This is a genomic window from Pseudomonas sp. MEJ108, from assembly GCF_030208985.1.
Lineage (GTDB): Bacteria > Pseudomonadota > Gammaproteobacteria > Pseudomonadales > Pseudomonadaceae > Aquipseudomonas > Aquipseudomonas fragariae.
In genome coordinates this window covers 1-113,678 of record NZ_JARVSW010000011.1, presented here as the reverse complement: position 1 = coordinate 113,678, position 113,678 = coordinate 1, and the positions used below count along the sequence as shown (strand labels likewise).

The following is a 113,678-nucleotide window of genomic DNA, read 5'->3' as shown; positions in this document are numbered from 1 at the left end:
GCGCGGGTGTTATTGGTCGAGGACAATCCGGTCAATCAACTGGTCGCCAAGGGCATCCTCGGCAAACTGGGTTGCGAAGTGATCATCAGCAGCCATGGCGGCGAAGCCCTGGAACAGCTGGAGCAAGGCCATTTCGATCTGGTATTGATGGACTGCAACATGCCGGTCATGGACGGCTATGAAGCCAGCCGCCAGATCCGCAGCAGCGGCCGCTGGCCGAACCTGCCGATCGTTGCCCTTACCGCCAACGCCATGCCCGATGAGCGCGAGCGCTGCAAGGCGGCGGGCATGAATGACTATCTGGCCAAGCCGTTCCGGCGTGCCGAACTGGTCAGCATTCTCGATCAGTGGATACCCATTACCGGCATCGACTGAAGACTCAGCGCAGCAGCGCCTCGATCTCGCCCGTCAGTTCCTCAGGCTTGGTCAATGGCGCAAAACGCTTGACCAGCCGACCGTCCTGGCCAATCAGGAACTTGGTGAAATTCCACTTGATGCGCTCCGTGCCCAACAACCCCGGCGCCTGCTGCTTGAGCTGCACGAACAGCGGATGGGCCTGCTCGCCGTTCACATCGATCTTCTTGAACAACGGGAAGCTGACGCCATAGTTCAGCTCGCAAAAGCCGGAAATCGCCCCCTCGTCGCCTGGCTCCTGCTTGCCGAACTGGTTGCAGGGGAAACCCAGCACCACCAAGCCCTGATCCCTATAGTCCTGCCAGAGCTTTTCCAGGCCCTTGTATTGAGGGGTAAAGCCACACTTGCTGGCGGTGTTAACCACCAGCAGCGCCTTGCCGGAGAAATCGGCGAGGGTTTTCTGTTCGCCCTTGATCGTCGTGACCGGGATGCTCAGCAGGTTTTCACTCATCAAAGGAGGCCTCGATACTGGAATTGGGACAGGGCGTTGGCTGAATCTGCGCAGCGCTTAGGCGCGCGGCACCAGATCCAGGCAGACCGAATTGATGCAATAACGCAGGCCGGTGGGTGGCGGTCCATCCGGGAACACATGCCCCAGGTGCGCATCACATTTGGCGCAAACCACTTCGGTACGAATCATGCCGTGGCTCATATCGCGAACCTCGATCACTGCACTGTTCTCGAGTGGCGCATAGAAGCTGGGCCAGCCGCAGCCTGAATCGAACTTGGTGGTGGAATCGAACAGTGGCTCCTCGCAGCAGATACAGCGATAAATGCCGTCTGTCTTGACCTTGTCGTACTTGCCGGAAAACGGCCGCTCGGTGCCTTTCAGACGGCAGACGTTGTACTGCTCCGGGTCGAGCATCTGCTTCCACTCTTCCAGCGTTTTCTGCAACTTTTCCACAGGTACACCTCCGAATTCGAAAAACCCTGATCTGTACCTTTTCCGCAGATCAGGTGGCACGTATCATTGCGCCAGGTCAGACGTCAGTCTGGCACCCGCGTTTGTCGTACACAAACCCATTTTCATGGCGAATGTAGCGACCTTCATTGCAAGCCGGCGACAGCTCGTCCATTTTCGGGATCATCACCATGCAGTTCAACAAATCGAACAAGCTCGCAAACGTCTGCTATGACATTCGCGGGCCGGTGCTCAAGCACGCCAAACGCCTGGAAGAGGAAGGTCACCGCATCCTCAAGCTGAACATCGGCAACCCGGCGCCGTTTGGTTTCGAGGCGCCGGACGAAATTCTGCAGGACGTGATCCGCAACTTGCCGACTGCGCAGGGCTACAGCGACTCCAAGGGCCTGTTCAGCGCCCGCAAGGCGGTGATGCAGTATTACCAGCAGAAGCAGGTCGAAGGCGTCGGCATCGAAGACATCTACCTGGGCAACGGCGTGTCCGAGCTGATCGTGATGTCGATGCAGGCGTTGCTCAACAATGGCGACGAAGTGCTGGTTCCGGCCCCCGACTACCCGCTGTGGACCGCTGCTGTCGCCTTGTCCGGTGGCAGCCCGGTGCACTACCTGTGCGACGAACAGGCCAACTGGTGGCCTGATCTTGAAGACATCAAGGCCAAGATCACCCCGAACACCAAGGCCATGGTCATCATCAACCCGAACAACCCGACAGGTGCGGTGTATTCGCGCGAAGTACTGCTGGGCATGCTGGAGCTGGCTCGCCAGCATAATCTGGTGGTGTTCTCCGACGAAATCTACGACAAGATCCTCTATGACGACGCGGTACACATCTGCACCGCTTCGCTGGCGCCGGACCTGCTGTGCCTGACCTTCAACGGCCTGTCCAAGTCGTATCGGGTCGCAGGCTTCCGCTCCGGCTGGATCGCCATTTCCGGGCCGAAACACAATGCGCAGAGCTACATCGAAGGCATCGACATTCTGGCCAACATGCGCCTGTGTGCCAACGTACCGAGCCAGCACGCCATCCAGACCGCGCTGGGCGGCTACCAGAGCATCAATGACCTGATTCTTCCCCCCGGCCGTCTGCTGGAACAGCGCAACCGCACCTGGGAGCTGCTCAACGACATTCCCGGTGTCAGCTGCGTGAAGCCGATGGGCGCGCTGTATGCGTTCCCGCGCATTGACCCGAAAGTCTGCCCGATCCTCAACGACGAGAAGTTCGTCCTCGACCTGCTGCTTTCCGAAAAACTGCTGGTGGTTCAGGGTACAGCGTTCAATTGGCCATACCCCGACCACTTCCGCGTCGTGACCCTGCCCCGCGTCGATGAACTGGAGCAGGCCATTGGCCGCATCGGTAACTTCCTCAAGGGTTATCGGCAGTAAACAGCCACAGCGCTCTAGCCCGACCTCTCTGCCCCGACCCGCTCGGGGCAGTTTATTTCTGTGCGCCCGAAACATCATGGACGCCCTGCCCCAAACGCTTCAGGCATCGACCACTCTGGCTCAGGCGCCGTTCAGCCTTGCAGGATTACCATTGATTGCGACAAGAGGACACAGTTTGAAATAGTCCCTCTGTTGAATAGCAGCAAGCATCACCTTATATACCCGGCATCGAGTTACATATTTACCTGAGGAGAACGTTTCGACCATGATGCGCATTTTGCTGTTTTTGGCCACTAACCTTGCGGTCGTGCTGATTGCCAGCATCACCCTGAGCCTTTTTGGCTTCAATGGGTTCATGGCGGCCAACGGGGTTGATCTGAACCTCAATCAGCTGCTGGTTTTCTGCGCTGTGTTCGGTTTCGCGGGCTCGCTGTTCTCGCTGTTCATCTCCAAGTGGATGGCGAAGATGAGCACCGGTACTCAGATCATCAGCCAGCCTCGCACTCGCCATGAGCAATGGTTGCTGCAGACCGTTGAACAATTGTCCCGTGACGCGGGCATCAAGATGCCGGAAGTCGGTATTTTCCCGGCGTACGAAGCCAACGCGTTCGCTACGGGCTGGAACAAGAACGATGCACTGGTTGCGGTCAGCCAGGGCCTGCTCGAGCGTTTTTCGCCGGATGAGGTGAAAGCCGTACTGGCGCACGAGATCGGCCACGTTGCCAACGGCGACATGGTGACGCTGGCGCTGGTGCAGGGTGTGGTGAACACCTTCGTGATGTTCTTCGCCCGCATCATCGGCAACTTCGTCGACAAGGTGATCTTCAAGACTGAAAACGGTCAGGGCATCGCCTACTACATCACGACGATCTTCGCCGAGCTGGTACTGGGCTTTCTGGCCAGCGCCATCGTCATGTGGTTCTCGCGCAAACGCGAATTCCGCGCTGACGATGCCGGTGCACGACTGGCGGGTACGGGTGCAATGATCGGCGCGCTGCAACGCCTGCGTTCCGAACAGGGCGTCCCGGTGAACATGCCCGACAGTCTGACCGCCTTCGGTATCAACGCCGGTCTCAAGAAAGGCCTCGCCGGCCTGTTCATGAGCCACCCGCCGCTGGAGCAACGCATCGAGGCCCTGCGCCGCCGCGGTTGAACCACGAACGCGATAGCCTCAGCCCCGCGCATGGCAATGAGAGGTGTTCTTCCGGACACCTCTCGTTCCTTACGCTCCGCGTGGGAATGCAGTTCGTGACGCAGGGCGTCAAACGGTTCTGCGATTCAGAGAGATTCAGGACCAACTCAGCGCGATTGACGCTCCAACACATAAACATGCTCATCCATACGCTCCAATCCGGCCTTCAACGCCTTGGGACTGCTGTGCAGCGTATCCTGCCCGCCTACCTTCGTTACCTCCCAGTTTCCCGACATGACGCTCTGCAGCCATGTGTGCGGCACGGAGAATGGCGGGCCTTCGAGCAGGGTCTGATCGTATTCCAGGGTGATCAGTAAACCGCTACACGCTTGCGGCATCAGCGCTTCAAGCTGCCGCACATAGCGTTCGCGCATATCCGCTGGCAAGGCGATCATCGCGGCACGGTCGTAAAACGCCGCGCAATGACCGATATCGCGCACAGTCAGCGCGAAGAAATCACCGCACCAGATTTCGATACCGGGCGCTGCGTAGACCTTGAAGTCGCCCTGCGACGTAATCTTCGGCTGCTCACCACGCTCGGTGAAATAGCTTCCCACCGCTGCCTCGGACAGCTCGGCGCCCACCACGTGATACCCCTGCCCCCTCAGCCAGCTCATGTCCTGGCTCTTGCCACATAACGGCACCAGAACCCGCGCCCCTGGTGCAACACTCAACGAGGACCAGTATTGCTGCAGGTCCTGATTGACCTCGGACTGATGAAAGCCGATCTGTCCGGCGCTCCAGCGCTGCAGCCAAAAATCCGTCTTCATGAAAACCTCCTGAAAATTCGATAAAAAAGCGCCAGAACTTATATTAGATTTAGATTATAAAAATGACCGACTATGAGTCATCTCTCTATTCTGGAGCTTTAAATGTTCCCCAGCCTGTTTATTTCCCATGGCTCCCCCATGCTGGCGCTGGAACCCGGTGACAGCGGCCCGGCTCTGAAGCGACTGGCTGCCAGCCTGCCACGGCCTCGCGCCATCGTGATGGTCTCTGCCCACTGGGAAAGCCACGAACTGATCGTCAACGGCAATCCACAGCCCGAGACATGGCATGACTTCGGCGGCTTTCCACCCGAACTGTTTGCAGTGCAGTACCCGGCGCAAGGGCTGCCGGAACTGACGCGCACGGTGGTAGATCTGCTTGCCGCCAGCGACCTGCCTGCACGCATCGACAGCAGACGTCCGTTCGACCACGGCGTCTGGGTGCCGTTGTCGCTGATGTACCCGAACGCCGACATTCCGGTGGTGCAGGTTTCACTGCCCAGCCGCCAGGGACCTGAACTGCAGACCCGCGTGGGCCGGGCACTGGCCAGCTTGCGTGAACAGGGTGTACTGATCATCGGTTCAGGCAGCATCACGCATAACCTGCGTGATCTTGACTGGAACGCCGGACCCGACAGCATCGAGCCCTGGGCTGCCGCGTTTCGTGACTGGATGATCGACAAGCTGCAAAACGACGACGAAGCCGCACTGCACCACTACCGCAGCCTTGCTCCTCACGCAGCCCGTGCGCACCCCAGTGACGAGCACCTGCTGCCGCTGTATTTTGCGCGCGGCGCTGGCGGTGTCTTCGGCATTGCCCATCAGGGCTTCACCATGGGCGCGCTCGGGATGGATATCTATCGGTTCGGGTGAAGCCAATAGCGCCAACTTGCCTGAATCCAAGGCAAAAAAATCCCCGAACCAGTCGGGGATTTTTTATTGGCCGATCAGCTCAAGAGCCCGATCAGTCTTCGCGATAGCGACGCAGCTTGAGCTGCTTGCCAGCAACACGGGTGTCCTTGAGCTTGGTCAGCAGACGCTCAAGACCATCTTCCGGCAGTTCGACCAGGCTGAAGCTGTCACGGACCTGGATACGGCCGATCGCTTCGCGGGCCAGGCCGCCTTCGTTGAGAATGGCACCCAGCAGGTTCTTGGCAGCGATACCATCACGCGCACCCAGCGCGGTACGGCAACGAGCACGGCCTTCGGCCAATGGAACCGGCGCACGACGCTCACGCTCAGGACGATCACCACGGTCGCTGCTGCGCTCTGGACGATCACCGCGCGGGGCGTTGTTCGGAACCAGTGGACGCTCGCGCTCGATGGCTGCCAGGGTCAGTGCCTGACCGTTGGTAGCCTTGCGCAGCAGTGCAGCGGCAAGCGCGCGAGGGCTGCAGCCGATGTCGGCAGTCAGACGATCGAGCAGATCACCGTGAGTCGATTCGGCATCAGCGACCAGCGGCGACAGGCTGTTGGTCAGTTTCTTGATGCGCGCATCCAGAACGGCCTGGGCATCCGGCAGGCGGACTTCCGCAACCTTCTGACCGGTAACACGCTCGATCAATTGCAGCATGCGGCGCTCACGAGGCGTCACCAGCAGCAGTGCGCGACCTTCGCGACCGGCACGGCCGGTACGGCCGATACGGTGAACGTAGGACTCCGGATCGTAAGGCATGTCCACGTTGAAGACGTGGGTGATACGCGGAACGTCAAGACCACGGGCAGCAACGTCGGTCGCCACAACGATGTCCAGACGGCCATCCTTGAGGGATTCGATAACGCGCTCGCGCTGGTTCTGGGCGATGTCGCCGTTCAGTGCGGCAGCCTTGTAGCCTTTGGCTTCAAGAGCACTGGCCAGATCCAGGGTCGCCTGCTTGGTGCGGACGAACATGATCAGGGCGTCGAAGTCTTCGACTTCCAGCAGGCTCAGTACGGCCGAGGTCTTCTGGTCAGCGTGAACCAGCAGGTGAGCCTGCTCGATCGCGGTAACGGTCTGGGTCTTGGTCTGGATCTTGACGTGCTTCGGATCGCGCAGATGGCGTTCGGCGATGGCACGGATCGACTGTGGCAGCGTGGCCGAGAACAGTACGGTCTGGCGGGTTTCAGGCATGGCCTTGAAGATGACTTCGAGGTCGTCCATGAAGCCCAGCTTGAGCATTTCGTCCGCTTCGTCGAGAACCAGGTGGTTCACGGTCGCCAGGACTTTCTCGTCACGACGCAGGTGGTCGCAGAGACGGCCCGGGGTAGCGACGACGATTTGTGCGCCGTTGCGGATAGCCTTGAGCTGAGGGCCCATCGGCGCGCCGCCGTAGACCGCTACAACGGTCACGCCCGGCATTTGTTTTGCGTAGGTCTCGAACGCGGTGGCAACCTGAAGTGCCAGTTCGCGGGTCGGGGCCAGGATCAGTGCTTGCGGCTCGCGCTTGCTCGGGTCGATCCGATGCAGGATAGGCAGTGCGAACGCGGCGGTTTTACCCGTACCGGTTTGCGCCTGACCAATCATGTCGTGACCGGCGAGAATAATCGGGATCGATTGCTGCTGAATGGCCGAAGGCTCTTCGTAGCCAGTGGCGACGACTGCTGCAACGATATTTGGATGAAGTTCGAGAGCGGCGAAGCCGCCGATTTCCTGGGTCATGGGTCTGCCTCTAGTGCATCCGCAAAGACCCATGCTTCAAAGCTGCGCGTGCCGTGTACGACCTTGAGGTCACCCTGGCTGCTTTGTCGGCGGGGATTTGCGAAAACGTTTGATGAATGGATCGTCCAGGCTAGTCCGTTGTGCGAACAAGCAACCGAAGCTGGCTTCGGGGAACTGCAATACCTTGACGTGGGCCGTGTTAAGGCCGGCGCGCACTATACCGGAAATACGCACCTTAGTGAGTCTTTTTTTACGAAACGTTGCGCCATTTTTGAGCGGCGGCAGCCCCTGAGTCCGGGCAGAAGGCCGCCTGACCAAGGCGCGGGCCCGAGATTGCGGGGATTACCGCTTAAACGTTTAATCCATTCTTGCACATGACCGGCATCCTGACCTTCGAGGTGTGGCGAATTGTCCCACCCCGTTTTCAGCACAATCGACTCACCTGTCGCCTGCTCAGGTGGCGGAACGAATAGCCTTGATCAGCGACGCCAGCGAGTAACCCAGATGCGGCGCAAGTGCCTCGGCTCGCCCGTTCAACGCGTCGATATCCAGCGTCTGCTCCAGGTCGGCCGGGACCAGCAGGATGACGTTGCCCTCCTTCACCGGCAGCTCCCAGTAATGGCGGTGGTAAAGGCCACGCAGCAGCGCCGCTCCCAGCGGCTTGCCGTCGTCGGTCGCCCACTGATTGATGATCAGCCAGCCGCCCGGATTCAGCCGCTGCTGACAGCTCTGCAGGAAATTCCAGGCCAGGTGCCCGACCCCAGGCCCGACATCGGTGTACAGGTCGACAAAGATCAGGTCGGCAGGCTCGGCACTGTCCAGCAGGTCCAGCGCATCGCCGATGCGGATATACAGTCGCGGATCGTCGTCGAGCCCCATGAACTCCATGGCCAGACGTGGCACATCCGGGCGCAGCTCGATGACTTCCACATCCTCGAGGGGCAGGAATTTCATGCAGGCCTGGGTCAGCGTGCCGGCTCCCAGGCCCAGAAACAGCGCGCTTTCCGGCGCGTCATGGCACAGCGCGCCGATCAGCATCGCGCGGGTGTAGTCGTACTCCAGCCAGCTCGGATCGGCTGTAAAGGTGCAGCTTTGCTCGATGGCATCGCCAAACTCCAGAAAGCGGTAGTCCTCCACTTCCAGCACGCGAATCATGCCGAAGTCGTCGTGCACCTCGGCCAGGATTCGCTCTACGCGCTCACGCTCTTCCGTCATCACCGTTCCTGGTTGTCTGCGCCGAGCGCAAAATACGAATTGTCGGGCAAGCGCACGGCTTTGTCACACGTTGTGGCGTACGGCGTCGCTCCAATGCTCCGCACCGCACTGGCAGAGCAACGACGAACTGCTAACATGCCGATCCGATTGCACAACTCTAGAGCCAATAATGAGCCAACCCTGGAGCCCCGACAGCTGGCGGGCACTGCCGATTCAGCAGCAACCTCACTACCCTGATGCCGAGCACCTGCACAGGGTCGAACAGACACTGGCCAGTTACCCGCCGCTGGTGTTCGCCGGCGAAGCACGTGAGTTGCGCCGTCAGTTTGCCGAAGTAACCCAGGGACGTGCGTTCTTGCTGCAGGGCGGTGACTGCGCGGAAAGCTTCATGGAGTTTTCCGCCGCCAAAATTCGCAATACGTTCAAGGTCCTGCTGCAGATGGCAATCGTGATGACGTTTGCCGCCGGTTGCCCGGTGGTGAAAGTCGGACGCATGGCCGGGCAATTTGCCAAGCCACGCTCGGCCAACGACGAAATCATCGATGGCGTGACGCTCCCGGCTTATCGGGGTGACATCGTCAACGGCATCGGTTTCGACGAGAAAAGCCGAGTGCCGGACCCGGAACGCCTGATCCAGGCTTACAACCAGTCCACCGCCACCCTGAACCTGCTGCGCGCCTTCGCACAGGGCGGGTTTGCCGATCTGCATCAGGTGCACAAGTGGAACCTGGACTTCATCGCCAACTCGGCGCTGGCCGACAAGTACAGCCAGTTGGCCGGGCGCATCGATGAAACCCTGGCGTTCATGCGCGCCTGCGGCATGGACAGCTCGCCGCAGTTGCGCGAAACCAGCTTCTTCACCGCCCACGAAGCGTTGCTGCTCAATTACGAAGAAGCCTTCGTACGACGCGACAGCCTGACCAACGATTACTACGATTGCTCGGCGCACATGCTGTGGATCGGCGACCGTACCCGCCAACTCGATGGCGCGCACGTCGAGTTCCTGCGCGGGGTCAACAACCCGATCGGCGTCAAGGTCGGCCCGAGCATGAACACCGACGACCTGATCCGCCTGATCGATATCCTCAACCCGGACAACGACCCGGGGCGCCTGAACCTGATCGCGCGCATGGGTGCCAACAAGGTCGGTGATCACTTGCCGCAGCTGATCCGCGCCGTCGAGCGTGAAGGCCGCAAGGTGCTGTGGAGCTCGGACCCGATGCACGGCAACACGATCAAGGCCAGCAGTGGCTACAAGACCCGCGACTTTGCGCAGATCCTTGGCGAAGTGAAGCAGTTCTTCCAGGTGCACCAGGCTGAGGGCACTTACGCGGGCGGCATCCACATTGAAATGACCGGACAGAACGTCACCGAATGCATCGGTGGTGCCCGCCCGATCACTGAAGACGGCCTTTCGGATCGCTATCACACGCATTGCGACCCACGCATGAACGCCGATCAGTCACTGGAACTGGCCTTCCTGATTGCCGAGACCCTCAAGCAGGTCAGGCGCTAAACAGGAAAACCCGGAGCAACTGCCCGCTCAATGCTTGAGCGGGTCGTCCCAGAACGGGCGCTCGGCTTCCTGCTGAATATCGGCACGGCTCAAGCCCAGGTCCTTCAGTGCTCCGTCACTCATCTGCGCCAGCAAGCGGCGCTGGCGGTGCAGCTCCAGCCAGCGCTGCAGATGACGCTTCAGCGCTGTGAATACCGTGCCCGCCTGCAACCCCCCATCGACCCCTTCCACCCCTGCGCATTGTTTTTGACCTTTCATCATCTTGCCCTCCATGTGGGATGACTGAAGTCTCGCTTCGGGCGTAGGATCAATCCAACGAATGTTCGTTATACCTTCCATCTGGGAGTTTGATGTATTGGCCACCTACCCGAGCATTGATACCGAACTGTTGCGCACCTTCGTGGCGATTGCCGATCACGGCGGTTTCACTCGCGCAGGTGAAGCGGTCAACCGCACACAGTCGGCGGTCAGCATGCAGATGAAGCGTCTGGAAGAAGACGTCGTGCAGCGCCCGCTGTTTCAGCGTGAAGGCCGGGTCCTGAACCTGACTGCGGAGGGCCAGGTACTGCTCGGTTACGCGCGGCGAATTCTCAAGCTGCACAGCGAGGTGTTCAACACCTTGCGCGAGCCGCACATGATCGGCGTGGTGAAAATCGGCTCGCCGGACGATTACGTGATGCGCTTCCTGCCCGGCATTCTGGCGCAGTTCGCCCAGGCCTATCCGCTGGTTCAAGTGGAAGTGCATTGCGAGCCATCGGACCTTCTGCTGCAACGTCACGACCTGGATCTGACCATTGTCACGCGCAAGCCCGGTACCGAGATCGGCACACTGCTGCGTCAGGAACGTCTGATGTGGATGGAGGCCGTCGGCTTTGCCCCGCATGAGCAAACACCCATTCCGCTGGCGATGTTCAATACCCACTGCTTCTGTCGTGACTGGGCGTGCAATGCGCTGGACGGCATGGGGCGCGATTACCGCATCGCCTACAGCAGCTCGAGCATGGCGGCGATCACTGCGGTGGTCAGCGCGGGCCTGGCAGTCACCGCGCAGTTCCAGAGCCTGGCCACAGCGGATTTGCGTATCCTCGGCGAGGCGGAACAATTGCCACAGCTGCCAACCGCCAGCATCGTCCTCCTGCGCAAGTCTGGAAATCCCTCGCCCATCACCGAATGCATGGCCGATTACATCATCGCCGGCTTCAAACCTTGAGCGCGAGAATGACCGCACAAAGCACCAGAAATACGCAGAACATCAGGCGCAGGGTTCGCTCCGGCAACGAATGCGCCAGCTTGACGCCCCAGCTGATGCTGGCCAGGCCGCCGATGGCCAGCGGAATGCCCATCGACCAGTTGACGTGATCGTGCAGTGCATAGGTGACCAGCGTGATGCCGGTGCTCGGCGCCGCCAGGGATAGCGCCAGCCCTTGGGCCACGACCTGGGTCGCGCCAAAGACACTGGTGAGGATCGGCGTCGCCACGACCCCGCCGCCAACGCCAAACAGACCACCGGTCACGCCGGAGCCGACGCCCAGCAGCCATAACCACTTTTCATGACGCAACCCGCCAGCGGCCTGCTTGCTGCGCCAATACATCTGCGCGACATTGAACACCGTCAGCACCACCAGAAAACCGACGAAGCCCAGGCGCATGCCTTGCGGGTCGATGCGAACCGCGAGCAGCGAGGTCAGCCAGGCAAAAATGAAACTGGGGATGATCAACATCAGCGCATTACGCAGCAGAATCCGGTTGCGCTGGTTGTAACGCCACAAGGCCATCAACACATTGGGCAGCACCATCAGCAAGGCTGTCCCTTGAGCCAGTTGCTGATCCAGACCGAACAGCACCCCGAGCGCGGGAATTGCCACAAGACCACCACCGATGCCGAACAACCCTCCCAGGGTGCCCATCGCTGCACCCAGCAACACAAACATCACAATTTCAATCACACTGCGTCCCCACCCGGTCAATGACCAAATGCTACGCAGTCCTGCTCTGGACCGACAGCCGATGACGCCGTTTTTTTCGCGCATCACGCACGATGCCAGCGCTTTGAGCGCTGCATGAGCGAAATTATCTGGCGCATTAAAGAGTGCAACACTAAGTTAAACTCATTCGACTGAGTTTGAGGACCTGATATGAGTGCCGACCAAAGCCCGACCCGCTCCGCACCTGCCGATTGCGATTCGCTGCTGCTGGATAACCAATTGTGTTTCGCCCTGTATTCCACCTCGTTGATGATGACCAAGGTTTACAAGCCGCTGTTGCAGGCGCTCGGGCTGACCTATCCGCAGTATCTGGCGATGATGGTGCTGTGGGAAAGGGACGGGCTCACTGTGGGCGACGTCAGCACGCGCCTGCTCACCGATCCGGGTTCATTGACGCCGCTGCTCAAACGACTCGAAGGCGAGGGCTTCATCAGCCGCACGCGCAGCAAGGAAGACGAGCGGGTGGTGTTGCTTCATCTGACCGTACAGGGACGCGAGTTGCAGCAAAAGGCCTTGACCGTACCTGGCTGCATTCTCTCGTCGAGCGGGCTGACCATGGAAAAGCTTCGCGACCTGCAAGCGCAGTTGCTGGAGCTGCGCGAGCACCTGCACCAGAGCCTCTAGGAAAAGGCCTCACCTCAGCTCGTCATGCCCGGCCACCCTGCGTGAGGTCTGGCAGGCCCTCAAACGATCATCCTCGACCTTTTTTGCAAAATTATCTTGCGCGCAAACTATCCTTGGGCTACCTTTGCTTTGCGATTAGTTAGCGCGCAAGTATTTAGCGCAACAAAACCTTCATTGAACGAGGCAAGATCATGGACACTCTTTACACCGCAGTTGCAACCGCCACCGGCGGCCGTGATGGTCGCGCTGTTTCCGACGACAAGATTCTCGACGTCAAGCTGGCGACCCCGAAAGAACTCGGCGGTGCTGGCGGCGCAGCCACTAACCCTGAGCAGCTGTTCGCTGCCGGTTATTCGGCCTGCTTCATCGGTGCATTGAAGTTCGTGGCCGGCCAGAGCAAACGCAGCATTCCGGCAGATACCTCGATCACCGCCCACGTAGGCATCGGTCAGATCCCGGGCGGTTTCGGTCTGGACATCGACCTGCATGTCAGCCTGCCAGGCCTGGAGCAAGCCGACGCTCAGCAACTGGTCGATGCCGCGCACGTGGTCTGTCCTTACTCGAACGCCACTCGCGGTAACGTCGATGTGCGCCTGCATGTAACGGTCTGATCCTGTCTGAGGCCTGGGCAACGGCTGCCCGGCAAGAATTTCAGGCACAAAAAAACCCGCAGCGATGCGGGTTTTTTGCGTAACGGGGTTACAAAACCATGCTTACTTCGCACGGCCTTTGTAGGAACCGCCTTCACGGGTATCGATCTCGATCATGTCGCCGATTTCGATGAAGTCGGCAACGCTCAGCTCGGTGCCGTTTTTCAGTTTGGCAGGCTTCATGACCTTGCCCGACGTGTCGCCACGAGCGGAGCCTTCGGTGTAGTCAACCTGACGCACGATAGTGGTCGGCAGCTCTACGGAAACCAGACGGTCTTCGAAGAACACGGCTTCGCAAACGTCAGTCATGCCTTCTTCGACGAAAGGCAGAACGCTTTCGATGTCTTCGGCGTTCAGCTCGTACATGGTGTAGTCAGAGGTGTCCATGAACGTGTAGGTGTCACCGCTGATGAAAGACAGGGTGGCTTCCTTGCGATCCAGGATCACGTCGTCCAGCTTGTCGTCGGCGCTGTAAACGATCTCGGTCTTGTAACCGGTCAGCAGGTTTTTCAGCTTGGTCTTCATGATCGCGCTGTTACGACCGGACTTGGTGAACTCAGCTTTCTGAACCAGCCATGGATCGTTCTCGAGACGGATCACGGTACCGGGTTTCAGCTCTTTACCAGTTTTCATTGCATATATCCGAATTTGGATGGAATTAACCAAAGGCTCTGTACGAGAAACAACCTGCGCAGGCCTTTTTCGTACAGAGCCTTGTATCAAGGCCGCGTATCATAGCGAATTTACATAAAACTGCACCAGCGCCGTGGCAAGATCAGTCTGTGCGGCTTGTTGCTGGCACCAGCGTTCGGCATTGCGCTCGATCTGCGACCAGTGTTCTGCCAGCGCCGTCCAGCATTCGCCAAGGTCGCCGCCGACATTCCAGCGCTGCCAGAACTGATTCACCGCCTGCGCGGCGGCCGGAGAAAGACCCGCGAGATAGAGCGTTAAAAACGCATCGAGCTTGGGCAGATGCGCGTCGTCTTCCTGCTGGTAGATGTGCCAGAGCATTGGCCGCCCCGACCACTGCGCACGCACGAACGAGTCCTCGCCGCGCACGATATTGAAATCGCAGCTCCAGAGCAGTTGGTCGTAAAGCTCCTGACGGATGAACGGCAGGACCTGAACCGTCAGCCCGCCGCTGACCTGAGTGAACCCGGCGCGCAGCGGATCGTCGACACCCAGCCAGCGCTGCAGGTCGCCGAGGATGCGTCCCTCCGGCACCAGAAGATGCGTCGGCCGGCTGTCGCTGGCCAGGGCATCGAGCCACCTGCCGAGCGCGGGATTTTCATAGGCAAATACTGAGATCAGACGCGCACCGGCCAACGCGTCGATACCCAATCCGCTCAGGAACGCTTGCCTTGCCGCGCTGTTTTGCTGAAACGCCTGGCGCTGTTCGATCAGGTTTTTTTCGCGCAACAGGCCACCGGTGGCCTCGGAAAAACCCGGAAAGAAAAAGAACTTCTTCAAACCGTTCGATTGTGGCGAAGGCAGGCCGTGGCAGCCAGACACCCAGTCCTCGGCGCTGAGGTAATCCAGATTCAGCCACAACGGCCTTGGCGAACGCTGCAGCATCGATTCGGTGTAGCGCGTCGGCAGGCGGCAGGCGAACGCTTCGATGACCCCATCAGGAATATCGGTGTTCACCCATTCGCTCGGCCACTGGCAAACGCTCACGCCCTCTTGCCATTGTTGCCGGGCCTGGAGATCGGCACCGGGGCACAAGCGAACGAAGGCCGACAGGTCATCGATCCATAAACGCACCTGCAGGCCATGCTCGGCGACCAGCTGGCGCGCCAGACGCCAGGTCACGCCCGCATCACCGTAGTTGTCGACTACGCTGCAAAAAATATCCCACGAGGCTTTCATCCTGGCTCCCTGAGGCTGGATGGCAAAAACGCTGATTGTCGTTCACAAAGGTCTGTTGTCACCAGCCTGATGCTGCCGGGCAAACATGCAGCACCGTTTCCATGCCTGACCATCAGGCATGGCACAATCACATCTGTTGGCCTGCAAGGAGTTCAGCCATGTCATTCCCTACCCGCCGTCGCGACCTGTACGTGTCGTTGAAATTGATCGTGTGCATTGCGCTGGGCATCTGGCTGGGCGCCCTGGCGGTGTTTCTGACCGCCCTGCTCTATTACAAAAGCCTGCCACCGGCCCAGACCCAGGCGCTGGAAAACGCCGCCGCACAGCTGACCGCCCCGCCTGCGCAAAAAGCCGCCTCCCCGTCTGCGCTGGAGACCGAGATGTTTCGCAAATATGAGCAAAGCCTGCGTGAAAGCGAGGCCCGTCAGGCACGCGAGCAGGCTCAGGAGCAACAACAGCGCACCTTCAACCGCTCGAAATGTGATTTCTGGATACAGCAGGATCGCACCGCGCCGAGCGAAAAAAGCCGTGCCAGCATCAATCAGTACTGCGGATAAACCATGAACAAACAGGATGTACTGCAACGGATCATCGACAAGCTGAACATCGATCTGGATATCGCCGAACGAGCGGCGCAAACCGCCTACGAAACGGCTACCCACGAAGAGAACATCGCTGAGAACAAGTACGACACGCTAGGACTGGAGGCGTCTTATCTGGCAGCTGGCCAGGCACGCCGCGTCGAGGAGATTCGTCAGTCGCTGACGCTTTATCGGAAATGGTCGCTCAAGCCATTCGATGAATCGCGCGGTATTCAGACCGGTGATCTGGTGGTTGTCGAAGATGCGAGCGGGCAGACGCACTATCTGTTCCTCGGCCCCGATGCCGCCGGCCTGAAGGTCAGTGCAGGGGATCATCTGGTCACCGTCATTACCGCCAGAGCCCCGCTCGGGCAGAACCTGCTGGGCAAATTCGAAGACGATGCTGTACAGATTGTCATCAACGGCAGCGGACAATCCTACGAGATAACGCAAACGTTGTGACACACCCGGCATCTGCAGGGTTGATCGCATCAAGTTTTTGTGGGTAAGGTGAACCGTCGCCATCACCACCGCAACCGGGGCAACATCAAAGCAAACAAGGACTAAAACCCAAGGAGATTTTTCATGACGAACGTCATCGCATTCCCTGACGCCCATGAACGTGATCGCCTGAAGTCCAGCCAAGATCCGGCGTTGAGATACTTGAACAAGAAAGAACGACAACTGATCGACCAACTGCGTTCGACCAGCCATGCGGGACGGCAGTACGTTTACGACTATGCGAGCATCATGCACTTGTCCAGGCCGTTGTATCCCGAGCCAGTGGACTGATCACGATCGCATGACCTCCTCGCAGTCTGCGCCGCTGGATTGGCGCAGACTGCGAGGTTTCGCTTGCCGGCTTCAGCGGATCAGCGAAAAGATCAATGCTGAAATTGCCACCACACCGGCGGCAACCACAAAGTAGTTGGACCACGCGCCAGCGTATTTACGCATGGCTGGTACTTTGTGGATGGCGTACATCGGCATCAGGAACAGCAAAGCCGAAATCACCGGCCCGCCCAGGGTTTCGATCATGCCCAGGATGCTCGGGTTGAGCGTTGCCACCAGCCAGCACACCACCAGCATGAACGCCGCGGTCATGCGGTCCAGGGCCTTGGGTGCAGGACGACGACCCGCCTTCAGAACCAGGCCTTTCAAACCCTCGCTCGCACCGATGTAGTGGCCAAGAAACGACTTGGAAATAGCCACGAACGCGATCAGTGGCGCGACAAAGGCGATGGTCGGGTTGTTGAAGTGGTTGGCCAGGTAAGACAGGATCGAGATGTTCTGCGCCTTGGCCTCGGCCAGTTGGGCAGGTGACAGGGTCAACACGCAACTGAACACGAAGAACAGCACCATCACGACCATCAGACCGTGGGCGCGGGCCAGAATCTGCGAACTGCGCACCTCGGCGTTTTCGCCATACTGACGCTTCTGATCGACGGCAAAGGCCGAGATGATCGGTGTGTGGTTGAAAGAGAACACCATCACCGGAATGGCCAGCCACAACGTGGGTATGAACGCCGATAGCTCAGGGAACGTGGTAGCGGTGCTCAGAATGCCGCCGGTCCAGTGCGGGATGAGGAATATTGCCAGAAACAACAGCGCGACGATGAACGGATAAACCATCAGGCTCATGGCCTTGACGATGAACCGCTCGCCACAACGCACCACGGCCAGCAGCCCCATGATCAGCACAAACGCCAGTGCGGCGCGCGGCGGTGGCGTGATGTGCAACTGGTGCTCAAGAAAACTGCCGACGGTGTTGGTGAGGGCCACGCTGTAGATCAGCAGGATCGGGAAAATTGCGAAGAAATACAGCAAGGTGATCATCGCACCGGCACTCTTGCCGAAATGCTCTTCGACCACATCGGTGATGTCGGCACCTTCACGTCCTGAGAGCACGAAGCGCGTCAACCCACGGTGGGCGTAGAAGGTCATGGGAAACGCCAGCACTGCCAGCGCCATCAATGGCCAGAAACCACCGATACCCGCGTTGATTGGCAAAAACAGGGTACCCGCACCGATGGCGGTACCGAACAATCCGAGCATCCAGGTGGTGTCATTACGATTCCACGACGCGATGCTCTCGGGAGCTACATCCAGACGTTCTACGACGCCATTAGCCTGATCATTCATCCGGTCGACTCTCCGTGGCCGGTTTATCAAAAAGGGAAACGCGTCGAAAAAAACGGCAGTTCAGCGCCCCCCTCGAAAACAGCGGGCGAGATTCTCCGGGATTGTCGGCAGAAGTCAAAGGCTTGTAGGACAATAGTTTTTCCCACGACAGGCCGGCATTCGAGCTCACGCCTTTTACATCAAGGGCTGGAGAACGATCGACCTCTTGTCGACGAGTTCGTGTTTTAACGGCTCATGAGCTGTCAGGTTGGTTCGGCGGCGCAGCCCACTGTTCTCTTCTGTTCGCCGGACGGACGCCTGATTGGCAATCATCTGGGCGCATTGTCCAGCGCCAGCCTTGCTCATTAGCTGGGTAAATAGCCAGGTATTCACCTACCTGATTGAGCTTAAGTTCTCATTGCGAGCGAAAGCCTGCTGCATCGTTTCACCTATCCATGTATAAATGCGCTTACACATTGGCCCTCTCGGAGACTCAGCGCATGCGTTACGCGCTTGATCATAAGGCCCAAACGCACCAACGCATTGTCAAGGAAGCGTCCATGCGCTTCCGTCGTGACGGCATTGGTGCTACGGGCTTGCAACCTTTGATGAAGGCACTTGGCTTGACCCATGGCGGGTTCTACGCGCATTTCAAATCCAAGGATGATCTTGTTGAACAGGCATTGAGTCACGCCCTCGACAATGTAAAAGGAATCACCAGCGACGTGTTCGCCAGACAGGACTCGCTTAGTGAATTCATTGATCTCTACCTATCGATAGCCAGCCGCGATGCGGAAGACGGCGGGTGTCCATTACCGACTATGTGCCTGGAACTGGGCCAGCGAGATCAGCCCAGCATGACGACGGATAAAATCATCCTTCACCTGCTGGAGAAGTTCGACAAGCCCCTGGCGGAGAATGGACTGGAGTCCAAAAGCCTGCCGGTGCTGTCCGCACTGGTGGGTGGTCTGGCACTCGCACGCAGCGCTTTTGACGAGGAGCTGTCACAGCGCATTCTGGACACGACCCGCGAATATCTCAAAAAGGAGATAAAAAAGAGCACCAACTGACCCTCTGGAACAGATACTTTCCCGGGAAGCTTCCCGGCGAGAGTTTATAAACACACAGGCCGATCATTGATCGGCCTGTGTGTTTAACGGATGAAACGCTGATCAGTCGATTGCAAGCTTTTCGCGATTCCTCTCCAGAATGGCCTTGCCGATTCCCTTTACCTCGATCAGTTCATCAATCGACGTAAAATCGCCGTTGGCTTCCCGGTAAGCCACAATGGCATCAGCCTTGTTCTTGCCGATTCCCACCAGTTCTTTCTGCAGTGTCTGCGCATCGGCAGTATTGAGATTGACCCTGTCCTTGCGTTGCTCATGCGCCATAGCGGGCGCTGTGCCTTCCAGCATCGGCGAATGGGATACCGCGGGCTCTGACATGGCGGGCTGAGACGCAGGGGCGGCGTTGACCGCAACCGAGGCACTGGTGAGCAAGGCAAAGATCAAGGCACTGAAGATAGGGGTTCGCATAGATAAAGCTCCATAGCAGTTCAAGGCAGCATTCCACATGCTGTGCCTGAAACTTAGACCAGCGTCCCCCCTTGGAAAAGCAGTCGAGCGTTGCTGCCTGTTGCCGGATCGTTCAACGTATTTCCGCCTCTGCCCGGCACCCCGACAGCACGGATGAAATCACGTTTCGCCGCTGCGTTCCTGATACATCCAGTCAACGATTTCACCCTCTGGCGTATATCCGTTTACCGTTTCGCGCAGCAACTGACGCACGCTGGTGTAATCGTCGCGGTCGACCGCATCCAGCAGTTTTGTCAGGCGGCCTTTCAATACATCCCACGGCAGGCAATCTTCGTTTGCACTCATGATCATCGGGTGCTCGGTGGCAACCACGTTGTCGCCGATCAACAGCTCTTCATAGAGTTTTTCGCCAGGACGCAGCCCGGTGAACTCGATGGAGATATCACCGTGTGGGTTTTTCTCCGAGCGAATGGCCAGACCGGACAGGTGGATCATCTTCTCGGCCAGTTCGACAATCTTGACCGGCTCACCCATATCGAGAACGAAAACGTCGCCGCCATGCCCCATGGAGCCCGCCTGAATGACCAACTGAGCGGCTTCGGGGATGGTCATGAAATAGCGGGTGATCTTGGGATGCGTCACCGTCAGCGGCCCGCCTGACTGGATCTGCTTGTGGAACAGCGGAATCACCGAACCGGACGAGCCCAGCACGTTGCCGAAGCGAACCATGGTAAAGCGAGTCTTGTTGACCTGATAGACATTGGCCTTGTCGCCGAAGATCACTGGCGCGGTTTCGCGGCTCAGTGCCTGCAATATCAATTCGGCGAGGCGTTTGGTGCTGCCCATCACATTGGTCGGGCGGACCGCCTTGTCTGTAGAGATCAGGACGAAGTTGGACACCCCTGCCTGCAACGCCGCCTGGGCGGTATTGAGCGTACCCACGACATTGTTGATGACGCCTTCGGCAATATTGTGCTCGACCATCGGCACATGCTTGTAGGCCGCAGCGTGATAGACCGTGTCGACTTTCCAGGTTTTCATGATCGACAGCAGCTTGGGGTGATTGCGCACCGAACCGAGGATGGGCAGCAATTTAACCGAGAGTGACTCGCGAGCCGAGCGCTGTTCAAGCTCCGAAAGAATGCTGTAGAGATTGAACTCGCTATGGTCCAGCAACAGTAACTGGGTAGGTTTCAGCAGCAGTATCTGTCGGCACAGTTCAGAACCGATCGAGCCGCCTGCGCCGGTCACCAGCACCGTTTTGCCCTTGATGCAGTGCTCAAGCAGGTTATCGCGGGCCGGGACTGCATCACGCCCCAGAAGGTCTGCGATGTCGACTTCCTGAAGGTCGTCGACCTTGACCCTGCCAGCGGCCAGGTCCATGAAACCCGGAACGCTTCGTACGTGCAGCGGAAAGCCTTCCAGAAAACCGAGGATTTCCCGACGTCGCCCACGCGACGATGACGGGATTGCCAACAGGATTTCCTGAGCCCCCGTGGAATCTATCATTCGCTGGATGTTTCGCGGTTTGTAGACCTGAAGGCCGGAAATGACCCGGTTGGAAATCGACTCATCATCATCGATGAACGCCACCGGATGCATCAGACGCCCCATGCGCAATGCAGCGACCAACTGGTTTCCCGCAGCACCAGCGCCGTAAATGGCGACCTTTTGCAAACCGTTGTCGCTCTTGGCGAAGGGCACGTGCTGCGCTGCAGCGAACCAGTCGCCGAGAAAGTACTGCCGCATGGCCAGTCGCAGACCGCCAATCATGACCATGCTCAGCCACCAGTAATTGAAGATCACCGAGCGCGGGACCAATTGCTGGTGATTACTGTAAACGTAAACCATACAACCAAGGATCAACGACGACATCGTGACGGCCTTGATGATGGCAATCAGCGCATCATTGCCGAAATAGCGCATCACTGCACGGTACATGCCGAACCGGATGAACAGCGGGATAGCCGCAACAGGCGCACTGATGAACAGCCAGGTGTGCTTCTCGAGAGGATTGATCAGCTCATCGATACCCAGTCGTACGACAAACGCCATCCACAGAGCCAGCCAGACCAGAATAACGTCGGCAGCAACCTGAATTATTCGTTTTTTGCGGCGTGGTAGAGCCAGTAACCTGGCCCGCAACCTGCTCATCAATTTTTTTATGCTCCGTTATGCTACCGGTTGCAACATGACCTGAAATCGGTATCAGTGAAACAGCTACGTGTCTGAGACAACCAGAAAAACACTTCGTTACCTTATTCTGCCTTGCCGGCGTGGAACTTCAACGCCAGTAGAATCAGCGGGCTGTAGGCAACTACCGCCCATATAAGCCCTTCTCCATCGCCCAGCGCAACCCATAGTGCAATGGGCAGCAACCAGACAAGATTGATCAGCCCCACTGCAAGCGTAACCGGCACATGCCTGCCGTAATGACGCGACGCAAACTGATACGCGTGGCTGCGATGCGCCTCGTAGAGCCTTTCTCTGCGTAACAGGCGTCGCACAAGGGTTACGGTCGCGTCGACGATAAACACTCCCAGCAGAATCAACCAGGACCAGAATAACTGAGGTGAGGCCCAGGAACCCTGAATGGATAGCACACCGAGCGCTATGCCGAGGAAACCGCTGCCCGCATCGCCCATGAATATCTTCGCCGGAGGGAAGTTCCAGTAGAGGAATCCCGCCGCGGCAGCGCCCAGCATGAGTACCTCCCAGGACAGTCCGGCGTGGCCGCTCAACGCATAGATAATGCTCATGCCCAGACATACCGTGACCGCCTCGATACCGGCGATACCGTCTATTCCGTCCATGAAGTTGTATAGGTTGAGCATCCACACCAGATAGAACGCCGCGAGCACCTGCCAGAGCGGCCCTGCGTCGAACGTCCAGCCCATGAACTCAAGCGGAGCGAGCCCGCCCAGCCAGAACAAGGCCCAGGCAGCCGCAGCAAAGTGCCCCAGCAGGCGCCATCGTGCGGCGATATGCCCGTGATCGTCCATGAAACCGATCACAGCCACCAAGCCTCCCGAGCCAACGATTGCGACAAGCGCAGAGGACGGCAGATGACCGGCCCACCCCAGGACAGCCATCGCCATGATGAAAGTGATGACGATGGCAACGCCGCCGCCTCTGGGCGTGGGCATGGAATGCGAACTTCGGGCGTTTGGAATGTCGATCAGACTTTTGGCAAGCGCATACTTGCGCAGCAACGCCGTTAGAATCAGAGACAGAAAGGCAATAGCGATTACCGACAGCCACTCAATCATGCTTGTCGTGTTCCAGATAATATCGAGCAGTGTCCTGCATGGCGTGTTCAATACTCACAGGTGGATGCCAATCCAGCATCGTACAGGTTTTACTGATATCGACCTGCAGCGAGTTGCACAGCCGTTGTGAAAAAGCTTTCTTGCCCAACAGTGCTGCAGCCGCTTTCAACAGCGAGGCCGGCACCGGCAGCAGCCGGGCAGGTTTGCCCAAGGCCTTGCCCATTTCGCGCAGCAGCCTGGACGTGGACAGATCGTCCCCGTCACTGACCAGAAACGTCTGGTCAGCCGCAGCAGGATGATCGACACAGACCGTCACCAGATCTGCCAGATTATCCACCGCCACCAGGCTTCTGCGATTATCGATGGACCCGAGCGGCAACGGCAGCCCTTTGTCCAGCCAGCGCATCATGCTTCTGAAATTAGCCTTGACCCCCGGACCGTAGACCAGCACCGGTCGAATGATCACCACCTGCATACCGGTGCGGGCAGACAACTCGCGCAAGCCCTCCTCAGCCCTGTGTTTTGACACGCCGTAGGCATCCAGCGGAGTGCACGGGTCGCTGGCCGTGAATGGCGCACCCGCAAGCGTAGACTCGCCATTGGCCTTGATGGAACTGATAAAGATGAAGCGCTTGACGCCTGCCGCTGCGGCCTGCTCGGCCAGATTCAGGGTTGCGGTGACATTGGCGCGAAAGTACTCCTGATCCGGTGCGTCGGCGGTCTCATTGAGCACATGAACTCGCGCAGCACAATGAATCAGCACATCCGCGCCGGTTACAAAGCTTGCCCATTGATTATCCGGTGCCAGTGATTGTGCACTGACAACATCGATGCGCGGGCTGGAAACGACATAAGCGCCCCGGACTGCAACCCTCACAGAACAGCCTGTGCGCTCGATCAGCCGACGAACCACGGCACTGCCCACGAAACCTGTCGCACCTGTTATTGCAACCAATGCAACATCACCGCTCATGCAAACACGTCCTTCCAAATCGGCCAAATATTGCTCAAGTAACGCTTTTTGACAACTGAAATATCGTTAATCCATTTTATAACTTTCATGATGACGCTCAACGTGCAACAGGAACAATTCACAATAATCAGGCCCGGGCACTCACTTGCAAACATTCGATTATCGCGTCAGCCGACAACTAAGGTGCTCATCGTGCTTTTCAAGGGATGAGCAGTTCCAACGGGCGTTTTTCGAGCGAGTACTTACGACTCAGAATATTACCCAGCACCTTTTTCGCCGCCGCCTCGCCATGCACCAAGCGAATCTGCGTCGGCCACTCTTTCATCCCCGTGACGAACTCGACCAGTTCGACCTGATCGGCGTGGGCAGAATAGCCTTTTGCGGTATGGACCCCCGCTTTTATATCAAAGCGCTCGCGATCCAGCTCTACATAGCCACCCGACGGGCCGTGCAACTGAATGGCCTCGCCCGGTGTTCCCTTGCCCTGATAGCCGACAAATACCACGTTATGTCGCGTGTCGCCGAGCATGGCTTTCAGGTAATTGACGATTCTGCCTCCGGCACACATACCGTTACCGGCAATCACGATGGCCGGACGCGCCGTGCTGGCCAGGTAGTTGACCGTGCGCAGGTGCTCCTCATGAGTATCGACGGTAACCAGTTGTTCGAAACCCAACGGCTTTCTGCCGACGCCGAGCCTCAGCCGGGCATCCTCATCCCAATAGTCTTCGAACGACTGATAGACCCTGGTAAAACGACTCGCCAGAGGCGAATCAAGGATGATCGGCAACCTCGACCAGTCTGCGCACGGTACGTCACCGTCATCCAGGTGCTCACTGTTCCCGGCGCAATGATCCAACGGCATCTTGCGTCGCAGTATGTCTTCCAGCTCGTAGAGCAATTCCTGGGTTCGGCCGATGCTGAACGCTGGTATCAGGACGGTCCCGTTATCCTCCAGCGCCTTGTCTATGATGCGCTCCAGCCCTTGCTGACGAATGCTGCGATCTTCGTGAATACGATTGCCATAGGTGCTTTCCAGGACCAGCACATCCGCGCGCTCGGGCGGCTTCGGCGCAGGCAGAAACGGTGTATGGCTTGCCCCCAGGTCACCGGAAAATACCACCCGCACAGAACGCCCTTGTGCAGGGTATTGAAGATCACACTCTATATAGGCCGAACCCAGTATGTGTCCGGCACGCTGCAAGCGGACCCGGCAATGCAGGGATTCGTTGTCGACCAGACTGAACCATTCATTGAATGGCAAAGCGATGATTCTCTTGTTGATGACGTCCAGGTAGCGCGCGACTTGCCCGGGGTCGTGTGCAAATTCGATTTTCAGGAGATCTTCCATGACCAGTGGCAACAGATGGGCACTGGGCTCACTGCACAGTATCGGCCCCTTGTAACCGGATGCCAGCAACTCGGGAATACGCCCGACATGGTCATTGTGTACATGGCTGATCAACAGCGCCCTGATAGCCTCGGGATCGAATCCGAATGAAGCCGTCCCGGACCGTCTGCCGCGCTCCTGCACCGACCCACAGTCAATCAGCAGGCTGCTCGATGCATTCATGTGCAGTTGATGACACGAGCCCGTTACTGTATCGACAGCGCCGTGATGAATGATTTGCGGGTAGGACATGCAGTCACCTTTTCTTGCCAGCCTGCTCTGAATATGCGGAACATCCGGTAGCAGGTCTGAACATTAAGTTTCGGCGCATTCTGCACTTGAACGATTCATTTTCAAGCCTTGACACAAGGCGGTCAGGGCAGCAGTAATCGACGCTGAAAATGAATATAACCCGCACCCCCTTTAAAATGGGTACGCGAATTAAAAAAGCGAATATTCCTACACGGCGAAGTAACTACTCTTCATATAAGCGAAGAATAAACCGACAGAATTATAAGGCTACTTTTTCAAAAAAAATCGTTTGAAGACACAACGAAGCGCGCCAACTCAGCGGCAGCGCATGTTGCTTCATGAACAAAAGGGAGTGAAAGACGCGCGCTATCGTGTCGCCAGATCGATCTCCGACGACGAATATCATCAACGCTGCTCAGACAGAGCGAGGGGAAGGTGTGCGCTTTTTACGAAGGCTGGCTAGCCACGCCAGTACCGGGCCGATGACCATGCCCACGAGCAAGGCAAGGACAACAGGCAATGCCAGAGGAAGCTGAGGCGCCGACCAACCGAAAAACGTCACGGCGACAGACTGCCGATTCTCAAGCACAAACACGGTGGTTGCCAAAACAACGAGCAACACGGCGACGATCAAAATGACTCGTTTGAAGATACGCATCTGGTGATCCTGTGGTGAATGGCTTTAAAAGCCCTCTTCTTCATCCTCGTTGACCCGGTCCCGCAGCTCTTTGCCCGGCTTGAAATGCGGGACAAACTTGCCATCGAGACTGACCGACTGACCGGTCTTCGGGTTGCGCCCTACCCGCGGTGCGCGGTAATGCAGCGAGAAGCTGCCAAAGCCCCGAATCTCGATTCGGTCTCCGGTTGCCAGGCACTGGGACATTTGTTCAAGCATGGTCTTGATGGCCAGCTCGACATCCTTGGATGAGAGCAGCCCTTGATGGGTGACAATTCGTTCGATCAACTCCGACTTCGTCATATTTTTCCCTTCTTTTTCAAGCAGCTAGATCAGCGCTTGGAAGGTTTTAGCATGACCGGATGAATTTGAACAGCCCATCTATTGACTTATGTTCAACACCGTCTAACCAGGCATGAACAGATTACAGCGACATGACAGGAGAGCGGTACCGGAAGGGAGCTGGAGCAATAGACGAATAAGACGGCCTGAGAGGCCACTGGAGGCGTTTAATGACTCGGACTGTGCGTGAGAGCAAGCCAGAAGCATCCGAATCCGTAGGGCCTGAACGGCATAAACAAAAAAGGACGACCGAAGTCGCCCTTTTTTTGGTCAAGCAGAACTTAGTTCTGTTTTTCCATTTGCGCGCGCAGCAGGTCACCAATAGTGGTAGGACCAGTGCTTTCAGCGACTTCAGGCTTGCTACGCAGGCTCTGGATCGCTTCTTTCTCGTCTTCAACGTCTTTCGACTTGATGGACAAGCTGATTACGCGGCTCTTGCGGTCAACGCTGATGATCTTGGCTTCGATCTCTTCGCCTTCCTTCAGAACGTTACGCGCGTCTTCAACGCGGTCACGGCTGATTTCGGAAGCCTTGAGGGTCGCTTCGATGTCGTCGGCCAGAGTGATGATGGCGCCTTTGGCGTCAACTTCTTTAACGATACCGCGAACGATGGCGCCCTTGTCATTGACAGTGACGTACTCGGAGAACGGATCGCTTTCCAGCTGCTTGATACCCAGCGAGATACGCTCACGCTCAGGATCAACCGACAGGATCACAGTGTCGAGCTCGTCGCCCTTCTTGAAGCGACGTACGGCTTCTTCGCCCACTTCGTTCCAGGAGATGTCGGACAGGTGAACCAGACCGTCGATGCCGCCGTCCAGACCAATGAAGATACCGAAATCGGTGATCGACTTGATGGTGCCGGAGATTTTATCGCCCTTGTTGAACTGGCCAGAGAAATCTTCCCATGGGTTGGATTTGCACTGTTTGATGCCGAGGGAGATACGACGACGCTCTTCGTCGATGTCCAGAACCATGACTTCCACTTCGTCGCCAACCTGAACGACTTTCGAAGGGTGGATGTTCTTGTTGGTCCAGTCCATTTCGGAAACGTGTACCAGGCCTTCCACGCCTTCTTCCAGCTCTGCGAAGCAGCCGTAGTCGGTCAGGTTGGTCACACGCGCGGTAACGCGGGTGCTTTCCGGGTAGCGAGCCTTGATAGCAACCCATGGGTCTTCACCCAGTTGCTTCAGACCCAGGGAAACACGATTGCGCTCACGATCGTACTTCAGGACCTTGACATCGATCTCGTCGCCAACGTTGACGATTTCCGATGGATGCTTGATACGCTTCCAGGCCATGTCGGTGATGTGCAGCAGGCCATCGACGCCACCCAGATCGACGAATGCGCCGTAATCGGTGAGGTTCTTGACGATACCCTTGACTTGCTGACCTTCCTGCAGGGACTCGAGCAGAGCTTCGCGCTCGGCACTGTTCTCGGCTTCCAGGACACTGCGACGGGAAACGACAACGTTGTTGCGCTTCTGGTCCAGCTTGATGACCTTGAACTCGAGCTCTTTGCCTTCCAGGTGAGTCGTGTCACGCACAGGGCGGACGTCAACCAGAGAACCAGGCAGGAACGCACGGATGCCGTTAACGTCGACAGTGAAGCCGCCTTTAACCTTACCGTTGATAACGCCCTTGACCACTTCTTCAGCTGCGAAAGCCGCTTCCAGAACGATCCAGCACTCGGCACGCTTGGCTTTTTCGCGGGACAGCTTGGTTTCGCCAAAGCCATCTTCGACCGCGTCCAGCGCAACGTGAACTTCATCACCGATCTTGATGGTCAGCTCGCCAGCGTCGTTGTGGAACTGTTCCAGCGGGATGAGGCCTTCAGATTTCAGACCGGCGTGAACCGTAACCCAACCTGCCTGGTAGTCGATATCAACGATAATCGCGGTGATGATCGAACCGGCCTGAAGGTTGAGGGTCTTTAGGCTTTCTTCAAAAAGTTCTGCAAAGCTTTCGCTCATTTTAATTCCTGTTGATCAAGGGCGAAGGATACGCCCATCTGCCACGCTCCAGACAACGTGGGTTTCGTTCAAGTAAAAGAAAGCCTGCGGGACTATGACTGGTCTCCCACACGCCTCTTCGTCATCCGGCAATACCGCGAAGCGCGATTTCACTCAGAATGCGTTCCAGCACCTGTTCGATGGACAATTCAGTGGAATCCAGCTGTATGGCGTCGTGCGCCGGCTTCAACGGTGCTACCGCTCGCTGGGTGTCACGCTCGTCGCGTACACATATCTCATCTAGCAGACTCGACAGACTAACATCATCGCCCTTGGCCTTCAACTGCAAGTAACGTCGACGCGCACGCTCCTCGGCACTGGCGGTGAGGAATATCTTCAGCGGTGCATCCGGGAAGACCACGGTGCCCATGTCTCGACCGTCCGCGACCAGGCCCGGCTCTTCCTGAAACGCGCGCTGGCGCAACAGCAACGCATCGCGCACCGCCGGCAGCGAGGCCACCTGCGATGCGCCGCTGCCGACCTGTTCGTTGCGAATGGCGTGGGTGACGTCCTCGCCTTCCAGAATGATGCGCTGCCCCTGCCCTGCCGCAGTCGCCTCGAACTGAACATCCAGATGAGCGGCCAGGAGCTTGAGCGCTTCTTCATTGGTCAGGTCGACACCGTGATTGCGCGCCGCGAAAGCCAGCAGGCGATACAACGCGCCGGAGTCAAGCAGGCACCAGCCGAGCTTTCTGGCCAGCAACCCGGCGACCGTGCCCTTTCCGGAACCGCTGGGTCCGTCGATGGTAATAACAGGAGCTTTGATTTTCACTTTTTGTCCTCTTGCGCTACACGCATGCCAACTTGAGCGCACAGCGCCAGAAAATGGGGAAACAATGCGGCGGCATCCGCGCACGCCTGAATACGGATGGGCGCCGAAGCCCTCAACGATGCAACGCGAAACGCCATGACGATACGCTGATCACCGCGAGCATCAACCTCGCCGCCACCCGGCACACCGCCTTCGATAATGATGCCATCCAGCACGGATTCGACCTCGATGCCGACAGCCAGCAAACCGTCAGCCATCAGCCTGACGCACTCTGCCTCATCGGCTTGCAGGGCCTGCGCGCCGCGCAGAATGGTACGCCCTTCTGCGCAGGCTGCGGCAACAAGAAGCACCGGAAATGCATTCAGCGCCAGAGGCACCAGCGCTTCGGGGATGTCAGCGCCTTTGAGCCGGGCCGAGCGAACGTGCAGGTCAGCGACCGTTTCATCCGCCAGCTTGCGGACGTTCTGCAGCACGATATCGCCGCCCATCAGGCGCAAGATATCGATCGCCCCCTCGCACGAGGAACTGACGGAAACGTCCTCTAGCAGCAGGTCACAGCCTTCACTGATCGACGTCGCGACCATGAACAGCACCGCCGACGTCACATCCACCGGCCCTTTGATGCGATGACTGACACCCTCCGCAGCCCCGCCGTGAATCGCACGAGGCTCGCCAGCTGAGCTATCGACACGGGCACGGCTGGCGAGGATTCTGCCAAAGTGCTCTCTCGCTGCGCGCGCGCGGGTAAATACGTCCATCAACTGCGCGCCGTCACCGGCATCCACTGCGTCGCGCAAGGCGTCGAGATCGGTGCGAAAGCTGTCCAGAGTGCGCAGTACAGCATCACGGTTGGCCATGAAAATGTCATGCCACATGGTCGGATCGCTGCCTGCGATGCGCGTGAAATCACGAAACCCGCCTGCGGCATACCTGAATATGTCCAGGTTTTCGTTGCGCTTGGCCAGCGAATCGACCAGACCGAATGCCAACAGGTGCGGCAGATGGCTGGTGGCAGCCAGCACCTCATCGTGGCGCTCGACCTGCATGCGCTCTACGTCAGCCCCCAGGGCAGACCACAACTGGTCGACAATCGCCACCGCATGAGGATCGGTTTCAGCCAGCGGCGTGAGAATGACCTTATGGCGACGAAACAGCGCCGCATTGGACGCCTCGACGCCGCTCTGCTCGGAACCGGCAATCGGATGGCCGGGCACGAAGCGCGACGGCATGTGCCCGAACGCCTGACGTGCAGCCCTCACCACATTGCCTTTGGCGCTGCCGACATCGGTCAGGATTGCCTGACCCAGATCGATAGGCGCCAGCAGCGCAAGCAGCTTCTCCATGGCCAGTATCGGCACTGCCAGCTGAATCACGTCCGCACCACGGCAAGCGGTGGCAAGGTCAGCCTCACAACGGTCCACGACCCCCAGCTCGACCGCCAGCTGTCGCGACTGTGGATCAAGATCGACACCGACCACCTCGCGACATAGCCCGCTTTCGCGTACGCCCTTGGCAAAGGAACCGCCAATCAGCCCAAGCCCGACGACCACCAGTCGACCGATCACCGGCCGTACTGAATGTTCTGCAATCACATCAACCACGCGAACATACCTGACAGCCCGGCAAGGTAAAAAACAAATGCATCATGGAGCGCGCCCTCAGAGAACCGCCTTCGGGTAGGAACCCAACACCTTCAAGGCCACCGCCTCACTGCTGATTTGCTCCAGCACGGCCTTGACCAGCGGATCCTTGTGATGCCCGACGAAGTCGATGAAGAACACGTAGGTCCACTTGCCACTGCGCGAAGGACGGGTCTCGATCCGTGTCAGGTCCAGGCCATTCTCGTGGAACGGCACCAGCAGCTCGTGCAGCGCGCCCGGCTTGTTGCTCATCGACACAATGATCGAGGTCTTGTCATCCCCGGTCGGCGGGACTTCCTGATTGCCGATAATGAGAAAGCGCGTGGAATTGTCCGGACGATCTTCGATCTTTTCCGCCAGCCGGGTCAGGCCATACAGACCTGCCGCCATATCGCCGGCGATGGCCGCCGAGTTCCACTCGCCCTTGACCCGTTTGGCAGCCTCGGCGTTGCTGGCAACGGCGACGCGCTCGACATTCGGGTAATGGGCATCCAGCCATTTACGGCACTGGGCCAGTGACTGAGCATGGGAATAGATGCGCGTGATGCTTTCGGTCTTGGTGCTTTCGCCCACCAGCAGATGGTGGTGAATGCGCAGTTCGACTTCGCCGCAGATCACCATGTCGTGCTCAAGAAAGCTGTCGAGGGTGTGATTGACCGCGCCCTCGGTGGAGTTTTCCACCGGAACCACGCCGAAATTCACGGCACCGGCGACCACTTCGCGAAACACTTCGTCAATTGCGGCCATCGGCAGACTGATGACTGCGTGCCCGAAATGCTTCATCGCGGCGGCCTGGGTGAACGTCCCCTCAGGGCCAAGATAGGCGACCTTGAGCGGCTGTTCCAGCGCCAGGCAGGAAGACATGATTTCGCGGAACAGACGCGCCATTTCTTCGTTGCTCAACGGTCCGCGATTGCGTTCCATGACTCGCCTGAGCACCGCAGCTTCTCGCTCCGGACGATAGAATACAGGCACCTCGCCTTCAGCCAGCGAGGACATCTTGACCCTGGCCACTTCCTGGGCACAGCGGGCACGCTCGCTGATCAGTTCCAGAACCTTCTCATCGAGGCTGTCGATACGGACGCGAAGCGCCTTGAGTTCTTGCTCGGACATCAGCCGTGCTCCTTCTCGAAGTCTTTCATGTAGGCCACCAGCGCATTGATGGCGTTGATATCGATCGCGTTGTAGATGGATGCACGCATGCCGCCTACCGAACGATGGCCCTTGAGGTTGAGCAGGCCGTTTGCATCGGCACCGGCCAGGAACGACTTGTCGAGACGATCGTCAGCCAGACGGAACGGGACGTTCATCCACGAACGATCAGGCTTGTTGATCGGGTTGCTGTACAGCTCGCTGGCGTCGATGAAGTCATACAGCGTGCGCTGCTTGATTTCGTTGCGCTTGCCGATCGCTTCGACACCGCCCTGCTCTTTCAGCCATTCGAAGACCAGCCCGGACAGATACCAGGCCAGGGTCGGCGGCGTGTTGTACATCGAACCATTGTCGGCCGCGACCTTGTAGTCGAGCATGGTCGGGCACAGCGAGCGAGCGCGGCCCAGCAGGTCTTCGCGAATGATCACCACCACGATACCGCTGGGGCCGATGTTCTTCTGGGCGCCGGCGTAAATCATGCCGAAACGCGAGATATCCAGCGGACGCGAGAGGATGTCCGAAGACATGTCGGCCACCAGGGGCACGTCGCCGGTTTCCGGAATCCAGTTGAATTCCAGGCCGCCAATGGTTTCGTTCGGCGCGTAGTGGACGTAGGCAGCGTCCTTGGACAGCTTCCACTCGTTCTGGCCGGGAATGGCGAAGTAATCGTAGGCCTTGGCGCTGGCCGCGACGTTGATTGCGCCGTAGCGCGAAGCCTCGTCGATAGCCTTCTGCGACCAGATGCCGGTGTCGATGTAATCGGCCTTGCCATTTTCAGGCAGCAGGTTCAGCGCAATCTGGGCGAACTGCTGGCTGGCACCGCCTTGCAGGAACAACACTTTGTAATTCGAAGGAATGGACAGCAGATCACGCAGATCCTGCTCGGCCTTGGTGGCAATGGAGACGAACTCATCACTGCGGTGGCTCATTTCCATGACGGAAAGGCCTTTGCCATGCCAGTCGAGGAGTTCCGCCTGGGCACGCAGCAGAACAGCTTCAGGAAGCGCAGCAGGACCTGCGCAGAAGTTAAAGGCTCGCTTGCTCATATCCACTCTCGTCAAATACGTTGGGTCTGTACGCGCTTGTTTCTGGTTACTTGCCACGAGCAGACAGACGCCGCAGCGACTGGCAGCTCCTTGCGGGAATCTTGATCCGGCCGCCGGGCTGGCCGAATGCCGCAAGGGCTGGACTTGCCTGGAATGCAGATGCATGCACAGACGAGCCAGCCCTTACCTGATTTACGTTAGCGCTTAGTTCTGTGGTTCGTCTTCGTCTGACGCAGCATCCGCCTGCAGGTCTTCACCGGCATCGTCCACTTCAGCGGCATCGACGATCACGCCGTCGACAAGCTCACCCTCAAGCTCTTCGCCTTCGACTTCCGACGGCTCCTGAACACGCTCCAGACCAACCAGCTTCTCGTCGCTGGCCAGCTTGATCAGGGTAACGCCCTGGGTGTTACGACCCAGACTGGACACTTCACCAACGCGGGTACGAACCAGCGTGCCCTGGTCGGAAATCAGCATGATTTCTTCGCCATCAAGCACCTGAACCGCGCCGACCAGACGGCCGTTACGCTCGTTGCTGACCATGGCGATAACACCCTGACCACCACGCTTGTACTCGGGGAACTCGGAAATCGCCGTACGCTTGCCGTAGCCGCGCTCGGAAGCGGTCAGAATCTGGCTGCCTTCTTCCGGGATCAGCATCGAAATCAGCTTTTGCCCTTCTGGCAGACGCATACCACGAACACCGCGAGCGGTACGGCCCATGGCGCGTACGTCGGATTCCTTGAAGCGGGTCACCTTGCCACCGTCGGAGAACAGCATGATTTCCTGCTCGCCATCGGTAATGGCTGCAGAGATCAGGATGTCGCCCTCGTCCAGTTCAAGGGCGATGAGGCCCGAGCTGCGCTGACGGCTGAATGCAACCAGCGGGGTCTTCTTGACGGTACCGTTGGCGGTGGACATGAAGATGAACGGCGCCTTCTTCTTGTCTGCAGCCTTGATACGGGCCTTGCGCTCTTCTTCGGTCTCGCTGCTGTTTTCCGCGTCGTCCAGCTCGCCTTCCAGGGCCTCGCCTTCTTCATCGGCACGCTTGCGCATGGCTTCGAGGTCGACCGGCAGCATGGTGGTGATGTATTCGCCGTCGCTCAACGGCAACAGGTTGACCAGCGGACGACCACGAGCAGCGCGGGACGCTTCCGGAATCTCGTAGGTCTTGAGCCAGTAGACCTTGCCCTTGCTGGAGAACATCAGCAGCGTGGTGTGGCTGTTGGCGACCAGCAGGTGAGCGATGTAGTCCTCATCCTTGATGCCGGTGGCCGACTTGCCCTTGCCGCCGCGGCGCTGAGCCTGATAGACCGCCAATGGCTGAGTCTTGGCATAACCGCCGTGGGAAATGGTGACCACACGCTCTTCTTCGGTGATCAGGTCACCCAGCGTCAGGTCCAGGCGCGCATCGAGAATTTCGGTGCGACGGGCATCGCCGTATTCGGAGCGGATCAGTTCCAGTTCTTCGCGGATCACTTCCATCAGGCGCGTTGCGCTGTTGAGGATGCGGATCAGCTCGCCGATCTGGTTGAGGATTTCCTGGTACTCGCCCAGCAGCTTCTCGTGCTCCAGACCGGTCAGGCGGTGCAGACGCAATTCCAGAATGGCCTGAGCCTGTTCCGGCGACAGGAAATATTTGCCTTCACGCAGACCGTATTGCGGATCGAGGTTCTCGGGGCGGCACGAATCGGCACCGGCACGCTCGACCATCTCGACCACTGCGCTCGACTCCCAAGGCGTCTTGATCAGCGCTTCCTTGGCTTCGGCAGGTGTCGGAGAGGCCTTGATGAGGGCGATGACCGGGTCGATGTTGGACAGCGCAACAGCCTGACCCTCAAGGATATGGCCACGCTCGCGCGCCTTGCGCAGTTCGAACACGGTACGGCGGGTCACCACTTCGCGGCGATGACGAACGAAGGCTTCCAGCAGGTCCTTGAGGTTCAGGATGCGCGGACGACCGTCGATCAGGGCAACGATGTTGATACCGAAAACGCTTTGCAGCTGGGTCTGGGCATAAAGGTTGTTGAGGATGACCTCAGGCACTTCGCCACGACGTAGCTCGATGACCACGCGCATACCGTCCTTGTCGGACTCGTCGCGCAGCTCGGTGATGCCTTCGAGTTTCTTTTCCTTGACCAGCTCGGCGATCTTCTCGATCAGACGTGCCTTGTTCAGCTGGTAAGGCAACTCGGTGATGACGATCTGCTGGCGACCGCCAACCTTGTCGATGTCTTCGACGATGGAGCGGGCACGCATGTAAATGCGTCCGCGGCCCGTGCGATAGGCTTCGATGATGCCGGCGCGACCGTTGATGATTGCCGCAGTCGGGAAATCCGGGCCGGGGATGTATTGCATCAACTCGTCGACCGTCAACTCGGGGTTGTCGATCAGCGCCAGGCAACCGTCGATGACTTCACCGAGGTTGTGCGGCGGAATGTTGGTCGCCATGCCCACGGCGATACCGCTGGAACCGTTGACCAGCAGATTGGGAATACGGGTCGGCATGACCGCCGGGATCATCTCGGTGCCGTCGTAGTTCGGCACCCAGTCCACGGTTTCCTTGTGCAGGTCGGCCAGCAGCTCGTGCGCCAGCTTGGTCATGCGCACTTCGGTGTATCGCATGGCGGCGGCGTTGTCGCCGTCGACCGAACCGAAGTTGCCCTGACCGTCTACCAGCAGGTAGCGCAGCGAGAATGGCTGAGCCATACGAACGATGGTGTCGTACACGGCGGTGTCGCCGTGCGGGTGATACTTACCGATCACGTCACCAACCACACGGGCGGATTTCTTGTACGGCTTGTTCCAGTCGTTACCCAGCTCGCTCATTGCGAACAACACGCGCCGGTGCACGGGCTTCAAGCCGTCGCGTGCATCGGGCAGTGCGCGACCGACGATTACGCTCATCGCGTAGTCGAGGTAGGACTGCTTCAGCTCGTCTTCGATATTGACCGGGAGGATTTCTTTGGCCAGTTCGCCCATGAGAAGCCTGATTCCTTTTTCTGGTGAAACCTCGCAAACCCATTCGGGGTATACGAAGCTCGCCGCTGCCAGCATGTGCGGGGCAGCGACTTACGACAAATCAACGAGTTATGCCATGAATCTACGCAGCGTGGGCGACCACAATCAGTGTCCCCGATAACCGCCGGATATTACCACAATCGCCGAGGCGCTCACATCCTTTGCAGGCGCTGAAAGCGAGCCGCAGACGCATAACACGCCTGAGAAACGCTTACAGGCCCGTCCAGCCGCATTGCACAACGGCGAAGGGTCGGGCCTGTCAGCCTCAGTGAAGGTGTTTACGGCTCATCAATTGAGCCATGCGCGCGGTATCGGGACGCTCGACAATGCCCTTTTCAGTCACGATGGCGTCGATCAGGTCTGCCGGCGTCACATCGAACACCGGGTTGAAAGCCTCGACCTCGGCGCCGACTCGCTGACCGCCTACTTCAAGCAGTTCGCGACCGTCACGCTCTTCGATGACGATGTCGTCGCCACTGGCCATTTCCATGTCGATGGTCGAACTCGGCGCGACCACCATGAAGCGCACCCCGTGGTGCATGGCGGCAACGGCGAGCTGATAGGTACCGATCTTGTTCGCCACATCACCGTTGGCGGTGATGCGGTCGGCACCGACGATGACCCAGGTGATGCCCTTGGTACGCATCAGGTGCGCCGCGGCGGAATCTGCGTTCAGGGTCACCGGGATGCCCTCGTTGGCCAGCTCCCAGGCGGTCAGACGCGAGCCCTGCAGCCAAGGCCGGGTTTCGTCGGCGTAGACCCGCTCGATCATGCCTTCCAGATGCGCCGCGCGAATCACCCCCAGCGCCGTGCCAAAGCCCCCAGTGGCCAGCGCCCCGGTATTGCAGTGGGTGAGCACCGTCTGCAGATTGCCCTGGTGCTTGCGGATCAGGTCGGCGCCCAGCTGCGCCATGGTCAGATTGGCCTCGCGGTCGCTCAGGTGAATCGCCACGGCTTCGGCCTCGAGGGCTGCCAGTGGGTCATCGCCATCCTTGACGCGCATCAGCCGATCACGCATCCGGTTCAGCGCCCAGAACAGGTTCACTGCGGTCGGGCGCGAATCGGCCAGCAACTGCATGTCCTCTTCCAGCGCCGGATACCAGTCTGCACCCTGCGCGATACGCGCACGTGCGGCCAGCACAGCACCATAAGCGGCACTGATGCCGATAGCTGGCGCCCCGCGCACGACCATCGTGCGAATCGCTTCGGCGACTCCCTCGGCGGTGGTATAGCGGTGCCAGACTTCCTCGAACGGCAGTACCCGCTGGTCCAGCAGGTACAGAGCGTCGTCCCGCCAATCGATGGCCTTAACTTTCTCCGCAGCCAACAGTCGATCGCGCATCGCCAACTCCATCTTGAACATCCGAAACCCAGCATCAAAAGCCGCTGATTATAGCGAGCCGCCTGCGAAGACGCTCGGGTATACTTCGTCATCAACGTAATAAACGATGGAAACCTTCTCATGCCGAACGCTACAGCACCGCTCGACCTTTTGCTCCTGCCCGCCTGGCTGGTGCCGGTCGAGCCCGCAGGCGTCGTGCTCAAGGACCACGGCATCGGCATTCGCGATGGCTGTATCGTCTATATCGGTCCACGTGCCGAAGCGCTGCGGCAGAACGCCGTGCAGGTGCAGGAACTGCCCGGCATGCTGCTCAGCCCCGGCCTGATCAACGCCCACGGCCATGCGGCGATGACCCTGTTTCGCGGGCTGGCCGACGATCTGCCGCTGATGACCTGGCTGCAGGACCACATCTGGCCTGCCGAAGGCAAGTGGGTCGATGAAGACTTCGTGCGTGACGGCACCGATCTGGCCATCGCCGAGCAGCTCAAGGGCGGCATCACGTGTTTTTCCGACATGTATTTCTACCCCAAGGTGGCCGCCGAACGCGTCCATGCCAGCGGCATGCGCGCGCAGATCACCGTCCCGGTGCTGGATTTTCCGATTCCAGGTGCCCACACCACGGCTGAAGCCCTGCACAACGGCATCGAACTGTTCAACGACCTCGTTCACCATCCTCGCATCAAGATCGCCTTCGGCCCGCATGCGCCCTATACCGTGAGCGATGAGAACCTGGAGAAGGTCCGGGTGATCGCCGACGAGCTGGACGCCACGATCCAGATGCACGTGCACGAGACCGCATTTGAAGTCGAGCAGGCTGTCGAGCAGCGCCAGGAGCGCCCCCTCGCCCGCCTCAACCGGCTGGGCATGCTCGGGCCGCGCTTCCAGGCCGTGCACATGACGCAGATCAGCGACGACGATCTGGCCCTGCTGGTGGAAAGCAACACCAACGTCATTCATTGCCCGGAATCCAATCTCAAACTGGCCAGCGGTTTCTGCCCGGTCGAACGACTGTGGCAGGCGGGTGTGAACGTTGCGGTAGGCACCGACGGTGCCGCCAGCAACAATGACCTGGACCTGCTCGGCGAAACCCGCACCGCCGCCTTGCTGGCCAAGGCTGTCGCCGGCTCGGCCACGGCGCTGGATGCACACCGCGCGCTGCGCATGGCAACGCTCAATGGCGCTCGCGCCCTGGGTATTCAGGCCGAAACCGGCTCGCTGGAGATCGGCAAGGCGGCGGACATGGTCGCTTTCGACCTGTCGGGCTTGGCCCAGCAACCGATTTACGACCCGGTGTCGCAGCTTATATATGCCACTGGCCGCGATTGCGTGAGTCATGTCTGGGTGGCCGGCAAGCAATTGCTCGACGCTCGCCGGCTGACCCGCATGGATGAGCCCGCACTGCGCGACACCGCGATTGCGTGGGGCCAGCGTATTTCCGGTAAAGCCGAATAATTCGATTCGGACCGAACACATGTCAGTCAGGCTTATCTATAAGCCTGACTGACGAAAAAGAATTTTGAGTTCAAGAGGGACACCCATGAGCAACGTCGACCGCGCAGAAATCGCCAAATTCGAGGCCCTGGCCCATCGCTGGTGGGACCGCGAAAGCGAATTCAAGCCGCTGCATGACATCAACCCGCTGCGCGTCAACTGGATCGACGAGCGCGTCGGTCTGGCGGGCAAGAAAGTGCTGGACGTCGGTTGCGGCGGCGGCATCCTCAGCGAGGCGATGGCCCTGCGCGGCGCAACGGTGACCGGCATCGACATGGGCGAAGCGCCGCTGGCAGTCGCACAGCTGCACCAGCTCGAATCGGGTGTCAGCGTCGAGTACCGGCAGATCACTGCCGAGGACATGGCCGAAGAAATGCCCGAGCAGTACGATGTGGTGACTTGCCTGGAAATGCTCGAGCACGTGCCGGACCCATCCTCGGTGATCCGCGCCTGCTACCGCATGGTCAAGCCTGGCGGTCAGGTATTCTTCTCGACCATCAACCGTAATCCGAAAGCCTATCTGTTCGCTGTGGTCGGCGCCGAATACATCCTCAACCTGCTGCCGCGCGGCACCCACGACTTCAAGAAATTCATCCGCCCTTCCGAGCTGGGCGCCTGGAGCCGTGACGCCGGCCTGCAGGTCAAGGACGTCATCGGCCTGACCTACAACCCGCTGACCAAGCATTACAAGTTGACCTCCGATGTCGGCGTCAACTACATGATCCAGACCCTTCGGGAGGCATGACAGATGCGCCTGAGAGCGGTTTTATTCGACATGGACGGCACTCTGCTCGACACCGCACCGGACTTCATCGCCATTGCCCAGGCGATGCTTGCCGATCGCAACCTGCCGGCGGTGCCGGACAAACTGATCCGCGACGAAGTTTCCGGCGGCGCCAGAGCCATGGTCGCGGCCACCTTTGCGATCTCCCCCGGAGATCCACAATTCGAGGCGTTGCGTCTGGAGTTTCTGGAACGCTATCAGCGTGACTGCGCTGTCCATAGCAAACTGTTCGACGGCATGGACGAATTGCTCGCCGACATCGAGAAGGCCGGCCTGATCTGGGGGGTGGTGACCAACAAGCCGGTGCGCTTCGCTCAGCCCATCATGGAGCGGCTCGGCCTGGCGGAACGCTCGGCGCTGCTGATCTGCCCTGATCACGTCACACACAGCAAGCCACACCCGGAACCGATGATCCTGGCCTGCCGGATGCTCGACCTGGACCCGGCCAGCGTTCTGTTCGTAGGCGACGATCTGCGCGACATCGAGTCCGGGCGCGACGCCGGCACAAAAACCGCCGCCGTGCGCTACGGCTACATCCATCCCGACGACAATCCCGATCACTGGGGTGCCGACGTGGTGGTCGATCATCCGCTGGAATTGCGCAAGGTGCTGGATAACGCACTGTGCAGCTGCTAAACGAGGCTTTACATGTTTGATTACTCCGCGCACCCGGAACTGCTCAAGGGCCGGATCATTCTGGTCACCGGTGCCGCTCGCGGCATCGGTGCCGCAGCCGCCAAAGCCTACGCAGCACATGGCGCCACCGTCTTGCTGCTGGGCAGGACCGACGCCAGCCTGGCTCAGGTTCATGACGAGATAAAGGCAGCAGGTCAGTTGCCGCCACTGGTCATACCCTTCGATCTGCAAAGCGCCGACCCGGCGCAGTACCACGCGCTGGCGGCCATGATCGAGCGCACAGTCGGCCGTCTAGACGGGCTGCTGCATAACGCCTCGATCATCGGCCCGCGTACCTCGGTGGAACACCTGCCCGGCGAAGACTTCATGCAGGTCATGCACGTCAACGTCAACGCCACCTTCATGCTCACCCAGGCACTGCTGCCGCTGCTTCAGCGTTCGGCGGATGCGTCGATAGCCTTCACCTCCAGCAGCGTAGGTCGCAAGGGGCGCGCACAATGGGGCGCTTACGGCGTGTCGAAGTTTGCCACCGAAGGCCTGATGCAAACCCTCGCTGACGAGCTGGAGGGCGTCAGCACGGTCCGCGCCAACAGCATCAACCCTGGCGCAACCCGCACAGGCATGCGCGCGCAGGCCTATCCGGATGAAAATCCGCAGGACAATCCGGCGCCTGAAGAGATCATGCCGGTCTATCTGTACCTGATGGGGCCGGACAGCAAAGGCATCAATGGGCAGGCATTGAATGCCCAGTGACAGGGACAGGCTGCTGTGACGAAAAACCGTCACAACGGCCGTTCAAAACGGCTTTTTAAGTCAAGGAATTGCCGATTTTTCGCCACTGTCAGAGAGATGGCGTCAGCTAAACCACTGATTTTAATAAGTCTGGCCAAAAATGAACCGAATGGCACCACGTCCCCTCTAACCCAGCCAAGCCAGCAATATGTGCTGAGGAGCGAAGAGATGAATTTTCCTACCCAGACCCATGCAATCGACTTCGATACGGCTGAACTGCAACGCCTCGGGTTTAGAAATCGACCTGACGCCGTGCTTCCACCCCCGTCACTGCCCGAGCTGATCTACCAGCTTGGGCGACAATTGCAGACCAGTCTGGAAGCCGAGCGGATACTGACCCTGTTTTTTCAGGGTGTACAACGCTTCCTGCCATTGAGCGGTCTGATGTATCGACATATCGAAAGCGACTTGCAGCTGCGTCTGGGCGAGATGTCATCCGACAGCGCCAGTTTTCACCTGCGTCATGAAGGCAAATGCATCGGCGAACTGGAGTTTCAAGGCGCCAGGCCATTCGACACGCGGCAATTGAGCGACCTTGAATCGCTGCTGGTCTGCCTGGTGTACCCGCTGCTGAATGCGCTGCTGTACCGCATTGCCACGCAAACTGCCCTGCGTGATCCGCTGACCAGCACTGGCAACCGCATCGCCATGGATCAGGGCCTGGCCCGAGAAATCGAAATTTCACGGCGCCACAAGCAACCGCTGTCACTGCTGATGCTGGATATCGACCACTTCAAGAAAGTGAATGATGAATACGGTCATCATACCGGCGACGATGTGCTGAAAACCGTTGCGCAGAGCCTGAAGGCGCAACTGCGCAATATTGATCGGGTGTTCCGCTATGGCGGTGAAGAGTTCGTGGTGATTCTGTCCAACACCGGCGCCGACTCTGCCGAACTGATTGGTCAGCGTCTGTGCCAGGCGGTGCGCAATCTCGAGTTTCGCGAACTCAGCCCGGCGTTGACCATGACCGTGAGCCTGGGTTGCTCGACACTGCTGCCGACGGAAACAGCCGACAGCCTGCTGCGCCGTGCCGATAATGCGCTGTACGTCGCCAAACGCGAAGGCCGTAACCGTATCGCCATGGCCAGCTAGCCCTCTCTCCCGCCTTTTCGCCCGCCCCTACGCCTCCAGCGCGGCAACACGTCCTCGCGGCTTGACCCTGTCCAGTTGCATGCAACGCTCAAGAAACAGGTACATGTAGTCGTAGCTTTTGGTAACGGCCTGACGCAGCTCGGTCTGCAATTGCACACTCGGCTTGTTGCCCACCAATGTACAAATGATCTCGAGCGCCTCCCAAGGGTGAGCGTCGTCGTATTGCGCATGCATCTTGAGCCACTTCATGGCCTTCTTGCGGGTCTCTTCAGGAAACGCTTCAGCATACGCACCAGTGGAACAGACCACGGCCGACCATTCGCCCGTCGCCCCTTCAATAGCGTAGTTGGTAGCCGCCATCGCCACGGCCAGCGAATCCGACGAGCTGGTCTGCCAGCACCAGTGGCTCAGCGCGTGCAACTCGGGCGCTACCCGCTGATCGTGCAAGTCCTCAAGCGTCACATCATGCGCCGCACACCAGTTGACCCAGTAGTCGGCATGATTGAGTTCGACGCGAATATTGCGCATCAGCCAGCGGCGCGCCATGTCTTCACCCGGGTGACGACCGAAACGGGTCTTGGTGAGGTTCTTGGCCATGTACACCGCGAATTGTTCGACGACTGGCCATCCGCCGATCAGGTAGTGGCGCATGATCTGCGGACTCAGCGTCGCGTCACGCATCTGCTGGTACAACTCGTGCTCGACCACCCGTGCTTTTGCAGCGCTGCAATCCTTGATCAACTGCTGCGCCCAGGCCGGATAACTGCTGGCTTCCATGAGCGGACCGGTTCTATCGAAAGCATCGATCACTGGGGTATCTCCTTATGAGGGTTTCAACTGATTAACGTAGCGTTCCTGGCGCGCCGAACATCAGGGGGTCAGGCCGTACGGGCTGAATATAAAGACTCTCGCAAGTGAACAATTCAGGGCGGGAAATCAGATAGCCTTGTGCAAAATCCACGCCCATTTCCTGCAACGCAGATTCGATCTGCGGCGTTTCAACGTATTCAGCAATAGTGCGCTTGCCCATGACATGACCGATATTATTGATCACCTCGACCATAGCCTTGTTGATCGGGTTGTCGAGCATGTCCTTTACAAAACTGCCATCGATCTTCAGGAAATCCACCGGCAAGTGCTTGAGATAGGCAAAAGACGACATACCCGAGCAGAAATCATCAAGGGAAAACTGACACCCCAATGCCTTCAACTCGTTAATGAATCTGATCGCACTTTGCAGGTCGGCAATCGCACTGGTCTCGGTGATCTCGAAGCAGATCATCCCGGGCGATACGTCAAACGTCTTGAACTGCTGTTTCAGGTATTCGAGGAACGTATCATCCCCGATACTCGATCCAGACAAATTTATAGCACATAGTGCCTGCGGCACCTGATGCCGATCATCACTCTGGCACTGGGCAATGACTTTGAACACATTGTGCACCACCCAGCGATCGAGGGTGGTCATGAGGCCGTAGCGTTCGGCGGCCGGAATGAAATTGTCCGGTACGACCATTCGTCCAGACTCGTCGCGCAGGCGCAAGAGGATCTCAATGTGTCGTACTTCGCCCACTTCGCCCTTTATTGAGGCGATTTCCTGCGCATAAAGGCAAAAGCGATTCTCGTCCATTGCCATGTGCAGCCGCTGTATCCAGGCCATCTCGCCGAAACGCATCGACAGCGTCAGGTCATCCACACTGTAGGCCTGGACTCGGTTGCGACCTCTTTCCTTGGCCATATAACAGGCCATGTCTGCAGCAGACAATGATCCTTCCAGAGACGCAGGTGTATCGCCGAGGTGTACCAAGCCAATACTGACGGTAGTCATGAATGGCCGACCTTTCCACATGAAATGCAGACGCTGCACCACTTCGCGCAACGCCTCGGCCATATCGAGCGCCGTTTCGGCAGGACAATCGACCAGCAACACACCGAACTCGTCGCCTCCCAGCCGGGCCAGCGTATCCCCGTCACGCAAGCCCTGCGGCAAGGCCCGGCACAGCTGGCGCAGCAGTTCATCACCCGCCGCATGACCACCGGTATCATTGACCAGCTTGAACTGGTCCAGATCGAGAAACATCAGGCAATGGCTCCGGCCCTGACCGCAGTCTTCGTCGAGCACTCGCTGCAAACGGCGTTCGAACTCGCTGCGGTTGACCAGGCCGGTCAGAGGATCATGGGCAGCCTGCCACGACAGATCGGCGATGTACTGCTGCTCCTGGGTCATGTCATGCAGCACCAGCACCGCGCCACTGATCACGCCTTCGGTGTAGATCGGCGTGCCGACCAGCGCGACCGACACCGTGCTGCCATCAAGGCGCTGGATCAGCTTGCTGTTGGCGCTGCCACCCTTGAGCTTGCCGGTGATGATCTGCTCGACCAGCGTTGACTGGTCCTTCTGATCGTTTTCATCCAGCAGATTGAACAGCGCAGCCAGCGGAAGCCCGCTGGCCTGAGTGCCTTTCCAGTGGGTGAGGCCCTCGGCGGCCGGGTTCATGTAGACGATGGCGCCGGCCACATCGATGGTGATCACCCCGTCGCCGATGGACTCCAGCGTGATCTGCGCCCGCTCCTTCTCCAGTTGCAGGGCGTCGGCAAACACGCGGCGCTGGACGATCAGACGGCGCACCCGCAGCAGTGCCAGAAGAATCAATACCACGGCGGTGATCAGATTGACCGCTATCAACAGGTTGAGGATCAGCCTTGAGCCTTCGCCCAGCGCATCACTGAACGCACGCGCAGCAGGCGTGACGCCCTCATTGATGACATTGATCTGCTCGCGCCATTGATCGACCTCGGCGGCGCTCACAGCACCCTGACCGACCCGGTCGTGGATGTGCCGGGCAAGTTCGTCGAGCTGCATGAGGTAGCCATCACCCACTTCCCAGAAATGAATGGCCTGTTTCATGAAACTGAAGTTGTGGAAGTTCAGGTACATCCAGATGATGCCATTCACATCATCCGGGTGATTGCCGCCCTGAATGATTCCGCCTCTGGCATCCGCCAGGGACGGGATGGGCTGATCGAGCGCCTTGCGCAGCGCATGGCCGCCCTGAGGTACGGAAAAGGCTTTTTGATACTTGAGGTAGTCACGCTCATCATGCCGGTTGGCGTACAGGCTCAGGTAGTGGATAGCGTCCTTCTGCCCCTTGGACCAGAGACTCTCCCCCGCCACATAGCTGCGCACGGCAGACATGGTGTAGAGACTGACGCATCCCAGCAACGCCTGAAACAGCGCGACGGCAATGAAAGGCCATACGATGCCCAACAGACGGGGCTTGGAGAAGGTCCATGGTTGCTTCATGGGTTTCACGTCACCACATGCCTGAATAAACGTCTAGCGCAGAGACTAGGCTAAATTCGCCCATGATGGCAGGTGAATCTCCCGCAATCGAGCCAACCTGTGCGCTGATCAAGGCTTGGCACATCAGATTTGTTGTAAATGTCCGTACAGTTTTGCGTACAGACCTCCATCGGCAATCAACTGCTGATGGTCACCGTCCTCCGCAATACGCCCGCCATCAAATACCAGTACCCGGTCAGCCTGCTTCACGGCCGACAGGCGGTGGGCAATGATCAACGTCGTGCGGCTGCGCAGAAAACGTGCGAGTGCCTGATGCAGGTTGTACTCGGTGGCAGCGTCCAGCGCCGAGGTGGCCTCATCGAGGATCACCACCTTGGGGTCGGACAGGACCATGCGCGCGATTGCCATGCGCTGGCGCTGGCCACCCGACATTCTGACTCCGGAGCGTCCGACCACGCTGTCCAGACCCTGTGGCAGATCGCGGATCGCGGAATCGAGTTGCGCAACTTCCAGTGCACGCCAGCAGGCTTCATCGCTGCAGTCGCGGCCCATGGTCAGGTTGGCGCGTACGGTGTCGTTGAACAGGGCCGGATGCTGCAGTACCACGGCGACGTTCTCGCGCACGGTCTCCAGGCCGATATCCTGCTGGCTGACGCCGCCAAAACGGATCACGCCGGTGCGCGCCGTATAGAGTCCCAGCAGCAACTGCACCAAGGTGCTCTTGCCACCCCCGCTGGCACCGACGATGGCGACTTTTTCTCCCGGCGCGATGTTCAGGTTCAACTGGTCCAGCACCAGGTCTTCGCCATAGCCAAAGGTCAGGCCACGGACCTCGACCCCTACGGTTTCCTTGCCCTCGAACGGGTCGGTGCCGCCGGCATATTGCGGCTCGTCGGCGCGCGCCAGCAACTCGTTGATGCGCGTCAGCGCCCCGCCTGCCGCGTAGTAGGCGTATTGCAGGTTCAGCAGTTGCTCAACCGGCGTCATCATGAACCACAGGTAACTGAACACCGCGAGCATCTGCCCGATGGACAGGTCTGAGAACAGCACGGTAAGCATTGCCGCGGCGCGAAAGATATCGATACCGAACTGGAACAGCAGCCCGCTGGCACGGCCCGAGGCGTCGCTTTTCCACTGTGAATTGATTGCGTAGTCACGCACTTCCTGCGCGCGTACGCCCAGGCGTCCCAGAAAGAAGCCTTGTCTGTTCCCGGCCCGGACTTCCTGAATCGCATCCAGCGTTTCGCTCAGTGCCTGGGTAAACCGCGACGTACTGTCGTTCTCCAGCTTCTTGAGGTGCTTGACGCGCTTGCCCAGTTTCACCGTGAGCAGGATGACCAGCGGGTTGAACAGCATGATCAGCAGCGCCAGTTTCCAGTGCATCCACATCAGAATGCCTGCAGTGCCGGCCAGGGTCAGCGTGGCCACCAGCAGGCGGCTGAGGGTTTCACCGACGAACTTGTCCAGCGTATCCAGATCGGTCACCAGATGCGTGGTCACCGTACCGCTGCCCAGGCTTTCGTATTCACGCAGGGAAATGCGCTTGAGCCGCTCGATCAGCCGCAGCCGGATACGATAGACGATGTCCTTGGCCAGCCCGGCGAACAGCCGCGCCTGCAACACATTGAACACCAGCGCCCCGACCCGCAGCACCAGCGTCAACGACAGCATCAGGCCAATGTAGCCCGCTGCCTTTTGCCAGTTGCCAGGTAGCAGGTGATCCATGACCTTGAGCGCAGCATCGCCACGGCCCAGCAACACCTCGTCGACCAGCAACGGCAGCAGCAACGGGATAGGCACACTGCACAGCGTGGCCAGCACCGCGACACCGTTGGCCAGCCACAAGGATTTTTTATGCCGCAAGGCAAGACGACGGATCTCGGCCCAGCTCAATGCGTCGCTGCGTGTGGCGTGCGGCTGTCGGGCAGCCTCAGGCACTTCATCATGCACTGGCTGCACGCTCCAGCCATCGACCCAGCAAGGGCGAAAGGCTGCTCAATGGCTGATAACCGTTGGTCAGCAGCGCCAGCTGACCGTTGCGCTCTGCCAGCAGGGTCGGGAAGCCGGCAATCCCCAGATCCTGTGCCCAGGCGAAATCGGCGGCGGTGGCCGCCTGGCGCTGCGGACTTTCGAACTCATCGGCAAATGCCTGACGCGACAGCCCTGTCTGCTCCGCGAGCTCAGCCAGCACCGACGGACGCGTCACGTCACGGGCCTCGTTGTAGAACGCCCGCTGGATGAGCCCGACCAGTTCCCAGGCGCGGTCCGGGTCCAGCTGCCGTGCCGCAGTGACGGCAAGGCAGGCAGGCGTAGTGTCGTAGACAAACCCTTCCGGCAGCGCCCCTTCGCGAAGAAACGGCTGGCCGGTAGCCTCTTCGACCGCCTGCCAGTGCTCAAGAATGTAACGACGCTTGGCAGGCTCCAGCGCAGCACCTTCAGAGCGCAGACCGCCCATGACCAGATGCAGCGGCACGCCCGCCGCCCGAGCCTGTTGCACCAGCGCGTCGGCAACCGGAGCAAAGCCCCAGCACCAGGAGCACATCGGGTCCATGACATAGATCAGGCGGGCAGACATGGCTCAGGCCTCGGAGGGTAAACGATAGTTGCGACCGATCGGATGCGGCTGATTACGTGCCTTGGCCAGTTCGATCTGCTTTTGCCGGTCGATGGCGCTGCGACGCGTCTTCTCGCTCAGCGAATCCCAGCAATGCGGGCAACTGACGCCAGGCGAGTAATGCTCGCTGGCGCGGTCCTCGGCACTGATGGGCGTGCGGCAAGCGTGACACTGATCATAATCGCCTTCGGTCAGGTCGTGGCGCACCGTGACCCGATTGTCGAACACGAAACACTCGCCGCGCCAGTGACTTTCCTGCTCGGGGACTTCTTCCAGATACTTGAGAATGCCGCCCTTGAGGTGATAGACCTCTTCGAAGCCCTCGCCGAGCATGTAGCTCGAGGCTTTTTCGCAACGGATGCCACCGGTGCAGAACATGGCGACTTTCTTGTGCACTGCCGGGTCGAAATGCGCCTTGATGTATTCCGGAAACTCTCGAAACGACGTGGTCTTCGGATCGATGGCGCCCTCGAAGGTGCCGATCGACACTTCGTAATCGTTGCGGGTATCGATCAGCAGCACTTCAGGATCGCTGATCAGGTCGTTCCAGTCCTTGGGCTCGACGTACGTACCGACGCTCTTGTTCGGGTCGACGCCTTCGACGCCAAGGGTCACGATCTCTTTCTTGAGCTTGACCTTGGTGCGATAGAACGGCTGCTCGTCGCAGTAGGATTCCTTATGGTCGATATCGATCAGGCGCGGGTCGCTCTTCAACCACGCCATCAGGCCATCGATGCCTTCGCGACTGCCGGACACCGTACCGTTGATGCCCTCGTCGGCAATCAACAGCGTGCCCTTGATGCCGTTGTCGACCATCGCCTGCAACAGCGGCTCGCGCAGTTCCACGTAATCGCTGAGGGTGACGAACTTGTACAGCGCAGCCACGACGATCGGCTGAGTCATCGGCTCTTGAGTCATGTATCTCTCCAGTGGCGACCCTCGCAAAGGGCCTACCGGGTAAAAAAATGCGGACCAAAAAAGCGCACCGGCCAGGCGGCGCGGTGCGGATTCTAGCAAAAACCGGAGTGCAGCAGACAGCTCGGCGGGGCAATCGCCCCCGGCAAGGGGGCCGGATCAGTAAAAAGCCCTGATCAATGCCCGCCGGCGCAGGTCGGTGAAGCAGGCGCTGTACCGACCTTCGACCATTCTTCAGACGTGTAGGTGTGCAACGCCAGTGCATGAAACTCGCCCATGAGCGGGCCCAGCGTGGCGTAAACCTTCTGGTGCCGCTTGACCGAGTTCAGGCCCTGAAACTGGTCACTGACCAGAACCGCCTTGTAATGGGTCTGCTGACCACGACTGTGCATATGACTCTCATCGAGTACTTGCAGGTGGTGCGGTTGCAGCAGCGCAAGCGCCGACTCGATTCGTTGTTGCATGGTCATGATGGAAATCGCCTGTCAGGGCTTTTTGGCCGGAGCCGGAGCAGCTGCCTTGGCAGGTTCCAGTTCGGCAGTCATGTCAGCCAGCAACTTGTTGACCACCGGAACAGCGCTTTCCAGCTTGCTCTGGGTCAGCTGGGCCGACTGCTGAGCCAGCTCAGGCATCTTGGTCATCACTTTCTTGCCCAGTGGCGACTGGTAGAACGCGACCAGATCCTTCAGCTCGCTTTCGGTGAAGTTGGCGGTGTACAGCTTGACCATCTCGGGCTTGAGCTTGTTCCAGCCAATGGCTTGGTCCAGAGCGGTGTTGGCCTTGGCCTGATAGGTTTCAAGCAGGGCTTTTTTCGACGCAGGTGCCTTGGTTTCAGCAAAACGCTGAGCGAACATCTGCTGAACCTGAGCGTAGACCGGAGCGCCCAGGCGATCGGCGTTGGCAAGCTTCAGGAACGTTTCGGCGCTCGCGTTGTGACTGGCGGTGTCGGCGAAGACCTGGCCGCTGGCACAGACCAGGGCTACCGCGGTACAAATGGCACGAAGACGGGTCATCGAGTTTCCTTATCTAGCAAACGAGGCATTACCCCAGGGCCGACCATTCTGCGCTTATCTGGGCTTTTGGCTCAACCCCCGGTTCACCCAGCGGTTAAAAAGCACTGCGCGGGAACCCTGTGGGCATATGGACACCTAACCCTGCAACGCACTTAAAGGAGTAAGACCAGTGAGCCGCACCGAAACCGATAGCATTGGCCCGATCGAAGTCCCCGAAGATGCCTACTGGGGCGCGCAGACCCAACGCTCACTGATCAATTTTGCGATTGGCAACCAGCGAATGCCGCTGCCCGTCCTGCACGCACTGACCCTGATCAAGAAAGCTGCCGCACGGGTCAACGATCGAAATGGCGACTTGCCTGCCGACATCGCCCGCCTGATCGAACAGGCCGCCGACGAAGTGCTCGACGGTCAACATGACGCGCAATTTCCGCTGGTGGTCTGGCAGACCGGCAGTGGCACGCAGAGCAACATGAACGTCAACGAGGTGATCGCAGGCCGCGCCAACGAACTGGCTGGCCAGGGGCGTGGCGGCAAGTCGCCGGTTCACCCCAACGATCATGTCAATCGCTCGCAAAGCTCCAACGACTGCTTCCCGACGGCCATGCACATTGCCACTGCCCAGGCGGTCAAGGCGCAGCTGCTGCCGGCCATCGCCGAACTGTCCAGCGGGCTGGCTGAACAGGCCGCGCGGCACATGAAGCTGGTCAAGACCGGGCGCACACACATGATGGACGCGACGCCGATCACCTTCGGCCAGGAGCTGTCCGGGTTTGTCGCGCAACTCGATTACGCGGAAAAAGCCATTCGCGCCGCCCTGCCCGCCGTCTATGAGCTGGCTCAGGGCGGGACGGCAGTCGGCACCGGGCTCAATGCGCCCAAGGGCTTTGCCGAGGCCATTGCCGCAGAACTGGCCGCTCTCTCAGGCCTGCCATTCGTTACCGCACCCAACAAGTTCGCCGCGCTGGCCGGTCACGAGCCACTTGCAGCGCTGTCCGGCGCACTGAAGACGCTGGCCGGCACACTGATGAAGATTGCTAACGACCTGCGTCTGCTGGGCTCAGGCCCGCGTGCCGGTCTGGCAGAAGTCAGACTGCCTGCCAACGAGCCCGGCAGTTCGATCATGCCCGGCAAGGTCAACCCGACCCAGTGCGAGGCCTTGTCGATGCTCGCCTGCCAGGTCATGGGCAACGACGTGACCATCGGTTTCGCCGCCAGTCAGGGCCACCTGCAACTGAACGTGTACAAGCCGGTGATCATCCATAACGTTCTGCAGTCGATTCGCCTGCTGGCCGACGGCTGCAGCAATTTCAACGAGCACTGCATCGCGGGCATGGAGCCGGATGGCGAAAAAATGGCCGAACACCTGGAGCGCGGCCTGATGCTGGTCACCGCACTCAATCCGCATATCGGCTATGACAAGTCGGCGCAGATTGCCAAGAAAGCCTACACCGAAGGTCTGACCCTGCGCGAAGCGGCATTGGCGCTGGGTTACCTGACCGATGAAGAGTTCGATGCCTGGGTGCGGCCGGACAAAATGCTCGAGGCAGGCAGTAATGGCTGATGCCAGAAGCGGCGCAACGCCACTGGAAGGCAATGGCAAACGAATCCTGATGGTCTACGGCACGCCGAAGGCCATCAGTTTCTGCCACGCCCTGGGTGACGCCTACGCGTAAACGGCGCGTGGCGAAGGGCATGTGGTGCGGGTCATCAAGCTGGGCGAACTGGACTTCGATCCGATTCTGCATAACGGCTACGATCAGACTCAGACACTTGAGCCCGACCTGCTCGAAGCCCAGCGCCAGATTCACTGGGCCGAGCACCTGGTCTTCGTTTATCCGGTCTGGTGGGGCGGCTTGCCGGCGTTGTTGACGGGCTTTTTCGACCGGGTGTTGACGCCCGGTTTTGCGTTCAAGGTCCACGGCCGCAAGCACTCATCCAATGAACTGCTTCGCGGCCGGACAGCTGAGCTGCTGGTCGCCATGGACACGCCGCCGCGCTACTTTCACTGGATCTACGGCGCGCCGGCTCACCGCCAGATGGTAAGGACCATACTCGGCTTTTGCGGGATAAAGACCAAACGTCTGACCGAGTTTGCTCCGGTACACAGCGCCAGCGAACAGCAGCGCCAGGAATGGATTATTCAGGCGCAGGGGCTGGGCAGACGCTGATCTGCCCCGCCACCCGCACCTCAGGCCTGCGCCAGCCGGGCCTTGCGTGCCCTGAGGCCGGCGACCAGTGAAGGGCCAAGCGCAGTCAGCGCCGACCCGGCCACCACCAGCAGCGCACCGCCGTAACCCAGCATGTTCAACTCTTCAGCCTGCACGTAATCCGGCCACAGCCACGCGGCCACAGCCACGGCGGTCAGCGTCACCAATGGCGTCAGCGCAAGCGTCGCACTGACCCGCGAGGCCTCCCAGTGCGCCAGCGCCTCGGCAAAGGCGCCGTAGGCCACCAGCGTGTTCAGGCAGCAGGCCAGCAGCAGCCAGCCTTGCAACGGGCTCAACAGCAATGCCTCGGCAGGATGCGCCCACGGCGTCAGCAACAGGGCGCAAAACAGGTAGATGACCATCATCACCTGCAGCGAATTCCATACTGTCAGAAGCTGCTTCTGACTCAGCCCGTAGAACGTCCAGATGGTCGAGGCCAGGAGCACCACCAGCACACCCAGGGTGTAGTCGCCCAACGAGGTGAAAAGCTCCACCAGACGCTGATTGAAAAAGAACCCGAAGCCCACCAGCAGTACCATCAGGCCGATGCCCTGCCCCAGACTGAAACGCTCCTTGAACAGAAAGATGCTGCTGATCAGCAGAAAAATCGGACCGACCTGAACCAGCAATTGCGTGGTGCCCGGGCTCAGCAGGCGCAAGCCGATGAGGTACAACACATAGTTGCCGACCAGACCGAACACCGCCAGCCCGACCAGCACCCTGCCCTTGCGCCCCAGCATTTTGAAGCTGGGCAGGCGCCCGACCGACGCCAGCCAGATGAACAACAGCGCACCGGATACCGCCAGGCGAAACCAGGTCACGGTCACCGGATCCATCACCTGCAGCACCTGCTTGAGCTTGATCGGCAAAATGCCCCACAGCAGTGCGGTCAACAGTGACAGGCAGAGGCCATAGACCCAACGACCAGACGAAATGTGCATTGCAACTTCCGCAAGAGATAGAACAGAACACCCATTCTAGGCGCTGATCGGCAAAGCAACAGTTACAGCTGGATGCAGTTAACGGCGCGAATTGTGTTCCTTACCCCTGGCCGCCGTGGTTGCGCTGGTAGGTCTCACGGCCCATGGCCTGAATCTGACCTTCGATCAACGCATCGAACGGCTTGAGCAACGCCTCGAACGAGGCAGGTGCTTCCAGCGTCTGCAAGGTGTGCACGATGGCCTCGAGCGTCGACAAGGCCTCAGGGCCCGGCGCCTTGCGCAAGCGATAACGCGAAACAGGCGCGGCGCCCGGCGTCACCCTTGGCAGCTCGGCGAGCAAAGGGTTGAGGTGCAGCAATTTGCGCGCCTTGCGCCAGGTGCCATCCGGCACGACCAGCAGCATGGGCAGCGAATCCTGTGCATAAGAAGTCAGCGTCTGCGCAGTCTCCCCCGGAAACAGCAATCGCGCTTGATAGCCAGGCGGATTCAAAAGCGCTTGCAGATCGTCGAACACTTCGCCCACCAACAATTGCGCATTGACCAGACCGAGCGAGGCCAGTCGGGCGGTGTTCAAGGCATGACCGACTTCATCCGGATGCTGCAGGATCAACACCCGCGTGCGGCTGTCCAGCTGCGGAATCAGGGCGCACAGACAATGCGTGGCAGGACGCAGGCAACGTTCACAACGGGCACGGGACATCGATGGGTACTCGGTCAATCTCACATGGTCAAAAAGGCTGCGCTGCGCGACGAATCAGCGTTGCCGCAAACCGCCTGTCGAACAGCCGTGCATTTTAAACAAATCAGCACCGCAACGGCGCGGCAATCCACAGCTGCAAGGGCGATTTGAGCTAGCCTCATGGGTCTGGGCTGGAGAAATGAAGTACGCCTGCTGTATCTGACAAGATCCACATCAGGGGCTTTCATGAATCGCGAAGAGATCAGGCAAAAGGTGTTCGACGCCCTAGGCATCATTCTAGTGGACAAGAGCGCCATTCAGGATGACGCCACCTTCGTCGATCTGACCCTTGATGACGATGATATCGAGCTGTTTTTCCTCGCGCTGGAGGAAGCCTTCGATTTCACCCTCCCTGAAGCCATCAGGAGACAGGCAATCGCCAGACCAGAGCAGTTTGCGCTGCACAGGATCATCGAGCTGATTTTTTTATTGCAGGAGGCGAAAAAGGGATCGGCAAAGCCGGGGGAAGAGACAGGACACCAGCATTGAACGCCAGCCCTTGTATCGGGACGCCCTGCGCGCCCCGACGAAACTCGACATTCGCATTACCCTGTGGCCAGGGTCAGGCGAGAAGCTTACCGGCGTTGACGGCGACGATCATCATCGGCACGAACCGGAATGGGTTGCAGTTTTGGGCGTTCTATCAAACCCAATGCAACGCCTACATCGTGGAGCCATTCTTGCAGTTTGCTATTCATAGAGCCCCCTTGAGGGAAATACTCGGCAGTCGATCCGTACTCATCACTCACTAGAGATCATAGAAGCAAATGAACTGTTAGCCGAGTGCAACGGGAAACAATTTCCCCGATGGAGTCAATGTGACATTTGTGCAGCGTAGCTTCTAGTCTTTGCGACGGACGGCCTGTTACTGAACATTACGCCGAGCAGTCGTACGGCTCAGTCAGGCGGGCTGATCAGGCCATCATTATCGCTCATCGCCCGCTCCAGCAAATCGGCAGGCAGACTCTTGCTCGCGCGCGCGCCCAGCAGTTTGAGCTGTTCACTGCGGCTGATCAGGTTGCCGCGCCCTTCCGTCAGTTTATTGCGCGCCGCCGAATAGGCCTTGTCCAGCTGTTGCAGGCGGTTGCCGACCTCATCCAGATCCTGAATGAACAACACGAACTTGTCGTACAGCCAGCCTGCCCGCTCGGCGATCTCACGGGCGTTCTGGCTCTGTCGCTCCTGCTTCCACAGGCTGTCAATCACCCGCAAGGTGGCCAGCAGGGTCGTAGGGCTGACAATCACGATGTTGCGGTCGAAGGCTTCCTGAAACAAATTCGGCTCGGCCTGCAGGGCGGCGGAAAAGGCGGCCTCGATAGGCACGAAAAGCAGAACGAAATCCAGACTGTGCAGCCCCTCGAGACGCTTGTAATCCTTGCCCGACAAGCCTTTGACATGGTTACGCAACGACAGTACGTGCTGCTTCAGCGCAGCCTGGCCAATGACCTCATCATCGGCAGACACATATTGCTGGTAGGCCGTCAGGCTGACCTTGGCGTCGACCACCACCTGTTTGTCACCCGGCAACATGATCAACACGTCAGGCTGAAAGCGTTCGCCGTCCGGCCCCTTGAGGCTGATTTGCGTCTGATACTCACGACCCTTTTCAAGCCCGGCATGCTCGAGCACACGCTCCAGGATCAGCTCGCCCCAGTTGCCCTGGGTCTTCTGCCCCTTCAAGGCGCGTGTCAGGTTGGTCGCCTCATCACTCAAACGCTGATTCAACTGCTGCAGACGCTCCAGCTCCTTGGCCAGGGAAAAGCGTTCGCGCGCTTCGTTCTGGTAACTTTCCTCGACACGCTTTTCGAACGACTGGATACGCTCCTTGAGCGGCGTGAGCAATTGGCCCAACTGCTGCTGGCTGGTTTCGGCGAAGCGCTGCTCGCGCTCATCGAAAATCTTGCCCGCCAATTCAGCGAACTGCGCGCGCAGCTCATCCCGGGAACCCTGCAGATCGTTCAGGCGCTGCTGATGGCCATCCTGCTGTTCGCGCAGCTCAGCGTTAAGCGCTGCACACTGCGCATCAAGGCGACGCAACTCTGCCTCTCTGGCGGCACGCTCATGATTCCAGTCCTGTGCCGTTTCGCGTGCGTTATCGCTTTCCTGGCGCAGTAACTCGACCTCGCGGCGCAACGCTGCAAGATCAGCCTGCTTGGCCGCATTGGCCTGACTGAGGTCGCTGACCTCGTCTCGGCACGCGTCCAGCTGGGCATTGAGACCTTCCTGCGCCATTTGCGCCATGCTCAGACGCTCATCGAGCAGTGCGCTCTCGGCCTGACGAGCGGCCAGACGGCGCTGCAGATGCCAGAGCAGAGCCAGCAAGGGCAGCGCTGCTGCGGCGAGCCCCAGTAACAGGCTGTTCAGGTCCAGTGCCATAAAGACTCCATGCGGGCTGAATAATAACGGCCAGCGGCAGTTTGGGTAGGGCGTGCGGATAGTGCAGCAGAAACACCGTCTCGGGCGAGACGAAATCAACAGGCGGGCATAAATCGGGGGAACGGATTGTACGCGTTTTCAGCGCAGCGCACAGCCCCTATTAGGGGGACATTTTCCTCGGGACAATCCACAGAAGCTGTGGATAACTCAGTGGACAACCCCCCTTTAACTTGCGCAAACGCAAGCAGCATGGGGCCTGCGCTCAAACTGACGATTTTTTCACCAGCTAAAAAAAACGATGTTTTTCATTGACTTAATAATTCACCATCATAAATCAAACCCTTAGCTTCGCTTGTGACAGTGATGTGGCAGCTTGTGCCGCTAATGTGCACAACTCCTCATCAAGGCCGTTTTTGGTCATTTCATGCATCATATTTTGCGTGCCCGAACGCATCGCATTCTCAATGAATACAAGGCTTTCAGCAGGTTTTCAGGTGCTGGACCGACATGACTGACGACCCATTTCGCGCATTATTCAGGGCAATGAAAGCGACGCAGGCGACAAATTGCACAAGTTGCGGTCCAAGCACTGGCAAAAATGCACCTCACTCTAATTTACCAACGATTCAGTGAAGGGACCCATGAAGGAGATCGCCAAGTTCTTCCTGCTGTTGTTGGCCGTTTGCCTCGTCGCCCTGGCAGTCAGTATCGTCCTGCCACCCCCGGACGGCGGCGTGTTCGCCTACAGCGTGCTGCTGTCAGCGATCGCCCTGATGCTGATCATCTGCGGTGACCTGAGCAACGGGCGTATCAACGCGACAGGCGATATCATGCGCGCCATCGAAAGCCGCAGGTCGCTGCGGCTTACCGTCGCCGCCTATCTGCTGGGCTGCTCGATGGTGGCGTCAGTCACCGTACTGATTTATCGGCTGGCCGGACACTGGTGAAGATTTGTTCACTGCCACTTGCAATGTTCTGATGGGGCGAGTAATATCGCCGCCGTTAGTACCAAGCTGAAAATCAATTCCGGTCGACAAGTCCCCCGACAGACACTCCTCCATGCGACGAGAATGTTGGCAACAAGGGATCGACCACCTCGATGGTTTCCAGACATGAACCTTTCGCGCTGATTCACCATTTGGGGTGACAGTGCAGTCATGGCTCTCATGCTCTGCTTCAACCAGCCTGCAATTGATCAGGATCTTCACCCGGAGCGTAGAACCTTTGCTCCTGTTGTGTTGCCTGCCCTCCTAAGTACCTACCGGTCAGCCAGAGCGCCATACGATAAAGCGCGCTTCAACTGCCTGTCTTTGTTCCAGTCAGGTTCTCCGCCCAGCCAGGCTTTTGTATCAAATGTCGGCCCGCGTTTACTGGAATCTTTATTTTTGCACGGTATTGTTCCGTGTTGCTTCAGGAAACACCTTGAATATGAATACTCAGACTCAACATGCAATTCACACATTGACCAACGCTTTTGCCCCGATGAACTGCCTGATCATGGCCGCTCGCAAAGGCTGCTTCAGTTTCACCATCGTCAATGAACACGGCATCGCCCGCCACAGCGAACGCCTGTACCCCGATCAGTACGCCAGCGCCGAACCGCTGCAGGCCGTGATCGAGCGTACCCGTCAGGCCCTCATCGCCTGACGAAAACGCTGCACCGCAAGCCGAAAGCCCCGCACTGCAAAGGCGGGGCTTTTTTTATGCGCGCTTTATAACGGCGGCATTACGCAAGGATAAGGCTCTGGGCCTGCGCTAATTCGCAGGTCCTACTCCTGCGGCGGGATTGTCCTACAAGAATAGCTCTAAATCGGGCTCCTCAGCCTATAGCGCGCCATCGAAAATGTTGGTAATTTTCGAGCGGTGAACAACAAGGAGTTCTAATAATGAAAATAATGACAAAAGCACTGAACCGGACAACGCTTGGACTCGCACTGGGTCTGGCTTCTTCTCAACTGCTCGCTGCCGGCTTTGCCCTCAACGAACAAAGCATCAGCGGCATGGGCACCGGCTTTGCAGGTCGCTCCTCGTCAGCCGATGACGCAAGCACCGTATTCGGCAACCCTGCCGGTATGTCCCGCCTCAAACGTGAACAAATCAGCGTGGGTGCAGCTGCCGTGATCGCCAAGACCGATATCGACAACGGTCGTGGCACATTTGGCGGCAGCAACGACGGCGATATGGTTCCGGTGGTCGGCGTACCCATGGGCTATTACGTCAAACCAATCGATGATCACTGGGCATTTGGTCTGGGCGTGTACGTACCGTTCGGCCTGGTCACCGATTACGAAAAAGGCTTCGCTGGCCGCTACTGGGGTGACAAGAGTCACGTCCAGGTCGTGACCTTCCAGCCGACTGTCAGCTATGCATTCAATGACAAGGTGTCCATCGGTTTCGGCCCGACGATCAACCGTATCGACGGTGAACTGACCTCGGCAACATTGAACGCCGCAACACCGGGCCGTAACGACGGCAAAGTGAAGATCGAAGGCGATGACACCGCAATCGGCTTCAATGCCGGTATTCTGGTGCAGGCTACCGACACCACTCGCCTGGGCCTGACTTACCACTCCAAGGTCGATTACAAGCTCAAGGGCAAGACCAAGATCGAAGGTTCGGGTTTCGGTCCTTTCGGCGGCCAGAAGTATGACGCTTCGCTGGATATCTCCACACCCGAGTCCGTGGACTTCTCCATCACCCAGCAGATCGACGAAAACTGGACGGTCTATGCCGGCAGCACCTGGACTCGCTGGAGCCGCCTGCAAGACATCACCGTCAACAACGATGGCGTCCCTGCCTTACTGGGCGGTTCTGCCGGCCCAATCGGCACCATTACTGAAGAGCAGAACTGGCACGACACCTGGGCGCACGCCATCGGTGCTTCGTACAAGGTCAATAAAGAGTGGACGCTGCGTACCGGCTTCTCCGTTGATCAGTCGCCGACCAACAACGTCAACCGCTCCCCTCGCATCCCGACCGGCGATCGCAAGATCATCAGCTTCGGTGCAGGCTGGAGCCCGACCGACGACCTGACCATCGACGTGGCGTACTCGTACCTGCGTGAAGACGAAACCAAGATCCGCGATTCCAGCGCGACCAAAGGTTCGTACAGCGCCGACTACCGTAACACCGCTCACGGCCTGGGCACTTCGGTTACCTATCGCTTCTGATAAGCAACTGCCAGGCTGAAAAAAAGCCCGCAACCCGTAATGGTTGCGGGCTTTTTATTGCGCGCCTTGAGCTCTCAGACCTGCATTGATTGACTAGCGTGCAGATACTCCGCGTCATTAACTGACTATCGTGCCGATGCTCCGCGGCATTAACTGACTATCGTGCCGACGCTCCGCGTCGGCATGCAGTTCTGGACGCTCTGCGTCCTCTATGTGGCGCTCTGCGTGACCCAAGGGTTCTGCGATGCCAGGTCGATTCAGACAAGACTCAAGCCACCCTTTTTTGCCCCCTAAGGCTTAGACGCAATCGCCTTCTCAATGGCCGCGATCAGCTCAGGATCATCCGGCTTGGTCATGCTGGAGAAGTTGGCGATGACCTTGCCCTGACGATCGACCACGTACTTGTAAAAGTTCCAGCGCGGCGCACTGCTCTGCTCGGCCAGTACCTTGAACAGATGGGTCGCATCGTCGCCGCGTACGGCCTGCGGCTCGGTCATGGTGAAAGTCACGCCATAGTTGACGTAACAGACCTTGGCGGTCTCCTCACCATCCTTGGCTTCCTGTTTGAAGTCATTGGACGGCACGCCCAACACCTCGAGCCCCTGCCCCTTGTAGCGCTGACTCAGCGCTTCAAGGCCTTTGAACTGCGGGGCGAAGCCGCAGAAACTGGCAGTATTGACCACCACCAGCGGCTTGCCGGCGAAGCGCTTGCACAGGTCGATGTTTTCCTTGGCGCGCAGCTTGGGCAATTCGCCTTGCAGCAACGGCGGGCAGTCGGCAGCCATGGCAGCACCGCTCATGGCCAGCAGCAAAAGAGGGATCGAAAAAAAGCGAAGTTTCATCATGGCGGCCCTGGATATTGTTGTCTTCTGCCGACACGCTACCGCATGCCGGAGCGTCTGCCTAGCAAGCGCCCATTCCCAGTTGCAGCGCGGCCAGCCCGACATGCTGCCAGGCCCACCAGAGCAACCCCAGCACCACCGCGCCCACCAGCAGCGCCGCCAGCAACGGCCAGCGCCGACTCATGCCAGACTGCCCTGCGCCTGCAAGCGTGCCACCGGGCGCTCGCGCACCGGCCAGTTGAGTGCCGCAGCGAGCAGACTCAGGAGTATCGAGACTTGCCAGATCAGGTCGTAGCTGCCGGTACGGTCATATACCAGCCCGCCCAGCCAGCCACCGAGGAAGGCGCCTAACTGGTGAAACAAAAAGACAATGCCGCCCAGCATCGACAGGTTGCGCACACCGAACAGTGTCGCGACCGTACCGTTGGTCAGCGGCACGGTGGACAGCCACAGCAAGCCCATCGCCACGCCGAACAGATACGCTGTGGTCTGGCTCAAGGGTATCCACAGAAACAACACGATCACCACCGCGCGCAACAGGTAAAGCACGGTCAGCAGCCGGGGCTTGGACATGCGCCCGCCAAGCCAGCCTGCGGTGTAGGTGCCGAAGATATTGAACAGGCCGATCAGGGCCAGCACTGTAGTGCCGACCTTGGCGGGCAGGTGCTGATCCACCAGATACGCCGGTAAGTGCACGCCAATGAATACCACTTGAAAGCCGCAGACGAAGAACCCCAGTGCCAGCAGCCAGAACCCCGAATGCGAGCACGCTTCACGCAGCGCCTCGCCGAGGGTCAGCTCGACGCCGGTGGATACGCTCGGCGTATCCTTGAGCATGCCCACCAGAGGCAGGATCAACGCCACCATCACGCCCAGCACCAGCAAGGCGCCGGACCAGCCCAGCCAGCTGATCAGGCCCAATGTACCGGGCAGCATGGCGAACTGACCGAATGAGCCGGCTGCGCTGGCGATACCCATGCCCATACTGCGTTTTTCCGCAGGCAGCGCACGCCCCACGACCCCCAGGATGACCGAAAACGATGTACCGGACAGGCCGATACCGATCAGCAGACCGGCGCTCAATGAAAGGCTGAGGGAAGAATCGGCGGTACTCATGCACAACAGACCTGCGGCATACAGCACACCGCCGACGAAGACGACTTTCGCCGCCCCGAATCGATCTGCCAGCGCCCCGGCGAAGGGCTGTGCCAGGCCCCACATCAGATTCTGCAGAGCGATGGCAAAGGCAAAGACTTCGCGTCCCCAGCCAAACTCGGCGCTCATGGGCGCCAGAAACAGACCGAAGCCGTGCCGCGTACCGAGTGAAAGCGCAAGAATCAGCGCACTCCCCAGCAGAACCCAGCCACTGGTACGCCAGATCGATGTCATGGTTGAGCTCCCTGCGCTGTGTGTTACATGGTTTTACCCGCGATTGGCGAAGCTACGCGCTGCCGATAAAAGCTGTCAACAAAGCGTTGCGCAGGGTCTCAAAGCAGCGCCAGCGTCAGCAGCACCGCCAACTCCAGCAGCTCGAGCAATGCCCCGGCTGTATCACCGGTGCATCCGCCCAGACGGCGCATCATCAGCTGCCGCAGCCAGAAGAAACAGACGGCGCAGACCAGCAATACGGCTACCCCCGACCAGCCGGCGAGCAGCACGCACGCAATGGCGGTGGCGAGCAAAACCTTGCGTCCAGGGCCGCGCGGCAGGTGATCGGCCAACGCCTGCCCCAGCCCGCCGGAACGCACATACGGCGTCCCCAGAAACAGCCCAAGCATGGCCGCGCGCCCGATCACCGGAGCCAACAGCAGCCAGACGCTGGCATGGCTCTCGATCAGCGCCAGAATCGCAGCAAACTTGAGCAGCAGCACCAGGACCAGCGTGACCACGGCGATAGGCCCGCTGCGTGGGTCTTTCATGATCTTCAAGGTGCGTTCACGGTCACCGAAGCCGCCCAGCCAGGCGTCAGCACTGTCGGCCAGACCGTCCAGATGCAGGCCGCCGCTGAGCAACACCCAGGCAGTGAGTACCAGCGCGGCGTGCAGCATCAGCGGCGCACCACTGAGCAGCGTGTTGAAGCCCAGCAGCAGCGTGCCGAACACCGCCCCCACCAACGGGTAGAACAGCAAGGAACGCCCCAGCTCTTCAGGGCGCGGCATGCCAGGCAGTCTGATCGGCAGGCTGCCGAGAAATTGCAGGGCAATCCAGAACGGCAGCATCTCAGACCTCCGTGAGTACGCGATCAGCAGCGACCTGAATCGACAACAGCGCGCCATGCCCGACCACCACCTGCAACAGTTGCTCACGCGGCAGGCCACGCGCCTGCGCCAACAGCAGGCGCATGACACCGCCATGACTGACCAGCAACACGCGCTCACCGGCATAAGCCTGATGCAGACGCTCAACGGCACTCAATACCCGGTTCGAGAAATCCACTACCGGCTCGCCATTGGGAGGTGTGAAGGCATAAGGATCCGCCCAGAACAGACCCAGGCCCTCAGCATCGGTTTCCATGAGTTGCGCAGGGCTGTGCCCTTCCCAGTCGCCGAAATGCAGCTCCTGCAAGCCGGGCTCCAGGTGCAGGGGCAACGACAAGCGCTGCGCCAGCTCTTCGGAGAAACGTGCGCAACGTTGCAGCGGCGAGCTGACAATCCGCGTCCACGGTCCGCCACCGGCCACTGCCGCACGCATCTGCTGCCAGCCAGGCTCGGTCAGGGCGTCGTCGATGCTGCCGCGCAGGCCGCCGCCCCGTTCGGTTTCGCCGTGCCGCAACAAGTCCAGGTGCAAGGTCATGCGGGGCGGTCCGCCACAGCCGCTTCGGCAAATGTCGCCATGCCGTTGTGCAGCTCGCACGCCAGGCGCACCAGCGGTACTGCCAGTGCGGCACCACTGCCCTCGCCCAGACGCAAACCGAGGTCCAGCAACGGTTCGGCCTGCAGCGTTTCCAGCAGATGCCGATGGCCCGGTTCGGCGCCCCGATGACCGAACAGCAGCCAGTTGCGGCAGGAAGGGTTCAGGCGTACCGCCACCAGCGCGGCCACGCTGCAAATGAAACCGTCGACCAGTACCGCAATTCCTTCCTGCGCGCAGGCCAGGTACGCACCGGCCAGTGCGGCGATTTCGAAGCCGCCCAGGCAGAACAGGCTGTTTAACGGGTCACCGGCCTGCTCGGCGTGCAAGGCCAGTGCGCGCTCAATGACGCGCGTCTTGTGCTGAATACCCTCGGCGTTCAGCCCGGTGCCCGGCCCGACCAGCAATGGCGCGGCGCACTCCAGCAGCGAGCAGGCGACTGCGCTGGCGGCTGTGGTGTTGCCGATGCCCATCTCGCCACCGATGAACAGTTCAGTGCCGACAGCCTTGGCGCGCAATACGCTGTCACGCCCGGCCTGCAGGGCGGCGAGTCCCTGCTCGACACTCATGGCCGGCCCCTGTACAAAATTGGCGGTGCCCGCGCCAATGCGCAGATGGCGCACCCCGGGCAGGTCCATTGGCGACACGGTGCCCAGATCGACCACGTCCAGTTGTGCGGAGAGCTGACGCGCCAGCACGCTGATCGCGGCGCCGCCATTGACGAAGTTGTGCAGCATCTGCCCGGTGACTTCCTGTGGGTACGCCGACACGCCCTCTGCGACGACCCCATGATCAGCGGCAAAAATCGCGATCCACAGTTGATCGACGGCCGGACGCTCACGTCCCTGCAGACCGGCCAGTTGCACCGCCAGGCGCTCCAGTTGCGCCAGTGATCCGGCGGGTTTGGTCAGTTGCTGCTGACGGGCCAGTGCCGCCTCGCGCATCGGCACATCAATAGCCTGTGCAGGCTTGAGCCACCAGGAATTACTCATAGCGCGGTTCCTTTCAACGTCAGGGGCAAGCCGGCAACGGTCAACACGACACGCTGGCAACGCTCGGCCAGCGCTTGATGCAACAGGCCGGCTTCATCGACATAGCGACGGGTCAGTTCGCCGAGCGGCACGACGCCAAGCCCGGTTTCGTTGCTGACAAAAATGATTTCACCCGGCAGCCCGGCGAGGCTGTCGAGCAGGGATTCACGCTCTTGAAGCAAGCGCTCGGGGTTGTCGAGCATCAGCAGATTGGTCAGCCAGAGAGTCAGGCAATCGACCAGCAGGCAGCAATCGGGCGCCGCCTTTTCGCGCAGCACCCGCGCCAGCTCGATCGGTTCTTCGACCAATCCCCAGTGCTCGGGACGGCGTGCGCGATGGCTGGCAACACGCTGATTCATTTCGCCGTCCAGCGGCTGACTGGTAGCGATGTAGGTCACCTTCAGTGCACTGTCGGCGGCCAGTTTTTCCGCCAGGCGACTCTTGCCGGAACGCGCGCCGCCGAGGATCAATTGCAGCATTCAGTTCGCCTCCAGGCCACACAGTTCGCGAAGCAATGGGCCGTCCAGATGCTTTTCCACCAGGTCCGCCAGACGTTCGATGTCACGCTCGCGCAGGGCGTGATAATCGACGGACTGCACGTTCGCCAACCCCGCCCAGCGCAGCAACGCGCTACACGCAGCAGGTGATTCGAACAGGCCGTGCAGGTAAGTCCCCAGCACCTGCCCGTCGGCACTCTGCGCGCCATCGCAACGCCCATCGTCCAGTTGCACGGCAGCCTGCTCCAGCGCCGGCCCTGTCGTTACGCCGGCATGAATTTCGTAACCGCTGACCTCGGCATCTTCCAGGGTCAGACGACCGCGCACATTGCGCAGTTGCTTTTCCGCTTCCAGCACCGTGCTCATGGCCAGCAAGCCGAACCCGGCACTGGACCCGGCTGCGCCTTCCAGCCCGAGTGGATCGTGTACCTGCTCACCGAGCATTTGCAGGCCGCCGCAGATGCCCATCAGCTTGCCGCCGTAACGCAAATGCCGAGCGATGGCGGTGTCCCAGCCATTGTTGCGCAGGTAGTTCAGATCGCTGCGCACGCTCTTGGAGCCGGGCAGAATGATCAGGTCCGCAGGAGGAATCGCCTTGCCGGGCCCGATGAATTGCAGATTGACCTGAGGGTGCAGGCGCAACGGGTCGAAGTCGGTGTGATTACTGATGCGAGGCAGCACCGGGACCACCACGTTCAGCACATGCTCGACCTTGTCGGTCTGACGCTGGTCCAGGCCGTCTTCGGCCTCCAGGTGCAGATCCATCACATAGGGCAGCACGCCAACCACCGGCTTGCCGGTGCGTGCTTCCAGCCAGTCCAGGCCCGGCTGCAACAAGGCGATGTCGCCACGAAAACGGTTGATGATGAAACCCTTGACCCGCGCCTGCTCGCTGGGCGACAGCAACTCGAGCGTGCCGACCAGATGGGCGAACACCCCGCCACGATTGATGTCGGCAATCAGCAGCACCGGGCAGTCGACCGCCTCGGCAAAACCCATGTTGGCGATATCGTTGGCGCGCAGGTTGATCTCGGCCGGAGAACCCGCGCCCTCGACCACAATCACCGGATAGCTCTCACCCAGGCGCCGATGCGACTCCAGCACCGCTTGCATGGCGATCTCTTTATAGCCGTGATACGCCACCGCGTTCATGGTGGTCACGGCGCGGCCGTGAATGATCACCTGCGCGCCGGTGTCACTGTTGGGCTTGAGCAGCACCGGGTTCATGTCGGTGTGCGGTTCGAGGTAGCACGCCTGCGCCTGCACCGCCTGTGCGCGGCCGATCTCGCCGCCGTCTGCGGTCACCGCGCTGTTGAGCGCCATGTTCTGCGGCTTGAACGGCACGACCTTGACGCCCTGACGAGTCAACCAGCGGCACAGGGCCGTTACCAGAGTGCTCTTGCCGGCATCGGAGGTGGTGCCTTGTACCATCAGTGTGCTCATGGGTATTCCTTGCGGTATTCAAGCAGAACATCGTGCAGCCGCAGCCAGTCGGCCTCGTCGCAGGGCAAGCCAAAACGCAGACTGGACGACTCGGGGGAATCACCCTTGAACAGGCGCAGCAGCACGCCACGCAGCGCACAAAACTCATAGAGCGTCTGCGCTTCAGGGGTCACCAGCCATTGAAACAGCGCACAGCCGCCTTGCGGGGTCAGGGCGTACTGGTCGAGCAGCGCCACCAGCCGGTCGCGGGCCTGCTCACAGCGCTCACGCTGACGCGCCTGCCCCTGCTGATCGCTGAGGCACACCTGACCGATGATGCGGGTTGGCCCACTGACCGACCAGGGGCCGATTTCCTGCGCCAGCATCCTCAACAGCACCGGTTCGGCCATGACAAAACCGAGCCTGACGCCGGCCAGGCCGAAAAACTTGCCAAACGAACGCAGGACGATCAACCCGGTGCGCCACGTCTCGGCCGCCAGGCTCATGCCCGGCGTGTTATCCATGAACGCTTCATCGACGACCAGCCAGCCACCGCGCTCGGCCAGTCGCGCATGCCACTCCAGCAGGCGCTCGGCGCTCAGGTGCAGGCCGGTCGGGTTGTTGGGGTTGACCACCACCAGCACGTCCAGGCTGTCGAGGAAGTATTCGACCTCCTGCTCACCCACCTCACGCACCACGAAACCGTTCTTGCGCCAGGCATGCGCGTGCTCTGCGTAGCAGGGCGACAGAACGCCGACCCGCCCTGCGCTGCGCACCCGCGGCAGCGCCTGAATCGCAGCCTGCGAACCGGACACCGGCAATAGCCGGGTCACGCCGTAATAAGTGCAGGCCGCCGCCTCCAGACCATCGCCGGTCTCGGGCAACCGCGCCCAGGCACGCGTCGGGATCTCCGGGATGGGCCACGACCAGGGTGCGATCCCGGTGGACAGGTCCAGCCAGTCGGCCAGATGGATACCGTAATGCTGCGCCGCCGCGCGCAACCGCCCGCCGTGCTCAAGCATAAAATTCAGCCGCCACGCAGATGACCAGCAGCCATAACCACACGCCGCGCTGCACCAGTTGCCAGCCGCGATCGATCGAGTCCGCATCGGCAGGCGCCCCCTCGCCCAGTTGCGGACGCTGATGCAGCTCGCCGTGATAGATCGCCGCACCACCCAGTTCGACACCCAGCGCGCCTGCGCCAGCGGCCATCACCGGACCGGCATTCGGGCTGTCCCAGGCCGGGGCCTGTGTGCGCCAGCAACGCAGCGCCAGTCGGGTCTTGCCCAGTAAGGCGTAGGTCAATGCCACAAGACGTGCTGGAATATAGTTGAGCAGATCGTCGATCTTCGCCGCAGCCCAGCCAAAACGCTCAAAGCGCTCGTTGCGATAGCCCCACATGGCGTCCAGCGTATTGCTCAGCCGGTACAGCACCACGCCGGGCGCACCGGCCACCATGAACCAGAACAGCGCAGCGAACACCGCATCGCTGCCGTTCTCCAGCACCGACTCGGTGGCTGCGCGGGCGACTTCGGTAGCGTCCAGCTCAGTGGTCTGGCGACTGACCAGATAACCGACGCGCTGACGTGCTTCGATCAGATCATCACTGCGCAGCGCTTGCGCCACCGGCTGAACGTGCTCGCCCAGGCTGCGCATGCCCAGCGCGCAATACAGCGCCAGAATCTCGAACAGCCAGCCCACGCCAGGCAACCAGCTCAGCAGCGTGGCCAGCAACGTCAGCGGCACAACGGTGATGACCCAGGCGGTAACGCCGTGACTGCGCCAGCCACGGCCGCCACTGTTGAAACGCTGCTCGACCCGACTGGCGAAGTTGCCGAACGCCACCAGCGGATGCCATCGTTTCGGCTCACCGAGCAGCGCATCCAGCGCGACCCCGGCGACGCTCAGCAGCGCCACACTCATTGACTCACTCCCCATTGATTCTCGTACAGCAACTCATGCAGCGGACGCGCCTGCGCCCAGCCTTCCATCACTAGCATTGGCGCAGGATAAAATTCCTTGACCGGGCCCAGGCAAATGATCGCCAGCGGCTTGGCGCCGTCGGGCATGCCCAGCAGTTCGGCCAGTGCCTCGGGGTCGAACAGCGACACCCAGCCCATGCCCAGGCCTTCTGCTCGCGAGGCCAGCCACAGGTTCTGGATCGCGCAGGACAGCGAAGCCATGTCCATTTCCGGCAAGGTGCGCCGGCCGAAAATGTGTTGCTCACGCCCTTCCATCAGCGCGGCGACCAGCACTTCTGCACAGTCGTTGATGCCTTCGACCTTGAGCTTCATGAATTCGTCGGTGCGCTCACCCAGCGCCTCGGCGGTCCGGATACGCTCTTCCTCTACCTGCGCCTGCATCCTGCCGCGCAATAGCGGGTCGCTGATGCGGATGAAGCGCCATGGCTGCATCAGCCCGACGCTGGGAGCCTGATGCGCAGCCTCCAGCACGCGTGCCAGCAGCTCGGGCGCGACCGTGCCGCCGATGAAGTGGCGCATGTCGCGACGTTCGGCGATGGCGCGGTACACCGCAGCCCGCTCTTCGGGGCTGAACGCTTGCTCGGTCATGGTTTGAACAGCGCCGCGATCGCCCGGGGGCAGGAAGGAAAATAGAAATGCACGTAGGACGCGGTCAGGCGACCCAGGCGATAGACCGCTTCTGCGCCGCGCCCGCCATTGGGGCTGACACCACGCGCAATCGGCTGCAGCTCGGTGCTGGTCAGCGAATGGTGATAAGTGTGACCGTGCAGCGTGCCCTCGGGCAGCTCGACGGCTTGCAAGGCCAGCGCGGCCAGACGCTTCTGCATGACCGCTTCACCGGACAGCAAGCCGACCAGTTCGGCGCGCACGCCCTCGACATCGGTCAGGGCTTCGAGCAAATAGAGCATGCCGCCGCACTCGGCGAGAATCGGCTTGCCGGCAATATGGTGAGCCCTGATCGAAGCCTGCATCGTGCCATTGGCAGCCAGCGCGACGTGGTGCAGCTCCGGGTAGCCACCGGGCAGGTACAGGCTGTCGGCGTCGGGCAGCTCGCGATCATGGATCGGCGAGAAGAAGCTCAGCTCGGCGCCCATGTTCCTCAGCAGGTCCAGGCTCGCGCCGTACAGAAAGGCAAAGGCCTCGTCGCGCGCGATGGCGATGCGGATGCCGCGCAGCAGCGGCTCGACCTGAACCGGGTCGGGCGCAGTAAAGGTCACGGCCGGCGGCAAGGCCACTTCACAGGTGCTGGCCAGCGCCGCAGCCGCCATGTCCAGACGCACGTCCAGATCGTTGAGCTCACTGGCCTGGACCAGCCCCAGATGGCGGCTGGGCAGTTCGAAGCCGACTTCCCGGGACAGTGCGCCGTACCAGCGCAGGCCTTCGGTCAGGCTGTTCTCCAGCAACTGCGCATGGCGTACCGTGCCGACGCGATTGGCCAGCACGCCGGCGAACGGCAGATCAGGCTGATAGCGCGCCAGGCCCAGCGCCAGTGCGCCAAACGTCTGCGCCATGGCCGTGCCGTCGATCACACCGAGTACCGGCACGCCAAAATGCCGGGCCAGGTCGGCGCTCGACGGCGTGCCATCGAACAGCCCCATGACCCCTTCGATCAGAATCAGGTCGGCCTCGTCAGCCGCCTCCCACAACAGGCGACGGCTTTCATCGGCACCGACCATCCACATGTCCAGTTGATAGACCGGCGCGCCACTGGCCCGCTCGAGAATCATCGGGTCGAGGAAGTCCGGGCCGCACTTGAACACCCGGACCTTGCGCCCCTGGTTGCGGTGCAGGCGTGCCAGTGCAGCGGTCACCGTGGTTTTGCCTTGCCCGGAGGCCGGCGCAGCGATCAATACCGCCGGACAATCACGCGGGGCTCTCATTGCAATGCGCTCAATGATGAAGGGTTCACAGCTCGATACCTTTCTGCGCACGAATACCGGCCTGAAACGCGTGCTTGACCACGCCGATCTCGGAAACAGTATCGGCCAGGTCGATCAATTCGGCCTTGGCACCGCGGCCAGTCACCAATACGTGCTGCATCGGCGGACGTGCCTGCAGGTCGCTCAGCACCTGTTCGAGGTCGAGGTAGCCATGTTTGAGGGCGATGTTCAGTTCGTCGAGTACCACCAGACCAATGGCCGGATCGCGAAGCATTTCCTGAGACACGGCCCAGGCGGCCTCAGCGGCCGCGATGTCACGCTGGCGATCCTGGGTTTCCCAGGTGAAGCCCTCGCCCATCACGTGATAGCGCACCTGCTCGGGGAAACGGCGGAAAAACATTTCTTCGCCCGTGCTGTTGCGGCCCTTGATGAACTGCACCACGCCACACTGCATGTCGTGGCCCATGGCCCGGGCGAGCATGCCGAACGCCGAGCTGCTCTTGCCCTTGCCATTGCCGGTCAATACCAGCAGCAGGCCGCACTCGTTGGGCGAGCTGGCAATACGCTGGTCCATGAAGACTTTCTTGCGCTGCATGCGCGCCAGATGGCGTTCGTCGCGTTCGGGGGATTCGTTCATCTGGGTTCTCCGCTCGGGGCAGGCGACAACAGACGGAAGGACAGCACTGGACAGCACGGCAACGCCCTGCACAGAACATCACCCTCCGTGATGTCATTGAATGATTCAGGCCGGTCTCCGGGCTCATGAGCGGGTCACCCCGGCTGCGCGCCTTCCCATGTCGAAACACAGTGGCGTCAGGCACAGCCTTGACTCATTTACCGTTGCGGGGGCAGCGCCGGGATCGGATCTGTCGACCCACACCGGCTTCCCTGTTTCACTCTGCCAATCGAGGATTGCAGAGCACCTGAAACAAACCGCGAAGGGTAGAGGGTTGGACCGGGAGCGTCAATCGACACCGTCGCCGCGGAACGTGATTGAACCTAGCGGGTTGGCGGTGCCTCTATCAGTTACTGGACCACGCCTTTGTTAATGGAGATCGAAAATGTTCAAACTCAGACCCCACTACGCAGTGTTGCTGCTGGTCGCCGGCGGCCTCGCTGCCTGCGGCGAGTCGTCGAGCCTGCAAGTCTCGGATGGAACAGGCCCCTCGCCCAAGCTGCCGGAGCCCAACAAGACGCTGATTCCGACCGTCAACATCGCCCCTGCCGTAGGCTGGGAAAAAGGCGCCAGGCCGGTCGCCGCGCCGGGCACACAAGTGGCTGCGTTCGCCGAGAACCTCGACCACCCGCGCTGGCTGTATGTGTTGCCCAACGGTGACGTGCTGGTAGCAGAAACCAATTCCCCCGCCAAACCGGATGATTCCAAAGGCATTCGCGGCTGGGTGATGGAAAAAGTCATGGGCCGCGCCGGTGCCGGTGTGCCCAGCGCCAACCGCATCACCTTGCTGCGTGACGTGGACAAGGACGGTGTGGCAGAGACCCGCACGGTTTTCCTGCAAAACCTCAATTCGCCGTTCGGCATGACCCTGGTGGGCAACAAGCTGTATGTCGCCGACACTGACCGCCTGATCAGCTTCCCGTATGAATCCGGGCAGACCTCGATCAGCGCGCAAGCGACCAAAGTGGTCGACCTGCCGGGCGGTACGCTCAATCACCACTGGACCAAGAACGTCATCGCCAGCAAGGATGGCAGCAAGCTGTACGTGACCGTGGGCTCCAACAGTAACGTGGCCGAGAACGGCATGGACAAGGAAGAAGGTCGTGCGGCGATCTGGGAAGTGGACGCGGCCACCGGCAACCACCGGATCTTCGCGTCCGGCCTGCGCAACCCCAACGGCATGGATTGGGAACCGAAGACCGGCAAGCTGTGGACGGCGGTCAACGAGCGCGACGAGATCGGCAGCGATCTGGTGCCTGACTACGTGACCTCGGTGCAGGACGGCGCATTCTACGGCTGGCCTTACAGCTATTACGGCCAGCACGTCGACGAGCGCGTCAAGCCGCAGAACCCGGCACTGGTCGCCAAGGCGATTGCCCCGGATTACGCAGTCGGTCCGCACACCGCTTCGCTGGGCCTGGTGTTCGCCGACGGCAAGACACTGGCTGCGCCGTTCAACGAGGGCCTGTTCATCGGCCAGCACGGCTCCTGGAACCGCAAACCGCACAGCGGCTACAAGGTGGTGTTCATTCCATTCAGCGGCGGCAAACCCAACGGCACACCGGTCGATGTGTTGACCGGCTTCCTCAACAAGGATGAAAAAGCCATGGGTCGCCCGGTTGGCGTGGTCAATGACCAGCGCGGCGGATTGCTGGTGGCCGACGATGTCGGCAACAAGATCTGGCGCGTGACATCCGCCAAGGCTGCTCAGTAACGCCGAGCGTAGAGGTTTGACGCAGAGCGTCGCACGATAGTTGAGATCATCGCTCCCTACGCTCCAGCACTCGGCGTTACACACAAGTCCTGGAGAGCCCGGAATACGTGCCTTTCAGGGTTCTGCCCGAAGGGCGTAGGAGCGAACTTGTTCGCGAAGGCGGTGTTTCAGAAGATGCATTTTCGGCGATCATACCGGCCCTTTCGCGAACAAGTTCGCTCCTACGGCCTACGGCCAGAATCTAAAGTAACGTTGAGCGCTCCGCGTGGGCGTGGGCATGCAGTTCTGGACGCTCATGAGCGCGCGCAGAGCAATCAGCGCGAAGCGCTTAAGGCCGATTCTGCGCCAGGCTGGCGGGCTGAATCACGCGCTTGGCGTTGAGGTAGGCTCTCTGCCAGTAAGGCTTGTCGAGGCTGTCGAGCTTGACCGTGCCGCCGGTGGCCGGCGCATGCACGAAGCGGCCTTCGCCGACATAGATCCCGGCGTGGGACACCTGAGAACCGCCCGATGTGGCGAAGAACACCAGATCACCTGACTGCAATTGCTCGCGACGAATATTCGGTGCGCCCATCACGATCATCTCGCGTGTGGAACGCGGCAGGGAAATGCCCGCCGCATCACGATAGACATAGCCTATAAGACCGCTGCAATCGAAACCGGAGTCAGGCGTGTTGCCGCCCCAGCGATAAGGCGTGCCAACCAGCCCCAACGCACGAAACAGCACGTCTTCGGCAGCCGGAGAAAGAATCTGGGGAGGTGCAGTGACCACCGGACGCTGAACGATCCGGGGCGCTTTGGGCGGAGGCGGCGCGCTGGCGCAGGCACCGAGCAACGCAGCAACAGAGATGACTAACAGGCGCAACGCAATCGACATAACCACAACAACCTATCCGGATGCGGCTTACGCTGCCGAGAAGCTCAAAAACGCAGAAAGACCCGAAGGTCTTGTACTGCGCGTTCTATTTATTTACGCCGCTTGGGCGCGGTCTTGACTGTAGTCGAAGTCATCGCCGTTGTCTGCGTGACTTCAGGTGTCGATTTTACTGCAACAGTACCCGGGGCCATCGCCAGAGGCCGCTTGGCCTCGATGAAGGTCTTGCTCCAGTAGGCGTCATCGAGGCTGTCGATGCGCACACCGCCGCTGCGGCGACTGCTGGAGTGGATGAACTGCCGATTACCGGCGTAGATCGCTGCATGGCTGACCTGACCGCGACCGCGAGTACTGAAGAACAGCACATCGCCCGGCTGAAGCTTGTTGCGCGCCACCAGAGGTGCGTTGACGTTGATCATTTCACGCGTGGAACGTGGCAGGCTCATGCCGGCCTCTTCGCGAAACAGATAACCGATGAAGCCGCTGCAATCGAAACCCGAAGAAGTCGACGTGCCGCCGAACTTGTAGCGTGTGCCGATCAGCGACTTGCCACGCTCCAGGATGCTGTCGGCCAGGGCCGGCAGTTGGTAAGACTTGTTATCAGCGAACTGGGACAGTTCGTCTTCGGTAGCGAGCTCGTCCTGCAGGACTGCCGCGTCGGCGCGACGGGCTGCGGACTGGGCATTTGCATTGATTGCGCTCTGATAGCGTGGAACTGGCTGGGCCTGTTCCTGCTGTGCGACCGGCATATTGGCCGAGCAACCGAAGAGAAATGTAACGAGTGCGAGAGGCACGAGGGGTGCGAAGCGAACAACTTGCATGGGCACAACCGTGGCTGACTAGTTAAGATGGCGAGACTATGCCTTTTATGAAGGTGATTTGCAAATTCAATCGAACTAGATGTGACTTATGAGTTCGGCCATGACATGTGCCGCGCGGTACGGCAAAAAGACGTCCATCTGCGCGCTGTGATCCGTCGGCTGCGGATTGATTTCTGCGGTAAAACCCCCGGAAACTCTGGTGCGAATGACCGGTTCGTGAATGTAGGGGAAGCTTGCGGTGGTGCCGATACTCAACACTGCGTCATAGCCTTTAGCCAGCTGTTCATGCAGTGTTTCCAGCGCTTTTTCGGGAAGCATTTCCTGAAAAAGAACGACGGACGGTCGCAAAATGCCACTACATGCCGGGCATAAGGGGGGCAAAGGACGCTGCAAGTGCTCACTCAATTGCGAATCCTCAGCACCGCAGGATTGGCAAAACAGTGGCGAGAGTTGCCCGTGAATTTCGATCAGGCGCTCCGGCGGACTGCCTGCCGCGCGATGGTAACCGTCGACGTTCTGGGTCAGTACCCAGCACTCGGGTTTGATGCGCTGCAACTGGGCGATGGCGTAATGCGCGACATTCGGCTCGCCACCCAGGCACGCCTTGCCCAGTTCGGCGATGTATTTCCAGCACAGCTCAGGATCACGACGCAGCATGGGCCCGGACAGGGCCATTTCGATAGGCAGGCCATCGTCGGTCTTGCCATTGTAGAGCCCGCCTACACCTCGATAGGTCGGCAGCCCCGAATCGGCAGACAGCCCCGCCCCGGTGATCACCAGAATCCGTTTTGCATGGCGCAAGGCAGCCGCCGTCTGCATCAACAGCGCCTGATCTACCACCCGAGGGTCTCTTTAAGGAAGGGAATGGTCAGCTTGCGCTTTTCCTGGAGTGACGCCTGATCGAGGCGCTCGAGCAATTCGAACAACGCGCTCATGCTGCGTGTACCACGCGTCAGGATGAAATGCCCGACATCGTCGGTCAGGTGCAGGCCGCGCCGTGAAGCACGCAGTTGCAGGGCACGCAGCTTGTCCTCGTCGGACAGCCCGCGCATCTGGAACACCAGCGCCATGGTCAGGCGCGATTTCAGGTCGGGAAGCTTTACCGGCAGTTCGCGGGGCGATTTGGACGCGGCAATCAGCAGACGACGGCCGCTGTCACGCAGGCGATTGAACAGATGAAACAGCGCTTCTTCCCAGTCCGGCTTGCCGACGATCGCCTGCAGGTCGTCCAGACACACCAGTTCGTACTGCTCCAGATGATCGAACAGCTCGATGCCTTCATCTATGACTTCGGCCAGCGGAAGATACACCGCTGGCTCGCCCAACTGTTCGAAACGCAGGCAGGCAGCCTGCAGCAGGTGCGTGCGCCCTACCCCGTCCTTGCCCCACAGATAGATGAGGCTTTCGGTCCAGCCAGCGTCGGCTTCGCACAGCCGCTCGACATAGCCGAGTGCAGCGGCGTTGGCGCCTGGATAGTAATTGACGAAAGTGGCGTCATCACGCAGACGCACACTCAGGGGCAGCTGAATCGGTTTCATGCTGACTAACGGCTCATGCAAACCGTCAAGGGCCTCTGTGTAAAGAGCGCAAAGTTTATACCCGTGACGCTGGTCGCACAATGCGACAGACCTCAAGCAAAATCAAAGGTTTGCGTCAGGGTGAGTGAAGCGCCGCCCAGTACGGGGCGTTTGAAGGGGCGCATACCCTCAAGGCATGAGCCTCTTCACCGGGCGGCGAAGAGGCTTGCGTCGACCTTACAGCTCCGGATCTTCCGCGCCTGCGTAGATTTCCGAGTCCTTGTACAAATCATGCATGTGCCGCACCAGCACCATGATCACCGCCGCCACCGGCAGGGCCAGCAGAATGCCGGTAAAACCGAACAGCTCGCCACCCGCCAGAATCGCGAAGATCACTGCGACCGGGTGCAGGCCGATGCGATCACCGACCAGCAAGGGCGTCAGCACCATCCCCTCGAGGGCCTGACCGATCATGAACACCGCCACGATCCCCATCATCGGGTACAGGTCACCGCCAAACTGGAACAGCCCGGCCACCAGCGCCGAACCGATACCGATCACGAACCCCATATAAGGCACGATGGCCGCCAGACCGGCAATCACGCCGATCAGCAGGCCCAGCTCCAGCCCGACCAGCATCAGACCGGCCGCGTAGATCACGCCAAGGCCGACCATCACCAGCAACTGACCGCGTATGAACGCGCCGAGCACTTCGTGGCACTCACCCGCCAGCTTGACGATCTGAGCTTCACGCTGACGCGGCAGCAGGCCGCGGATCTTGCCGGTCATGATGTCCCAGTCACGCAGCAGGTAGAAACACACCACGGGAATCAGTACCAGGTTGGTCAGCCAGCCGATCAGCGCCAGGCTGGAAGCCGTCGCCTGGGACAGCACGATAGAGACGATGTCCCCGGCCTGGCCCATATGCTCGGAGATGGCGGCCTTGATCTTGTCGAACTTCCAGAACCCGTCTGCCAGCCCGAACTTGGCCTGGACCCACGGCAACGCCGCGTGTTGCAGCCAGTCGAGAATCTGCGGCGCCAGCTCGTAGAGCCGGAATAACTGCTTGGCCAGCATCGGCACCAGAATCAGCAGTAACGCCATCAGCACCAGCGTGAACAGCCCGAACACGACTACGACGCTCAGGGTTCTGGACAGTCCGGCGCGCTCCAGGCGATCCACCAGCGGATCGCCCATATAGGCCAGTAGCAGCGCCACCAGAAAAGGAGTGAGGATCGGGTGCAACAGCACCACGAATGCGACCAGCAAGGCCAGGCCGCCGATCCAGAACCAACGCCGCATATCAGTCATCAACATCCCTCAAGCCAATGGAAAAGCGTTCTTGCCGGGTTACCAGCGGAAATAAAGTTGTGGCGCGGACGCCGGAACAATCATCGGTGCGGGCGCAGGTGCCGGAACAGCAGCGGCTCCATTGGCTGGCGCAACCGGCGCAGTCGCATCGACAGGCGCAGCAGGCGGCGTTGCGGTAGCGGCTGCTTCGGCTGCGGGCACTTCCTGCAGTTTGGCCAGCGACAACTGCGAGCGTAGCTGATCGGTGCTGCCGCTGACCTCAAACACCACTTTGTCGCCTTCGACAGAACTCAGACGCACGCCGAACGGTTCGAGTAACTGAAGCAGTTGCGCATAGCGCTCAAGCGTCATGCCCTGAACCTGGATCAGCATGCCGGTCGACGCACCGGGCTTGGCAACGAAGCGCGGCGCCAGACGCTCGCTTACCGACAGCAGCACCGCATCGGCCAGCGCCTCGGAGCTGGCACCGGTCGCGCTGCCCTGTTCACGCTGATCACCCAGCCACAAGCGCCATTTGCCCTGCCACTGACCGCCATCTTCCTTAGCATGCACAGCCAGTATCGCGTCGGCGCCATAGCGCTCGGAGGCTTCCTTGAGCGGTGCAGGGTCAGTGCCCTCCAGGGTCTTCGCATTACCGGTGCCCTGCTCGCTCAAATCAGCCAGCGGCAGACGCAGCGGCAGTCCGCGGTGCTGAGCGGCCTGGCGCAAGGGTTCGGCGGCGGCCTGACCGTCGCCGACCAGATTCGAGCCTTCCACCGAATCATTCAGCCACCAGCCGAGAATCGACGGACGATTGCTGCCCCAGATCGACAGACCCGCATCGCGCAACGCGCGTTCGGTGGTTGCCGGATCGAAGTCGACCAGCAGGGTCTCCGGCGGTCCGGCCTCGTAACCGTACTGGCTGATGATCTGCTGCGGGTCCTTGCGCAGCGCGGCGATGGCCGAACCCTGCACGGCCTTGGCGTCGCCGGTCAGGCGCAGCACCAGGGTGTCGACGGCGGCCTGCGTGGCCCGCGTGCGCTCATCGGGCGACTGGCCATTGACCGGTTCGCGAACCTGATAAAGGTTGCTGACCGTTTCGGCAAGGCTGGGAAGGCTGATCAGGGACAGACAGCCGATTAGAAGAATTCTGGAAAAACGCATGGACAGTTCCCGAACGGAAAAAAGTGAAAAGAAGCTGTTTCAGCAGGTATGCAAGTCTGGGACAGACGTGAGCCACCCATCATTCAGTTCGCGCATAAAGTACACCCTAAACGTCCAGGCTCGCACTCACAGGCCGCCGGGTTGAGTTTATTTGGTGCAACACCGCCCTGTTGTCGGCGCAAGGATGGCCCCTGATGAGCAAGCCTGATAAAATCGCGCGCCTTCGCAGACCGGCAATCGCCATGGCCCCAACATTACCACCGCATGACAGCGCGGTGCTGAAGGGGCCCTAACGCAGCGGTCGATACCTCCGAATCCCCCCTAAAGGCCTGGATTTTCTATGAGCAAGCAACCCTCCCTGAGCTATAAAGACGCCGGTGTAGACATCGACGCCGGTGAAGCATTGGTCGAACGCATCAAGAGCGTCGCCAAGCGCACCAAGCGTCCGGAAGTCATGGGCGGCCTGGGAGGCTTCGGCGCCCTCTGCGAAATCCCGGCCGGCTACAAGCAACCGGTTCTGGTTTCCGGCACTGACGGCGTGGGCACCAAGCTGCGTCTGGCGCTGAACCTGAACAAGCACGACACCATCGGCATCGATCTGGTCGCCATGTGCGTCAATGACCTGGTGGTCTGTGGTGCAGAACCGCTGTTCTTCCTCGATTACTACGCCACCGGCAAGCTCAACGTCGACACCGCTGCTCAGGTCGTCACCGGCATCGGCGCCGGCTGCGAACTGGCCGGTTGCTCGCTGGTGGGTGGTGAAACCGCTGAAATGCCGGGCATGTACGAAGGCGAAGACTACGACCTGGCAGGCTTCTGCGTCGGCGTGGTGGAAAAGGCCGAGATCATCGACGGCTCGAAAGTCGCTGCCGGTGATGCCCTGCTCGCCCTGCCATCGTCCGGCCCGCACTCCAACGGCTACTCGCTGATCCGCAAGATCATCGAGGTGGCAGGTGCCGATATCGAAAACATCCAGCTGGACGGCAAACCGCTGACCGAACTGCTGATGGCACCGACCCGCATCTACGTGAAGCCGCTGCTCAAGCTGATCAAGGAAACCGGCGCGGTCAAGGCCATGGCCCACATCACCGGTGGCGGCCTGCTTGACAACATCCCACGCGTACTGCCGCAAGGCGCTCAGGCTGTGGTCGACGTCGCCAGCTGGCAGCGTCCGGCTGTGTTCGACTGGCTGCAGCAGCAAGGCAACGTTGCGGAAAACGAGATGCATCGCGTGCTGAACTGCGGCGTTGGCATGGTGATCTGCGTCGCTCAGGAGCACGTCGAAGCGGCCCTGAAAGTACTGCGTGACGCAGGCGAGCAGCCTTGGGTGATCGGCCAGATCGCCAGCGCTGCCGAAGGCGCCGCACAAGTAGAGCTGAAAAACCTCAAGGCGCATTGATGCCAGCCATCTGCGAAGTCGTGGTGCTGCTGTCCGGCACCGGCGGCAACCTGCAAGCGATGATCGACAGCTTCAAGGACGAGGCCAGCCCCGTCCGCATCCGCGCGGTGATATCCAACCGCGCAGATGCGTTCGGCCTGCAACGCGCCCGGGACGCAGGCATCGAAACCTGCGTACTGGATCACACCGCGTACGACGGCCGTGAGGCCTTCGATGCAGCGCTGATTGAACGGATCGACGCCTTTCAGCCACAGTTGGTGGTATTGGCCGGGTTCATGCGCATTCTCAGCGCAGGGTTCGTTCGCCACTATCATGGCCGTCTGCTGAATATCCACCCTTCCCTGCTGCCGCGTTACAAAGGCTTGCACACGCACAAGCGTGCGCTGGAGGCCGGCGACGCCGAGCATGGCTGCAGCGTGCATTTCGTTACCGAGGAACTCGATGGCGGCCCACTGGTCGTACAGGCAGTTATTTCGGTACAGTTGCACGACACGCCCGCAACGCTCGCGCAACGGGTCCATGTTCAAGAGCACCGTATTTACCCACTGGCCATTCGCTGGTTTGCCGAAGGCCGACTGAGCCTTGGTGAACAAGGTGCGTTACTCGATAGCCAGTTACTCCCGGCCAGCGGCCATCTGATTCGACATTAGGAGATACTATGCGTCGCGCTCTGCTCTTCGCTTTCGCTCTGCTCGCATTGCCTGCCGTACAGGCCGCAGACCTTCAACCCTTCTCCGCCAGCTACACCGCCGACTGGAAACAACTGCCCATGAGCGGCACGGCTGAACGCAGCCTGGAAGCCGGCGCCAATGGCACCTGGACCCTGAGCTTCAAGGCCTCGATGATGATCGCCAGCCTGACTGAAGTCAGCACACTGAAGGTCGACAAGGACACCCTGCTGCCACAGACCTACAATTTCGAGCGCAGCGGCCTGGGCAAATCCAAGAAGGTCGATCTGGCGTTCGACTGGAACACCAAGTTCGTCACCGGCACCGACCGTGGCGATGCGATCAAGCTGCCGCTCAACCGTGGCATTCTCGACAAGTCCACCTATCAGCTGGCGTTGCAACATGACATCGCTGAGGGCAAGAAGAGCATGAGCTATCAGGTTGTCGACGGTGATGAAGTAGACACCTACGACTTCCGCGTGCTGGGTTCGGAAAAAGTCACCACCAAGACAGGCCAGGTCGATGCGATCAAGGTCGAGCGCGTACGTGACCCGACGCAAAGCAAGCGCACCACCGTGCTGTGGTTCGCCAAGGATTGGGATTACCTGCTGGTCCGCCTGCAACAGGTCGAAACCGACGGCAAGGAATACAACATCGTCTTGCTGGACGGCACCGTCAACGGCAAGGCCGTCAAAGGCAGCTGATTGCCCTGACCGCCCGCACCACAGAGCCCCGCTTGTTAGCGGGGCTTTTTATTGGCTGAAGGCATGCGACGCACGATAGTTACGATCATCGTTCCTCACGCTCCAGCGTGGGGATGCAGGTCTCGACGCTCTGCGTCGTCAAGAGGACGCGGAGCGTCCGGAACGGCATGCGACGCAGAGCGCCGCACGATAGTTGCGATGATCGTTCCGCAAGCTCCAGCATGGGAATGCAGGTCTCGACGCTCTGCGTCGTCAAGAGGACGCGGAGCGTCCAGAAAGGCATGCGATGCAGAGCGCCGCACGATAGTTGCGATGATCGTTCCTCACGCTCCAGCGTGGGAATGCAGTTCTCGACGCTCTGCGTCGTCACGAGGACGCGGAGCGTCTGGAACGGCGTTTTCACGTGCGTTCGGACAGCCTCGAAGCACATGAAACATCCTTCATTTTGCCTCCACCGCGCTGTAAGCCTCGCCATGCAAGGGCTGCAGAAGATCGATCAGTTTCTGACCACTGGGGAACCTGAACAGGCTATTTACTTAGGCAGCTAACAAATCCTATAAAAGAGTCCTGCGACACATCGCCGCAGCATCCAGAGGCCTGACCATCAAGGCCATCAAAGTCAGGAGCTTACTACTATGACTGTCAGAGTTACTGAACGCGACGACGCCCACCTCTCTCACGAAGCCGTTGCCGACGGCATCCAGATCTGGGATGTGCACCAACAGGACCAACTGGTCGGCATGTTCCACGTTGAGTCCGATGCCCTTCGCTATAAGGAAGAGCTGGAAGCGCTGGAAAGCCAGGGCAACCACTGAACAATTCCAAGAACAGAAAAAGACAAAACCCGCTGAATGCGGGTTTTGTTTTGACAACTCAATGACCGCGCCGTGGGCTTACCACATCAGATCGTCAGGCACCTGATACGCCGCGTACGGGTCGTCTGCATCCGGCGCTTCGGTCGGGGTGTTGAGCAGCACGATACGACGCGGGTCACGCTCCTGAATCTTCAGCGCAGCCTCACGCGGAATGATCTCGTAACCGCCGCCGTGGTGAACGATGGCCAGTGAACCGCTGCTGAGCTTGTTGCGCACCATGGCGTTGACCGGGATGCGCTTGACCTTCTTGTCGTCAACGAAGTTGTAGTAATCCTCGGTGATCAGCTTGGGCAGGCGCGACACTTCGATCAGTTGCTTGACCTGAGCGGTACGGGCTTTCTGCTCGACCTTCTCCTGCTGCTGACGGTTCAGCTCCTGGTCACGCCTGGCCTTCTCGGCCATGGCCTCCTGGGCCGCACGCTTTTGCGAGTCATCGGCCTGAGCCTGACCCTTGTGCACCAGACGCTGCTCTTTCTGCTTTTCTTTGCCGACCTGCTTGGCCTGCTTTTGGTTGACCAGACCTGCCTTGAGCAACTGATCGCGAAGGGAAAGGCTCATTGTCTACTCACTTATACCGTTACCGCACACTCAGCCGCAGCCGGGTGTGCTCTTTTCCTGACGTTTGGCTTCGCCCCACAACGCGTCCATTTCTTCGAGCGAGCACGCTTCGATAGGACGCTGCAGGTGGCGCAAAGCCTGTTCAATGAATCGGAAGCGTCTGTCGAACTTGCTATTGGCCGAGCGTAGCGCAGTTTCCGGGTCGACCTTAAGGTGTCGGGCCAGGTTGACGACGCTGAACAGCAGGTCGCCGACTTCCTCGGCAATGCCCTCGGCGTCATTGTCGACCATGGCCTCGAGAATTTCATCGAGTTCTTCACGCACCTTGTCGACCACCGGCAATGCCGCAGGCCAGTCGAAACCCACCTGCGCTGCACGCTTCTGCAGTTTGGCCGCACGACTCAACGCGGGCAAGGCCCTCGGCACGTCGTCGAGCAACGACAACTGCTCGGGCACACCGGCCTTTTCGGCACGCTCCTCGGCCTTGATTTCGTCCCAACGACGATTGACCTGCTCGTCGGTCAGGCGCGGCGTTTCTGCCGGCGCGTACAGCTCGCCAGTCGGAAACACGTGCGGATGGCGACGCAGCAACTTGCGGGTAATACCGTCGATGACATCGTCGAATTCAAACCGGCCTTCCTCTTTGGCCAACTGCGCATAGAAGACCACCTGAAACAGCAGGTCTCCCAGCTCGCCCTTCAGATGATAGAGGTCGCCCTGTTCGATGGCATCAGCCACTTCATAGGCTTCTTCCAGCGTGTGCGGCACGATGCTGGCGTAGGTCTGCTTCAGGTCCCACGGACAGCCGAACTGCGGATCACGCAGCCGGGCCATGAGGTGCAGCAGGTCTTGAACTGTGTACATAGGCTTCCTTCGGTCGCAGCGGTTTAGCTTCAAGCTTCAAGCTTCAAGCTAGAAGCCACCGCAATCTGCTTTAGCTTTAGCTTTAGCTTTAGCTTTAGCTTTAGCTTTAGCTTTAGCTTTAGCTTTAGCTTGCAGCTTGCAGCTTGCAGCTTATAGCTTATAGCTGCCCCTAGGGCGTCCTGTTCCTGCGCGTTTCAATGATGTTCGGCAACTGGGAAATGCGCCCCAGCAACCGCCCCAGCGCGTCCAGACCCGGAATCTCGATGGTCAGAGACATGAGCGCTGTGTTGTCTTCCTTGTTCGAACGGGTATTGACCGCCAGCACGTTGATCCGCTCGTTGAGCAGCACCTGGGTGACGTCTCGCAGCAAGCCGGAACGGTCGTAGGCACGGATGATGATGTCCACCGGATAAGTGAGCACCGGCACCGGCCCCCAACTGACCTGAATGATCCGCTCGGGCTCGCGACCGCCCAATTGCAGCACCGAAGCGCAATCCTGACGGTGAATGCTGACGCCACGACCCTGAGTGATATAACCGACGATCGCATCGCCCGGCAGTGGCTGGCAGCAGCCGGCCATCTGCGTCATCAGGTTGCCGACGCCCTGAATCTGAATATCGCCACGCTTGCCGGGCTTGTAGCCGGTGGCCTTGCGCGGGATCAGCTCCAGCTGTTCATTGACGCGATCAGGCTCAACCTGCTGCTGAGCCAGATTGACCAGTTGCGCCAGACGCAGATCGCCCGCACCCAATGCCGCAAACATGTCGTCGGCGGTCTTGTGATTGGCCTTGTCCGCCAGCTTGTCGAAATCGACCTGCGGCAACGCTAGGCGCGCCAGTTCGCGTTCGATCAGGGTTCTGCCGGCGGCGACGTTCTGGTCGCGGGCCTGCAACTTGAACCAGTGAACGATCTTGGCCCGCGCACGCGAGGTGGTGATGTAGCCCAGGTTCGAGTTCAGCCAGTCGCGGCTCGGCGTACCGTGCTTGCTGGTGATGATCTCGACCTGCTCGCCGGTCTGCAGGCTGTAGTTGAGCGGTACGATGCGGCCATTGATCTTCGCACCCCGGCAGTTATGGCCGATTTCGGTGTGCACCCGATAGGCGAAGTCCAGCGGTGTCGCGCCCTTGGGCAGGTCGATGGCGTGGCCATCCGGGGTGAAGACGTAGACGCGGTCAGGCTCGATATCAACCCGCAACTGATCGGCCAGACCGCCGATGTCGCCCAGCTCTTCATGCCATTCGAGCACCTGACGCAGCCAGGAAATCTTCTCTTCGTAATGATTGGAGCCGGATTTGACGTCGGTGCCTTTATAGCGCCAGTGCGCACAAACGCCCAGCTCGGCCTCTTCATGCATGGCGTGGGTGCGAATCTGCACTTCCAGCACCTTGCCTTCCGGCCCGATCACCGCGGTGTGCAGCGAGCGATAGCCGTTTTCCTTGGGGTTGGCGATGTAATCGTCGAACTCTTTGGGAATATGCCGCCACAAGGTGTGCACGATACCCAGCGCGGTGTAGCAGTCGCGCATTTCCGGGACCAGCACACGCAACGCACGCACGTCATAGATCTGGCTGAACGCCAGGCCCTTGCGCTGCATTTTGCGCCAGATGGAGTAGATATGCTTGGCACGGCCGCTGATGTCAGCGGTCACGCCGGTGGCCTGCAGCTCGTTATCGAGTTGAGACATGACGTCGCTGATGAAGCGCTCGCGGTCCAGCCTGCGTTCATGCAGCAGCTTGGCGATCTGCTTGTATTGATCGGGCTCCAGGTAGCGGAAGGACAGGTCTTCCAGCTCCCACTTGATGTGACCGATGCCCAGGCGGTGGGCCAGCGGTGCATAGATGTCGAAGACTTCGCGGGCCACACGGTTGCGTTTTTCGTCGTCGGCGTTCTTCACCGCACGAATCGCGCAGGTACGTTCGGCCAGCTTGATCAGCGCAACGCGAACGTCGTCGACCATCGCCACCAGCATCTTGCGCAGGTTTTCCACCTGCGCCTGACTGCCGAGCACCAATGACTGACGAGGGCTGAGGCTGGCGCTGATCGCGGCCATGCGCAGCACGCCGTCGATGAGTTTGGCGACCGTTGCGCCAAAGCGCTGCTCGACGTCCGGCAGCGCAATGAGACCTTCACGCACGCCACGGTAAATGACCGCAGCGACCAGCGAATCCTGATCCAGCTTGAGGTCAGCCAGGATCTCCGCGATTTCCAGACCGGTCTGGAAACTGGAGGTGCCCTCTGCCCAATGATTCTTGTGAGCCTTGTCGGTCTGCTCGGCTTCCCGGGCAAATTCACAGGCCTTTTTCATGACTTCCCGGTCCAGGACCAGGTCGACGCTGACAATATGATCGAGCCACGCGTCGAGATTGATACTGCCGTCTGTGTTTATCGGCTGGTTCGCTCTCACCTGTACCATGCTGCTTACCTTCCCTACGGCGCGATGAATAGCGCCATCAGTCGCCAGCCTTCTGAGCGAATGCCACTTGCCGGGCAAGCAAGGACCGGCATTCGCGGGCCAGTCGGATTAAATGAGATTCCTTGTCAGCAACGAACTCGTTCCAGTGAACGCCGCTCACTTACTCATTTCAAATAAAGCCATCGCCTCGACATGCGCCGTCTGAGGAAACATATCGAGGATTCCGGCACGTTTTAATCGGTAGCCCTGACGGATCAGTTCGACCGCGTCACGAGCCAAAGTTGCCGGGTTGCATGAAACATAAAGCAGTCGCCGGGCCCCCGTCTTTCTGATCTGGCGGACCACTTCAAAGGCTCCGTCACGCGGTGGGTCCAAGAGTACCGCAGAAAACCCCTCTGCCGCCCAGTCGGCCTGTGTCAGCGGCTGGGAAAGATCCGCCTGAAAAAACCGCACATTGTGCAGATCATTACTCATTGCGTTGACGGCTGCACGCTCGACCATGGTCGCAACGCCTTCGACCGCCACCACGTCCCTGGCCAGCCCCGCCAGTGGCAAGGCGAAATTGCCCAGACCACAGAACAGATCCATGACACGCTCATCTTTTGCAGGCGCCAGCCATTGCAGGGCCTGCTCGATCATCGCGGTATTGACCGCCGCGTTGACCTGAATGAAATCTCCCGGTCGCCAGGCCAGTTGCAGGTTCCACGGCTCCAGCCGGTAGCCCAGCGTATCGCCGGGGCTGGCCGGTTGCGGCTCGCCTTCGCCGTGTAGCCACAGCTGCGCGTCGTGCCTGGAGCAAAACGCCTGCAACAGCGCCAGGTCGGCCTCGGCAAGCGACGCGGTGTGGCGCAACAACACGGCAGTCGCAACCCCACTGAACAGCTCGACGTGACCCAGCACCTGCGGCTTGCTGAAACTTTTCAGCATGCCAGGCAACTCATTCATGATCGGTTGCAAGGCTTGTACCAGCACTGGACAGTGTTCGATGCTGACGATGTCCTGGCTGGCGGCTGCGCGGAACCCCACATCCAGCCTTTTGGCCTTGGCATCCCAGCGAACCGCGACCCGCGCGCGTCGGCGATAGGCCAGCTCGGCACCACTCAAAGGTGCCGCCCATTCATCCGGCACCACGTTCGCCACGCGCAGCAACTGCTCGGCGAGCATGCGCTGTTTCAGGGCAAGCTGTTCTTCATGGGGCACATGCTGAACACTGCAGCCGCCGCAGCGACCGAAATACTCACAGGCCGGAGCGCGACGCATGGCGCTGGCAGTGAACACCCGCTCGGTGCGCGCCTCGACGACCTTGCCGCGCGCATTGAGTACGCGCGCCTCGACCTCTTCGCCGGCCAGACTGCCGGCGACAAACCAGGTTTTACCCTCGAGAAAGGCGATACCGCGACCGTCGTCGGACAGCCGCTCAATGGTCAGCCGCTGCTTTTTACCGGCAGGAATCTGTACGGTTTTAACGCCGCCCGCAGGCTGAAAGCGCAAACCTCTTTCATGCTTGGCCATCAGTTGGGCGAATCATAGACGCCGGTCGACAGGTAACGGTCGCCTCGGTCACAGATGATCGCCACAATCACGGCGTTTTCGACTTCACGAGAAATACGCAATGCCCCGGCGACCGAGCCACCGGACGACACGCCACAGAAGATGCCTTCTTCGCGAGCGAGGCGGCGCATGGTGTCTTCGGCTTCGCTCTGGCCCATGTCGATGATGCGGTCGACACGGTCCGACTGATAGATTTTCGGCAGGTATTCCTGCGGCCAGCGGCGAATACCGGGGATCGAAGCGCCCTCCATCGGTTGCAGACCGACGATCTGCACGTCGGGATTCTGCTCCTTGAGGTAGCGCGAGGTGCCCATGATGGTGCCGGTGGTGCCCATCGAACTGACGAAATGGGTCACGGTACCGCCCGTCTGCCGCCAGATTTCCGGACCGGTGGACGTGTAATGCGCCTCGGGGTTGTCGCCATTGGCAAACTGATCGAGCACCTTGCCACGGCCTTCGGCCTGCATGCGCTCGGCCAGATCACGGGCACCTTCCATGCCGTCATCCTTGCTGACCGAAATCAGCTCGGCGCCATAGGCGGTCATCGCGGCCTTGCGTTCGGCACTGGAGTTGTCCGGCATGATCAGAATCATCCGGTAGCCCTTGATCGCCGCAGCCATGGCCAGCGCGATTCCGGTATTGCCGGAGGTGGCTTCGATCAGCGTGTCACCCGGATGGATCTGGCCGCGCAACTCGGCGCGGGTGATCATCGACAAGGCCGGGCGGTCTTTTACCGAGCCAGCGGGGTTGTTACCTTCGAGTTTCAACAGGAGGGTATTGCTGGTATTACCCGCCATGCGTTGCAGACGCACCAGCGGGGTGTTGCCGACGCAATCGGCAATGGTTTGATACTGCAGGGTCATGGCGTCTTCGCAATCCAGACTGCGGGGGGTGCCTATCATAACGGCAAACGGCCAAAGCCCATATCACGCAAAGTGCGCTGCTTATTCCCAAAAAGAATAACCACCGATTTTTCCGCTGCCACCCCGCCCTGCATAGAGAGTTAGGTGCCCATGCCGACGGTAAATGGCTAAACTCTCCCCCTTGTGCCGATACAGCAAGGCAGCCGATGCCTGATATCGACGGACTGATACGTGTTGCCGGAGGAAGAGCGTGCTGACCAAGCTGGGTATAAAAGGCCGTGTGCTGCTACTGACTATTTTGCCTGCCAGCCTGATGGCGGCGATGCTCGGTGGCTATTTCACCTGGATGCAGTTGAGCGAACTGCAAAGCCAGCTGCTGCAACGCGGCGAAATGATCGCCCAGGATCTGGCGCCCCTTGCCGCCAACGCACTGGGGCGCAAGGACAAAGTGCTGCTCAGTCGCATCGCCACCCAGACGCTGGAACAGACCGACGTGCGCGCCGTGTCGTTTCTCGACACCGATCGCACGGTACTGGCCCACGCCGGGCCGACCATGATCAGCCCGTCGCCGATTGGCAGCGGGTCGCAGTTGCTCAGCTCGACCGGCACCGACGCCACGCGCTACCTGCTGCCGGTATTCGGCAGTCAACGCCACCTGACCAGCCCGATCATTCCTGCCGAAGCCGACACCCTGCTGGGCTGGGTCGAGCTTGAAATATCCCATAACGGTACGCTGCTGCGCGGCTACCGAAGCCTGTTTGCCAGCCTGCTGCTGATCCTCACCGGGCTGGCGTTCACCGCAACCCTCGCGGTACGCATGAGCCGCACCATCAACGGGCCGATGAGCCAGATCAAGCAGGCCGTGTCGCAACTCAAGGACGGCAATCTGGAAACCCGTCTGCCACCGCTGGGCAGCCGCGAGCTGGACGAACTGGCGTCGGGCATCAACCGCATGGCGGCGACGCTGCAGAACGCGCAGGAAGAACTGCAACTGAGCATCGATCAGGCGACCGAGGATGTCCGGCAGAATCTGGAGACCATCGAAATCCAGAACATCGAACTCGACCTGGCACGCAAGGAAGCGCTGGAAGCAAGTCGGATCAAGTCGGAATTCCTGGCCAACATGAGCCATGAAATTCGCACGCCGCTCAATGGCATTCTGGGCTTCACCCATTTGCTGCAGAAAAGCGAGCTGACGCCGCGCCAGTTCGACTACCTGGGCACCATCGAGAAGTCCGCCGACAACCTGTTGAGCATCATCAACGAGATTCTCGACTTCTCGAAGATCGAGGCCGGCAAGCTGGTGCTCGACAATATCCCGTTCAACCTGCGCGACCTGTTGCAGGACACCCTGACCATCCTCGCCCCGGCGGCGCACGCCAAGCAGCTGGAACTGGTCAGTCTGGTGTACCGCGATACGCCACTGGCGCTGTCCGGCGACCCGCTGCGTCTGCGGCAGATCCTGACCAATCTGGTCAGCAACGCGATCAAGTTCACCCGCGAAGGCACGATCGTCGCGCGCGCCATGCTCGAAGATGAAACCGAAGAGCACGCGCAACTGCGCATCAGCGTGCAGGACACCGGGATCGGTCTGTCCAGCCAGGATGTGCGAGCGCTGTTCCAGGCCTTCAGCCAGGCCGATAACTCGCTTTCGCGCCAACCGGGCGGTACCGGACTGGGTCTGGTGATCTCCAAGCGCCTGATCGAACAGATGGGCGGTGAAATCGGTGTCGACAGCACACCGGGCGAAGGTTCGGAATTCTGGATCAGCCTGAAACTGCCCAAGGCCCGCGAAGACAAGGAAGAATCACTCAATATTCCGCTCGGCGGCCTGCGCGCCGCAGTGCTTGAACATCATGACCTGGCGCGTCAGGCGCTGGAGCATCAGCTGGAAGACTGCGGCCTGCAGACCATCGTGTTCAATAATCTGGAAAACCTGCTCAACGGCGTGACCGCAGCGCACGAAACGCCAGCAGCCATCGATCTGGCGGTACTTGGCGTGACGGCGCTGGAAATCTCTCCGGAACGGCTGCGCCAGCACATCTGGGACCTGGAAAACCTCAATTGCAAGGTCATGGTGCTGTGCCCGACCACCGAGCACGCGCTGTTCCAGTTGGCGGTCCACGATGTCTACACGCAACTGCAGGCCAAGCCCGCCTGCACGCGCAAACTGCAAAAAGCCCTGTCCGAGCTGATCGCGCCGCGAGCGGTGCGTGCCGACATCGGCCCGCCACTGTCGAGCCGCGCACCGCGAGTGCTGTGCGTGGACGACAACCCGGCCAACCTGCTGCTGGTACAGACCCTGCTCGAAGACATGGGCGCTGAAGTGGTCGCTGTCGAGGGCGGCTACGCAGCGGTCAATGCCGTGCAACAGGAAGCGTTCGACCTGGTGTTGATGGACGTGCAGATGCCCGGCATGGACGGTCGGCAGGCTACCGAGGCGATCCGTGCCTGGGAGGCCGAACGCAACCAGAGCTCGCTGCCGATCGTGGCCCTCACCGCGCATGCGATGGCCAATGAAAAACGCTCACTGCTGCAAAGCGGTATGGACGACTACCTGACCAAGCCGATCAGCGAACGGCAGCTGGCGCAGGTGGTGCTCAAGTGGACCGGGCTGGCGCTGCGCAACCCTGCGCCGGAACGCCAGAATGAAGCGCTCGAGGTGCACGTCGGGCCGCTGGTGCTGGATCATGAAGAAGGGTTGCGCCTGGCTGCGGGCAAGGCGGATCTCGCCGCCGACATGCTGGCCATGCTGCTGGCCTCACTGGACGCCGACCGCGAAGCCATTCGTGTGGCGCGTGCCAACCAGGATGTACACGCCTTGATCGAACGCATCCACCGTCTGCACGGCGCAACGCGTTATTGCGGCGTTCCCCAGCTGCGCAGTGCCTGCCAACGCGCCGAAACCCTGCTCAAGCAGAACGCCCCGCACACCGAAGAGGCCCTTAACGATCTGGACAAGGCCATCATTCGCCTGGAAGCCGAGGCGCGGGTCATGGTTTGAGCGTGCGGCGCGACACCTTTCGTGCCTGACGCTCCAGCGTGGGCGGAGCATGTTAGGATGCGCGCAATTTTGGAGGACCCATGGTCGAACACGATTTTCGCTACAGCATGCTCAACCCCCAGCACACACTGACCGAATGCCGCACGCTGGCGCCCGGTCGCTACCAGGTCACCGGCAACGGCGGCTCGATTCACGACAACGACCAGTTGCTGGTGACCATCAAAGGCAGCAAAAGCCTGCACATGCGCCTCACCGTCGAGAAAGTCCGGCACCTGATCAACCCGCCCGGCCAGTGGATTGCGGTGGCTAAAGGCCCGGTATTCGACGAGTTGGCGATCCATCAGTGGAAAGTGCATTGCGACAGCTGCGCCGCCGAACTGAACTTCGAGTTCATGGTAGAGAGCAAGCTGGGCGTCAAGGCGCAGAAACCGGCCGCTACCGCGCGCATCGCGGAGCTGGGCTGGAAAACCGATGGCGAGAAGCACTTCTGCAAGAAGTGCCAGGAGAAAGCGGCATGAAACAGTTTGCGCTCCTGAGCCTGATCGGCGGCGCGCTGCTGGTTGGTTGTACTGCTGACCCGCTGCCGATCCAGCAGGATCACAGCTATGTAACCGAGTGGATCGGCGAGCGTCCGCTGATCGATAACAGTCGTTTGACCATGACGCTGGGTGCCGATGGTCGTGCGTATGGCAATGCGGGCTGCAACCATTGGTTTGCGCCCTATACGCTGAACGATCACAGCATCAGTTTCGGCCCGCTGGGCAGGACGCGCAAGATGTGTGCGCCGGCGTTGATGGAGCAGGAGCAGCGTTTTATCAAGGCGATGAGCAGTGTGCAGCGCTGGGATATCTCGCCCATCGAGCAGTTGCGTCTGTGGCCAACGCAGGGCAAGCCGTTGCGTTTCTGGCTGGAAGATAGCTGATTGTAACTATCGTGCCGAAGCTCAGCGTAACTTGCGACGCAGAGCGTCTAGAACTGCATTCCCACGCTGGAGCGCAGGGAACGATCACTATCGTGCGACGCTCCGCGTCGCATGCCGTTCTGGACGCTCCGCGTCCTCGTTGCTACGCCAAGCGTCGAAAATCGATCCGATCAGCCCTCGCCGCGCAGTGTCTTGAGCTTCTGGATCACGGTCGCGGCTGATTGTTCGCCGAGCAGTTGTTCGCGCATTTTGCCCTTGTCGTCGATGATGTAGGTCACCGGCAGCGCCTCGGAGGGCGGCAGGCTGTATTGCTCGGCTGGGTCCTGAGCGAGCACGGTGAATTTGATGCCCAGTGCATTGGCAGCGTTTTTCAGTTCGTCGCCCTGCAGGTTGTCGAAGTTGACCCCCAGCACGGTGACTTTCTGGTCCTTGAGCTGTTCGGACAATGCATTGAACTCCGGAACCTCTGTACGGCAGGGGCCACACCATTCGGCCCAGTAGTTGACTACCAGCCAGTGCCCCTTGATGCGTTCGCTGGCGACCTTCTGGCCATTCTGATCATTGCCCAGGTCCACGCCACATCCGCTGAGCAGCAAGCTGCCGAAAAGTATCACCGCTGCTGTTAATCGCCTTGCCATTTGCTTGTTTCCTCGCCCCGTTCAACCTGCAATTACTTATACCCACGCCACGACTATTGACCATTCGATATGTCGGACAGTGCCATCGCTGGTTAGAATACGCCACCCCACACAAGATGCGACGAGCAAATGACCGATCTGACGCTGTATCACAACCCGCGCTGCAGCAAGTCCCGCGGCGCGCTGGAACTGCTTCAGGCCCGCGGCCTGACGCCGGACATCGTCCTGTACCTGGAAACCCCGCCCGACGCCGACCGTGTGCGCGACCTGCTCGGCAAGCTGGGCATCGGTGCCCGGCAACTGCTGCGTACCGGCGAGGACGATTACAAGCAACTCAATCTGGCCGACCCGAGCCTGAGCGACGAGCAGCTGATCGCCGCCATGGCCGCTCACCCCAAACTCATCGAACGACCGATTCTGGTCGCTGGCGACAAGGCTGTCATTGGCCGCCCACCCGAGAACATTCTGGAGCTGCTGCCGTGAGCACACCCTACATTCTGGTCCTTTATTACAGCCGCAACGGCTCCACCAGCGAAATGGCCCGGCAGGTTGCCCGCGGCATCGAACTGGGCGGCATGGAAGCGCGGTTGCGCACCGTGCCCGCCGTTTCCGCCGACTGCGAAGCGACCGCCCCCGAGATTCCGGAAAGCGGCGCGCTGTACGCGACCCTCGACGACCTGAAAAACTGCTCCGGCCTGGCACTGGGCAGCCCGACGCGCTTCGGCAACATGGCCGCGCCGCTGAAATACTTCCTCGACGGCACCAGCAACCTGTGGCTGACCGGCGCACTGGTCGGCAAACCGGCTGGCGTCTTTACCTCCACTGCCAGCCTGCACGGCGGTCAGGAAACCACGCTGATGTCGATGCTGCTGCCCCTGCTGCACCACGGCATGCTGATCATGGGCCTGCCCTATAGCGAATCGGCGCTGCTGGAAACCACCGGGGGTGGCACGCCCTACGGTCCCAGCCATCACGCAGGTGCCGACGGCAAGCGCGCGCTGGACCGTCATGAAACCGACCTGTGCCGCGCGCTGGGCCAGCGTCTGGCCAAGACCGCGGTGCAACTGGACGCGCCGCGCAGTTGAACCGGCAGAACGCCGGGGGCTTTCAGTTAAATCGTAAACTTGCAGGGCAAGGGTCGGTCTGACCCCTTGTCCTGCCTGTTGAATTTCTTTGGAGAACCGATGCACGACTACAAATGGCTGAACGAGTATTGCCTGAATCGATTCGGCTCCGCCAAAGCTCTGGAAGCTCATCTGCCCTCCCCCAAGACACCCAGACAACTGCAAGCCATCAGCGCCGACCGCTACCTGTCGACCATGGCCCTGCGGGTTTTCCGCGCAGGCCTGAAACACAGCCTGGTAGACGCCAAATGGCCAGCGTTCGAGGAAGTGTTCTTTCGCTTCGACCCGGAGAAAGTCGTGCTGATGGGCGCCGATCATCTGGAGCGACTGATGCAGGACGCGCGCATCATTCGCCACCTGGGCAAGCTCAAGAGCGTGCCGCGCAACGCGCAGCTGATTCTGGACATCGAGCAGGAGCATGGCAGTTTCGGCACGTTCATCGCCGAATGGCCGGTCGATAACATCACCGGCCTGTGGCAGTACATCGCCAAACACGGCAACCAGATGGGCGGCCTGTCAGCGCCGCGCTTTCTGCGCATGATCGGCAAGGACACCTTCATTCCGACCTGGGATGTGGTTGCCGCCCTGAACGCGCAGGATATCGTCGACCGTGTGCCGAGCAGCAAACGCGATCAGGCGATCGTGCAGGACGTCTTCAACCAGTGGCACGCAGAAAGCGGTCGGCCGATGTGCCAGCTGTCAGCCATGCTGGCGTTCACCGTCAACCACTGAGCATTGTCAGATATTCACCACATTGACGAACCGTGATGCTGCGGTTTCGTCGATGCGCAGATTGGTGAAGTCGAACAGGTTGCGATCGGCCAGCTGCGAGGGCTGCACGTTCTGCAGGGCGCGGAAGATGCTCTCCGTGCGGCCCGGTGTCTTGCGCTCCCAGTCCTGCAGCATCTCCTTGACCACCTGACGCTGAAGGTTTTCCTGCGAGCCGCAGAGGTTGCACGGGATGATCGGAAACTGCTTGAGGTCCGAGTAGGCCTGGATGTCCTTCTCGTGGCAGTACGCCAACGGACGAATCACCACGTTGCGGCCGTCATCGGCACGCAGCTTGGGCGGCATGGCCTTGAGCGAGCCATTGAAGAACATGTTGAGAAAGAATGTCTCGACGATGTCGTCACGGTGGTGCCCGAGCGCCATCTTGGTGGCGCCGATCTCGTCAGCGAAGGTGTACAGCGTGCCGCGACGCAGCCGTGAACACAGGGAGCAGGTGGTCTTGCCTTCCGGGATCAATTCCTTGACCACTGAATACGTGTCTTTCTCGACGATGTGGTACTCGATACCCAGTTCTTTCAGATAGGCAGGCAGCACGTGTTCAGGGAAGCCGGGCTGCTTCTGGTCCATGTTGACCGCCACGATGTCGAACTTGATCGGCGCGACCTTCTGCAGGTGCATCAGCACGTCGAGCATGGTGTAACTGTCCTTGCCGCCGGACAGGCAAACCATGACCTTGTCACCCTCTTCGATCATATTGAAGTCGGCAACCGCTTCGCCGGCCAGCCGACGCAGACGTTTCTGCAGTTTGTTCTGATTGACTGAAAGGGTGCCCATGTATGGAAATATCCGCTGACGATAGCTTGAGAAAAGCCGGGCATTTTACCCGTAACCGACCATTCGTTAAATATGCTGCGATCGTGCTGTTCAGACAGGCGAACAGACTGGAGCAAAAATGACCACCGGGCGGCTGGCGTGTTCAGAGCTTAGCCACATTGCGGCATACTTGGCGCACTGGAGAACCCTAAAGCATGCCCGACCAACTCAATTCACGCGTCGAAACCTGTTACCAACAAGCCGAAGCCTTCTTCAAGCGCACCTTCAAACGCCCGGTGGTCAGTTTCCAGTTGCGCGGTCAGAAGGCCGGTGTCGCTCACCTGCATGAAAATCTCCTGCGCTTCAACCCGCAGCTTTACAAGGAAAACGCCGAAGACTTCCTGCGCCAGACCGTGCCCCACGAAGTCGCGCACCTGATCGCCCATCAGCTGTTCGGTGGCAGCATCCAGCCACATGGCGAAGAATGGCAATTGATCATGCGCGGCGTCTATGAACTGCCGCCCAATCGCTGCCACACCTACGCGGTCAAGCGGCGCAGTGTGATCCGTTACATCTACCGCTGCCCGTGCCCCGACAGCGACTTCCCGTTCACCGCGCAGCGTCATGGCATGGTTCGCAAAGGACGGCGCTACCTGTGCCGCCGCTGCCGCGAGACGCTGGTGTTCAGCGGCGAGACGCGCACGGAATAGTCCTCCGATAAACAGCAGGCATAAAAAAACCCATCCGAAGATGGGTTTTTTATGGCCTGAAGGGTATCAGACGGTTTTGGTGGTGTTCACTGCAGCGCCTGGAGTCGGGCCTTCGGCAACGCCGAGGTCGTCTTCAGGGCGGGTTTCCAGAATGGCAGAGCCACCGGAAGCCAGCTCAGACTGCAGCTTGTCGGTGTCCAGCTCGCCGACCCACTTGGCAACCACAACGGTGGCAACAGCGTTACCGACCAGGTTGGTCAGGGCGCGGGCTTCGGACATGAAGCGGTCGATACCCAGAATCAGCGCCAGACCGGCTACCGGCAGATGGCCTACGGCCGACAGGGTCGCAGCCAGTACGATAAAGCCGCTACCGGTTACGCCGGCAGCACCTTTGGACGACAGCAGCAGTACCAGCAGCAGGGTGATCTGATGCGTGATGTCCATGTGCGTGTTGGTCGCCTGAGCGATGAACACGGCGGCCATGGTCAGGTAGATCGACGTACCGTCCAGGTTGAACGAGTAGCCCGTCGGGATAACCAGACCGACCACAGACTTCTTGGCACCCAGGCGCTCCATCTTGATCAGCATGCGCGGCAGGGCCGATTCCGAAGAAGAAGTACCCAGTACGATCAGCAGCTCTTCACGGATGTAGCGAATCAGCTTGAAGATGCTGAAGCCGTGAGCGCGGGCGATCGCGCCCAGTACAAACACGACGAACAGTGCGCAAGTGATGTAGAAGCAGATCATCAACTGACCCAGTTGCACCAGCGAGCTCACGCCGTAGGCACCGATGGTGAAGGCCATGGCACCGAACGCACCCAGCGGGGCCAGTTTCATGATCATGTTGATGATGTTGAACATCACGTGGGCGAAGCGATCGATGAAGTCCAGAACCGGCTTGCCGTAGGCACCCAGGCGATGCAGCGCGAAGCCGAAGATCACCGAGAACATCAGGACTTGCAGGATATCGCCGTTGGCAAACGCGCCGACGATGGTGTTCGGAATCACGTTGAGGATGAAGCCGACGATGCTCTGGTCCTGACCGGCAGTGACGTAGGCAGCGATCTTCGAAGCGTCGAGCGTGCTGACGTCGATATTCATGCCGGCACCCGGCTGAACCACGTTGACCACGATCAGACCGATCAGCAGGGCGATGGTCGAAACGATCTCGAAATACAGCAGCGCATAACCGCCGGTCTTGCCGACCGACTTCATGCTCTGCATGCCAGCGATACCACTGACGACGGTACAGAAGATGATCGGGGCAATAACCATCTTGATCAGTTTGATGAACCCGTCACCCAGCGGTTTTAACGCCTTGCCGGTGTCCGGGTAGAAATGACCGATCAGGATACCGATGACAATCGCAACGATTACCTGAAAATAGAGGGATTTGTAGATGGGCTGACGAGTCGTCATTGCAGTTTTCCTCAAGGGCGTCGTCGAGCATCTTCACCTGATGCACGCGAGCCTATAAAGCGCTAACCCTCCTGCACTGGAGGGATTTGTTTTGTCGAGCTGCGCAAGGCAGGTCTCTGCCATGTAGATAGCAATACGCGTGCCATGGAGTCATTTTGATATCAAACCCCCGCATTACAAGGCGCACACTGGTAACGGTAGTCGGGATTCAACAGGAGAGGTGGCGGTTTTCCGCCGTATGGTGGGAAAAATGAGCACACAGTGGCGGGTATCCGCCTTCTTTCGGCAGTGACGGGAGCGCTCGGTGACGCGCAGAGGTGTGACGCAGAGCGTCACGAACGGCATTCCCACGCTGGAGCGTGAGGAAGGATAGGTGTCCGGGTGAACACGATCGTCACTGCGCCAGAAAATGAATCCTGAACGCCGCGCCGCCCAGTGGGGAATCGCCCAGCGTCAGTTGCGCGCCGTAGCTCTCGATGATGTCCTTGACCACCGCCAGGCCGATGCCTTGCCCGGGGTTCTGGCGGTCCAGCCGTTCGCCGCGTTCGAGAATGCGGGCACGCTGGCTCTGCGGGACGCCGGGGCCATCGTCTTCGACGCACAGTTCATCGCCGGTCGTTGAACGCGTGAAGCTGACGCGCACTTCGCTCAGACACAGCCGATAAGCGTTTTCCAGCAGGTTGCCGAGCATTTCCAGCAACGCGCCCTCTTCCATATGCACCTGGCAGTGCTCGGGCAGGTCCAGCGTGGCCTTGACCTGTTTATCGCGATACACCTTGTCCAGCGTGTTGCACAGGCTTTCGACCACGGGCCGCAACATCACGTGATGCCTTACCAGACCGCTTTTGCGCAGGCTGGCCCGCTGCAGTTGATAGCCGATCTGCTGGCTCATGCGTTCGATCTGCGATTGCAGCACCCACGCCTGCTCGACATCCTCGGGGCGCTTGGCGATGTTCTCGCTTACGCCCTGCAAGACCGCCAGCGGGGTTTTCAGGCTATGCGCCAGGTCGTCCAGAGAGTCGCGGTAACGAATCCGCTGCTCGCGCTCGCTGCGCAACAGGCGGTTGAGCGAGTCGGTCAGGCGCAGCAGTTCGCTGGGGTGTTCTTCGCTGAGGCTGTCGCGCACGCCGGCTTCCACCTGATCCAGTTCCTGGCTCAAGCCGCGCAAGGCCCGCAGCCCCCAGGTCAGGCCCATCCACAGCAACCCGAGCAGCACCGCCAGTGCTGCGCCAAAGCCCAGATAAAGCTTGCGGCGCAGGCCGTCGATGGTTTCCTGATAGCCGCGCAACGGCTGCACGGCAACGATACTGAATGCGGCATTGCGCCCGCCGAGCAGCCGGATCTCGACGTCATAGACGAAATACTCATCGCCATTGATTTCCTTGATCTTGGTGAACTCGCTGCCCTGCCCGTCGTATTGCGGGCGGTAGTCGATGTTCTCGCCTTCGGTCGACAACGAGCGCCAGACCATCTGCCCCTGGCGGTTATAGATGTAACCCAGCAGACGGCTACCGGGCAGATTGAATTGTTCGCCCGGCAGTACAGACGGCATCAACAGATGACCATCTTCGACGCGCGCGGCCGAAATCATGGTGGTGACATCGGAAGCCAGGCGTTGCTCGATCGCTCCGCGCAGCGCCAGGCTGAACGCTCCCTGCAGAGCAGGCAGCATCAGCAGCATGAAGATCACCGCCAGCGTGGCGGCGCCCAGCATCAGGCGCAGGCGAAGCGAACGAATCACGTACAGCGCTCATTGAACAGATAGCCCATGCCGCGCACGGTTTCGATAGGTTTGAAGGCCACGCTGCTGTCCAGTTTGCGACGCAGACGACCGACCAGCACTTCGATCACGTTCGGGTCGCGCTCGTCGTCATCAGGGTACAGCTGCTCCATCAGGCGCTCCTTGGGCACCACTTGCTGGTGATGGAGCATCAGGTACTCAAGAATGCGGTATTCGTAGGCCGTCAGCGCCAACGGCTGCTCGGCCAGTGCCGCGTGCTTGCGATTGAGGTCCAGCAACAGCGGGCCAGCGGTGATGGTTGACTGAATGAAGCCGCTGGAACGCCGTAACAAAGCGTTCAGCCGTGCCTCCAGTTCTTCGAACTGGAAGGGCTTGACTACGTAGTCGTCAGCCCCGGCCGCCAAGCCTTCGACCTTGTCCTGCCAATTGCCGCGCGCGGTCAGGATCAGGATCGGAAACGCCTTGCCCAGTGTGCGCAACTGGCGAATCAAGTCCAGGCCGCCGATGCCCGGCAAGCCCAGGTCGATCACCGCCAGGTCGTGATTGAATTGCGCGACCTGATACAACGCTTCTTCAGCGTTGGCCACCGCTTCCACCACATGCCCGGCTTCGGTCAGACGGGTTCGCAGGTGGTGGCGCAGCAGCGCTTCATCCTCAACTACCAACAACTTCATGCAGCTCTCCCAGGCACAATAGCAGCCTCAAGACAAAGAATGAAACGACATCGTCGCATCAGTACTCAACAGGCGGGCGCTGACGGGCACATGTTGTGTCACATCATAGCTGCCCAGCAGGATTTCGCGGCTGACAGGCGCACCATTGTGAGTGCCCGTCAGACTGCCGTAAACCGGTGGCGAATAAAGCGCCCCCACCGAGACGTTGGAATGCGCCTGCTCCCCGAGCGCGTGCCCCCAGCTGTTGGTATCGTCAAGCCTTTCGCTGGTCTTGCTGAACTCGATACGGGCCACGTCAAGCCGACCATCACCCGCCTGCACCGCAGCACTGCCACCCAGAAAAGCAAGGGCCAGGAAAAACTTGTTGAGATTCAACATATCGACTCCTTTTGCGCTCGGGGACGCTGTCAAGGTATGGGCCAACAGTAATCGCGCCGGGCTGAACCCCGACTGAACACTGCATGAACCGACGCTGAACAGTCATCCACACCCTGTGCAGCAGAATCGGCTATGGTTATTTGCCAACTCAAACATCAACAAGGAGCTGACCATGCGTGTGTGGATTGCAATGATCATGATGGGCCTGACCGGCCTCGCCCAGGCGGCGATCAAGACCGAGCAGATCGATTATAAAAGTGCCGACGGCACCAAGCTGGTGGGCTATTACGCGTACGACGACGCGGTAAAAGGCCCGCGCCCTGGCGTCCTGGTGGTCCACGAATGGTGGGGCCTGAACGACTACGCCAAGCGCCGCGCCCGCGATCTGGCTGCACTGGGTTACAGCGCGATGGCCATCGACATGTACGGCGAAGGCAAGAATACTGAGCACCCGAAGGACGCGATGGCCTTCATGCAGGCCGCGCTGAAGGACAGCGATGCCGCCGACAAGCGCTTTGACGCCGGGCTGGAGCAATTGAAGAAGCAGCCACAGACCGATCCGAAAAAGATCGCAGCGATCGGTTACTGCTTCGGCGGCAAGATCGTGCTCGATGCGGCACGCCGCGGTGAACCGCTGCTGGGCGTGGTGAGCTTCCACGGCGCACTGGTCACCAACACCCCGGCTAAACCGGGCATCAAGGTGCCAATGCTGGTCGAACACGGCGCCAAGGACAGCATGGTCACCCCTGAAAACGTCACCGCCTTCAAGAAGGAAATGGACGACGCCAAGGCCGACTACAAGTTCGTCAGCATCGACGGCGCCAAACACGGCTTCACCAACCCCGACGCCGACCGCCTGAGCCACGGCGAACACGGCGGCCCGGACATCGGCTACAGCAAATCCGCCGATGAGAGCTCCTGGGCGGACATGAAAGAGTTCTTCAAGAAGATATTTGGTTGACTGTCAGATGTTCCTTCTACACGGAGCGTCGGCACGATAGTCGGGATCATCGTTCCTCACGCTCCAGCGTGGGAATGCAGGTCTCGACGCTCTGCGTCGCCGAGAGGACGCAGAGCGTCCAGAAAGGCCTGCGACGCGGAGCGCCGCACGATAGTTGCGATCATCGTTCCTCACGCTCCAGCGTGGGAATGCAGGTCTCGACGCTCTGCGTCGCAAAAGAGGACGCAGAGCGTCCAGAAAGGCATGCGACGCAGAGCGCCGCACGATAGTTACGATCATCGTTCCTCACGCTCCAGCCTGGGAATGCAGGTCTCGACGCTCTGCGTCGCAACAATGCGTTAATACCAGCGCTGAATATCGATCAAACCGCGCTGCCCCTCATAATCGCGGGCGCTGGAGTATCTCCAGTGCTCACCGACATCCACATAACCTCTCTTTACCGGGTTATGGTGAATGTAATCGAGCTTCTGCCGCATCACCTTTTCATTCCACACAAGCTCGGCATGGGCTCCTTCCTGCCAGACCTGATAAACCCTGTCACTCTTGTGCAGGCGCTTGACGAACCGCAGACGCTCCAATGTGCTGTCGGCATTGGCGTTCTCAAGTGCTGCGATTATCTGTCGAGCCGTAAAAGACTTGAAACTACTCACACACTTGTCCAGAGCGGGCGCTTGGGCCACGAAGTGCAAATGGTTTTCCAGTACGACATACCCGAATAGCTGCAGTCCCTGATGAGCCTGTTGATAGCGCCAGGCATTGAACAGAATGTCTACCAGAACAGGCCGGGTAAAAAGCGGTAACCACTCCACCACTGTGCAGGTCAGGAAGTGAGGCTTTTCAGGTTCGGTGATGGTGTATCTGCTTCGACCCATGTGTTCATCCTTGAATCATCAGAGGCGCGAAAGGTACCTTCCGACCGAGTACGTGGAAATAATGAAAGTGTGACCAGTTTTTTTGCTCTGAATCGCCAAGAGGACGCAGAGCGTCCGGAAAGGCATGCGACGCGGAGCGACGCACGATAGTTGAGATGATCGTTCCGCACGCTCCAGCGTGGGAATGCAGGTCTCGACGCTCTGCGTCGCCGAGAGGACGCAGAGCGTCCAGAAAGGCCTGCGACGCGGAGCGCCGCACGATAGTTACTGCTAGTGCCCTTCCCTCCAACCCGTTCCCCCGGCAAAATGCCGCCCATGACTGAACTATCCCACCTCCCCGCCTGCTGCCCGGAACTGCTCCGGCATTGGCCGCTGCCACAAGCCTTGCCGGGAGCAGTACTGGTGAGTGGACATTTTGATCCGCTCAAGCTGGCAGACGGCGACTTTCAGCGTTGTGAGCTGCAAATGCCGGCGAGCATTCAGCGCTCGGTGGCCAAGCGTCAGACTGAATTTCTCGCCGGTCGTCTCTGCGCACGCGAAGCCATGCTTCAGCTCGATGGCCGTCTGCACGTTCCTGCCGTGGGCGAAGACCGCGCGCCGGTGTGGCCCTCGGATGTCTGCGGTTCGATCACTCACAGCACCGGCTGGGCCGCTGCCGTGGTTGCGCACAAGCAGCAGTGGCGCGGGTTGGGGCTGGACACGGAAAACCTGCTGAGCCATGACCGCGCCTCGCGGCTGGCCGGGGAAATTCTGACGGCGGCCGAGCTGGCAGAGATGGCGGCGGGTCCGGAAGATCAGATCGCACTGCGCGTGACCCTGACTTTTTCGATCAAGGAAGCGCTGTTCAAGGCGCTCTACCCCATCGTGCACAAGCGTTTCTATTTCGAAGACGCACAACTGCTGGAATGGTCCGCCGATGGCCACGCCCGGCTACAACTGCTGATCGACCTGTCCAGCGAGTGGCATGCGGGCAAGGAGCTGGACGGTCAGTTCAGTGTGCAGGACGATCACCTGTTGAGCCTGGTCGCCGTCGAAGGCTGATCAGCCGGGCAGCGGACAATGCTCGCAACGCCCAACCCACTCGACCCGATGACTCAAACAGCACACACGCCGTTGCCTGCGTGGTTCACCACCTCGCGCCTGCGGCACATAACGCACGGTCTGAAACAGAGGATTGGTGCGCCCGTCCGGCCTTTTCTTCTCGCTTAACAGCGCCAGCCCCGCAGCCAGCGACGCATCACTGCAGGTAGCCAGCTGCGCAAGGCAGCCTTCCAGATAATCCCCGGCGCTGCTCCACAACACAGCAGCCGACAGTCCGCCATAAGCGCTCAGAGAAGTAATGAAGGGCTGCAGATTGTCATCGAGCAATCCGGCAAAGCGCTGAAACGGATCAACCGCAATACCCCGCCAGACGCTTCCCTCCCCTGCCAGCCTGATGCCGCTCGGCACCCCACGCTCATCCAGCGCCAACGCCACTTGCTCCAGCTGTAACGGCCAATGCCAGTCATGCACCAGGCTGGCCACCAGCACCGGCGGAATCAGTTGCATGAAGTAAAACTTGGCCCACTGCGACACCAGTACCGGCAATTGATCGGGCATCAGTTGCGGCCCGTAAACAGTCAGCAGTATCTGATCAAGACGCTCGGGGCGCAGCAGATCAGGCAACGTCATCACCGGACGCGGATCATCCGCCGTCAGCAAGGTCCGCCCGAACCGCGCAAATGGCCCGGCAAACAAAGGCAAGCTCAACGCGGCACCTGCGTGCGCGGCCAGGACAGGCTGAAGCATGCTCCGCCCAGGCTGACGCTGTGTCCGATCAGCGCGCGGCCTTCATGCCAATGGATGATCCGCCGCACGATCGACAGACCCAGCCCATGCCCGCCCGAGGCACGGGTGCGGCTGTCATCGATGCGCATGAACGGCGTGAAAATCTGTTCCCAGGCCTGCTCCGGCACGCCAGGACCATCGTCGTCCACGTCGATACGGCACTGCTGCGCTTCCAGCCGATAGCTGATACGCACCTCGTTGTCGGCATGGCGCAGCGCGTTGCTCACCAGGTTCTGCACGGCGCGATGCAGGTAGCGTGGCTCACCCTCGACCCAGGCAGCCTCGCCCTCTTCGGCCCTCAGGCATTCGCCCCGCGAAACCCGCACATCGGCACGCAATGGCGCCAGTTCGGCGATCACCTGATCGATCAGCGCATCCAGATCGACACGCTGGAAATTCAGGGTCGGCGCGCCCTGCTCAAGGCGCGCGTAGGTGAGCATCTCATCGACCAGTTTGTCGAGGTCCTGAATATCGCTGTCCATGCCACGCATGTATTTGCGCCGCGCCTCGGGGGTGGCGGCGTCGCTGACCATCTCCAGACCGAAACGCAGACGCGCCACCGGCGTGCGCAGTTCGTGAGACACCGCGCGCACCAGTTCACGCTGGATCATCAATGAGCGCTGCAGGTGTTCGGCCATGCTGTTGAACGCCGCCGCCACACGCCCCACCGAGTCGGAGCCTTCGGTCGGCACGCGGCTGTGCAGGCTGCCTTGGGCAATCTGCGTGGCCGCCGCTTCCAGCTCCAGCACCCGTCGCTCCAGACGCCGCACCAGCAAGTACACCACCAGACCGATCAGACACAGGCCCATCAAGGCGATCAGCAGCAGCCAATGCAGTGGATAGGGGTTCATCTGGTACAGCGGGCCGATTTCCAGCACCCAGTTGGTGTCGACGATCCCGGCCAGCACGCGGATCGAATCGCCGCCCTTGCCCAGCGCCATGACCGTATCGCCCTCATAGACGCGGCGGCGCTGGTCATCGTCCAGATCAGCCTGATCCAGCGCCAGCAGGTGCAGGTCGAAACCGAACCCCTTGTCGCTACGCAGGGCCTGCAGGCGCGCCGGTTGCTCGTCGACCGGAAAGCGCACCAGTTCATCGATCAGCAGGTAAATAGTGGCTCTCGCCAGTTGTTCGGTGATCTGCTGCACTTCGCCGGTCAGCAACAGTGGCTCCTTGTCGCTCAACTGACGATAAACCCTGGCAGCGTGCGGCCCGATCTGTTCGACCACTACCTTGCCGCGCGCCAGTTGCCCCAGTGCGCTGCTGTCGAGGTGAGCCTGTTCAAGGGTTTGCAGACTCAGGGGAATGCCCAGCAGTCGCTCCCAGACTGCCAGGGCGCGGCGCCGTTCGATGCCATCGAGGGGCAGCAGATTGTCGGCCATGATCGTAAAGGTGCCATGGGCCAGGCGCTCGCGGTACTGCTCGCCGCGCGACTGGTTGAGCACATGCAGGGCCAGCACGCCGAGCAGCGCGACCAGCACCAACACGCCCAGCACGCCACCGTAGATGCGCAGAAAGATCGAATTCATCAGGTCAGCCGCTGAACACGTGGCCGCTCATGTCCTGCGCCGCTTCGGGCACAAACAGATAGCCCTTGCTGCGCACGGTCTTGATCAGACGCGGATGAATGGGATCGTCGCCGATCTTCGGGCGGATACGCGAGATACGCACATCGATGGAGCGATCCTGCCCGTCGTACCCCACACCGCGCAGCGCGGTGAAAATCTCTTCGCGGGACAGCGTGCGCCCGGCGTTGGCCACCAGCAGCCACAGCAGGTCGAACTCGGCACCGGTCAGCTCGATGCTCTGCTCGCGAAGCCAGGCCTCACGCAGTGCGTTGTCCACCACCAACGGCCCGAACACCAGACGGCGCAGCTCGGCAGCCGGCACCTGCGGCGCTTCACTGCGGCGCAGCAGGGCTTTGATACGCGCCAACAGCACGCGCGGATGCACCGGTTTGCAGACGAAATCGTCGGCGCCGGTGTCGAGTCCTTCTATATGGTCGGTGTCGTCAGTGCGCGCGGTGAGCATCAGAATCGGCCCGTCGTAGCGGTCACGCACACTGCGGCAGATGCTGAAACCGTCCTCGCCGGGCAGCATCAGGTCGAGAATCACCAGATCCGGCTGCTCGGCGATGATCCGCGCTGCCGCCAGCGCGCCGTCGCCTTCGATGCTCACGCGCAGGCCGTGGTTCTGCAGGTAATCGCTGGTCAGTTCGGCCAGTCGCTGGTCATCCTCGACGATCAATACGTGCCAGGTGTGTGGTTCCACAGCCATCTTTCCTTGTCGTTATCGACCGCTTTTTGTTTTTGCAACGCAGGGGTTGCGGCATCGCGTCGCAGGCGAGTGTAGCAACCCTTGCGCGGATCACACGACACCGCAGGCGGCATAGCACATGACATGCCAGAACGGCCTTGCAGCTGCGTTTTTTTGTGATAGGGTTCGCGCCCTCAAAAATCAGCAGTGCATCGCCGGTGCCTACAGAAATCGGTGACAAACGGTCACGATCCAGTAGTTATGCGGCCTACACGCATGGTGTGCGATTCATACACAAACTACACACACTTTATCCACAAGCGGTGCGTTGCAATTCATGTCCAAAACGCATTATCTTGTAGCCCGGCGACCAGACACACCCTACATGTGGGGTTTTGAATAAAAACGCCAGCACAACTCAAATGGGAAATTCAAGCATTTTTGTTGCGTCTGAGGGGTTGAACTTCAAGCCAGTTTAGGCACCAAGACCCTCGTGTGTGAGCCAGAGCTATCCCGTACACGTTTTGCAACATCGAACACGCACTCTTGATCAGATTTTCGAAGGATCGGGCATAGCCCGGTCCTTTTTGGCTTCAAAACCTGGAAGCGGCGACAGACCCCGCTTTCACCTTCGTTTTGGAGCCCTTTGGTCGCCTTTTGCGACTGACTGCTCTAAACGAAATGGTGGGCAGCAATGCCCGAACAAACTTAAAGAACGTGGAGTCACACATGCAAACAGACACAACTCGCGAGAACTCGCCGACCGGCGCGCCGCAGCCAAGCCAGACCCAGCAGGATCTGTCTGCCACTGCCCCCGGTCAACTGCGCGTGATCAAGCGTAACGGTACTGTCGTTCCTTACACCGACGACAAGATCACCGTTGCCATCACCAAGGCGTTTCTTGCAGTTGAAGGCGGCAATGCTGCTGCCTCGTCGCGCATCCATGACACCGTTGCGCGCCTGACCGAACAGGTCAGCGCCACGTTCAAGCGTCGCATGCCTTCGGGCGGCACCATCCACATCGAAGAAATCCAGGATCAGGTCGAACTGGCGCTGATGCGTGCCGGCGAGCAGAAAGTAGTTCGCGACTACGTCATCTACCGTGACTCGCGCGCCAAAGAGCGTGCCGTTCGTACACCCGAGGAGCAGGTCCAGGCTCACCCGTCGATCCGCATCACCCGCGCCGACGGCAGCTTTGCGCCGCTGGACATGGGTCGTCTGAACACCATCGTTACCGAAGCGTGCGAAGGCCTGGCTGAAGTCGACGCCGACCTGATCCAGACCGAAACCCTGAAAAACCTGTACGACGGCGTGGCGCTGAAAGACGTCAACACCGCACTGGTGATGACCGCCCGTACCCTGGTCGAGCGCGAGCCGAACTACTCGTTCGTCACCGCCCGCCTGCTGATGGACACCCTGCGCGCCGAAGGCCTGGGTTTCCTCGGTGTCGCCGACAGCGCCACCCACCACGAAATGGCCGACCTGTACGCCAAGGCGCTGCCTGCCTACGTCACCGCCGGTATCAAGTTCGAACTGCTCAACCCTGTGCTGGCCGAATTCGACCTCGAAAAACTCGGCAAGGCGATCAACCACGAGCGCGACCAGCAGTTCACCTACCTGGGCCTGCAAACCCTGTACGACCGTTACTTCATCCACAAGGATGGCGTGCGTTTCGAACTGCCGCAGATCTTCTTCATGCGTGTGGCCATGGGCCTGGCAATCGAAGAGAAAGCCCGTGAAGACCGCGCCATCGAGTTCTACAACCTGCTGTCGTCGTTCGACTACATGTCGTCGACCCCGACCCTGTTCAACGCCGGTACCCTGCGTCCACAGCTGTCCAGCTGCTACCTGACCACCGTGCCGGATGACCTGTCGGGCATCTACCACGCGATCCACGACAACGCCATGCTGTCCAAATTCGCCGGCGGCCTGGGCAACGACTGGACACCGGTTCGTGCGCTGGGCTCGTACATCAAGGGCACCAACGGCAAGTCGCAGGGCGTCGTACCGTTCCTGAAAGTGGTCAACGACACCGCCGTTGCGGTCAACCAGGGCGGCAAGCGCAAAGGCGCTGTCTGTGCCTACCTGGAAACCTGGCACATGGACATTGAAGAGTTCATCGAGCTGCGCAAGAACACCGGTGATGACCGTCGTCGTACCCACGACATGAACACCGCCAACTGGATCCCTGACCTGTTCATGAAGCGTGTCTTCGATGACGGCCCGTGGACCCTGTTCTCGCCCTCCGAAGTACCGGACCTGCACGACCTGACCGGCAAGGCCTTCCAGGAGCGTTACGAGCACTACGAAGCGCTGACCGAATACCCAGGCAAGATCAAACTGTTCAAGACCATCCAGGCCAAGGATCTGTGGCGCAAGATGCTCTCGATGCTGTTCGAAACCGGCCACCCCTGGCTGACCTTCAAGGACCCGTGCAACCTGCGCAGCCCGCAGCAGCACGTGGGCGTGGTTCACAGCTCGAACCTGTGCACCGAGATCACCCTGAACACCAACAAGGACGAGATCGCGGTCTGCAACCTGGGCTCGATCAACCTGCCGAACCACATCGTCGACGGCAAGCTGGACACCGACAAGCTCAAGCGCACCATCGATGTAGCCGTGCGCATGCTCGATAACGTGATCGACATCAACTACTACTCGGTACCGCAGGCCAAGAACTCCAACCTGCGCCACCGTCCGGTCGGCCTGGGCATCATGGGCTTCCAGGACGCGCTGTACCTGCAACATATCCCGTACGGTTCCGATGCTGCCGTGCAGTTCGCCGACACCTCCATGGAAGCGGTCAGCTACTACGCGATCCAGGCGTCCTGCGACCTGGCCGACGAGCGCGGTGCCTACGAGACGTTCCAGGGTTCGCTGTGGTCCAAGGGCATCCTGCCGCTGGATTCGCAACAGATCCTGATCGAGCAGCGTGGCGAGAAGTACATCAGCGTCGACCTGAAGGAAACCCTGGACTGGGCGCCGGTACGTGCCCGCGTGCAGAAAGGTATCCGTAACTCGAACATCATGGCCATCGCACCGACCGCCACCATCGCCAACATCACCGGCGTGTCGCAGTCGATCGAACCGACCTATCAGAACCTCTACGTGAAATCGAACCTGTCCGGCGAATTCACCGTGATCAACCCGTACCTGGTTCGCGACCTCAAGGCCCGCGACCTGTGGGATTCGGTCATGATCAACGACCTGAAGTACTACGACGGTTCGGTACAGCAGATCGAGCGCATCCCGCAGGAGCTCAAGGAGCTTTACGCGACTGCCTTCGAAGTGGACACCAAGTGGATCGTCGATGCAGCAAGCCGTCGTCAGAAGTGGATCGACCAGGCTCAGTCGCTGAACCTGTACATCGCCGGCGCCTCGGGCAAGAAGCTCGACGTGACCTACCGCATGGCCTGGTACCGTGGTCTGAAAACCACCTACTACCTCCGTGCCCTGGCCGCGACCAGCACCGAGAAATCCACTGTCAACACCGGCAAGCTCAACGCAGTATCGAGCGGCGGCCACGGCCCGGACGACTCGGCGATCACCGCCCCGCGCCCAACCGAAGCAGCACCTGCCGGCCCGGCCCCAGTGCCAAAGGCTTGCGCGATTGACGAGCCGGATTGTGAGGCTTGCCAGTAAGGCAACCCGCCTCGCCCCCACAGGAGAAACACAACCCTGTGGGAGCGAGAGGCCAACAAGCCTGACGCTGTACCTGTAGGAGCGGACTTGTCCGCGAAGAGGCCGGCAAGGATACACATCCCCTTGCCACCCTCCTTCTCACCCAAAGGCCCCGAAAGCCAAAAATTCATGTTCCTTGCGCGCCACACCTGAAAAGCAAGCAACACACCCTCTAGATCCAACAGGCCAGTCCACCCGACTGACCCTCAAGCAGGAGAAGTACACCATGCTGAGCTGGGACGAATTCGATAAGGAAGACGGCGAAGTAGTCGCCAAAGCGACCAACGCCGGTCATGCCAACGAAGCCAACATGGACCGCCTCGACAGCGCCGGTGGCCTTGCAGCCCAGGAAGCGCGCGCCGTGACCGCCGCCGACTCCGCTGCCCTGATCCGCGCCAAGAAAGCGCTGAACGCACTGGACGTCGCTGAAGGCCTGGCCGAACTCGAAGGCGCCAGCGCCCGCGTCGCCGTTGACGAAAAAATGATGATCAACTGCCGCGCCGACCTCAACCAGCTCGTGCCTTTCAAGTACGACTGGGCCTGGCAGAAGTACCTGGACGGTTGCGCAAACCACTGGATGCCGCAAGAAGTCAACATGACCGCCGACATCGCCCTCTGGAAAAACCCGGAAGGCCTGACCGACGACGAGCGCCGCATCGTCATGCGCAACCTGGGCTTCTTCTCCACTGCCGACTCGCTGGTTGCCAACAACCTGGTATTGGCCGTGTACCGCCTGATCACCAACCCGGAGTGCCGCCAGTACATCCTGCGCCAGGCCTTCGAAGAGGCGATCCACACCCACGCCTACCAGTACTGCATCGAATCGCTGGCCATGGATGAAGGCGAGATCTTCAACATGTACCACGAGATCCCGTCGGTCGCTAAAAAAGCAGCCTGGGGCCTGAAGTACACCCGTTCGATCTCCGATCCGAAGTTCGAAACCGGCACCGTCGAAACCGATAAAGAGCTGCTGCGCAACCTGATCGCCTACTACTGCGTTCTGGAAGGCATCTTCTTCTATTGCGGCTTCACCCAGATCCTCTCCATGGGCCGCCGCAACAAGATGACCGGCGTTGCCGAGCAGTTCCAGTACATCCTGCGCGACGAGTCCATGCACCTGAACTTCGGCATCGACGTGATCAACCAGATCAAAATCGAAAACCCGCACCTGTGGGATGCCGAGATGAAAGAAGAAGCCACGCAGATGATCCTGCAAGGCACCCAGCTGGAAATCGAATACGCCCGCGACACCATGCCCCGCGGCGTACTCGGCATGAACGCTGCGATGATGGAAGACTACCTGAAATTCATCGCTAACCGTCGCCTTAGCCAGATTGGCTTGAAGGAAGAGTATCCAGGGACGACCAACCCGTTCCCCTGGATGAGCGAGATCATGGACTTGAAGAAAGAGAAGAATTTCTTTGAGACTCGGGTTATTGAGTATCAGACAGGTGGGGCGTTGAGCTGGGACTGATTTGCATCCCGCGGAGTTGCAATAAAAGCTGAACCCATCTCATCAAAAATGAAACGGGTTCTGAGAAAAGGGCTGCCAACTGGCAGCCTTTTTTATTTTTGTTTCGGCAGAAACGTGAGGTTTGACTCGGTTAATTCCGGTCGAACGCGACTCCGGCCGGGCCTCGCCTGTTTTTGCCTTGCCTGACCTTCCTCTCGGCCATCATCCCAGACGGCAAAGACCAGGACGACGGGTGATGGCAGAGGGAAGGTCAAACGACACTAAACGGTTTCCAAAGGCAATCTGGTTTGGCTGGCTCTCCCCTTATTGGTAACTGCCTCAAGGATCGCCCGCCCCAGCTCGCGAATGTCGGGCTCTTTCACCATGGAGTGATGAGTTCCCATGATAGAGATGACTTGCAACTGCTCCTTGGGCATCAGCGCCTCCCAACCAATGCTGATATCACTACGGTTTTCTCCCATTGCTGAGAATAAAGTGACACGCACCGGTAGCGCGGGCGGCCTGTAACGGTAGAGCGCCAGACCGATACTGCGGATCAGTGCCAGGTATCTTTTTGCAAGATCACTCTCTATACCTTCAGGAAGCAGACCTTGAACTTGCGTATAAGCCAACAAGGCCTCGAAATCCCGAGCAGCAGCCAAGTGTCTGACAGGCCCCTGACGTACATCCGGCGGCAGAAGTCTCAACAAGGCCTCGATCTCGTCGAAATCCGGCCTCTCATCGAGATGAGCGTACCCACCCTCCTGCGCATCAAACAAATGCCGATAGTCGCTGGTGGTGTCGACAAGCCCGAGGAATTCTACCGTAGCACCGGCCCCTGTCAGTTGATGGGCAATTTCATAGGCGATCGTTCCCCCGGCAGACCAGCCGGCCACGCGATACGGCCCCTGTGGCTGTATATGGCGGATACCCTCAATGTAGCGTGAGGCCATTGCCTCGATAGTGGTGAGGTGTTCCTCTCCACTTTGCAGTCCGCTCGCCGAAAATCCATACACCGGAATGTCAGAGGGAATTTGCTTTGCCAACTGTTGGGCATAGCCGATATCCCCTGAGCCTTCATGAATGAGGAACAAAGGATGTTGAGCTCCCTCTTTGCGAAGGGTGGTTAGATTCGGATGCAGGGCCTTTTTCAAACCGCTATGGCAAGACGCGGCAAGTTCACAGATTGTCGGGTGCATGAACAGATCGCCTAACGCCACTTCGACCTCGAAGCGCTGACGCAGGCACGAAACCAGTTGCACCGCCAGCAGCGAATGCCCGCCCAGTTCGAAGAAGTGGTCATGGCGACCCACCCGCTCCAGCCCCAGCAATGCCTGCCAGATCTCCGCCAGCGCATGTTCGATTTCACCTACCGGCGCCTCGTAACCACGACTGGCAAAAGCGTCATCCTCCGGTGCTGGCAATGCCCGTCGATCCAGCTTGCCGTTCGGCGTTAGCGGGAAACGCGCCAGCGTTACAAAGGCACTCGGGATCATGTACTCCGCCAGCCCTTGCGACAGTTGCTCGCGCAACTGTGCCGCCGACAACACGGCGCCTTCCTGCGCCGTCAAATACGCCACCAGGCGTTTGTCTCCGGGACAGTGCTCGCGCGCCAGTACCACCGCCTCCCTGATCCCGGGGCAACCCGCAAGCTGCGACTCGATCTCGCCCAGTTCGATACGGTAGCCCCGGAGCTTGACCTGATCGTCGTTACGCCCCAGGTACTCGATATTGCCGTCTGCCAGCCAGCGCCCCAGATCGCCGCTCCTGTACATCCGCGCCGCCGGCTGGGCACTGAACGGATCCTCCAGGAAACGCTCCGCCGTCAATTCCGGCCGATTCAGATAACCACGGGCAACCCCAATACCGCCGATATGGATCTCGCCGCTGACCCCGATGGGTACCGGCTGGCCGTGCGCATCCAACAGGTAAATCTGTGTATTTGCTATCGGACGGCCGATCGGAACGATACCGATATCCTGCTCTGCCACGTAATGCCATGCAGTAACGTCAATGGCTGCTTCGGTGGGGCCGTAAAGATTGTGCAACTCGCTTTTCGGGAAATGTGCCTGGCCTTGCAATAGCAAAGCATGCGGCAGCGCTTCACCACTGCAAAGTACTCGCTTGAGCGTCGAACACCGGCCTGCTGGCGTCTGATTGACGAAGGCCTGCAGCATGGAAGGAACAAAGTGCAGCATGCTGATGCTTCGGCGCTCGATCACCTCCATCAGGTAGTGAGGGTCTTGATGCCCGCCGGGGCGGGCCATGACCAGTTGTGCCCCGGCCAGCAGAGGCAGGAAGATCTCCCAGACCGATACATCGAAGCCGAAGGGCGTCTTCTGCAAGACACGATCGTCGGCTCCAATCCGGTATTCGCTCTGCGCCCACCACAACCGGTTGACGACGCCGTCATGCTGGTTGGCCACGCCTTTGGGTTTACCAGTGGAACCCGAGGTATAGATCACATAGGCCAGGTGCTGCGGCGTGATGGCCGGTACCACGGGATTGTGGTCAGCCTCAACCTCCCAGTCGGCATCTTGCAGATCGAACGTCGGCACTGCCAACTCGCCCAGCAACGTCCGGGTCTCGCCCTGCACCAGCACCGCCACCGGCGCGCTGTCCTCCAGCATGTAGCGCAACCGCTCC

At 60.0% G+C, this 113,678-nt stretch carries 108 protein-coding genes, 1 pseudogene and 1 riboswitch (1 of these 110 running past the window's edge); of the genes and pseudogenes, 39 read left to right on the top strand and 70 right to left on the bottom strand.

Annotated elements, in window-relative coordinates; translation table 11 throughout:
- A protein-coding gene (locus QRN50_RS06135; protein WP_024652857.1) for a hybrid sensor histidine kinase/response regulator crosses the window boundary here: on the top strand, positions 1-375 show its 3' portion. It extends 1,977 nt beyond the left edge of the window; the window shows 375 of its 2,352 coding nt (coding positions 1,978-2,352); its start codon lies beyond the left edge, outside the window; the stop codon is at positions 373-375.
- Positions 376-379: 4 nt separating this feature from the next.
- On the opposite strand, the gene QRN50_RS06130 is transcribed toward QRN50_RS06135, so the two are convergent.
- Together QRN50_RS06130 and msrB are read right to left on the bottom strand one after the other, a co-directional pair.
- The gene (locus QRN50_RS06130) at positions 380-865 is read right to left on the bottom strand and encodes a glutathione peroxidase (RefSeq protein WP_003418059.1); all 486 of its coding nucleotides are present in this window, start codon (positions 863-865) and stop codon (positions 380-382) included.
- Positions 866-922: 57 nt separating this feature from the next.
- Positions 923-1,318 carry a peptide-methionine (R)-S-oxide reductase MsrB gene (msrB, locus tag QRN50_RS06125; protein WP_096127237.1) on the bottom strand — a complete coding sequence of 132 codons (396 nt, stop codon included), beginning with the start codon at positions 1,316-1,318 and terminating at the stop codon, positions 923-925.
- A gap of 188 nt (positions 1,319-1,506) precedes the next feature.
- Between msrB and QRN50_RS06120 the strand changes: the two genes are divergently transcribed.
- Together QRN50_RS06120 and htpX are read left to right on the top strand one after the other, a co-directional pair.
- On the top strand, positions 1,507-2,718 hold the full coding sequence (locus tag QRN50_RS06120) for a pyridoxal phosphate-dependent aminotransferase (protein ID WP_003314686.1): 1,212 nt from the start codon (positions 1,507-1,509) through the stop codon (positions 2,716-2,718).
- A gap of 265 nt (positions 2,719-2,983) precedes the next feature.
- Entirely contained in the window at positions 2,984-3,871 is an 888-nt protein-coding gene (gene htpX, locus QRN50_RS06115; RefSeq protein WP_003369784.1) for a protease HtpX, read from the top strand.
- A 146-nt stretch (positions 3,872-4,017) separates the two neighbouring features.
- On the opposite strand, the gene QRN50_RS06110 is transcribed toward htpX, so the two are convergent.
- Complete coding sequence (locus tag QRN50_RS06110; RefSeq protein ID WP_024660906.1) at positions 4,018-4,680, bottom strand: thiopurine S-methyltransferase; 663 nt, start codon at positions 4,678-4,680, stop codon at positions 4,018-4,020.
- Positions 4,681-4,782: 102 nt separating this feature from the next.
- Between QRN50_RS06110 and QRN50_RS06105 the strand changes: the two genes are divergently transcribed.
- Positions 4,783-5,550 carry a DODA-type extradiol aromatic ring-opening family dioxygenase gene (locus QRN50_RS06105; protein ID WP_003404189.1) on the top strand — a complete coding sequence of 256 codons (768 nt, stop codon included), beginning with the start codon at positions 4,783-4,785 and terminating at the stop codon, positions 5,548-5,550.
- A gap of 91 nt (positions 5,551-5,641) precedes the next feature.
- Here the strand turns inward: QRN50_RS06105 and QRN50_RS06100 are convergent, their stop codons facing one another.
- Together QRN50_RS06100 and QRN50_RS06095 are read right to left on the bottom strand one after the other, a co-directional pair.
- Entirely contained in the window at positions 5,642-7,315 is a 1,674-nt protein-coding gene (locus QRN50_RS06100) for a DEAD/DEAH box helicase (protein WP_096127236.1), read from the bottom strand.
- 453 nt (positions 7,316-7,768) lie between these two features.
- Positions 7,769-8,530: a spermidine synthase gene (locus QRN50_RS06095; RefSeq protein ID WP_003404195.1), complete on the bottom strand. Its 762-nt coding sequence runs from the start codon at positions 8,528-8,530 to the stop codon at positions 7,769-7,771.
- A gap of 169 nt (positions 8,531-8,699) precedes the next feature.
- On the opposite strand from QRN50_RS06095, the gene QRN50_RS06090 reads away from it, so the two are divergent.
- Positions 8,700-10,046 (top strand): class II 3-deoxy-7-phosphoheptulonate synthase, encoded by a 1,347-nt coding sequence (locus QRN50_RS06090; RefSeq protein WP_096127234.1) that lies wholly within the window; start codon positions 8,700-8,702, stop codon positions 10,044-10,046.
- A gap of 27 nt (positions 10,047-10,073) precedes the next feature.
- Here the strand turns inward: QRN50_RS06090 and QRN50_RS06085 are convergent, their stop codons facing one another.
- Positions 10,074-10,307, bottom strand: coding sequence for a DUF1127 domain-containing protein (locus QRN50_RS06085; protein ID WP_024638893.1), 234 nt, complete (start codon positions 10,305-10,307; stop codon positions 10,074-10,076).
- 94 nt (positions 10,308-10,401) lie between these two features.
- Between QRN50_RS06085 and QRN50_RS06080 the strand changes: the two genes are divergently transcribed.
- Positions 10,402-11,256, top strand: coding sequence for a LysR substrate-binding domain-containing protein (locus QRN50_RS06080; RefSeq protein WP_024652854.1), 855 nt, complete (start codon positions 10,402-10,404; stop codon positions 11,254-11,256).
- Here the strand turns inward: QRN50_RS06080 and QRN50_RS06075 are convergent.
- A complete protein-coding gene (locus QRN50_RS06075; RefSeq protein ID WP_192873906.1) occupies positions 11,246-11,992 on the bottom strand; it encodes a sulfite exporter TauE/SafE family protein in 747 nt (248 codons plus the stop codon). The genes QRN50_RS06080 and QRN50_RS06075 overlap by 11 nt on opposite strands.
- A 189-nt stretch (positions 11,993-12,181) precedes the next feature.
- Between QRN50_RS06075 and QRN50_RS06070 the strand changes: the two genes are divergently transcribed.
- Complete coding sequence (locus QRN50_RS06070) at positions 12,182-12,655, top strand: MarR family winged helix-turn-helix transcriptional regulator (protein WP_024640827.1); 474 nt, start codon at positions 12,182-12,184, stop codon at positions 12,653-12,655.
- 191 nt (positions 12,656-12,846) lie between these two features.
- Positions 12,847-13,266: an organic hydroperoxide resistance protein gene (locus tag QRN50_RS06065; protein ID WP_003342698.1), complete on the top strand. Its 420-nt coding sequence runs from the start codon at positions 12,847-12,849 to the stop codon at positions 13,264-13,266.
- Positions 13,267-13,368: 102 nt separating this feature from the next.
- On the opposite strand, the gene QRN50_RS06060 is transcribed toward QRN50_RS06065, so the two are convergent.
- Complete coding sequence (locus QRN50_RS06060) at positions 13,369-13,938, bottom strand: elongation factor P (RefSeq protein ID WP_003404205.1); 570 nt, start codon at positions 13,936-13,938, stop codon at positions 13,369-13,371.
- A 99-nt stretch (positions 13,939-14,037) separates the two neighbouring features.
- Positions 14,038-15,174, bottom strand: coding sequence for an elongation factor P maturation arginine rhamnosyltransferase EarP (earP, locus tag QRN50_RS06055; protein ID WP_011268554.1), 1,137 nt, complete (start codon positions 15,172-15,174; stop codon positions 14,038-14,040).
- Between the two features lie 158 nt (positions 15,175-15,332).
- On the opposite strand from earP, the gene QRN50_RS06050 reads away from it, so the two are divergent.
- The 3 genes from QRN50_RS06050 (at position 15,333) to QRN50_RS06040 (ending at position 16,547) form a co-directional block, all read left to right on the top strand.
- Positions 15,333-15,731, top strand: coding sequence for a hypothetical protein (locus QRN50_RS06050; RefSeq protein ID WP_011268555.1), 399 nt, complete (start codon positions 15,333-15,335; stop codon positions 15,729-15,731).
- A 3-nt stretch (positions 15,732-15,734) separates the two neighbouring features.
- Positions 15,735-16,217 (top strand): GreA/GreB family elongation factor, encoded by a 483-nt coding sequence (locus tag QRN50_RS06045; protein WP_003404212.1) that lies wholly within the window; start codon positions 15,735-15,737, stop codon positions 16,215-16,217.
- Positions 16,218-16,340: 123 nt separating this feature from the next.
- Entirely contained in the window at positions 16,341-16,547 is a 207-nt protein-coding gene (locus QRN50_RS06040; protein ID WP_002554553.1) for a hypothetical protein, read from the top strand.
- A gap of 72 nt (positions 16,548-16,619) precedes the next feature.
- On the opposite strand, the gene QRN50_RS06035 is transcribed toward QRN50_RS06040, so the two are convergent.
- Positions 16,620-17,897, bottom strand: a complete 1,278-nt coding sequence (locus tag QRN50_RS06035) for an aromatic amino acid transport family protein (protein ID WP_024640828.1) — start codon at positions 17,895-17,897, stop codon at positions 16,620-16,622.
- 479 nt (positions 17,898-18,376) lie between these two features.
- Between QRN50_RS06035 and QRN50_RS06025 the strand changes: the two genes are divergently transcribed.
- A complete protein-coding gene (locus QRN50_RS06025) occupies positions 18,377-18,946 on the top strand; it encodes a TetR/AcrR family transcriptional regulator (protein ID WP_003404219.1) in 570 nt (189 codons plus the stop codon).
- Positions 18,947-19,048: 102 nt separating this feature from the next.
- On the opposite strand, the gene QRN50_RS06020 is transcribed toward QRN50_RS06025, so the two are convergent.
- The 14 genes from QRN50_RS06020 to mtnA form a co-directional block, all read right to left on the bottom strand.
- Positions 19,049-19,411: a ComEA family DNA-binding protein gene (locus tag QRN50_RS06020; RefSeq protein ID WP_024640829.1), complete on the bottom strand. Its 363-nt coding sequence runs from the start codon at positions 19,409-19,411 to the stop codon at positions 19,049-19,051.
- A gap of 159 nt (positions 19,412-19,570) precedes the next feature.
- Complete coding sequence (locus QRN50_RS06015; protein ID WP_003404223.1) at positions 19,571-21,565, bottom strand: polysaccharide biosynthesis protein; 1,995 nt, start codon at positions 21,563-21,565, stop codon at positions 19,571-19,573.
- A 104-nt stretch (positions 21,566-21,669) separates the two neighbouring features.
- Positions 21,670-22,680: an MraY family glycosyltransferase gene (locus QRN50_RS06010; RefSeq protein WP_024640830.1), complete on the bottom strand. Its 1,011-nt coding sequence runs from the start codon at positions 22,678-22,680 to the stop codon at positions 21,670-21,672.
- Entirely contained in the window at positions 22,673-23,653 is a 981-nt protein-coding gene (locus tag QRN50_RS06005; RefSeq protein ID WP_003404227.1) for a UDP-glucose 4-epimerase family protein, read from the bottom strand. Before QRN50_RS06005 ends, QRN50_RS06010 begins: the two co-directional genes overlap by 8 nt.
- A gap of 199 nt (positions 23,654-23,852) precedes the next feature.
- Entirely contained in the window at positions 23,853-25,295 is a 1,443-nt protein-coding gene (locus tag QRN50_RS06000; protein WP_060400091.1) for an MBL fold metallo-hydrolase RNA specificity domain-containing protein, read from the bottom strand.
- Between the two features lie 415 nt (positions 25,296-25,710).
- Entirely contained in the window at positions 25,711-25,953 is a 243-nt protein-coding gene (locus tag QRN50_RS05995) for a lipopolysaccharide assembly protein LapA domain-containing protein (protein ID WP_024638886.1), read from the bottom strand.
- A 24-nt stretch (positions 25,954-25,977) separates the two neighbouring features.
- Positions 25,978-26,274 (bottom strand): integration host factor subunit beta, encoded by a 297-nt coding sequence (gene ihfB, locus QRN50_RS05990; RefSeq protein ID WP_002554561.1) that lies wholly within the window; start codon positions 26,272-26,274, stop codon positions 25,978-25,980.
- 320 nt (positions 26,275-26,594) lie between these two features.
- Positions 26,595-28,286 (bottom strand): 30S ribosomal protein S1, encoded by a 1,692-nt coding sequence (gene rpsA / locus QRN50_RS05985; RefSeq protein WP_002554562.1) that lies wholly within the window; start codon positions 28,284-28,286, stop codon positions 26,595-26,597.
- A 121-nt stretch (positions 28,287-28,407) separates the two neighbouring features.
- Entirely contained in the window at positions 28,408-29,097 is a 690-nt protein-coding gene (cmk, locus tag QRN50_RS05980) for a (d)CMP kinase (RefSeq protein ID WP_096127232.1), read from the bottom strand.
- Complete coding sequence (locus QRN50_RS05975) at positions 29,094-30,698, bottom strand: prephenate dehydrogenase/arogenate dehydrogenase family protein (RefSeq protein ID WP_096127231.1); 1,605 nt, start codon at positions 30,696-30,698, stop codon at positions 29,094-29,096. Before QRN50_RS05975 ends, cmk begins: the two co-directional genes overlap by 4 nt.
- A gap of 57 nt (positions 30,699-30,755) precedes the next feature.
- Positions 30,756-31,850 (bottom strand): prephenate dehydratase, encoded by a 1,095-nt coding sequence (gene pheA / locus QRN50_RS05970; protein WP_003404232.1) that lies wholly within the window; start codon positions 31,848-31,850, stop codon positions 30,756-30,758.
- Positions 31,850-32,935, bottom strand: a complete 1,086-nt coding sequence (gene serC, locus QRN50_RS05965; RefSeq protein WP_024638884.1) for a 3-phosphoserine/phosphohydroxythreonine transaminase — start codon at positions 32,933-32,935, stop codon at positions 31,850-31,852. Before serC ends, pheA begins: the two co-directional genes overlap by 1 nt.
- A gap of 204 nt (positions 32,936-33,139) precedes the next feature.
- Positions 33,140-35,917 (bottom strand): DNA gyrase subunit A, encoded by a 2,778-nt coding sequence (gyrA, locus tag QRN50_RS05960; RefSeq protein WP_003314654.1) that lies wholly within the window; start codon positions 35,915-35,917, stop codon positions 33,140-33,142.
- Positions 35,918-36,221: 304 nt separating this feature from the next.
- On the bottom strand, positions 36,222-37,298 hold the full coding sequence (gene mtnA, locus QRN50_RS05955; protein ID WP_003404235.1) for an S-methyl-5-thioribose-1-phosphate isomerase: 1,077 nt from the start codon (positions 37,296-37,298) through the stop codon (positions 36,222-36,224).
- A 120-nt stretch (positions 37,299-37,418) separates the two neighbouring features.
- On the opposite strand from mtnA, the gene QRN50_RS05950 reads away from it, so the two are divergent.
- The 5 genes from QRN50_RS05950 (at position 37,419) to QRN50_RS05930 (ending at position 42,096) form a co-directional block, all read left to right on the top strand.
- The gene (locus QRN50_RS05950) at positions 37,419-38,750 is read left to right on the top strand and encodes a TRZ/ATZ family hydrolase (protein WP_024638883.1); all 1,332 of its coding nucleotides are present in this window, start codon (positions 37,419-37,421) and stop codon (positions 38,748-38,750) included.
- A gap of 85 nt (positions 38,751-38,835) precedes the next feature.
- Complete coding sequence (ubiG, locus tag QRN50_RS05945) at positions 38,836-39,534, top strand: bifunctional 2-polyprenyl-6-hydroxyphenol methylase/3-demethylubiquinol 3-O-methyltransferase UbiG (protein WP_003369710.1); 699 nt, start codon at positions 38,836-38,838, stop codon at positions 39,532-39,534.
- Positions 39,535-39,537: 3 nt separating this feature from the next.
- Positions 39,538-40,209, top strand: coding sequence for an N-acetylmuramic acid 6-phosphate phosphatase MupP (gene mupP, locus QRN50_RS05940; protein WP_024640835.1), 672 nt, complete (start codon positions 39,538-39,540; stop codon positions 40,207-40,209).
- 12 nt (positions 40,210-40,221) lie between these two features.
- Positions 40,222-40,962 (top strand): YciK family oxidoreductase, encoded by a 741-nt coding sequence (locus QRN50_RS05935; protein ID WP_024652843.1) that lies wholly within the window; start codon positions 40,222-40,224, stop codon positions 40,960-40,962.
- 207 nt (positions 40,963-41,169) lie between these two features.
- Positions 41,170-42,096 (top strand): GGDEF domain-containing protein, encoded by a 927-nt coding sequence (locus tag QRN50_RS05930; RefSeq protein WP_024638880.1) that lies wholly within the window; start codon positions 41,170-41,172, stop codon positions 42,094-42,096.
- A gap of 27 nt (positions 42,097-42,123) precedes the next feature.
- On the opposite strand, the gene QRN50_RS05925 is transcribed toward QRN50_RS05930, so the two are convergent.
- The 7 genes from QRN50_RS05925 to QRN50_RS05895 form a co-directional block, all read right to left on the bottom strand.
- Entirely contained in the window at positions 42,124-42,906 is a 783-nt protein-coding gene (locus QRN50_RS05925; protein ID WP_024652842.1) for an iron-containing redox enzyme family protein, read from the bottom strand.
- A gap of 31 nt (positions 42,907-42,937) precedes the next feature.
- A complete protein-coding gene (locus QRN50_RS05920) occupies positions 42,938-45,400 on the bottom strand; it encodes an EAL domain-containing protein (protein ID WP_011268569.1) in 2,463 nt (820 codons plus the stop codon).
- Positions 45,401-45,523: 123 nt separating this feature from the next.
- Positions 45,524-47,350: an ABC transporter ATP-binding protein gene (locus tag QRN50_RS05915; protein WP_011268570.1), complete on the bottom strand. Its 1,827-nt coding sequence runs from the start codon at positions 47,348-47,350 to the stop codon at positions 45,524-45,526.
- Entirely contained in the window at positions 47,343-47,975 is a 633-nt protein-coding gene (locus QRN50_RS05910) for a DsbA family protein (RefSeq protein ID WP_003404247.1), read from the bottom strand. The genes QRN50_RS05915 and QRN50_RS05910 overlap by 8 nt, the downstream gene beginning before the upstream one ends.
- A gap of 3 nt (positions 47,976-47,978) precedes the next feature.
- Positions 47,979-48,917, bottom strand: coding sequence for an oxygen-dependent tRNA uridine(34) hydroxylase TrhO (gene trhO, locus QRN50_RS05905; RefSeq protein ID WP_032607335.1), 939 nt, complete (start codon positions 48,915-48,917; stop codon positions 47,979-47,981).
- A gap of 188 nt (positions 48,918-49,105) precedes the next feature.
- Positions 49,106-49,399 (bottom strand): BolA family protein, encoded by a 294-nt coding sequence (locus QRN50_RS05900; protein ID WP_096127230.1) that lies wholly within the window; start codon positions 49,397-49,399, stop codon positions 49,106-49,108.
- A gap of 15 nt (positions 49,400-49,414) precedes the next feature.
- A complete protein-coding gene (locus tag QRN50_RS05895; RefSeq protein WP_003314637.1) occupies positions 49,415-49,942 on the bottom strand; it encodes a DUF2059 domain-containing protein in 528 nt (175 codons plus the stop codon).
- Positions 49,943-50,111: 169 nt separating this feature from the next.
- On the opposite strand from QRN50_RS05895, the gene QRN50_RS05890 reads away from it, so the two are divergent.
- Both QRN50_RS05890 and QRN50_RS05885 read left to right on the top strand, forming a co-directional pair.
- Positions 50,112-51,506: a class II fumarate hydratase gene (locus QRN50_RS05890; protein WP_096127229.1), complete on the top strand. Its 1,395-nt coding sequence runs from the start codon at positions 50,112-50,114 to the stop codon at positions 51,504-51,506.
- Positions 51,499-52,113, top strand: a pseudogene (locus QRN50_RS05885) (NAD(P)H-dependent oxidoreductase). The gene QRN50_RS05890 and the pseudogene QRN50_RS05885 overlap by 8 nt, the downstream one beginning before the upstream one ends.
- 20 nt (positions 52,114-52,133) lie before the next feature.
- Here QRN50_RS05885 and QRN50_RS05880 read toward each other — a convergent pair.
- Entirely contained in the window at positions 52,134-53,093 is a 960-nt protein-coding gene (locus QRN50_RS05880) for a DMT family transporter (protein WP_096127228.1), read from the bottom strand.
- Between the two features lie 100 nt (positions 53,094-53,193).
- Positions 53,194-53,793 carry a tRNA-uridine aminocarboxypropyltransferase gene (locus tag QRN50_RS05875; protein ID WP_096127227.1) on the bottom strand — a complete coding sequence of 200 codons (600 nt, stop codon included), beginning with the start codon at positions 53,791-53,793 and terminating at the stop codon, positions 53,194-53,196.
- A 225-nt stretch (positions 53,794-54,018) separates the two neighbouring features.
- Here QRN50_RS05875 and QRN50_RS05870 point away from each other — a divergent pair, with 225 nt between their 5' ends.
- Entirely contained in the window at positions 54,019-54,321 is a 303-nt protein-coding gene (locus tag QRN50_RS05870; RefSeq protein WP_024640840.1) for a hypothetical protein, read from the top strand.
- 86 nt (positions 54,322-54,407) lie between these two features.
- Here QRN50_RS05870 and QRN50_RS05865 read toward each other — a convergent pair whose 3' ends face one another.
- Both QRN50_RS05865 and QRN50_RS05860 read right to left on the bottom strand, forming a co-directional pair.
- The gene (locus QRN50_RS05865; RefSeq protein ID WP_003418154.1) at positions 54,408-54,530 is read right to left on the bottom strand and encodes a PA1414 family protein; all 123 of its coding nucleotides are present in this window, start codon (positions 54,528-54,530) and stop codon (positions 54,408-54,410) included.
- 199 nt (positions 54,531-54,729) lie between these two features.
- Positions 54,730-56,094 carry a DNA recombination protein RmuC gene (locus tag QRN50_RS05860; protein ID WP_177411183.1) on the bottom strand — a complete coding sequence of 455 codons (1,365 nt, stop codon included), beginning with the start codon at positions 56,092-56,094 and terminating at the stop codon, positions 54,730-54,732.
- Between the two features lie 755 nt (positions 56,095-56,849).
- Here QRN50_RS05860 and QRN50_RS05855 point away from each other — a divergent pair.
- The 3 genes from QRN50_RS05855 (at position 56,850) to QRN50_RS05845 (ending at position 59,378) form a co-directional block, all read left to right on the top strand.
- Positions 56,850-57,155, top strand: coding sequence for a hypothetical protein (locus QRN50_RS05855; RefSeq protein WP_003404260.1), 306 nt, complete (start codon positions 56,850-56,852; stop codon positions 57,153-57,155).
- Between the two features lie 481 nt (positions 57,156-57,636).
- Entirely contained in the window at positions 57,637-57,855 is a 219-nt protein-coding gene (locus tag QRN50_RS05850; RefSeq protein ID WP_002554588.1) for a hypothetical protein, read from the top strand.
- Between the two features lie 239 nt (positions 57,856-58,094).
- Positions 58,095-59,378 (top strand): OmpP1/FadL family transporter, encoded by a 1,284-nt coding sequence (locus QRN50_RS05845; RefSeq protein ID WP_024652837.1) that lies wholly within the window; start codon positions 58,095-58,097, stop codon positions 59,376-59,378.
- Positions 59,379-59,668: 290 nt separating this feature from the next.
- Here the strand turns inward: QRN50_RS05845 and QRN50_RS05840 are convergent, their stop codons facing one another.
- From QRN50_RS05840 to cobO, 13 genes are all read right to left on the bottom strand, one after another.
- Positions 59,669-60,220, bottom strand: coding sequence for a glutathione peroxidase (locus QRN50_RS05840; protein WP_003404262.1), 552 nt, complete (start codon positions 60,218-60,220; stop codon positions 59,669-59,671).
- 61 nt (positions 60,221-60,281) lie between these two features.
- Positions 60,282-60,404 carry a hypothetical protein gene (locus tag QRN50_RS05835; RefSeq protein ID WP_003404263.1) on the bottom strand — a complete coding sequence of 41 codons (123 nt, stop codon included), beginning with the start codon at positions 60,402-60,404 and terminating at the stop codon, positions 60,282-60,284.
- A complete protein-coding gene (locus QRN50_RS05830) occupies positions 60,401-61,609 on the bottom strand; it encodes an MFS transporter (protein WP_003434384.1) in 1,209 nt (402 codons plus the stop codon). Before QRN50_RS05830 ends, QRN50_RS05835 begins: the two co-directional genes overlap by 4 nt.
- Positions 61,610-61,707: 98 nt before the next feature.
- Positions 61,708-62,439, bottom strand: coding sequence for an adenosylcobinamide-GDP ribazoletransferase (locus QRN50_RS05825; protein WP_024659854.1), 732 nt, complete (start codon positions 62,437-62,439; stop codon positions 61,708-61,710).
- Between the two features lies 1 nt (position 62,440).
- Positions 62,441-63,013 (bottom strand): alpha-ribazole phosphatase family protein, encoded by a 573-nt coding sequence (gene cobC / locus QRN50_RS05820; RefSeq protein ID WP_003404266.1) that lies wholly within the window; start codon positions 63,011-63,013, stop codon positions 62,441-62,443.
- Positions 63,010-64,062: a nicotinate-nucleotide--dimethylbenzimidazole phosphoribosyltransferase gene (gene cobT / locus QRN50_RS05815; RefSeq protein ID WP_024659855.1), complete on the bottom strand. Its 1,053-nt coding sequence runs from the start codon at positions 64,060-64,062 to the stop codon at positions 63,010-63,012. Before cobT ends, cobC begins: the two co-directional genes overlap by 4 nt.
- Complete coding sequence (cobU, locus tag QRN50_RS05810; RefSeq protein ID WP_003404268.1) at positions 64,059-64,580, bottom strand: bifunctional adenosylcobinamide kinase/adenosylcobinamide-phosphate guanylyltransferase; 522 nt, start codon at positions 64,578-64,580, stop codon at positions 64,059-64,061. Before cobU ends, cobT begins: the two co-directional genes overlap by 4 nt.
- Positions 64,581-66,041 carry a cobyric acid synthase gene (locus QRN50_RS05805; protein WP_096127225.1) on the bottom strand — a complete coding sequence of 487 codons (1,461 nt, stop codon included), beginning with the start codon at positions 66,039-66,041 and terminating at the stop codon, positions 64,581-64,583.
- Positions 66,038-67,042 (bottom strand): threonine-phosphate decarboxylase CobD, encoded by a 1,005-nt coding sequence (gene cobD, locus QRN50_RS05800; protein WP_096127224.1) that lies wholly within the window; start codon positions 67,040-67,042, stop codon positions 66,038-66,040. Before cobD ends, QRN50_RS05805 begins: the two co-directional genes overlap by 4 nt.
- On the bottom strand, positions 67,035-67,943 hold the full coding sequence (gene cbiB / locus QRN50_RS05795) for an adenosylcobinamide-phosphate synthase CbiB (protein ID WP_011268581.1): 909 nt from the start codon (positions 67,941-67,943) through the stop codon (positions 67,035-67,037). Before cbiB ends, cobD begins: the two co-directional genes overlap by 8 nt.
- The gene (bluB, locus tag QRN50_RS05790; RefSeq protein ID WP_003393740.1) at positions 67,940-68,590 is read right to left on the bottom strand and encodes a 5,6-dimethylbenzimidazole synthase; all 651 of its coding nucleotides are present in this window, start codon (positions 68,588-68,590) and stop codon (positions 67,940-67,942) included. The genes cbiB and bluB overlap by 4 nt, the downstream gene beginning before the upstream one ends.
- Positions 68,587-69,882 carry a cobyrinic acid a,c-diamide synthase CobB gene (locus QRN50_RS05785; protein ID WP_024641137.1) on the bottom strand — a complete coding sequence of 432 codons (1,296 nt, stop codon included), beginning with the start codon at positions 69,880-69,882 and terminating at the stop codon, positions 68,587-68,589. The genes bluB and QRN50_RS05785 overlap by 4 nt, the downstream gene beginning before the upstream one ends.
- Positions 69,883-69,907: 25 nt before the next feature.
- Positions 69,908-70,519, bottom strand: coding sequence for a cob(I)yrinic acid a,c-diamide adenosyltransferase (cobO, locus tag QRN50_RS05780; RefSeq protein ID WP_096127223.1), 612 nt, complete (start codon positions 70,517-70,519; stop codon positions 69,908-69,910).
- Between the two features lie 91 nt (positions 70,520-70,610).
- A riboswitch (cobalamin riboswitch) is annotated at positions 70,611-70,824 on the bottom strand.
- A 119-nt stretch (positions 70,825-70,943) separates the two neighbouring features.
- Between cobO and QRN50_RS05775 the strand changes: the two genes are divergently transcribed.
- The gene (locus QRN50_RS05775) at positions 70,944-72,272 is read left to right on the top strand and encodes a PQQ-dependent sugar dehydrogenase (protein ID WP_011268583.1); all 1,329 of its coding nucleotides are present in this window, start codon (positions 70,944-70,946) and stop codon (positions 72,270-72,272) included.
- A gap of 328 nt (positions 72,273-72,600) precedes the next feature.
- Here QRN50_RS05775 and QRN50_RS05770 read toward each other — a convergent pair whose 3' ends face one another.
- The 6 genes from QRN50_RS05770 to QRN50_RS05745 all read right to left on the bottom strand — a co-directional run bounded on the left by QRN50_RS05770 (position 72,601) and on the right by QRN50_RS05745 (position 77,935).
- Positions 72,601-73,146 (bottom strand): C40 family peptidase, encoded by a 546-nt coding sequence (locus tag QRN50_RS05770; RefSeq protein WP_003404277.1) that lies wholly within the window; start codon positions 73,144-73,146, stop codon positions 72,601-72,603.
- Between the two features lie 89 nt (positions 73,147-73,235).
- Positions 73,236-73,964, bottom strand: coding sequence for a C40 family peptidase (locus QRN50_RS05765; protein ID WP_011268584.1), 729 nt, complete (start codon positions 73,962-73,964; stop codon positions 73,236-73,238).
- A 75-nt stretch (positions 73,965-74,039) separates the two neighbouring features.
- On the bottom strand, positions 74,040-74,804 hold the full coding sequence (locus tag QRN50_RS05760; protein ID WP_024641811.1) for an NAD-dependent deacylase: 765 nt from the start codon (positions 74,802-74,804) through the stop codon (positions 74,040-74,042).
- Positions 74,798-75,502, bottom strand: a complete 705-nt coding sequence (gene hda / locus QRN50_RS05755; protein WP_003369632.1) for a DnaA regulatory inactivator Hda — start codon at positions 75,500-75,502, stop codon at positions 74,798-74,800. Before hda ends, QRN50_RS05760 begins: the two co-directional genes overlap by 7 nt.
- Before the next feature lie 216 nt (positions 75,503-75,718).
- The gene (locus QRN50_RS05750) at positions 75,719-76,792 is read right to left on the bottom strand and encodes an AI-2E family transporter (RefSeq protein WP_003404282.1); all 1,074 of its coding nucleotides are present in this window, start codon (positions 76,790-76,792) and stop codon (positions 75,719-75,721) included.
- A gap of 39 nt (positions 76,793-76,831) precedes the next feature.
- Positions 76,832-77,935 (bottom strand): DUF2066 domain-containing protein, encoded by a 1,104-nt coding sequence (locus tag QRN50_RS05745; protein ID WP_096127222.1) that lies wholly within the window; start codon positions 77,933-77,935, stop codon positions 76,832-76,834.
- A gap of 340 nt (positions 77,936-78,275) precedes the next feature.
- On the opposite strand from QRN50_RS05745, the gene purM reads away from it, so the two are divergent.
- The 4 genes from purM to QRN50_RS05725 all read left to right on the top strand — a co-directional run bounded on the left by purM (position 78,276) and on the right by QRN50_RS05725 (position 81,521).
- The gene (gene purM / locus QRN50_RS05740) at positions 78,276-79,334 is read left to right on the top strand and encodes a phosphoribosylformylglycinamidine cyclo-ligase (protein WP_011268588.1); all 1,059 of its coding nucleotides are present in this window, start codon (positions 78,276-78,278) and stop codon (positions 79,332-79,334) included.
- The gene (purN, locus tag QRN50_RS05735; RefSeq protein WP_096127221.1) at positions 79,334-79,984 is read left to right on the top strand and encodes a phosphoribosylglycinamide formyltransferase; all 651 of its coding nucleotides are present in this window, start codon (positions 79,334-79,336) and stop codon (positions 79,982-79,984) included. Before purM ends, purN begins: the two co-directional genes overlap by 1 nt.
- Before the next feature lie 8 nt (positions 79,985-79,992).
- Positions 79,993-80,706 carry a DUF3108 domain-containing protein gene (locus tag QRN50_RS05730; protein ID WP_003369623.1) on the top strand — a complete coding sequence of 238 codons (714 nt, stop codon included), beginning with the start codon at positions 79,993-79,995 and terminating at the stop codon, positions 80,704-80,706.
- Positions 80,707-81,341: 635 nt separating this feature from the next.
- A complete protein-coding gene (locus QRN50_RS05725; RefSeq protein ID WP_002554613.1) occupies positions 81,342-81,521 on the top strand; it encodes a hypothetical protein in 180 nt (59 codons plus the stop codon).
- Positions 81,522-81,599: 78 nt separating this feature from the next.
- On the opposite strand, the gene QRN50_RS05720 is transcribed toward QRN50_RS05725, so the two are convergent.
- The 5 genes from QRN50_RS05720 to cysM all read right to left on the bottom strand — a co-directional run bounded on the left by QRN50_RS05720 (position 81,600) and on the right by cysM (position 87,830).
- Entirely contained in the window at positions 81,600-82,139 is a 540-nt protein-coding gene (locus tag QRN50_RS05720) for a DUF2058 domain-containing protein (protein ID WP_003407712.1), read from the bottom strand.
- 30 nt (positions 82,140-82,169) lie between these two features.
- Positions 82,170-83,003: a nucleoside triphosphate pyrophosphohydrolase gene (gene mazG, locus QRN50_RS05715; protein ID WP_096127017.1), complete on the bottom strand. Its 834-nt coding sequence runs from the start codon at positions 83,001-83,003 to the stop codon at positions 82,170-82,172.
- Positions 83,004-83,172: 169 nt separating this feature from the next.
- A complete protein-coding gene (relA, locus tag QRN50_RS05710) occupies positions 83,173-85,416 on the bottom strand; it encodes a GTP diphosphokinase (RefSeq protein ID WP_011268592.1) in 2,244 nt (747 codons plus the stop codon).
- A gap of 156 nt (positions 85,417-85,572) precedes the next feature.
- Positions 85,573-86,928, bottom strand: a complete 1,356-nt coding sequence (gene rlmD / locus QRN50_RS05705; protein ID WP_024640383.1) for a 23S rRNA (uracil(1939)-C(5))-methyltransferase RlmD — start codon at positions 86,926-86,928, stop codon at positions 85,573-85,575.
- Complete coding sequence (gene cysM / locus QRN50_RS05700) at positions 86,928-87,830, bottom strand: cysteine synthase CysM (RefSeq protein ID WP_003407727.1); 903 nt, start codon at positions 87,828-87,830, stop codon at positions 86,928-86,930. Before cysM ends, rlmD begins: the two co-directional genes overlap by 1 nt.
- A 250-nt stretch (positions 87,831-88,080) precedes the next feature.
- Between cysM and QRN50_RS05695 the strand changes: the two genes are divergently transcribed.
- The 3 genes from QRN50_RS05695 to QRN50_RS05685 all read left to right on the top strand — a co-directional run bounded on the left by QRN50_RS05695 (position 88,081) and on the right by QRN50_RS05685 (position 91,756).
- Positions 88,081-90,834 (top strand): response regulator, encoded by a 2,754-nt coding sequence (locus QRN50_RS05695; RefSeq protein ID WP_024652779.1) that lies wholly within the window; start codon positions 88,081-88,083, stop codon positions 90,832-90,834.
- A gap of 80 nt (positions 90,835-90,914) precedes the next feature.
- Complete coding sequence (locus tag QRN50_RS05690) at positions 90,915-91,352, top strand: hypothetical protein (RefSeq protein WP_003407729.1); 438 nt, start codon at positions 90,915-90,917, stop codon at positions 91,350-91,352.
- A complete protein-coding gene (locus QRN50_RS05685) occupies positions 91,349-91,756 on the top strand; it encodes an META domain-containing protein (protein ID WP_003407731.1) in 408 nt (135 codons plus the stop codon). The genes QRN50_RS05690 and QRN50_RS05685 overlap by 4 nt, the downstream gene beginning before the upstream one ends.
- Before the next feature lie 170 nt (positions 91,757-91,926).
- Here the strand turns inward: QRN50_RS05685 and QRN50_RS05680 are convergent, their stop codons facing one another.
- Positions 91,927-92,394, bottom strand: coding sequence for a TlpA disulfide reductase family protein (locus QRN50_RS05680; RefSeq protein WP_011268596.1), 468 nt, complete (start codon positions 92,392-92,394; stop codon positions 91,927-91,929).
- A 129-nt stretch (positions 92,395-92,523) separates the two neighbouring features.
- Here QRN50_RS05680 and arsC point away from each other — a divergent pair, with 129 nt between their 5' ends.
- The 3 genes from arsC (at position 92,524) to QRN50_RS05665 (ending at position 94,250) form a co-directional block, all read left to right on the top strand.
- A complete protein-coding gene (gene arsC, locus QRN50_RS05675) occupies positions 92,524-92,877 on the top strand; it encodes an arsenate reductase (glutaredoxin) (RefSeq protein ID WP_003314592.1) in 354 nt (117 codons plus the stop codon).
- Positions 92,874-93,479 carry an NAD(P)H:quinone oxidoreductase gene (wrbA, locus tag QRN50_RS05670; RefSeq protein ID WP_003363251.1) on the top strand — a complete coding sequence of 202 codons (606 nt, stop codon included), beginning with the start codon at positions 92,874-92,876 and terminating at the stop codon, positions 93,477-93,479. The genes arsC and wrbA overlap by 4 nt, the downstream gene beginning before the upstream one ends.
- Positions 93,480-93,578: 99 nt before the next feature.
- Complete coding sequence (locus QRN50_RS05665; RefSeq protein WP_024652778.1) at positions 93,579-94,250, top strand: DNA-3-methyladenine glycosylase I; 672 nt, start codon at positions 93,579-93,581, stop codon at positions 94,248-94,250.
- Between the two features lie 6 nt (positions 94,251-94,256).
- On the opposite strand, the gene ttcA is transcribed toward QRN50_RS05665, so the two are convergent.
- Positions 94,257-95,081 (bottom strand): tRNA 2-thiocytidine(32) synthetase TtcA, encoded by an 825-nt coding sequence (gene ttcA, locus QRN50_RS05660; protein ID WP_011268597.1) that lies wholly within the window; start codon positions 95,079-95,081, stop codon positions 94,257-94,259.
- A gap of 194 nt (positions 95,082-95,275) precedes the next feature.
- Here ttcA and QRN50_RS05655 point away from each other — a divergent pair, with 194 nt between their 5' ends.
- Positions 95,276-95,770 (top strand): SprT family zinc-dependent metalloprotease, encoded by a 495-nt coding sequence (locus QRN50_RS05655; RefSeq protein ID WP_024652777.1) that lies wholly within the window; start codon positions 95,276-95,278, stop codon positions 95,768-95,770.
- Between the two features lie 66 nt (positions 95,771-95,836).
- On the opposite strand, the gene QRN50_RS05650 is transcribed toward QRN50_RS05655, so the two are convergent.
- From QRN50_RS05650 to QRN50_RS05635, 4 genes are all read right to left on the bottom strand, one after another.
- Positions 95,837-97,189: a dicarboxylate/amino acid:cation symporter gene (locus QRN50_RS05650; RefSeq protein WP_003407743.1), complete on the bottom strand. Its 1,353-nt coding sequence runs from the start codon at positions 97,187-97,189 to the stop codon at positions 95,837-95,839.
- A 394-nt stretch (positions 97,190-97,583) separates the two neighbouring features.
- Positions 97,584-98,930 (bottom strand): ATP-binding protein, encoded by a 1,347-nt coding sequence (locus QRN50_RS05645; protein ID WP_011268599.1) that lies wholly within the window; start codon positions 98,928-98,930, stop codon positions 97,584-97,586.
- A complete protein-coding gene (locus QRN50_RS05640) occupies positions 98,927-99,604 on the bottom strand; it encodes a response regulator (protein WP_003407750.1) in 678 nt (225 codons plus the stop codon). Before QRN50_RS05640 ends, QRN50_RS05645 begins: the two co-directional genes overlap by 4 nt.
- A gap of 27 nt (positions 99,605-99,631) precedes the next feature.
- On the bottom strand, positions 99,632-99,982 hold the full coding sequence (locus tag QRN50_RS05635; protein WP_057457084.1) for a hypothetical protein: 351 nt from the start codon (positions 99,980-99,982) through the stop codon (positions 99,632-99,634).
- Positions 99,983-100,154: 172 nt separating this feature from the next.
- Here QRN50_RS05635 and QRN50_RS05630 point away from each other — a divergent pair, with 172 nt between their 5' ends.
- The gene (locus QRN50_RS05630) at positions 100,155-100,943 is read left to right on the top strand and encodes a dienelactone hydrolase family protein (RefSeq protein ID WP_003407755.1); all 789 of its coding nucleotides are present in this window, start codon (positions 100,155-100,157) and stop codon (positions 100,941-100,943) included.
- Between the two features lie 338 nt (positions 100,944-101,281).
- Here QRN50_RS05630 and QRN50_RS05625 read toward each other — a convergent pair whose 3' ends face one another.
- A complete protein-coding gene (locus QRN50_RS05625) occupies positions 101,282-101,815 on the bottom strand; it encodes an REP-associated tyrosine transposase (RefSeq protein WP_011268600.1) in 534 nt (177 codons plus the stop codon).
- A gap of 315 nt (positions 101,816-102,130) precedes the next feature.
- Between QRN50_RS05625 and QRN50_RS05620 the strand changes: the two genes are divergently transcribed.
- Positions 102,131-102,856: a 4'-phosphopantetheinyl transferase family protein gene (locus QRN50_RS05620; RefSeq protein ID WP_204903284.1), complete on the top strand. Its 726-nt coding sequence runs from the start codon at positions 102,131-102,133 to the stop codon at positions 102,854-102,856.
- Here QRN50_RS05620 and fhuF read toward each other — a convergent pair whose 3' ends face one another.
- From fhuF to QRN50_RS05605, 3 genes are read right to left on the bottom strand one after another with little or no spacing between them, the layout of a single operon-like run.
- Complete coding sequence (gene fhuF, locus QRN50_RS05615) at positions 102,857-103,603, bottom strand: siderophore-iron reductase FhuF (RefSeq protein WP_003407757.1); 747 nt, start codon at positions 103,601-103,603, stop codon at positions 102,857-102,859. It abuts the gene before it with no gap.
- The gene (locus QRN50_RS05610; RefSeq protein WP_003407758.1) at positions 103,561-105,171 is read right to left on the bottom strand and encodes an ATP-binding protein; all 1,611 of its coding nucleotides are present in this window, start codon (positions 105,169-105,171) and stop codon (positions 103,561-103,563) included. The genes fhuF and QRN50_RS05610 overlap by 43 nt, the downstream gene beginning before the upstream one ends.
- 4 nt (positions 105,172-105,175) lie before the next feature.
- Positions 105,176-105,919, bottom strand: coding sequence for a response regulator (locus QRN50_RS05605; protein ID WP_003407760.1), 744 nt, complete (start codon positions 105,917-105,919; stop codon positions 105,176-105,178).
- 708 nt (positions 105,920-106,627) lie between these two features.
- Between QRN50_RS05605 and QRN50_RS05600 the strand changes: the two genes are divergently transcribed.
- Together QRN50_RS05600 and QRN50_RS05595 are read left to right on the top strand one after the other, a co-directional pair.
- Complete coding sequence (locus QRN50_RS05600; protein ID WP_096127019.1) at positions 106,628-109,540, top strand: ribonucleoside-diphosphate reductase subunit alpha; 2,913 nt, start codon at positions 106,628-106,630, stop codon at positions 109,538-109,540.
- Positions 109,541-109,805: 265 nt separating this feature from the next.
- A complete protein-coding gene (locus QRN50_RS05595) occupies positions 109,806-111,053 on the top strand; it encodes a ribonucleotide-diphosphate reductase subunit beta (protein ID WP_096127020.1) in 1,248 nt (415 codons plus the stop codon).
- Positions 111,054-111,313: 260 nt separating this feature from the next.
- Here QRN50_RS05595 and QRN50_RS05590 read toward each other — a convergent pair.
- On the bottom strand, positions 111,314-113,678 hold a 2,365-nt coding region (locus QRN50_RS05590; RefSeq protein ID WP_285427513.1), incomplete at its 5' end, for a non-ribosomal peptide synthetase.

What these genes read in the sequence shown, in the direction of transcription:
- QRN50_RS06130 (WP_003418059.1), bottom strand. Translation starts at nt 865, where the DNA reads ATGAGTGAAAACCTGCTGAGCATCCCGGTCACGACGATCAAGGGCGAA.
- QRN50_RS06120 (WP_003314686.1), top strand. Translation starts at nt 1,507, where the DNA reads ATGCAGTTCAACAAATCGAACAAGCTCGCAAACGTCTGCTATGACATT.
- htpX (WP_003369784.1), top strand. Translation starts at nt 2,984, where the DNA reads ATGATGCGCATTTTGCTGTTTTTGGCCACTAACCTTGCGGTCGTGCTG.
- QRN50_RS06110 (WP_024660906.1), bottom strand. Translation starts at nt 4,680, where the DNA reads ATGAAGACGGATTTTTGGCTGCAGCGCTGGAGCGCCGGACAGATCGGC.
- QRN50_RS06105 (WP_003404189.1), top strand. Translation starts at nt 4,783, where the DNA reads ATGTTCCCCAGCCTGTTTATTTCCCATGGCTCCCCCATGCTGGCGCTG.
- QRN50_RS06100 (WP_096127236.1), bottom strand. Translation starts at nt 7,315, where the DNA reads ATGACCCAGGAAATCGGCGGCTTCGCCGCTCTCGAACTTCATCCAAAT.
- QRN50_RS06095 (WP_003404195.1), bottom strand. Translation starts at nt 8,530, where the DNA reads ATGACGGAAGAGCGTGAGCGCGTAGAGCGAATCCTGGCCGAGGTGCAC.
- QRN50_RS06090 (WP_096127234.1), top strand. Translation starts at nt 8,700, where the DNA reads ATGAGCCAACCCTGGAGCCCCGACAGCTGGCGGGCACTGCCGATTCAG.
- QRN50_RS06085 (WP_024638893.1), bottom strand. Translation starts at nt 10,307, where the DNA reads ATGATGAAAGGTCAAAAACAATGCGCAGGGGTGGAAGGGGTCGATGGG.
- QRN50_RS06070 (WP_024640827.1), top strand. Translation starts at nt 12,182, where the DNA reads ATGAGTGCCGACCAAAGCCCGACCCGCTCCGCACCTGCCGATTGCGAT.
- QRN50_RS06065 (WP_003342698.1), top strand. Translation starts at nt 12,847, where the DNA reads ATGGACACTCTTTACACCGCAGTTGCAACCGCCACCGGCGGCCGTGAT.
- QRN50_RS06060 (WP_003404205.1), bottom strand. Translation starts at nt 13,938, where the DNA reads ATGAAAACTGGTAAAGAGCTGAAACCCGGTACCGTGATCCGTCTCGAG.
- earP (WP_011268554.1), bottom strand. Translation starts at nt 15,174, where the DNA reads ATGAAAGCCTCGTGGGATATTTTTTGCAGCGTAGTCGACAACTACGGT.
- QRN50_RS06050 (WP_011268555.1), top strand. Translation starts at nt 15,333, where the DNA reads ATGTCATTCCCTACCCGCCGTCGCGACCTGTACGTGTCGTTGAAATTG.
- QRN50_RS06045 (WP_003404212.1), top strand. Translation starts at nt 15,735, where the DNA reads ATGAACAAACAGGATGTACTGCAACGGATCATCGACAAGCTGAACATC.
- QRN50_RS06040 (WP_002554553.1), top strand. Translation starts at nt 16,341, where the DNA reads ATGACGAACGTCATCGCATTCCCTGACGCCCATGAACGTGATCGCCTG.
- QRN50_RS06035 (WP_024640828.1), bottom strand. Translation starts at nt 17,897, where the DNA reads ATGAATGATCAGGCTAATGGCGTCGTAGAACGTCTGGATGTAGCTCCC.
- QRN50_RS06025 (WP_003404219.1), top strand. Translation starts at nt 18,377, where the DNA reads ATGCGTTACGCGCTTGATCATAAGGCCCAAACGCACCAACGCATTGTC.
- QRN50_RS06020 (WP_024640829.1), bottom strand. Translation starts at nt 19,411, where the DNA reads ATGCGAACCCCTATCTTCAGTGCCTTGATCTTTGCCTTGCTCACCAGT.
- QRN50_RS06015 (WP_003404223.1), bottom strand. Translation starts at nt 21,565, where the DNA reads ATGAGCAGGTTGCGGGCCAGGTTACTGGCTCTACCACGCCGCAAAAAA.
- QRN50_RS06010 (WP_024640830.1), bottom strand. Translation starts at nt 22,680, where the DNA reads ATGATTGAGTGGCTGTCGGTAATCGCTATTGCCTTTCTGTCTCTGATT.
- QRN50_RS06005 (WP_003404227.1), bottom strand. Translation starts at nt 23,653, where the DNA reads ATGAGCGGTGATGTTGCATTGGTTGCAATAACAGGTGCGACAGGTTTC.
- QRN50_RS06000 (WP_060400091.1), bottom strand. Translation starts at nt 25,295, where the DNA reads ATGTCCTACCCGCAAATCATTCATCACGGCGCTGTCGATACAGTAACG.
- QRN50_RS05995 (WP_024638886.1), bottom strand. Translation starts at nt 25,953, where the DNA reads ATGCGTATCTTCAAACGAGTCATTTTGATCGTCGCCGTGTTGCTCGTT.
- ihfB (WP_002554561.1), bottom strand. Translation starts at nt 26,274, where the DNA reads ATGACGAAGTCGGAGTTGATCGAACGAATTGTCACCCATCAAGGGCTG.
- rpsA (WP_002554562.1), bottom strand. Translation starts at nt 28,286, where the DNA reads ATGAGCGAAAGCTTTGCAGAACTTTTTGAAGAAAGCCTAAAGACCCTC.
- pheA (WP_003404232.1), bottom strand. Translation starts at nt 31,850, where the DNA reads ATGTCCGAGCAAGAACTCAAGGCGCTTCGCGTCCGTATCGACAGCCTC.
- serC (WP_024638884.1), bottom strand. Translation starts at nt 32,935, where the DNA reads ATGAGCAAGCGAGCCTTTAACTTCTGCGCAGGTCCTGCTGCGCTTCCT.
- gyrA (WP_003314654.1), bottom strand. Translation starts at nt 35,917, where the DNA reads ATGGGCGAACTGGCCAAAGAAATCCTCCCGGTCAATATCGAAGACGAG.
- mtnA (WP_003404235.1), bottom strand. Translation starts at nt 37,298, where the DNA reads ATGCGCGATCGACTGTTGGCTGCGGAGAAAGTTAAGGCCATCGATTGG.
- QRN50_RS05950 (WP_024638883.1), top strand. Translation starts at nt 37,419, where the DNA reads ATGCCGAACGCTACAGCACCGCTCGACCTTTTGCTCCTGCCCGCCTGG.
- ubiG (WP_003369710.1), top strand. Translation starts at nt 38,836, where the DNA reads ATGAGCAACGTCGACCGCGCAGAAATCGCCAAATTCGAGGCCCTGGCC.
- mupP (WP_024640835.1), top strand. Translation starts at nt 39,538, where the DNA reads ATGCGCCTGAGAGCGGTTTTATTCGACATGGACGGCACTCTGCTCGAC.
- QRN50_RS05935 (WP_024652843.1), top strand. Translation starts at nt 40,222, where the DNA reads ATGTTTGATTACTCCGCGCACCCGGAACTGCTCAAGGGCCGGATCATT.
- QRN50_RS05930 (WP_024638880.1), top strand. Translation starts at nt 41,170, where the DNA reads ATGAATTTTCCTACCCAGACCCATGCAATCGACTTCGATACGGCTGAA.
- QRN50_RS05920 (WP_011268569.1), bottom strand. Translation starts at nt 45,400, where the DNA reads ATGAAGCAACCATGGACCTTCTCCAAGCCCCGTCTGTTGGGCATCGTA.
- QRN50_RS05910 (WP_003404247.1), bottom strand. Translation starts at nt 47,975, where the DNA reads ATGTCTGCCCGCCTGATCTATGTCATGGACCCGATGTGCTCCTGGTGC.
- trhO (WP_032607335.1), bottom strand. Translation starts at nt 48,917, where the DNA reads ATGACTCAGCCGATCGTCGTGGCTGCGCTGTACAAGTTCGTCACCCTC.
- QRN50_RS05900 (WP_096127230.1), bottom strand. Translation starts at nt 49,399, where the DNA reads ATGACCATGCAACAACGAATCGAGTCGGCGCTTGCGCTGCTGCAACCG.
- QRN50_RS05895 (WP_003314637.1), bottom strand. Translation starts at nt 49,942, where the DNA reads ATGACCCGTCTTCGTGCCATTTGTACCGCGGTAGCCCTGGTCTGTGCC.
- QRN50_RS05880 (WP_096127228.1), bottom strand. Translation starts at nt 53,093, where the DNA reads ATGCACATTTCGTCTGGTCGTTGGGTCTATGGCCTCTGCCTGTCACTG.
- QRN50_RS05875 (WP_096127227.1), bottom strand. Translation starts at nt 53,793, where the DNA reads ATGTCCCGTGCCCGTTGTGAACGTTGCCTGCGTCCTGCCACGCATTGT.
- QRN50_RS05870 (WP_024640840.1), top strand. Translation starts at nt 54,019, where the DNA reads ATGAATCGCGAAGAGATCAGGCAAAAGGTGTTCGACGCCCTAGGCATC.
- QRN50_RS05865 (WP_003418154.1), bottom strand. Translation starts at nt 54,530, where the DNA reads ATGAATAGCAAACTGCAAGAATGGCTCCACGATGTAGGCGTTGCATTG.
- QRN50_RS05855 (WP_003404260.1), top strand. Translation starts at nt 56,850, where the DNA reads ATGAAGGAGATCGCCAAGTTCTTCCTGCTGTTGTTGGCCGTTTGCCTC.
- QRN50_RS05850 (WP_002554588.1), top strand. Translation starts at nt 57,637, where the DNA reads ATGAATACTCAGACTCAACATGCAATTCACACATTGACCAACGCTTTT.
- QRN50_RS05845 (WP_024652837.1), top strand. Translation starts at nt 58,095, where the DNA reads ATGAAAATAATGACAAAAGCACTGAACCGGACAACGCTTGGACTCGCA.
- QRN50_RS05840 (WP_003404262.1), bottom strand. Translation starts at nt 60,220, where the DNA reads ATGAAACTTCGCTTTTTTTCGATCCCTCTTTTGCTGCTGGCCATGAGC.
- QRN50_RS05835 (WP_003404263.1), bottom strand. Translation starts at nt 60,404, where the DNA reads ATGAGTCGGCGCTGGCCGTTGCTGGCGGCGCTGCTGGTGGGCGCGGTG.
- QRN50_RS05830 (WP_003434384.1), bottom strand. Translation starts at nt 61,609, where the DNA reads ATGACATCGATCTGGCGTACCAGTGGCTGGGTTCTGCTGGGGAGTGCG.
- QRN50_RS05825 (WP_024659854.1), bottom strand. Translation starts at nt 62,439, where the DNA reads ATGCTGCCGTTCTGGATTGCCCTGCAATTTCTCGGCAGCCTGCCGATC.
- cobC (WP_003404266.1), bottom strand. Translation starts at nt 63,013, where the DNA reads ATGACCTTGCACCTGGACTTGTTGCGGCACGGCGAAACCGAACGGGGC.
- cobT (WP_024659855.1), bottom strand. Translation starts at nt 64,062, where the DNA reads ATGAGTAATTCCTGGTGGCTCAAGCCTGCACAGGCTATTGATGTGCCG.
- cobU (WP_003404268.1), bottom strand. Translation starts at nt 64,580, where the DNA reads ATGCTGCAATTGATCCTCGGCGGCGCGCGTTCCGGCAAGAGTCGCCTG.
- QRN50_RS05805 (WP_096127225.1), bottom strand. Translation starts at nt 66,041, where the DNA reads ATGAGCACACTGATGGTACAAGGCACCACCTCCGATGCCGGCAAGAGC.
- cobD (WP_096127224.1), bottom strand. Translation starts at nt 67,042, where the DNA reads ATGCTTGAGCACGGCGGGCGGTTGCGCGCGGCGGCGCAGCATTACGGT.
- cbiB (WP_011268581.1), bottom strand. Translation starts at nt 67,943, where the DNA reads ATGAGTGTGGCGCTGCTGAGCGTCGCCGGGGTCGCGCTGGATGCGCTG.
- bluB (WP_003393740.1), bottom strand. Translation starts at nt 68,590, where the DNA reads ATGACCGAGCAAGCGTTCAGCCCCGAAGAGCGGGCTGCGGTGTACCGC.
- QRN50_RS05785 (WP_024641137.1), bottom strand. Translation starts at nt 69,882, where the DNA reads ATGAGAGCCCCGCGTGATTGTCCGGCGGTATTGATCGCTGCGCCGGCC.
- cobO (WP_096127223.1), bottom strand. Translation starts at nt 70,519, where the DNA reads ATGAACGAATCCCCCGAACGCGACGAACGCCATCTGGCGCGCATGCAG.
- QRN50_RS05775 (WP_011268583.1), top strand. Translation starts at nt 70,944, where the DNA reads ATGTTCAAACTCAGACCCCACTACGCAGTGTTGCTGCTGGTCGCCGGC.
- QRN50_RS05770 (WP_003404277.1), bottom strand. Translation starts at nt 73,146, where the DNA reads ATGTCGATTGCGTTGCGCCTGTTAGTCATCTCTGTTGCTGCGTTGCTC.
- QRN50_RS05765 (WP_011268584.1), bottom strand. Translation starts at nt 73,964, where the DNA reads ATGCAAGTTGTTCGCTTCGCACCCCTCGTGCCTCTCGCACTCGTTACA.
- hda (WP_003369632.1), bottom strand. Translation starts at nt 75,502, where the DNA reads ATGAAACCGATTCAGCTGCCCCTGAGTGTGCGTCTGCGTGATGACGCC.
- QRN50_RS05750 (WP_003404282.1), bottom strand. Translation starts at nt 76,792, where the DNA reads ATGACTGATATGCGGCGTTGGTTCTGGATCGGCGGCCTGGCCTTGCTG.
- QRN50_RS05745 (WP_096127222.1), bottom strand. Translation starts at nt 77,935, where the DNA reads ATGCGTTTTTCCAGAATTCTTCTAATCGGCTGTCTGTCCCTGATCAGC.
- purM (WP_011268588.1), top strand. Translation starts at nt 78,276, where the DNA reads ATGAGCAAGCAACCCTCCCTGAGCTATAAAGACGCCGGTGTAGACATC.
- purN (WP_096127221.1), top strand. Translation starts at nt 79,334, where the DNA reads ATGCCAGCCATCTGCGAAGTCGTGGTGCTGCTGTCCGGCACCGGCGGC.
- QRN50_RS05730 (WP_003369623.1), top strand. Translation starts at nt 79,993, where the DNA reads ATGCGTCGCGCTCTGCTCTTCGCTTTCGCTCTGCTCGCATTGCCTGCC.
- QRN50_RS05725 (WP_002554613.1), top strand. Translation starts at nt 81,342, where the DNA reads ATGACTGTCAGAGTTACTGAACGCGACGACGCCCACCTCTCTCACGAA.
- QRN50_RS05720 (WP_003407712.1), bottom strand. Translation starts at nt 82,139, where the DNA reads ATGAGCCTTTCCCTTCGCGATCAGTTGCTCAAGGCAGGTCTGGTCAAC.
- mazG (WP_096127017.1), bottom strand. Translation starts at nt 83,003, where the DNA reads ATGTACACAGTTCAAGACCTGCTGCACCTCATGGCCCGGCTGCGTGAT.
- relA (WP_011268592.1), bottom strand. Translation starts at nt 85,416, where the DNA reads ATGGTACAGGTGAGAGCGAACCAGCCGATAAACACAGACGGCAGTATC.
- rlmD (WP_024640383.1), bottom strand. Translation starts at nt 86,928, where the DNA reads ATGGCCAAGCATGAAAGAGGTTTGCGCTTTCAGCCTGCGGGCGGCGTT.
- cysM (WP_003407727.1), bottom strand. Translation starts at nt 87,830, where the DNA reads ATGACCCTGCAGTATCAAACCATTGCCGATTGCGTCGGCAACACCCCG.
- QRN50_RS05690 (WP_003407729.1), top strand. Translation starts at nt 90,915, where the DNA reads ATGGTCGAACACGATTTTCGCTACAGCATGCTCAACCCCCAGCACACA.
- QRN50_RS05685 (WP_003407731.1), top strand. Translation starts at nt 91,349, where the DNA reads ATGAAACAGTTTGCGCTCCTGAGCCTGATCGGCGGCGCGCTGCTGGTT.
- QRN50_RS05680 (WP_011268596.1), bottom strand. Translation starts at nt 92,394, where the DNA reads ATGGCAAGGCGATTAACAGCAGCGGTGATACTTTTCGGCAGCTTGCTG.
- arsC (WP_003314592.1), top strand. Translation starts at nt 92,524, where the DNA reads ATGACCGATCTGACGCTGTATCACAACCCGCGCTGCAGCAAGTCCCGC.
- QRN50_RS05665 (WP_024652778.1), top strand. Translation starts at nt 93,579, where the DNA reads ATGCACGACTACAAATGGCTGAACGAGTATTGCCTGAATCGATTCGGC.
- ttcA (WP_011268597.1), bottom strand. Translation starts at nt 95,081, where the DNA reads ATGGGCACCCTTTCAGTCAATCAGAACAAACTGCAGAAACGTCTGCGT.
- QRN50_RS05655 (WP_024652777.1), top strand. Translation starts at nt 95,276, where the DNA reads ATGCCCGACCAACTCAATTCACGCGTCGAAACCTGTTACCAACAAGCC.
- QRN50_RS05650 (WP_003407743.1), bottom strand. Translation starts at nt 97,189, where the DNA reads ATGACGACTCGTCAGCCCATCTACAAATCCCTCTATTTTCAGGTAATC.
- QRN50_RS05640 (WP_003407750.1), bottom strand. Translation starts at nt 99,604, where the DNA reads ATGAAGTTGTTGGTAGTTGAGGATGAAGCGCTGCTGCGCCACCACCTG.
- QRN50_RS05635 (WP_057457084.1), bottom strand. Translation starts at nt 99,982, where the DNA reads ATGTTGAATCTCAACAAGTTTTTCCTGGCCCTTGCTTTTCTGGGTGGC.
- QRN50_RS05630 (WP_003407755.1), top strand. Translation starts at nt 100,155, where the DNA reads ATGCGTGTGTGGATTGCAATGATCATGATGGGCCTGACCGGCCTCGCC.
- QRN50_RS05625 (WP_011268600.1), bottom strand. Translation starts at nt 101,815, where the DNA reads ATGGGTCGAAGCAGATACACCATCACCGAACCTGAAAAGCCTCACTTC.
- QRN50_RS05620 (WP_204903284.1), top strand. Translation starts at nt 102,131, where the DNA reads ATGACTGAACTATCCCACCTCCCCGCCTGCTGCCCGGAACTGCTCCGG.
- fhuF (WP_003407757.1), bottom strand. Translation starts at nt 103,603, where the DNA reads ATGCTTCAGCCTGTCCTGGCCGCGCACGCAGGTGCCGCGTTGAGCTTG.
- QRN50_RS05610 (WP_003407758.1), bottom strand. Translation starts at nt 105,171, where the DNA reads ATGAATTCGATCTTTCTGCGCATCTACGGTGGCGTGCTGGGCGTGTTG.
- QRN50_RS05605 (WP_003407760.1), bottom strand. Translation starts at nt 105,919, where the DNA reads ATGGCTGTGGAACCACACACCTGGCACGTATTGATCGTCGAGGATGAC.
- QRN50_RS05600 (WP_096127019.1), top strand. Translation starts at nt 106,628, where the DNA reads ATGCAAACAGACACAACTCGCGAGAACTCGCCGACCGGCGCGCCGCAG.
- QRN50_RS05595 (WP_096127020.1), top strand. Translation starts at nt 109,806, where the DNA reads ATGCTGAGCTGGGACGAATTCGATAAGGAAGACGGCGAAGTAGTCGCC.